The 115343-nt window shown below is 54.7% G+C and carries 95 protein-coding genes, 2 tRNA genes and 1 other RNA gene; 44 read left to right on the top strand and 54 right to left on the bottom strand.

What is annotated here, in order from left to right:
* The first annotated feature begins 140 nt into the window (after positions 1 to 140).
* Positions 141 to 911 (top strand): SDR family NAD(P)-dependent oxidoreductase, encoded by a 771-nt coding sequence (locus TMES_RS08385; RefSeq protein ID WP_085581443.1) that lies wholly within the window; start codon positions 141 to 143, stop codon positions 909 to 911.
* A gap of 92 nt (positions 912 to 1003) precedes the next feature.
* Here the strand turns inward: TMES_RS08385 and TMES_RS08380 are convergent, their stop codons facing one another.
* The 3 genes from TMES_RS08380 to TMES_RS08370 form a co-directional block, all read right to left on the bottom strand.
* Entirely contained in the window at positions 1004 to 1861 is an 858-nt protein-coding gene (locus TMES_RS08380) for a phosphodiesterase (RefSeq protein ID WP_085581441.1), read from the bottom strand.
* A gap of 119 nt (positions 1862 to 1980) precedes the next feature.
* On the bottom strand, positions 1981 to 3117 hold the full coding sequence (locus TMES_RS08375) for a patatin-like phospholipase family protein (RefSeq protein WP_085581439.1): 1137 nt from the start codon (positions 3115 to 3117) through the stop codon (positions 1981 to 1983).
* A 123-nt stretch (positions 3118 to 3240) separates the two neighbouring features.
* On the bottom strand, positions 3241 to 4251 hold the full coding sequence (locus TMES_RS08370) for a LysR family transcriptional regulator (RefSeq protein WP_085581437.1): 1011 nt from the start codon (positions 4249 to 4251) through the stop codon (positions 3241 to 3243).
* A gap of 171 nt (positions 4252 to 4422) precedes the next feature.
* Here TMES_RS08370 and TMES_RS08365 point away from each other — a divergent pair, with 171 nt between their 5' ends.
* The 5 genes from TMES_RS08365 (at position 4423) to TMES_RS08345 (ending at position 13134) form a co-directional block, all read left to right on the top strand.
* A complete protein-coding gene (locus tag TMES_RS08365; protein WP_085581435.1) occupies positions 4423 to 7431 on the top strand; it encodes an FAD-binding and (Fe-S)-binding domain-containing protein in 3009 nt (1002 codons plus the stop codon).
* 261 nt (positions 7432 to 7692) lie between these two features.
* Entirely contained in the window at positions 7693 to 8760 is a 1068-nt protein-coding gene (locus TMES_RS08360; protein ID WP_085581433.1) for an HlyD family secretion protein, read from the top strand.
* Positions 8757 to 11579, top strand: a complete 2823-nt coding sequence (gene rbbA / locus TMES_RS08355) for a ribosome-associated ATPase/putative transporter RbbA (RefSeq protein ID WP_085581431.1) — start codon at positions 8757 to 8759, stop codon at positions 11577 to 11579. Before TMES_RS08360 ends, rbbA begins: the two co-directional genes overlap by 4 nt.
* A gap of 2 nt (positions 11580 to 11581) precedes the next feature.
* A complete protein-coding gene (locus TMES_RS08350; protein ID WP_085581428.1) occupies positions 11582 to 12730 on the top strand; it encodes an ABC transporter permease in 1149 nt (382 codons plus the stop codon).
* A 92-nt stretch (positions 12731 to 12822) separates the two neighbouring features.
* The gene (locus TMES_RS08345; protein ID WP_085581426.1) at positions 12823 to 13134 is read left to right on the top strand and encodes a Dabb family protein; all 312 of its coding nucleotides are present in this window, start codon (positions 12823 to 12825) and stop codon (positions 13132 to 13134) included.
* A gap of 176 nt (positions 13135 to 13310) precedes the next feature.
* Here the strand turns inward: TMES_RS08345 and TMES_RS08340 are convergent, their stop codons facing one another.
* The 3 genes from TMES_RS08340 to TMES_RS08330 all read right to left on the bottom strand — a co-directional run bounded on the left by TMES_RS08340 (position 13311) and on the right by TMES_RS08330 (position 13933).
* The gene (locus TMES_RS08340) at positions 13311 to 13586 is read right to left on the bottom strand and encodes a SemiSWEET transporter (RefSeq protein ID WP_245835260.1); all 276 of its coding nucleotides are present in this window, start codon (positions 13584 to 13586) and stop codon (positions 13311 to 13313) included.
* A 178-nt stretch (positions 13587 to 13764) separates the two neighbouring features.
* A tRNA-Val gene (locus TMES_RS08335) sits at positions 13765 to 13841 on the bottom strand.
* Positions 13842 to 13856: 15 nt separating this feature from the next.
* Positions 13857 to 13933, bottom strand: a tRNA-Val gene (locus tag TMES_RS08330).
* Positions 13934 to 14139: 206 nt separating this feature from the next.
* On the opposite strand from TMES_RS08330, the gene TMES_RS08325 reads away from it, so the two are divergent.
* Both TMES_RS08325 and TMES_RS08320 read left to right on the top strand, forming a co-directional pair.
* Complete coding sequence (locus TMES_RS08325) at positions 14140 to 15009, top strand: N-formylglutamate amidohydrolase (protein ID WP_085581422.1); 870 nt, start codon at positions 14140 to 14142, stop codon at positions 15007 to 15009.
* The gene (locus TMES_RS08320) at positions 15006 to 15599 is read left to right on the top strand and encodes a GNAT family N-acetyltransferase (RefSeq protein WP_085581420.1); all 594 of its coding nucleotides are present in this window, start codon (positions 15006 to 15008) and stop codon (positions 15597 to 15599) included. The genes TMES_RS08325 and TMES_RS08320 overlap by 4 nt, the downstream gene beginning before the upstream one ends.
* Positions 15600 to 16482: 883 nt before the next feature.
* Here the strand turns inward: TMES_RS08320 and TMES_RS08315 are convergent.
* The 3 genes from TMES_RS08315 to dgcN form a co-directional block, all read right to left on the bottom strand.
* Positions 16483 to 17643 carry a GGDEF domain-containing protein gene (locus TMES_RS08315; protein ID WP_143589589.1) on the bottom strand — a complete coding sequence of 387 codons (1161 nt, stop codon included), beginning with the start codon at positions 17641 to 17643 and terminating at the stop codon, positions 16483 to 16485.
* A 361-nt stretch (positions 17644 to 18004) separates the two neighbouring features.
* A complete protein-coding gene (dgcA, locus tag TMES_RS08310) occupies positions 18005 to 18991 on the bottom strand; it encodes an N-acetyl-D-Glu racemase DgcA (RefSeq protein WP_143589588.1) in 987 nt (328 codons plus the stop codon).
* 1 nt (position 18992) lies between these two features.
* Positions 18993 to 19997, bottom strand: coding sequence for an N-acetyltransferase DgcN (gene dgcN, locus TMES_RS08305; protein WP_085581414.1), 1005 nt, complete (start codon positions 19995 to 19997; stop codon positions 18993 to 18995).
* A 275-nt stretch (positions 19998 to 20272) separates the two neighbouring features.
* Here dgcN and TMES_RS08300 point away from each other — a divergent pair, with 275 nt between their 5' ends.
* From TMES_RS08300 to TMES_RS08275, 6 genes are all read left to right on the top strand, one after another.
* Positions 20273 to 21622: a glutamine synthetase family protein gene (locus TMES_RS08300; RefSeq protein ID WP_085581412.1), complete on the top strand. Its 1350-nt coding sequence runs from the start codon at positions 20273 to 20275 to the stop codon at positions 21620 to 21622.
* Positions 21623 to 21855: 233 nt separating this feature from the next.
* On the top strand, positions 21856 to 22959 hold the full coding sequence (locus tag TMES_RS08295; RefSeq protein ID WP_085581410.1) for a polyamine ABC transporter substrate-binding protein: 1104 nt from the start codon (positions 21856 to 21858) through the stop codon (positions 22957 to 22959).
* A gap of 169 nt (positions 22960 to 23128) precedes the next feature.
* Positions 23129 to 24235, top strand: a complete 1107-nt coding sequence (locus TMES_RS08290; RefSeq protein ID WP_085581408.1) for a polyamine ABC transporter substrate-binding protein — start codon at positions 23129 to 23131, stop codon at positions 24233 to 24235.
* A gap of 309 nt (positions 24236 to 24544) precedes the next feature.
* Positions 24545 to 25708, top strand: coding sequence for an ABC transporter ATP-binding protein (locus TMES_RS08285; protein WP_085581406.1), 1164 nt, complete (start codon positions 24545 to 24547; stop codon positions 25706 to 25708).
* On the top strand, positions 25705 to 26634 hold the full coding sequence (locus tag TMES_RS08280; protein ID WP_085581404.1) for an ABC transporter permease subunit: 930 nt from the start codon (positions 25705 to 25707) through the stop codon (positions 26632 to 26634). Before TMES_RS08285 ends, TMES_RS08280 begins: the two co-directional genes overlap by 4 nt.
* Positions 26631 to 27473, top strand: a complete 843-nt coding sequence (locus tag TMES_RS08275) for an ABC transporter permease subunit (protein ID WP_085581402.1) — start codon at positions 26631 to 26633, stop codon at positions 27471 to 27473. Before TMES_RS08280 ends, TMES_RS08275 begins: the two co-directional genes overlap by 4 nt.
* Before the next feature lie 190 nt (positions 27474 to 27663).
* Here TMES_RS08275 and TMES_RS08270 read toward each other — a convergent pair whose 3' ends face one another.
* Entirely contained in the window at positions 27664 to 28374 is a 711-nt protein-coding gene (locus TMES_RS08270) for a TetR/AcrR family transcriptional regulator (protein WP_085581400.1), read from the bottom strand.
* Positions 28375 to 28686: 312 nt separating this feature from the next.
* On the bottom strand, positions 28687 to 29145 hold the full coding sequence (locus TMES_RS08265; RefSeq protein WP_085582045.1) for an Lrp/AsnC family transcriptional regulator: 459 nt from the start codon (positions 29143 to 29145) through the stop codon (positions 28687 to 28689).
* Between the two features lie 169 nt (positions 29146 to 29314).
* On the opposite strand from TMES_RS08265, the gene ald reads away from it, so the two are divergent.
* Entirely contained in the window at positions 29315 to 30430 is a 1116-nt protein-coding gene (gene ald / locus TMES_RS08260) for an alanine dehydrogenase (RefSeq protein ID WP_085581398.1), read from the top strand.
* A 68-nt stretch (positions 30431 to 30498) separates the two neighbouring features.
* On the opposite strand, the gene TMES_RS08255 is transcribed toward ald, so the two are convergent.
* Positions 30499 to 30966: a MarR family winged helix-turn-helix transcriptional regulator gene (locus tag TMES_RS08255; protein WP_085581396.1), complete on the bottom strand. Its 468-nt coding sequence runs from the start codon at positions 30964 to 30966 to the stop codon at positions 30499 to 30501.
* A gap of 141 nt (positions 30967 to 31107) precedes the next feature.
* On the opposite strand from TMES_RS08255, the gene TMES_RS08250 reads away from it, so the two are divergent.
* On the top strand, positions 31108 to 32295 hold the full coding sequence (locus TMES_RS08250; RefSeq protein ID WP_085581394.1) for a thiolase family protein: 1188 nt from the start codon (positions 31108 to 31110) through the stop codon (positions 32293 to 32295).
* A gap of 90 nt (positions 32296 to 32385) precedes the next feature.
* Here the strand turns inward: TMES_RS08250 and TMES_RS08245 are convergent, their stop codons facing one another.
* Together TMES_RS08245 and ilvD are read right to left on the bottom strand one after the other, a co-directional pair.
* Entirely contained in the window at positions 32386 to 33027 is a 642-nt protein-coding gene (locus tag TMES_RS08245; RefSeq protein WP_085582043.1) for a LysE family translocator, read from the bottom strand.
* A gap of 187 nt (positions 33028 to 33214) precedes the next feature.
* A complete protein-coding gene (ilvD, locus tag TMES_RS08240) occupies positions 33215 to 35071 on the bottom strand; it encodes a dihydroxy-acid dehydratase (RefSeq protein WP_085581392.1) in 1857 nt (618 codons plus the stop codon).
* A 651-nt stretch (positions 35072 to 35722) separates the two neighbouring features.
* On the opposite strand from ilvD, the gene TMES_RS08235 reads away from it, so the two are divergent.
* On the top strand, positions 35723 to 37792 hold the full coding sequence (locus tag TMES_RS08235) for an O-linked N-acetylglucosamine transferase family protein (RefSeq protein ID WP_085581390.1): 2070 nt from the start codon (positions 35723 to 35725) through the stop codon (positions 37790 to 37792).
* A 58-nt stretch (positions 37793 to 37850) separates the two neighbouring features.
* On the opposite strand, the gene TMES_RS08230 is transcribed toward TMES_RS08235, so the two are convergent.
* Complete coding sequence (locus TMES_RS08230; RefSeq protein ID WP_085581388.1) at positions 37851 to 38489, bottom strand: D-glycero-alpha-D-manno-heptose-1,7-bisphosphate 7-phosphatase; 639 nt, start codon at positions 38487 to 38489, stop codon at positions 37851 to 37853.
* 238 nt (positions 38490 to 38727) lie between these two features.
* Here TMES_RS08230 and TMES_RS08225 point away from each other — a divergent pair, with 238 nt between their 5' ends.
* On the top strand, positions 38728 to 39603 hold the full coding sequence (locus TMES_RS08225) for an AEC family transporter (protein WP_085581386.1): 876 nt from the start codon (positions 38728 to 38730) through the stop codon (positions 39601 to 39603).
* Positions 39604 to 39609: 6 nt separating this feature from the next.
* Here the strand turns inward: TMES_RS08225 and TMES_RS08220 are convergent, their stop codons facing one another.
* Genes TMES_RS08220 through glmM form a run of 4 tightly spaced genes read right to left on the bottom strand, consistent with a single transcriptional unit; the run spans position 39610 to position 42757 of the window.
* Positions 39610 to 39969 (bottom strand): hypothetical protein, encoded by a 360-nt coding sequence (locus tag TMES_RS08220; RefSeq protein WP_085581384.1) that lies wholly within the window; start codon positions 39967 to 39969, stop codon positions 39610 to 39612.
* Positions 39966 to 40526, bottom strand: coding sequence for a DinB family protein (locus TMES_RS08215; protein ID WP_085581382.1), 561 nt, complete (start codon positions 40524 to 40526; stop codon positions 39966 to 39968). Before TMES_RS08215 ends, TMES_RS08220 begins: the two co-directional genes overlap by 4 nt.
* A 24-nt stretch (positions 40527 to 40550) precedes the next feature.
* A complete protein-coding gene (gene thiD / locus TMES_RS08210; RefSeq protein ID WP_085581380.1) occupies positions 40551 to 41351 on the bottom strand; it encodes a bifunctional hydroxymethylpyrimidine kinase/phosphomethylpyrimidine kinase in 801 nt (266 codons plus the stop codon).
* A 56-nt stretch (positions 41352 to 41407) separates the two neighbouring features.
* Positions 41408 to 42757 (bottom strand): phosphoglucosamine mutase, encoded by a 1350-nt coding sequence (glmM, locus tag TMES_RS08205; protein ID WP_085581378.1) that lies wholly within the window; start codon positions 42755 to 42757, stop codon positions 41408 to 41410.
* 254 nt (positions 42758 to 43011) lie between these two features.
* Between glmM and TMES_RS08200 the strand changes: the two genes are divergently transcribed.
* Together TMES_RS08200 and TMES_RS08195 are read left to right on the top strand one after the other, a co-directional pair.
* The gene (locus TMES_RS08200) at positions 43012 to 45162 is read left to right on the top strand and encodes a sensor histidine kinase (RefSeq protein ID WP_158091212.1); all 2151 of its coding nucleotides are present in this window, start codon (positions 43012 to 43014) and stop codon (positions 45160 to 45162) included.
* Positions 45162 to 47285, top strand: coding sequence for a sensor histidine kinase (locus TMES_RS08195; protein ID WP_085581374.1), 2124 nt, complete (start codon positions 45162 to 45164; stop codon positions 47283 to 47285). The genes TMES_RS08200 and TMES_RS08195 overlap by 1 nt, the downstream gene beginning before the upstream one ends.
* Positions 47286 to 47490: 205 nt before the next feature.
* Here TMES_RS08195 and TMES_RS08190 read toward each other — a convergent pair whose 3' ends face one another.
* The 15 genes from TMES_RS08190 to TMES_RS08115 all read right to left on the bottom strand — a co-directional run bounded on the left by TMES_RS08190 (position 47491) and on the right by TMES_RS08115 (position 62821).
* Positions 47491 to 48255 (bottom strand): response regulator transcription factor, encoded by a 765-nt coding sequence (locus tag TMES_RS08190; RefSeq protein WP_085581372.1) that lies wholly within the window; start codon positions 48253 to 48255, stop codon positions 47491 to 47493.
* 297 nt (positions 48256 to 48552) lie between these two features.
* Entirely contained in the window at positions 48553 to 49668 is a 1116-nt protein-coding gene (gene folP / locus TMES_RS08185) for a dihydropteroate synthase (protein WP_085581371.1), read from the bottom strand.
* Positions 49669 to 49687: 19 nt separating this feature from the next.
* A complete protein-coding gene (ftsH, locus tag TMES_RS08180; protein ID WP_085581369.1) occupies positions 49688 to 51658 on the bottom strand; it encodes an ATP-dependent zinc metalloprotease FtsH in 1971 nt (656 codons plus the stop codon).
* 111 nt (positions 51659 to 51769) lie between these two features.
* The gene (tilS, locus tag TMES_RS08175) at positions 51770 to 53323 is read right to left on the bottom strand and encodes a tRNA lysidine(34) synthetase TilS (protein WP_158091211.1); all 1554 of its coding nucleotides are present in this window, start codon (positions 53321 to 53323) and stop codon (positions 51770 to 51772) included.
* Positions 53324 to 53330: 7 nt separating this feature from the next.
* Entirely contained in the window at positions 53331 to 54521 is a 1191-nt protein-coding gene (gene ybgF, locus TMES_RS08170; protein WP_085582041.1) for a tol-pal system protein YbgF, read from the bottom strand.
* A 144-nt stretch (positions 54522 to 54665) separates the two neighbouring features.
* Positions 54666 to 55172, bottom strand: a complete 507-nt coding sequence (gene pal, locus TMES_RS08165) for a peptidoglycan-associated lipoprotein Pal (RefSeq protein ID WP_085581365.1) — start codon at positions 55170 to 55172, stop codon at positions 54666 to 54668.
* Positions 55173 to 55300: 128 nt separating this feature from the next.
* The gene (gene tolB, locus TMES_RS08160) at positions 55301 to 56671 is read right to left on the bottom strand and encodes a Tol-Pal system beta propeller repeat protein TolB (protein ID WP_085581363.1); all 1371 of its coding nucleotides are present in this window, start codon (positions 56669 to 56671) and stop codon (positions 55301 to 55303) included.
* A 347-nt stretch (positions 56672 to 57018) separates the two neighbouring features.
* Positions 57019 to 58050, bottom strand: coding sequence for an energy transducer TonB (locus TMES_RS22605; protein WP_143589587.1), 1032 nt, complete (start codon positions 58048 to 58050; stop codon positions 57019 to 57021).
* A 6-nt stretch (positions 58051 to 58056) separates the two neighbouring features.
* A complete protein-coding gene (gene tolR, locus TMES_RS08145; RefSeq protein ID WP_245835258.1) occupies positions 58057 to 58440 on the bottom strand; it encodes a protein TolR in 384 nt (127 codons plus the stop codon).
* An 81-nt stretch (positions 58441 to 58521) separates the two neighbouring features.
* Positions 58522 to 59253, bottom strand: coding sequence for a protein TolQ (tolQ, locus tag TMES_RS08140; RefSeq protein WP_085581357.1), 732 nt, complete (start codon positions 59251 to 59253; stop codon positions 58522 to 58524).
* Between the two features lie 7 nt (positions 59254 to 59260).
* Complete coding sequence (locus TMES_RS08135) at positions 59261 to 59710, bottom strand: YbgC/FadM family acyl-CoA thioesterase (RefSeq protein ID WP_085581355.1); 450 nt, start codon at positions 59708 to 59710, stop codon at positions 59261 to 59263.
* Positions 59707 to 60786 carry a Holliday junction branch migration DNA helicase RuvB gene (gene ruvB / locus TMES_RS08130; protein ID WP_085581353.1) on the bottom strand — a complete coding sequence of 360 codons (1080 nt, stop codon included), beginning with the start codon at positions 60784 to 60786 and terminating at the stop codon, positions 59707 to 59709. Before ruvB ends, TMES_RS08135 begins: the two co-directional genes overlap by 4 nt.
* Positions 60783 to 61475 carry a Holliday junction branch migration protein RuvA gene (ruvA, locus tag TMES_RS08125; protein ID WP_085581351.1) on the bottom strand — a complete coding sequence of 231 codons (693 nt, stop codon included), beginning with the start codon at positions 61473 to 61475 and terminating at the stop codon, positions 60783 to 60785. Before ruvA ends, ruvB begins: the two co-directional genes overlap by 4 nt.
* The gene (ruvC, locus tag TMES_RS08120; RefSeq protein ID WP_085581349.1) at positions 61472 to 61993 is read right to left on the bottom strand and encodes a crossover junction endodeoxyribonuclease RuvC; all 522 of its coding nucleotides are present in this window, start codon (positions 61991 to 61993) and stop codon (positions 61472 to 61474) included. Before ruvC ends, ruvA begins: the two co-directional genes overlap by 4 nt.
* 81 nt (positions 61994 to 62074) lie before the next feature.
* On the bottom strand, positions 62075 to 62821 hold the full coding sequence (locus TMES_RS08115; protein WP_085581347.1) for a YebC/PmpR family DNA-binding transcriptional regulator: 747 nt from the start codon (positions 62819 to 62821) through the stop codon (positions 62075 to 62077).
* Between the two features lie 552 nt (positions 62822 to 63373).
* On the opposite strand from TMES_RS08115, the gene TMES_RS08110 reads away from it, so the two are divergent.
* The 3 genes from TMES_RS08110 to TMES_RS08100 all read left to right on the top strand — a co-directional run bounded on the left by TMES_RS08110 (position 63374) and on the right by TMES_RS08100 (position 71141).
* Positions 63374 to 65596: a methyl-accepting chemotaxis protein gene (locus tag TMES_RS08110; RefSeq protein WP_085581345.1), complete on the top strand. Its 2223-nt coding sequence runs from the start codon at positions 63374 to 63376 to the stop codon at positions 65594 to 65596.
* Positions 65597 to 66239: 643 nt separating this feature from the next.
* Entirely contained in the window at positions 66240 to 68459 is a 2220-nt protein-coding gene (locus TMES_RS08105; RefSeq protein WP_085581343.1) for a methyl-accepting chemotaxis protein, read from the top strand.
* Positions 68460 to 68924: 465 nt separating this feature from the next.
* Positions 68925 to 71141 (top strand): methyl-accepting chemotaxis protein, encoded by a 2217-nt coding sequence (locus tag TMES_RS08100; protein ID WP_085581341.1) that lies wholly within the window; start codon positions 68925 to 68927, stop codon positions 71139 to 71141.
* A gap of 85 nt (positions 71142 to 71226) precedes the next feature.
* Here the strand turns inward: TMES_RS08100 and TMES_RS08095 are convergent, their stop codons facing one another.
* The 8 genes from TMES_RS08095 to TMES_RS08060 all read right to left on the bottom strand — a co-directional run bounded on the left by TMES_RS08095 (position 71227) and on the right by TMES_RS08060 (position 77627).
* Positions 71227 to 71742, bottom strand: coding sequence for a copper chaperone PCu(A)C (locus TMES_RS08095; RefSeq protein ID WP_158091210.1), 516 nt, complete (start codon positions 71740 to 71742; stop codon positions 71227 to 71229).
* Positions 71743 to 71767: 25 nt separating this feature from the next.
* Positions 71768 to 72538, bottom strand: a complete 771-nt coding sequence (locus TMES_RS08090) for a cytochrome c oxidase assembly protein (RefSeq protein WP_085581337.1) — start codon at positions 72536 to 72538, stop codon at positions 71768 to 71770.
* A gap of 339 nt (positions 72539 to 72877) precedes the next feature.
* Positions 72878 to 74230 (bottom strand): Nramp family divalent metal transporter, encoded by a 1353-nt coding sequence (locus tag TMES_RS08085; RefSeq protein ID WP_085581335.1) that lies wholly within the window; start codon positions 74228 to 74230, stop codon positions 72878 to 72880.
* 349 nt (positions 74231 to 74579) lie between these two features.
* Positions 74580 to 75485, bottom strand: coding sequence for an AraC family transcriptional regulator (locus tag TMES_RS08080; RefSeq protein ID WP_245835257.1), 906 nt, complete (start codon positions 75483 to 75485; stop codon positions 74580 to 74582).
* 349 nt (positions 75486 to 75834) lie between these two features.
* Positions 75835 to 76650 (bottom strand): TIGR00282 family metallophosphoesterase, encoded by an 816-nt coding sequence (locus tag TMES_RS08075; RefSeq protein ID WP_085581331.1) that lies wholly within the window; start codon positions 76648 to 76650, stop codon positions 75835 to 75837.
* 126 nt (positions 76651 to 76776) lie between these two features.
* Positions 76777 to 76937, bottom strand: a non-coding RNA gene (gene ssrS, locus TMES_RS08070) — 6S RNA.
* A 59-nt stretch (positions 76938 to 76996) separates the two neighbouring features.
* Complete coding sequence (locus TMES_RS08065; RefSeq protein ID WP_085581329.1) at positions 76997 to 77335, bottom strand: cell division protein ZapA; 339 nt, start codon at positions 77333 to 77335, stop codon at positions 76997 to 76999.
* Positions 77336 to 77339: 4 nt separating this feature from the next.
* Positions 77340 to 77627 carry a DUF4164 family protein gene (locus TMES_RS08060; protein WP_085581327.1) on the bottom strand — a complete coding sequence of 96 codons (288 nt, stop codon included), beginning with the start codon at positions 77625 to 77627 and terminating at the stop codon, positions 77340 to 77342.
* 253 nt (positions 77628 to 77880) lie between these two features.
* Here TMES_RS08060 and tkt point away from each other — a divergent pair, with 253 nt between their 5' ends.
* The 13 genes from tkt (at position 77881) to TMES_RS07995 (ending at position 92665) form a co-directional block, all read left to right on the top strand.
* Positions 77881 to 79890: a transketolase gene (tkt, locus tag TMES_RS08055; protein ID WP_425444049.1), complete on the top strand. Its 2010-nt coding sequence runs from the start codon at positions 77881 to 77883 to the stop codon at positions 79888 to 79890.
* A gap of 102 nt (positions 79891 to 79992) precedes the next feature.
* Positions 79993 to 81000, top strand: a complete 1008-nt coding sequence (gene gap / locus TMES_RS08050; protein ID WP_085582039.1) for a type I glyceraldehyde-3-phosphate dehydrogenase — start codon at positions 79993 to 79995, stop codon at positions 80998 to 81000.
* A gap of 123 nt (positions 81001 to 81123) precedes the next feature.
* Positions 81124 to 81597: a hypothetical protein gene (locus TMES_RS08045; protein WP_085581323.1), complete on the top strand. Its 474-nt coding sequence runs from the start codon at positions 81124 to 81126 to the stop codon at positions 81595 to 81597.
* A 60-nt stretch (positions 81598 to 81657) separates the two neighbouring features.
* A complete protein-coding gene (gene thiE / locus TMES_RS08040; RefSeq protein WP_143589584.1) occupies positions 81658 to 82323 on the top strand; it encodes a thiamine phosphate synthase in 666 nt (221 codons plus the stop codon).
* A 96-nt stretch (positions 82324 to 82419) separates the two neighbouring features.
* Complete coding sequence (locus TMES_RS08035) at positions 82420 to 83358, top strand: LysR family transcriptional regulator (RefSeq protein WP_085581322.1); 939 nt, start codon at positions 82420 to 82422, stop codon at positions 83356 to 83358.
* Positions 83359 to 83447: 89 nt separating this feature from the next.
* A complete protein-coding gene (locus tag TMES_RS08030) occupies positions 83448 to 84707 on the top strand; it encodes a YbfB/YjiJ family MFS transporter (RefSeq protein WP_085581320.1) in 1260 nt (419 codons plus the stop codon).
* A gap of 274 nt (positions 84708 to 84981) precedes the next feature.
* Entirely contained in the window at positions 84982 to 85548 is a 567-nt protein-coding gene (efp, locus tag TMES_RS08025; protein ID WP_085581318.1) for an elongation factor P, read from the top strand.
* A gap of 54 nt (positions 85549 to 85602) precedes the next feature.
* Positions 85603 to 86412, top strand: a complete 810-nt coding sequence (locus TMES_RS08020; protein ID WP_245835256.1) for an inositol monophosphatase family protein — start codon at positions 85603 to 85605, stop codon at positions 86410 to 86412.
* A gap of 240 nt (positions 86413 to 86652) precedes the next feature.
* Positions 86653 to 88182, top strand: a complete 1530-nt coding sequence (locus tag TMES_RS08015) for an OmpA family protein (protein WP_085581316.1) — start codon at positions 86653 to 86655, stop codon at positions 88180 to 88182.
* Positions 88183 to 88194: 12 nt separating this feature from the next.
* Positions 88195 to 89382: a flagellar motor protein MotA gene (locus TMES_RS08010; RefSeq protein WP_085581315.1), complete on the top strand. Its 1188-nt coding sequence runs from the start codon at positions 88195 to 88197 to the stop codon at positions 89380 to 89382.
* A 4-nt stretch (positions 89383 to 89386) separates the two neighbouring features.
* Positions 89387 to 90550: a peptidoglycan -binding protein gene (locus tag TMES_RS08005; protein ID WP_085581313.1), complete on the top strand. Its 1164-nt coding sequence runs from the start codon at positions 89387 to 89389 to the stop codon at positions 90548 to 90550.
* A 215-nt stretch (positions 90551 to 90765) separates the two neighbouring features.
* Positions 90766 to 91320, top strand: coding sequence for a hypothetical protein (locus TMES_RS08000; protein WP_085581311.1), 555 nt, complete (start codon positions 90766 to 90768; stop codon positions 91318 to 91320).
* A 154-nt stretch (positions 91321 to 91474) separates the two neighbouring features.
* Positions 91475 to 92665 (top strand): benzoate/H(+) symporter BenE family transporter, encoded by a 1191-nt coding sequence (locus TMES_RS07995; protein ID WP_085581309.1) that lies wholly within the window; start codon positions 91475 to 91477, stop codon positions 92663 to 92665.
* A 21-nt stretch (positions 92666 to 92686) separates the two neighbouring features.
* Here TMES_RS07995 and TMES_RS07990 read toward each other — a convergent pair whose 3' ends face one another.
* The gene (locus tag TMES_RS07990; protein WP_085581307.1) at positions 92687 to 93139 is read right to left on the bottom strand and encodes a VOC family protein; all 453 of its coding nucleotides are present in this window, start codon (positions 93137 to 93139) and stop codon (positions 92687 to 92689) included.
* Positions 93140 to 93494: 355 nt separating this feature from the next.
* Here TMES_RS07990 and TMES_RS07985 point away from each other — a divergent pair, with 355 nt between their 5' ends.
* The gene (locus TMES_RS07985; RefSeq protein ID WP_085581305.1) at positions 93495 to 96977 is read left to right on the top strand and encodes an indolepyruvate ferredoxin oxidoreductase family protein; all 3483 of its coding nucleotides are present in this window, start codon (positions 93495 to 93497) and stop codon (positions 96975 to 96977) included.
* Between the two features lie 178 nt (positions 96978 to 97155).
* Here the strand turns inward: TMES_RS07985 and TMES_RS07980 are convergent, their stop codons facing one another.
* The 7 genes from TMES_RS07980 to TMES_RS07950 all read right to left on the bottom strand — a co-directional run bounded on the left by TMES_RS07980 (position 97156) and on the right by TMES_RS07950 (position 101271).
* Positions 97156 to 97449, bottom strand: a complete 294-nt coding sequence (locus TMES_RS07980) for a HigA family addiction module antitoxin (RefSeq protein WP_085581303.1) — start codon at positions 97447 to 97449, stop codon at positions 97156 to 97158.
* Complete coding sequence (locus TMES_RS07975) at positions 97449 to 97727, bottom strand: type II toxin-antitoxin system RelE/ParE family toxin (RefSeq protein ID WP_085581301.1); 279 nt, start codon at positions 97725 to 97727, stop codon at positions 97449 to 97451. Before TMES_RS07975 ends, TMES_RS07980 begins: the two co-directional genes overlap by 1 nt.
* Positions 97728 to 97841: 114 nt before the next feature.
* Positions 97842 to 98285, bottom strand: a complete 444-nt coding sequence (locus tag TMES_RS07970) for an MmcB family DNA repair protein (RefSeq protein ID WP_085582033.1) — start codon at positions 98283 to 98285, stop codon at positions 97842 to 97844.
* Between the two features lie 199 nt (positions 98286 to 98484).
* Positions 98485 to 98775 carry a type II toxin-antitoxin system PemK/MazF family toxin gene (locus TMES_RS23475; RefSeq protein ID WP_425444048.1) on the bottom strand — a complete coding sequence of 97 codons (291 nt, stop codon included), beginning with the start codon at positions 98773 to 98775 and terminating at the stop codon, positions 98485 to 98487.
* 139 nt (positions 98776 to 98914) lie between these two features.
* Positions 98915 to 99160, bottom strand: a complete 246-nt coding sequence (locus tag TMES_RS07960; RefSeq protein ID WP_085581299.1) for a DUF2312 domain-containing protein — start codon at positions 99158 to 99160, stop codon at positions 98915 to 98917.
* Positions 99161 to 99299: 139 nt separating this feature from the next.
* Positions 99300 to 100460, bottom strand: coding sequence for a carboxylate-amine ligase (locus TMES_RS07955; protein ID WP_245835326.1), 1161 nt, complete (start codon positions 100458 to 100460; stop codon positions 99300 to 99302).
* 10 nt (positions 100461 to 100470) lie between these two features.
* Entirely contained in the window at positions 100471 to 101271 is an 801-nt protein-coding gene (locus tag TMES_RS07950) for an N-formylglutamate amidohydrolase (protein WP_085581295.1), read from the bottom strand.
* Between the two features lie 218 nt (positions 101272 to 101489).
* Here TMES_RS07950 and TMES_RS07945 point away from each other — a divergent pair, with 218 nt between their 5' ends.
* Complete coding sequence (locus TMES_RS07945) at positions 101490 to 102254, top strand: FadR/GntR family transcriptional regulator (protein ID WP_085581293.1); 765 nt, start codon at positions 101490 to 101492, stop codon at positions 102252 to 102254.
* Positions 102255 to 102328: 74 nt separating this feature from the next.
* Positions 102329 to 103642: a glycerate kinase type-2 family protein gene (locus tag TMES_RS07940; protein ID WP_085581291.1), complete on the top strand. Its 1314-nt coding sequence runs from the start codon at positions 102329 to 102331 to the stop codon at positions 103640 to 103642.
* A gap of 13 nt (positions 103643 to 103655) precedes the next feature.
* On the opposite strand, the gene otnI is transcribed toward TMES_RS07940, so the two are convergent.
* Both otnI and TMES_RS07930 read right to left on the bottom strand, forming a co-directional pair.
* Complete coding sequence (gene otnI / locus TMES_RS07935; protein ID WP_085581289.1) at positions 103656 to 104447, bottom strand: 2-oxo-tetronate isomerase; 792 nt, start codon at positions 104445 to 104447, stop codon at positions 103656 to 103658.
* Between the two features lie 134 nt (positions 104448 to 104581).
* Entirely contained in the window at positions 104582 to 105889 is a 1308-nt protein-coding gene (locus TMES_RS07930) for an NAD(P)/FAD-dependent oxidoreductase (protein WP_085581287.1), read from the bottom strand.
* 222 nt (positions 105890 to 106111) lie between these two features.
* Here TMES_RS07930 and TMES_RS07925 point away from each other — a divergent pair, with 222 nt between their 5' ends.
* Entirely contained in the window at positions 106112 to 106540 is a 429-nt protein-coding gene (locus tag TMES_RS07925; RefSeq protein WP_085581285.1) for an HIT domain-containing protein, read from the top strand.
* 82 nt (positions 106541 to 106622) lie between these two features.
* Positions 106623 to 107975, top strand: a complete 1353-nt coding sequence (hemN, locus tag TMES_RS07920) for an oxygen-independent coproporphyrinogen III oxidase (protein WP_085582031.1) — start codon at positions 106623 to 106625, stop codon at positions 107973 to 107975.
* Between the two features lie 64 nt (positions 107976 to 108039).
* On the opposite strand, the gene TMES_RS07915 is transcribed toward hemN, so the two are convergent.
* Positions 108040 to 108867, bottom strand: a complete 828-nt coding sequence (locus TMES_RS07915) for an aldo/keto reductase (RefSeq protein ID WP_085581283.1) — start codon at positions 108865 to 108867, stop codon at positions 108040 to 108042.
* A 153-nt stretch (positions 108868 to 109020) separates the two neighbouring features.
* Positions 109021 to 110055: a mitochondrial fission ELM1 family protein gene (locus TMES_RS07910; RefSeq protein WP_245835255.1), complete on the bottom strand. Its 1035-nt coding sequence runs from the start codon at positions 110053 to 110055 to the stop codon at positions 109021 to 109023.
* Positions 110056 to 110294: 239 nt separating this feature from the next.
* Here TMES_RS07910 and TMES_RS07905 point away from each other — a divergent pair, with 239 nt between their 5' ends.
* The 3 genes from TMES_RS07905 to TMES_RS07895 form a co-directional block, all read left to right on the top strand.
* On the top strand, positions 110295 to 112535 hold the full coding sequence (locus TMES_RS07905) for a sensor histidine kinase (RefSeq protein ID WP_085581281.1): 2241 nt from the start codon (positions 110295 to 110297) through the stop codon (positions 112533 to 112535).
* A complete protein-coding gene (locus TMES_RS07900; RefSeq protein WP_425444045.1) occupies positions 112532 to 113890 on the top strand; it encodes a sigma-54-dependent transcriptional regulator in 1359 nt (452 codons plus the stop codon). Before TMES_RS07905 ends, TMES_RS07900 begins: the two co-directional genes overlap by 4 nt.
* Before the next feature lie 538 nt (positions 113891 to 114428).
* Positions 114429 to 115343 (top strand): DctP family TRAP transporter solute-binding subunit (locus tag TMES_RS07895; protein ID WP_085581279.1); only part of this gene is annotated, 915 nt, incomplete at its 3' end.

The raw sequence follows: 115343 nt of genomic DNA, 5'->3' as shown, positions 1-115343 counted from the left end.
TTACCCCGAACTGCGCCATTGGCAAAGCCCGTTGCGCCAAATTTGGATAATCAGGCAAAAAATTCGCATGACCGGGCATGCGCCATACCTGGCTTTGGCGTAGCGTGCAATCAACACACACACGAACGGAGATTTTAAAAATGACTGCACAAACTGCATCAAAAATTGCCCTTGTCACGGGCGGCAGCCGGGGCCTTGGCCGCAACACCGTTACCAACCTTGCCCGCAAGGGAATTGACGTTGTTCTGACCTATCATTCAAATCGTAGCGAAGCCGACGCCGCCATTGCCGAAATTACAGCCCTTGGGGCCAAGGCCGTCGCATTGCAACTTGATACCGGCGCGTCTGACAGCTTTGATGGTTTTGTTGCGAACCTGAAAACCGCGCTAAAAGAAACTTGGGGCCGCGACAGTTTTGATTTTCTGGTCAACAATGCCGGAATTGGCATTAACGCCAAAATCACCGAAACCACCGAAGAACAGTTTGACCGCCTGATGAATATCCACCTTAAAGGCGTGTTTTTCCTGACCCAGAAATTACTGCCAATCCTGGCCGATGGCGGGCGCATCGTTAACCTGTCAAGCGGCCTTGCCCGCTTTGCTGGCCCCGGCTACGCCGCCTATGCCATGATGAAAGGCGGGATCGAGGTTTTCACCCGCTATCTGGCAAAGGAACTGGGCGCACGCGGCATTACCGCCAACACCGTTGCGCCCGGTGCCATTGAAACCGATTTTGGCGGCGGGGCTGTGCGCGACAATGCCGGTTACAACAAGATGGTTTCAAGCGTAACCGCCCTTGGCCGCGCCGGTATCCCCGATGATATCGGCCCCATGATTGCCGCGCTGCTATCTGATGACAATCGTTGGGTCAATGCCCAGCGGATCGAGGTTTCGGGCGGCATGAACCTGTAAAACAAGGCATTCCCCGGCCCCGCCCCGGGACCACCGCCAGATAAACACGGTGGGAAGCCAACGACGGCTTCCTGCCCCCTCGCCGCCATCTGTCAGCTTATCAGCGCGCCCGTTGCATCAAAAAACGGGTACGGCCCGGCAAAATCGCCAATATAGCTGGTATGGGTCAAAAGCCCCTGTTCGGGCAGATCTGGCGACCAGAAATGAAGCTGGATTGCCGCGGGCTCCATATTAAATGCCGCCGGGCCATGTTCGCGAAAATCAGCCACCACCTGATGGGCAATGGACGGTGCCACATTGACCGGCACGCCGTGCCACACACAATGCAGCGGCCGGTGCAAATGCCCGCACAGCACGCCGACAATACCACGATACTGGCGAAACAAGTGCGCCAGCCCGTTATTGTCACCCGCATTGGTGCGGTTATCGGCTTCCCCTCGCAATTTAAGCGCGTCCATATGGGCGATAAAGCTTGTGATGGGCGGGTGATGCATAAAAATCAAATGCGGTAGTAGCGGGTTTTGCGCCAGTTGATTTTCCAGCCACGCCAGTCGTCGCTGGCATAAAACACCATGCCCGTACCCTTCATCAAGCGTATCAAGCCCGATCATTCGCAGCGGGAAATCATCAAGAATATAATGTAAAAAATCGCCCTTTTTCGCCGGAATGGCATGGGGAAAGGCATCATGCAGGGCGGCCCGCCGGTCATGGTTGCCCGGCACCATGTAATAGGGCAACGTCAATGCTGCCAAAATATCCGCAACCTCGGCATATTCCGCGGCAATGCCCAAATCACCGATATCGCCGGTAAACAAAACCACGTCCGGGGCCGGATCAAGCGCCATCACATGGTCTATCGCCCGTTCAAGGGCGCGTGCGGTATCGACGCGGCCATAGGCAAGGTTTCGCCCCGCCCTGATATGCAGGTCGGTAATTTGAGCTATCAACATGAAATGCGCCTTTTCACAGCACCCTTAAAAACCGGGTGCCTCACATTACGGTGCTGTTAATGCAGTACAACATCGAAATAACGAAAGTTTTGTGACGGGCTATGGCAGGGCGTCGCGGTTTAAATTTCAGGCAACATCGCATCAATGTCCAGACTGGGCTGGACGCCAAGGTCTTGTTGATGCCGGGTTAAAAAGGTCTCGCAGGCCTTGCGCCCTTCATCGCGCAGCATTTCAAGAAACGACCATTCGCCGTTCATTTTCGATGATGAATCAAGTTCCAGCATCACATCGCCGGTTATCCGGTGCATGCGCATTTCGGCCCAGCGCGCGCCTTCCTCATCCTTGGCACTCACCACCCGGCGCAACAGGGCAATCATGCGCAATTCCTTTAACAATACCGAATTAAACGAAATTTCGTTTAAGCGACTGGCAATATCGCGGGCCGATTTTGGTATGCCCTGACGTTCAACCGGGTTGATTTGCACTAAAATGGTATCCTTGGCCGCGCATTCACGCACCAGCGGGGCAATGGCCGGGTTACCCGCATATCCGCCATCCCAATAGGGTTCGCCCTCAATTTCCACGGCATGATACAGCACGGGCAAACAGGCCGATGCCAGCAACACATCCACATCTATGTCATCATTGCGAAACACACGCCCACAGCCGGTTTGCACGTTGGTTGCGGTCACAAACAGGTCAATATCGCCATTGTTCAAACGGTCAAAATCGATCATGTCACTTAGAATATCCGATAACGGGTTCCCGCCGGTCGGGTTAAGCTGATAGGGCGAAAACATGCGTGCAGTCATATCCATCGCCTGAAAAAATGGCGAATTTTCCAGCGACCAGTTACCCAGCAAAATATCAAGCGGGCCACGTTGAAGCGGGCTAAACCGCGCGGCGTCAGAAATTTTACGCCAGAATTTTTCCAGTGCCGCCCGCCCGCGTTCGCGGCCGCCCTGCGCCACGCCATCGGCCATAATCGCAGCATTCATGGCCCCGGCCGAGGTGCCCGAAATCGCCTCGACGACAATCCAGTCCTCTTGCAAAAGCCGGTCCAGCACTCCCCAGGTAAAAGCCCCGTGCGATCCGCCCCCTTGCAGGGCCAAATCAATCGCAAGCGGATTTGTCGCATTAAACGGCGGGTGCTGGTCTTTTTTGGGGGTCTTGACCGATTTGCGCGGACGCCTTGGCAAACGCGGCGGGTTTGAGGATGCCGGAAAGGTTGAGGAACCAGAAGAACCAGAAGCCATCTTATTCTCCAATCAGGAATGATATGCCGTTGCGCCGCATCATCGGGCCATGCTGCAACTGCGAAGATAGCATTTTCCTTTAACTGTAGTCATTCCAGACAATGCGCAAGGGGCGTTGTAAAATCAGTTTGTTTCCACGCTGTGCCAGCGCAGCAATGCGGCCAATGGCGTCTTGGGCGCTTTGTCCAACACAATATCAAGAAAGATCCGCGCAATCGGCGACAGGCTGCGGCTTTTGCGGGTAATAATGCCAATATGGCGTTCGCGCACCGGCCCGGTCAGCGGCACAAAAACCAGATCAGGGTTATGTTCCACCCGCGCGGCCAGTTCTGGCAAAATTGTAATGCCCACCCCTGCCGCCACCATCGCGCATAATGTTACGGTGTTTGATGTTTCAACAACCGGGCGCAGCGCGCGGGCGGGTCGTGACGATTGTGGCGATGGCGCTGATTGGCCCGAACCTGGCGCATTTTCACGTCCGCCCCCCAAATCGATCAGGGCCTGTTGCGCCAATATCGCCCCGGTGCCCGATTCCGGCCCCAGGCCCACAAAGGCGAAATCCTGCAAGGCCCCCCATTGCACCACGCGATTTTTTGCCAACGGGTGATCATGGCGGCATACCACGCCCAGATTATCGCTAAATAACGGATCAAACCGGATATCTGGCAACGCCCGCCAGTCCCCGGCAATGCCAAAATCCACCTCGCCAGCGCCAACGGCCTCGTGAACTTCGCCTGCATTCATTTCGTCCAGGCGCAAACTGGCATCGGGATGCGCACTGTTAAACGCAACAATGATTTGCGGTAAAATGCGGGTTAAAACCGATGGTGCCGCCGCAACAACAACCTTGCCCCCCAGCCCCTTGGATTGGGCATCAAGGTCGTCCAGTGCGATGTCAAAATCGGCCATCAGGCGACGGGCGACGGGCAAAAACCGTTCGCCCCCGGAACTTAGCGCCACATGCCGGGTGGTTCGGTCAAATAATGGCATGCCGATAATATCTTCAAACTGGCGGATGGTGGCCGTCAACGTGGGCGGGGTAATGCCCAGCACATTGGCCGCCCGGGTAAACGAGCCCTGTTCGGCCACGGCAATAAACCCGCGCAAATGACGCAAACTAACCGATGACAGCATTTGACTACCCAGACCTATTAATTGCTAAAACCGAATAATAATTCGCAATTTTCGATTTGTACAATCAATCATAATCCGGTTGAATAGCCGTTATTCATAAAAAACGCCGCCCCTTGCTCCGGCCCACCTGTCCCGGCCAGCCCGTTAACGTTCCCGCACACAGAGATTTCGATGATCCCGAAACTGACCCCTGATCGCAGCCTTGATGATCTGACACTGGCATTTTTAAAAACGCTGGAACTGGAAGGCAAATTTAGCGGCGAAATCCACGCCGATTTCCCCACCCGCCTGATCCATGCGACCGATAACAGTGTTTATCAGGTGATGCCGCGCGCTGTGTTACAACCGCGCCAGCGCGACGACATTAACGTGATCATGGCACAGGCAGGCCGACCGGAATTTCGCCGGGTTAAACTAACCCCGCGCGGCGGCGGTACGGGTACCAACGGGCAATCGCTAAACAACACCATCATTGTTGATACATCGAAATACCTAAACAATATCATCGAATTTGATGCCCAAACCGGGCTGGTGCGGGTTGAACCCGGCGTGGTGCTGGAACAGTTAAATACCTGGCTAAAACCGCACGGCTTTTTCTTCCCCCCCAATGTGTCAACCGCCAACCGTGCCACGGTGGGCGGTATGGTCGGATCGGACAGTTCGGGCAAAGGATCGCGCATTTACGGCAAAACCAGCCATTACATCGAAAAAATGACCACGGTTCTGATCGATGGCAGTGACTTTGTCACATCGGCACTGGGTGCCGACCAAACCGCAATTGAAGCAGCACAAAAAACCCGCGTTGGCAGCGTTTATCGTAAAATCATCGACGAAATTTTACCCCGCCGCGACCAGATCAAATCCACATTCCCGGAAATGAACCGCGGTCTGACCGGCTATAACCTCAAAGAAGCTGTGGGCGATGATGGTGCCAGTAACCTCAGCTTCCTGATCGCCGGGGCCGAAGGCAGCCTGGGCCTGACCAAGGAAATTACCTTTCGCGTTATTCGCCTGCCCAAATACAAAGCCCTGACCGTTGTGCGCTATGCCAGCTTTGACGATGCCCTGCGCCATGTCGGCCGCCTGGTTGCCTTTGACCCGATTGCGATTGAAAGCATCGATGACAAGGTGATGAAACTGGCCGAGCAAGACGAAAGCTGGCATGTGCTGGCACAATTGCTGGGCACAGACGGTGCCACCATTCCCACACGGGGCTTTAACGTGGTTGAATTTGCCACCGATGATGCCGACGAACTGGCCGAAAAACAACGCCAGCTGGCGCAATATCTGGCCGACAACCCGACCGAGGCCAACGCCCCCATCGGCTCGGTCGTGGCCTCTGACCCGGCGCAAATGGCGGCCATCTGGTCTATCCGGTCCAAGGCGGTTGGTTTGCTGGGCAATCTTGAAGGCAAACGCCGCGCCACCCCCTTTGTCGAAGACACCGCCGTTCCGCCCGAAAACCTGGCGGATTTTATTGCCGAATTTCGCGCGCTGCTGGACGGCGAAGGGCTGGATTACGGCATGTTTGGCCATGTCGATGTTGGCTGCCTGCATGTGCGGCCGTTGCTTGATATGTGTGACGAGGAAGACGAAATTCGCCTGCGCCGCGTCTCGGACGGTGTCGTGGAGCTAACCAAAAAATATAACGGGTTAATCTGGGGCGAACATGGCAAAGGTTTTCGCGGCGAATTTTCACCGGTTTATTTCGGGCCGGAACTTTATGATGTGCTGCGCCGCATCAAAAAGGAATTTGACCCCGAAGGGCAGCTAAACCCCGGCAAAATCGCATCGCCGTTTGGCATGGATTTACCCATAACCCCGATTGACGAAGCCCCGATGCGCGGCCAACTAGACCGCCAGATCGAAGCCGGATTGAAAAACGACTATTTGAACGCCACGCGCTGTAACGGCAATGGCGCATGTTTTAATTTTGACGAATTCGACGCCATGTGCCCGTCTTACAAGGTCACGCGCGACCGGGTGCATTCGCCCAAGGGCCGGGCGGGCATGGTGCGCGAATGGATCCGCCAGATCAGTGTCGGCACCGATGCCGAGGCCCCCGAACTGGCCTTTGCCAATGCACGCGATTTTTCCCACGACGTCTATGACGCCATGAATGGCTGCCTTTCGTGCAAGGCGTGCGCGGGGCAATGCCCGGTCAAAGTCGATATTCCCGAAATGAAATCGCGGTTCTTGGCCGCCTATCATGCCCGCTATCCGCGCCCGTTAAAGGATTACATCATTGCCCGGCTCGAACGCCTCGCCCCGCTAACGGCATCTGCACCTGCCCTGTTTAATGTTCTGCAATCGCTGCCACCGGTGAAATGGGCCTTCGCCCGCTTTGCCGGGTTGGAAGATTTGCCCAAAACCAGCACGCGCAAACTGGGCCCGGCCCTGCATGCGCGCGGCATTGCGCCCTTTAACAAAAACCAGCTGGTAAACCTCAGCGACGCCGAACGGGTTAAATCTGTCTTGCTGATACAGGATTGTTTCACCACCCATTATGATGTTGAAACATTTTTGGGCCATGTCGATTTGCTGCGCAAACTGGGTTATCGGGTTTTTGTGCCGCCTTATCGACCCAATGGCAAGGCCCAGCACGTCAAAGGGTTTCTAAAGCAGTTCGACAAACAGGCCCGCGACAATGATGCGGTTTATGGCGATCTGGCCCAGTTTGGCATTCCACTGGTGGGTGTTGAACCCAGTGTGACGCTGACCTACCGCCAGGAATATGCCCAGCGGTTGCAAAACCGGCCCGATTACCGGGTAAACCTGTTTCATGAATGGCTGGAAAGCGAAATTCGCAATGGCCGGTTAACCCCGCCCAAAATTGCCGCCACCATCGAGCCCGGCAACGTGCCAACCCTGTTTCCCCATTGCACTGAAAAAACATCAATCCCTGATGTCAGTGTCAAATGGCAAAAAATATTTGATGCCTTTGGCGTTAAACTGGCAACCGAACGCACCGGATGTTGCGGCATGGCCGGGGTTTATGGCCATGAAACCGCCAACCACGATAATTCGCGCCGCCTTTATGAAATGAGCTGGCAGAAAAAAGCCGAAAAAACCGGTGTGAATAACATGCTGGTCACCGGTTTTTCCTGCCGCTGCCAGGTTAAACGCCAGCAAGGCACGCGCCCGCAAAGCCCGGCGGAATATCTGGCCAAGGTCCTGTAAAACCAAACAAGAACAACGTTTCCGCCACCCCATTCAAGGTCCGCACATTGTTGCGGGCCTTTTTGGGTTATACGCCCCGACAAGATACTGGAATATCGGGTTTGTTCCGGATCAAAGACGCCCATCACCCGTTAAGTTAGAATAATTGGCAAATATCACCCGCTTCTCGCTGGTAAATCAATAATACCAGTGTATTCTAATATTGTGCGGTGCGGAATGTCCTGCCAGCACATCGACAATGTGATTCTGGAGCCTGCTTTTATGAAAACCCTGCGCCCTGTTCTGATTGTGCTGGCCATTCTGATTATCGTTGCCGGTGGCGGATATTACGCCTGGTTGCAAAATCAGGATGAACTGCCCGACTATATTGCATCGGGCAATGGCCGGATCGAGGCCGAAGAAATTCATGTTGCCACCAAATATGCCGGGCGGGTTTCCGAGGTGCTGGTCGATGAAGGCGACCGGGTCAATGCCGGAGACATCCTTGCCAAAATGGATACATCCGAGCTCGACGCCCAACTGGCACAAGCCATGGCCCAGGAAGCCCGGGCAAAGGAAGGTGTTCCCGAGGCGCGGGCCGAAATTGTTCAGCGTAAAAGCGAATTGCGCCTGGCAAAGCAGCAACTGGACCGCGCGCAAAAGCTGGTAAAAAATAACAATATCGCCCGCGAACAGGTTGACCAGCGCGAAGCCGACCGCGACATTGCCGTCGCCCGGCTAGAAGCCGCCAATGCCCGCCAGACCAGCGCCGAACGGTCGGTTGAGGCCGCCGGTGCCGAAGTGGCCCGTATTCAGGTGCAAATCGATGATTCTGTCCTAACCGCGCCACGCGGGGGCCGGGTGCAATATCGCCTTGCCGAACCGGGCGAAGTTTTGGCCGCCGGGGGCAAGGTTGTTACCCTGCTCGATTTAACCGATGTTTACATGACGGTGTTTTTGCCAACATCGCAGGCAGGCCTTGCCTATGTCGGCAATCAGGCCCGCATTGTGCTGGATGCCGCGTCGGATTTTGTTATTCCGGCCACGGTGTCGTTTGTTGCCGACAATGCCCAGTTTACCCCGCGCGAGGTTGAAACCCGCACCGAGCGCGAAAAACTGATGTTCCGGGTTAAAATTCGCATCAGTTCGGACCTTTTGGAAGAACATATCGAAAAGGTCAAAACCGGCCTGCCCGGCGAAGCCTATATTATTCTGGCCTCAAACAGCGGCTGGCCCGACCGGTTAAAAGTAAACTTGCCCGCCGGGGCGGGCACCGTTGATACCAGCGACCACCCGGCCAGCGACACGCCCGCCAATAGCGACCGAACAAGTGGAACCGCTGGCAAATGATTTCTCCTGATGGCGAAAAACCGGCGCAGGGAAACAACGCACCACAGACGCAAGACCACAGCCAGACTGCGGTGCGGGTTGTCAATGTGTCGCATCAATATGGCAAAACCTGTGCCCTGTCTGATATCAATCTTGAAATTGGCCCCGGGCGCATTGTTGGTTTTATCGGGCCGGACGGTGTTGGCAAATCCACCCTTTTAGGGCTGATTGCCGGGGCACGGCAGGTGCAAAAGGGCGATGTCACAACGCTGGGCGGAAATATGCGCAATGCCCGCCAACGGGCCACAACATCGCCGCGCATCGCCTATATGCCGCAAGGGTTGGGCAAAAACCTCTATATGGATTTGACGGTGCGCGAAAATCTGGAATTTTTTGGCCGCCTGTTTGGCCAGAAAAAATCCGAGCGCGCCCAGCGCATTGAAAAACTGGTTAAAAGCACCGGGCTGGACCCGTTCGTGAACCGACCCGCAGGCAATCTTTCGGGCGGGATGAAACAAAAACTGGGCCTGTGTTGTGCGCTTATTCACGACCCGGATATTTTAATCCTTGATGAACCGACAACCGGGGTTGATCCCCTCTCACGCCAGCAATTCTGGGATCTGATTGATAGCATTCGCCAATCGCGCGACGGCATGACGGTGCTGGTTGCCACCGCCTATATGGATGAAGCCAGCCGGTTTGATCATTTGATCGCCATGAATGACGGCAAAATTCTGGCACGGGGCACAGCACAGGAATTGCTGGAAAAAACCGGGACCGACAGCCTCGAAGCCGCCTTTATTGCGCTTCTGCCCGAAGAACGGCGCAAAAATCACAAGGAACTGGTTATTCCACCACGCCCCGAACGCGACGGCAAACCCGCCATCGAAGCAAAAGACCTGACCAAAAAATTCGGCGATTTCACCGCTGTTGATCATGTCAGTTTTCGCATTGATCGAGGCGAGATTTTTGGATTTTTGGGCTCCAACGGCTGTGGCAAAACCACAACCATGAAAATGCTGACCGGCCTGCTTCCGGCATCGGAAGGCAAGGCATGGCTGTTTGGCGAACCGTCAAACGGCACCGACCTTAAAATGCGCGAACGGGTTGGCTATATGTCGCAGGCCTTCTCGCTTTATTCCGAACTCACCGTGCGCCAGAACCTGGATTTGCACGCAAGGCTGTTTCATTTACCGCCCGATAAATTGTCATCGCGCATAAAGGACCTTTCCACCCGGTTTGGCCTTACCCCTTATATGGATGATCTGGCGGAAAAGCTGCCTTTGGGCGTGCGCCAGCGCCTGTCTTTGGCGGTGGCGATTATTCATTCGCCCGAAATCCTTATTCTCGATGAACCGACATCGGGCGTTGATCCGATTGCGCGCGACGATTTTTGGCAATTATTGATCGATCTGTCGCGCAATCAGGGGGTGACGATTTTTATCTCCACCCATTTCATGAACGAAGCCGCGCGGTGCGACCGGATATCGCTGATGCATGCCGGTCAGGTTCTTGATAGCGACACCCCCGCAGCACTGGTTAAAAAACGCGGCACCGACACGCTGGAACAGGCCTTTATCGCCTATTTAAAAGAAGCCACCGGCGATACTGGCAAAAACAGCCCCCCCACGATTGGCGATATCAGCCCCGATGAAGACGATGAAAATGACACCTTCATCGCCGCCTCGAACTGGGCCGAGAAGGCGGTTCCCGGCTTTAGCCCCCGGCGCATGTGGGCCTATAGCCTGCGCGAGGCGATGGGGCTGCTGCGCGATCCGATCCGTTTGGTCTTTGCCTTGTTAGGTACGATGATTTTAATGCCGGTTTTTGGCTTTGGCATTACATTTGACGTTGAAAACCTGACCTATGCAGCCCTTGACCGTGACCAGACACCGGAAAGCCGCACCTATCTGGAAGGGTTGGCTGGCTCGCGATATTTCACCGAAAAACCGGCGCTTGAAAATTACAGCGAAATGGAACGCCGGATAAAAAGTGGTGATCTGGCGCTGGTGGTAGAAATACCGCCAAATTTCGGGCGCAAGCTGCAACAAAATCGCACCCCGCAAATTGCGGCCACCATCGATGCCACCATGCCCTTTCGCGCCGAAACCATTCATGGCTATGTTCAGGGCATCAACCAGAAATATGTCAGTGACAACATCATGCGCGAAACCGGCAACAGTGCGACAAGCCTGCCTGCCGGCATTGAGGCGCGCTATCGCTATAATCAGGATTTCAAAAGCATCTATGCCATTGTGCCCTCGGTTATTGCCCTGTTGCTGATGTTTATTCCCGCCGTTTTAATGGCGGTTGGCGTGGTGCGCGAAAAGGAACTGGGCTCGATCACCAATCTGTATGTCACCCCGGTGAGCCGGTTTGAATTTTTACTGGGCAAACAGATCCCCTATGTCGGCCTGGGCATGATCAATTTCGCCCTGATGACATTTATGGCCGTCGTTATCTTTGGTGTGCCGGTAAAAGGCAGCTTTTTGGGCCTGGTATTGGGGGCTTTCCTGTTTGTAGTTTCGACAACCGGGTTGGGATTGCTGATTTCATCCTTTACCAAAACCCAGATCGCGGCCTTGTTTGGCACCGCCATTGCCACCATGATCCCGTCGGTGATGTTTTCAGGCATGATGCAGCCGATCTCGTCGCTGGAGGCGGGGCCGCAAATATTATCCATGATCATTCCGACATCCCATTTCATGACCATCAGTGTCGGCGTGTTTACCAAGGCCCTTGGCTTTATGGCGCTTTATCCGCAATTCATCATTCTGGCATTGTTCTTTCCGGCCCTCACCGGCCTTTCAATGCTGCTTCTTCCCCGGCAGGAGCGCTAACCATGAAACTGCGTTATCGCCTTGAAAATATTTATCGCCTGGGGATCAAGGAACTGTTCAGTCTGCGCCAGGATGTGGTGTTACTGGCCCTGATCGTCTGGGCGTTTTCATTCGCCATTTATACCGCCGCAACCGGCTTGTCACATGATTTACATAACGCATCGATTGCCGTGGTTGATCAGGACAGATCACAGCTTTCAACCCGCTTGCGCGATGCGTTTGAACCACCCTATTTCAAAAAACCGGTGCTGATCAATTACAGCCAGATCGACCCGATGATGGATAGCGGCCAATATACCTTTGTTATGGTTATTCCAACCGATTTTGAAGCCGACGTTATTGCCGGGCGCAACCCCGATGTTCAATTAAATATTGATGCCACCGCCATGATGCAGGCCGGCATTGGCGAAAGCTATATCAACAATATTTTCAGCCAGGAAATTCGCACCTGGGTCGGGGGGAAAACCCAGGCCGCAGGCGAAACGGCGCAATCCCCCGTTGATCTGGTATTGCGGTATGCCTTTAACCCCAATGCCGAAAGTTCGTGGTTCACCAGTGTGATGGAAATCATCAATAATGTGACCATGCTGTCGATTATTCTGGCCGGGGCCGCCCTGATCCGCGAACGCGAACATGGCACCATCGAACATTTGCTGGTCATGCCACTGGCCCCGTTTGAAATCATGATGGCCAAGGTCTGGTCTAACGGGCTGATCATTCTGGCGGCGGCGGCTTTGTCATTGGTGCTGGTGGTGGAGCTGATGTTAAAGGTCCCCATTGCCGGGTCTGAAACCCTGTTTCTGGCAGGTACGGTTTTGTATCTGTTTTTTGCCACCGCCCTGGGCATCTTTCTGGCCACCCTTGCGCAATCCATGCCGCAATTTGGCTTGTTATTCATATTGGTGGTGTTGCCAATGCGCCTGCTTTCGGGCGGCTATACCCCGACCGAAAGCCAGCCCCCGCTTATGCAATGGATCATGGCATTTGTACCATCGACCCATTATGTCAAATTTGCCCAATCGATCTTATATCGCGGGGCCGGGCTGGAAATTGTGTGGCCGGAATTTGCCATGGTGGCGGGCATTGGCGGGCTGTTTTTTGCCTTTGCCGCCTTCCGGTTTCGCAAATCAATCGCCGTTATGCGCACATAATCGCGGCAACCGGCTGGCGATACCGGGTTTTTGGCCCACATAACAAAAACAAACACCAATCGCCAATCGGCCAACCCAAGGGACCGTACCTTATGATCCGTCATATTGTTCTGATTAAATTCAAATCCGATACCAGCGAACAAACCATTCAAACCCTGTTTGACCGCCTTGCCGCACTGGGCGAACAGCTGCCGGGCATGCGCGACTTTGACGCCAGTCCGTCGCTCAGCCCCGAAGGTCTGGAACAGGGTTTCAAACACGGTATTTGCATTGATTTTGTCGATGAAGCCGCACGCGACACCTATCTGGAACTCCCTGCCCACAAGGCCCTGGGCGGCGAACTGGTCGGCTTGGCCGACGGCGGCATTAACGGGCTGGTCGTGGTTGATTTGAAACTGGGCTGATCTGCCCGCGCTCAGTCATACCCCAAAAATCAGGCGGTCGAACCCTTCACAGGTTTGATCGCCTTTTTTATATTCCCCGCCCCCATGACAGCCAAAGGACCGACAACACACCATAGGCGCAGACATCCCTCTGCGGCCCACGCGGCTCCCTGCCCCTGCCCTGCAACAGCTTAAAATCAGCCGTGGCGTAGCTTGAAACCAAGGATGGTGGCGGCCAGCAGGAAGGTCAGGCCATTGGCAATGATCACCGGCCAGTCGCCGTTCAGCACGCCATAAACGAACCACAGCGCAATACCGGCACACAGCACCAGAAACATGCCCAGCGAGATATCCGCCGTCGAGCGCGTGCGCCAGGTGCGGATCACTTGTGGCAAAAAGGCCAGCGTCGTCAGACTGCCCGCCAAAAGGCCCAGAACTGTTTCAAATGGCAACCCCATCGCATGCTCCTTCATCGCAAAAGCAATCCGTCACTTGAATGCATTCAACACACAATCTGGGCGCTTTCAAGTCTGAAAAAGTTCAATCGCTGAAATTCCGAAAAAACACATGAAAACAATGTTCTGGAAAACAGTGCGAATCGGTATTTGCAGTCCGGATGCACAAAACCCCGCCAATGGGGCGGGGTTGGGATGGTGGGCCTAACAAGACTCGAACTTGTGACCTCTCGCATGTCAAGCGAACGCTCTAACCAACTGAGCTATAGGCCCTTATATGTGCGAAGATGGTGGGCCTAACAAGACTCGAACTTGTGACCTCTCGCATGTCAAGCGAACGCTCTAACCAACTGAGCTATAGGCCCATCTTGCCATCTTCTGTTTGCCGCAATATGGTTACTTGCCAGAATGCTCCGGCGTTGTTTCCTGCGGCGCAGCGGTATTTAGCCCAAGGCTTGCAAAGGTGCAACCCCCCATTTGGCTTTTTGCCAAAAAATCTTCATGATAAGAGAATGCTTCGCCCGATTTGCACCATGTTGGTGCCCCTGACAGCCTGCGCGACGAAAGCCACATGAACCTGATGCCATCTGAACAAAGCACCAGCACCCCGGCGACTGTTTTTTTGCCGCAACGCCAGACCCTTCCTGTGGTCTTTGCATCGCCCCATTCTGGCCGGGTCTATCCCGATGATCTGGTATCGCAGGCCCGAATCGACGCATTCGCCCTGCGCGCCTCCGAGGATGCCTTTGTCGACCGGCTGTTTGCCGCCGCCCCGCAAAGCGGCGCACCGCTTTTATGTGCCAATTTCCCGCGCGCCTATGTCGATGTTAACCGTGGCGCGCTGGAACTTGACCCGCGCATGTTTGATGGTGCCCTGCCCGACAATGCCGATATTCATTCCATGCGCGCCCTGTCCGGGCTGGGCTCGATCCCGCGTGTGGTCAGTGGCGGTGTTGAAATTTACAAAACCCGCCTGCCCATCGCCGATGCCCTGGACCGCATTGATACCTATTACACCCCCTATCACGCGGCCCTGCAAAAACTGATCGACACCACCCGCGATATGTTTGGCTATTGCATCCTGATCGATTGCCATTCGATGCCGGGTGACTCGATGGATTCGTCACAATCCCCGGTCGATCTGGTGTTGGGCGATTGTTATGGCCGGTCCTGCCACCCCGCCTTAACCCGCTTTGTCGGCGAATGTTTTCGCGACATGGGCTATGCCCCGGCCTATAATGACCCTTATGCTGGCGGTTATTGCACCCGCCACTATGGCCAGCCTGACCAGCACGTCCACACCTTGCAAATCGAAATAAACCGCGCCCTGTATATGGAAGAAGAAACCCTGACACCGCATCGCGGCTTCACTATTTTGCGCGATCAGATGAGCAGCCTCATCGAAAAATTTCACCAGTTCGACGGGAGCCCCCTGGAATGACTGCCGCCACCACCGACCATAAACTGGGCGAATTGCTGATCCGCGATGCCCGGCCCGATGACTTTGCCCGCATTACCGAAATTTACGGCCACCATGTACTGCATGGCCTTGCCTCGTTCGAGGAACGCGCGCCCGAAATTGCCGAACTAACCGCACGCTGGCAACATGTGCGTGAACGCGGCCTGCCCTATCTGGTTGCCGAGATCGACAGCAATGTCGAAGGGTTCGCCTATGCCGGGGCCTATCGCCCCCGTCCGGCCTATCGCTTCACGGTCGAGGACACCATTTACATCGCCCCGGAAATCGTTGGCAAGGGCGCGGGCCGTGCGTTGTTATCCGAGCTGATAACGCGCTGCACCGCGCTGGAATATCGCCAGATGGTCGCCGTTATTGGCGATTCCGCAAATGTTGCGTCCATCGGGCTGCACGCGCGGCTTGGTTTTCGCGTCGCGGGGACTTTGCAATCAGCTGGCTATAAATTGGGCCGCTGGGTCGACAGCGTTATCATGCAGCGCGGCCTTGGCGATGGCGACGGCACCATTCCCGATGCCGATCCGCGTAAAGAAGCCCTGCAAAAGACCGCGTCTTAAAACCCGTAAAGCGTTCTTTTGTCGGCACTTGCACCGCATTGCACAAAACAAAAACAGAATTTTTTCTAGCGTGCCAAAAGGCAATGATGCTGCCCGCCGCAAGCCGAAAATCCTCAAAAACCCCAGATTCCAGACAAAAAAAAGGCCGCCTATGACAGCGGCCCAAGTCTAGGGAGGAAACGTCCAAGAAACGAGCGAACTAGTCGCTCGCCGGAATGCGCTACGTCCTACCGCAGCGCACAAATGGAGAATAGCCAGATCATCGCTGCCTTGCAACATGTTTCTGTCTATTTTTTTTGCCCTTAAAATATATGCTACTTTTTTGATCAAAAATTCACAAGACTGACACTTTTTCGATCCGCGACTGCCCCAAAATTCGGCATCGGAGCCCAAAGGCCGATCAAAACTACGACAGAATCACTGCCGAATCGGGGCTATAAACCCTATCAGAATTTTCATTTTTGCCGTTTTTAATGTCAAAAAGTGAAGATTGAGCCGATGTGAGTCGTAAATTTTCCCTGCGGCCACGACATAAATCACATTGCAAAGTGATTCCCGGCGCGAAACTACCCGCAGATACCCGTCATGCCTGCCGCATAGAATGATACGGGATCGCACAGGGTTATGTTGGATCACACGGCGCAGGGCAGTTGGTCCCTTCGCACGCGGTCAACAATGCATGATTTTACCGCAACAAGCAGGAAACCGGGAATTTTGCCACGCGTTATGATGGTGCAAGACACAAGGGCGCAATAACGCGCGTATTAGCGAGACGGGAACTTCGGTCAATGGCTCCGCCACAGACGATAACCGCGCGAAAATTTTAAACCAATGAGGATGGATGTATTGCGATAGGGGCGACAGCCCTAGGCTATCACACGCGTCAGGTAATAATTGTGCTGACCGAAAGGGACGTCTCACAGGCGGGATGTAAAATAACTGTGGCACTGGACGCCCCGCCGCCAGGCCGCGAGGACCGCGAAGCCCCCTGGGAAAACCCCATGCCGTCTGTTTCCTGATCTTTCTTGATCTCATACATGCGCTGGTCCGCCAGATCGACCAGCGAATGCGGTTCTTCTATTTTGTCTTCGATCCGCTCGGCAATGCCAACACTGCAGCGTTGCCGGCTGCCGTCGGGCAATTCCGCCAACCCTTTGTCAACCACGCGCCGCATCACCTCGCGCGCCTGGCCGGTTGTAAGGCCGGGCAGCAGAACCAGAAACTCCTCGCCGCCCCAACGCACAACCACATCGCCCCGGCGCAGGCCTGCAATCAGGCTTTCGCCGCTTTTGGCAAGGATACGGTCGCCACGATCGTGGCCAAACTCGTCATTAACCTGCTTGAAATTATCCAGATCCACAAACGCCACCGAAAACGGGCGGCAATTGCGCCGGGCGGCTTCAAACCCCAAAAACAGCATTTCACTGCCAAAACCCCGGCTATAGGCCCCGGTTAACGGGTCCTGCGCGATCTGGCGAATATTGACAATTGTGCGATGCAACTGCAACAGCGCCGACAGACCGGCGGTCAGGGTCATAACGAAAAAAAGCACCCGGGTCGGCATCACACCCGCACTGACCACACCAGCCCCGTCGGGAAGCAACCCCGAAACATCAAGGGCCGCGGGTATTGCCAAAAAGGCACAGACCTCGATCAGCGACAGCGGCATTGCGGCGAGCAGCATGCCCATGGCCAGCAATAACAGCGCGTGGGTCATGATGGAGGCATCAGACGCCGCAGGATCGGCCAGCGATAGTGCAAACAGCGCCCCGCCAGATAACATCAGCAGCGAAAAAGGCAGCAAGGGCAGCTTGCGCCGCAACCGCGCACCGATACGCCCGTCAAGCACCACCCATAACGCCACCAGCACAACAGCCAGCCGCGATACATTTAGCAAGCTGGCAGACAGCAACGTTTCATAGCTACCATCCCAGAACGGGGCACAGACCATAAACAGAAGAACAAACCCTGCTGCCAGCCGCCCGGTATGACGTAAAATTTCCGAGCGGCGCAGACGCAAGGCATCATTGTGAAAAAAAGGCACAACAAGATCGCGACAATCACATCGCAATCGCCCGCGAAGGGTAAATGATAAGGGAGATTGCGAGGCTGGCACCAAGGGGCTCCGTCACCTATTTCGACCAGGAGCACCCAGCGCCCCGGAAATTCGAGGCTATCCTCACCTTATAATTGCAAAATGACAACTATCCATAAGAGCAGCAAATGCGCAATAAAAGTGAATTGGCGCCAAATTTTCTGAATTATTATGAATATAGACTGGGTATTGTACGCAATATTTGATGGTAAATACTGAAATGATAAAGGGGCAACCTTGCGATTGCCCCTTTATTCATCAGACTATTCATCATACTTGCTGACAATGAACTGACATTATAACTGCCAGATCATCCCCACAGCTTTGCCTCGGGCAATGCCATCACACCTTTTGTGAACTCTATGCCATTTTCACGGTCTTTTGCCATCCACAGCGGGCCGTCAAGATCGACAATGCGTGCCTTTGCCGCCACCACCATGGCCGGTGCCATCGCAAGCGATGTACCCACCATGCAGCCCACCATCAATTGCATTCCAGCCGCAAGGGCCGCATCGGCAAGTTCAAGCGCGCCGGTCAGACCACCGGTTTTATCGATCTTGATATTGATCATGTCATAAAGCCGGGCCAAACGCGGAATATCGGCCACGGTATGAACCGATTCATCAGCACACAGCAAAACCGGGCAATCAATGCCTGCCAACCCGTCATCACTGCCCGCTGGCAAGGGTTGTTCGATCATTTCAACACCCAAAGCATCCAGCTCGGCCCCGATATCGCGCAAAAGCTCGATCGACCATGCCTCGTTGGCATCGACAATCAACCGTGCGTGCGGTGCGCCTTCACGCACGGCGCGCACCGATTCCAGCACGTTTTCGCCGTTCAGCTTAAGCTTCAAAAGCGGCGCTGACGCCGCCTTTTTGGCTGCTTCACGCATGGCATCCGGTGTATCAAGGCTTAGCGTTTCAGCCGTCACCAGCCCTTCGGGGGCCGGGGCTTCAAGACCCGGCAAATCCCAGACCCGACGGCCAAAACGTTTGGCCTCCAGGTCCCAATAGGCACAGTCAACCGCGTTGCGCGCAGCACCGGCCTTCATCGCATTTTGCAATTCGGCCCGTGTCATTCCGCGGTCAAGCGCATCGGCCTGGGCGTTGATATCGGCCATCACCTGATCAATCGACTCGCCATAGCGGGCATAAGGAACACATTCCCCGCGCCCGCTAAATTCACCATCGCTGAGCGTAACAACCACAACTTCCGCCTGGGTTTTTGCCCCGCGTGAAATTTTAAAGGCTGTTCGCAACGGCCAGACTTCGGATGTGACGCTTAATTTCGGCACATCAGATCTCCTGCAACTTGTCGACAATCGGGGCAACGCCGTTGCGCACCGGGTCCACACAGGGCAGGCCAAATTCGGCCGACACATCCGCCATCAGCTTTTTCGCCGCTGCGTCATCAAGGGCCTTGGTATTAATGGCAAAACCCACCACCACACAATCGGGGTTGGTCAGGCGCGCGTGCATCAGGTTAACGTCCAGCGTGGTTTTCAAATCCGGCAGGGAATAGCCGGGCAAGCCGCGCATATGGGTCCGAGTCGGCTCGTGGCAGACCACAAGGGCATCGGCCTGCGAGCCATGCAAAAGCCCCATCGACACACCGGCGAACGATGCATGGAACAGGCTGCCCTGCCCCTCGACAACGTCCCAATGATCCGCATCATTGGCCGGGGCAATGGTTTCAACCGCGCCGGAAATGAAATCGGAAATCACGGCATCCACCGAAATGCCTTCGCCGGCAATGAAAATACCGGTTTGGCCGGTGGCGCGGAAGGTCGATTTTATGCCGCGCTTTTTCATTTCGGCTTCAATCGCCAGGGCGGTGTACATTTTACCAACCGAACAATCGGTACCAACGGCCAAAACGCGCTTGCCGCTGCGTTTTTCGCCATTGCCAATCGGCAGTTTGCCGTTGAAATGGCGCACATCAAACAGCTTAACGCCCTTGGCGGCTGCGGCTTCAACCAGTTCGGGGATCGTGGTCAGCTTGGTGTGCAAACCATTGGCAATGTCCATACCGGCATCAATTGCGGCCAGCAGGGTTTCCATCCATGCCGGTCCGATAATGCCGCCACGATTGGCAACACCCAGAACCAGGGTTTTCACACCGGCTTCGCGGGCCTCGGCAATCGTCATATCTGGCAGGCCAAGATCGGCATGGCAATTTTCCAGACGCAATTGGCCCTTGCACCATTCCGGGCGCCATTGTTTGATGCCAATGGCGGTCTTCGCAGCCAGCTCATCCGGGGCATCGCCAAGAAACATTAGATAGGGATGTTCGATTTTCATTCTTTACCTCCTTGACCAGCGTCCAAGCGCTGAACTTATAATCTGGAAGCGACTATAGCCTGAATAGGACGTTTCCTGCCAGATTTACTCTTGGGTCATATTCGGCTATATCGTTAGATGTTCGCATTGAATTCGGAAAAAATGACCAAAAACCGAAATTTATTCGACCATTTGCCAACTTAAACACAGTTTGTTGTAAAGGATGCCGGTAAAAACCGGTAAAAAAGCAATAAACTGCAATTATGAAGGACGGGCGTGAAAGCGCCCGACTTATGATGAGTACGGATCTCAAAACGTGGCTGTCCGAACGAAAAATTGAAGAAGTCGAATGCATTGTGCCTGACATGTCAGGGGTGGCACGCGGCAAGGTTTTGCCCACCCAGAAATTTTTGCGCGGGGTCGAGAACAAAAGTCTCGCCATTCCCGAGGCAATTTTCTGCCTGACGGTCACCGGGGGATACCCCGAAGAAACCGATGCCTTTTTAGACCCGGCCGAAAAAGACGTGGTGATGGTGCCTGACGCCGAAACCATCCGCGTTGTTCCGTGGTATGAAGAGCCGACCGCCCAGATCATCTGCGATTGTTACCATTTCTCGGGCGAGGAAGTTTCGATTTCTCCGCGCAATGTTCTTAAACGGGTTCTCAAACAGTTTGAAAACCTGGGCATGCGCCCGATCATTGCCCCGGAACTTGAATTTTATCTGGTTGCCAAAAACACCGATCCCGACAACCCGCTAGAACCGCCGGTCGGGCGGTCGGGCCGCCCGGAACGGGCATCAAACGCCTTTGGCATTGATGCGATTAACGAATTCGACCCGTTGATCGAAGATCTTTACGATTATTGCGAGGCCATGAATATTGACGCCGATACCATGAGCCACGAATCGGGCCCGGCCCAGCTGGAAATGAACTTTAACCACGGCGAGCCGCTTGAACTTGCCGATCAGTCATTTTTGTTTAAACGAACACTGCGCGAAACCGCCTTAAAACACGGTGTCTATGGTACCTTTATGGCCAAGCCGATGGGCAATACACCAGGCAGTGCGATGCATATTCATCAAAGCCTGCTTGATATCGACACCGGTAAAAACCTGTTTTCCGATGATGACGGCAAAAACTCCAAACTGTTCTTAAACTATATTGGCGGCCTGCAGCGCTATTTGCCTGCTGCCATGCCATTGCTGGCCCCGAATATGAACAGCTATCGCCGGTTGCAACCGTGGTCCGATGCCCCGATCAACATGCATTGGGCACTTGATAACCGCACGGTTGGCCTGCGCCAGCCCAACGGCCCGCCCAGCGCACGGCGGATCGAAAACCGCATTCCCGGTGCCGATGCCAACCCCTATCTGGCGATTGCGGCATCGCTTGCTTGTGGTCTGTTGGGCATTCAGGAAGAAATCGATCCGACAACACCGATCGAAGGATCGGGCTATGACCGGGCGCATTCCCTGCCCCGCCATATCCACGAAGCCCTGGCGAAATTCAGCCGGTCACGGCCGCTCAAAGAACTGTTGGGCGACGAGTTTTCAGCCGCTGTTCTGGCCGTAAAAGAAGCCGAATGGAATGCCTATCAGACCGTGATCAGCGCATGGGAACGCGAGCATCTTCTGCTTAACGTTTGATCCTGACGGTTTTAACCACGCTTGAATTCAAGCAACAATTGCGCCGGAACACCCGTTTCGGCGCAATTATTTTATGCCCTGGCCAAAATTAACGGCAGAAAGTTCAAAATACGCCCAAACATAAATTCAGGTGTTTGATAAAGTCCGAAATCGTTTCAGGATTACGTATGGCGTGGGAGGACTTAGGGAGGCCCCCATGATAAATGACGTTGCCACCAGGGAGGCACCGCAAAATGAAGCCAAACAAAAAATCTATCAGCCTGATTGCCATTGCGACCGGCCTTATGGGTCTTGCCCATAACGCATCTGCACAAGAAGTTTTAAATATTTACAACTGGTCGGACTATATTGCCGAAGACACCGTCGCCAATTTTGAAAAGGAATTTGGCGTCAAGGTTAACTACGATGTCTATGACAGCACCCAGATGGTCGAAGCAAAATTGCTGGCGGGGAACTCCGGCTATGATCTGGTGGTGCCAACACTGGCCGACGCCCAACGCCTGATCAAGGCGGGGCTGTTTTTAAAACTCGACAAGGCACAACTGCCCAATTACAGCAATCTTGACCCGGCAATTTTAAAACAAACCGCCAAATACGACCCCGATAACGCCTATGCCGTGCCCTATTTGTGGGGCACAAACGGCATTGGCTATAACGTGGCCAAAATCAAGGAAGTGCTGGGCGACGACGCGCCGGTCGATAGCTGGTCGCTGGTTTTTGACCCCAAATATGCCGAGGCCCTTGGCAAATGCGGGCTGACCATGCTTGACGATCCCAGTGAAATTGTCCCGCTTGTCAGTGCTTATCTGGGCACGGCGGACGCCCCGCAAAGCAACGAAACCGTTGAAGCGGCGATGACGCAGCTGGAAAAAGTTCGGCCCTACATCACCTATTTTCACAGCTCGCAATACATCAACGATCTGGCAAATGGCAATATTTGCGCCGCCATTGGCTGGTCAGGCGATGTTTATATGGCGGCATCGCGCGCCGCCGAGGCCAATAACGGTAACGAGATCAAATATGTCATCCCCAAGGAAGGCACGTTGATCTGGTTTGACACCATGATGATCCCGGCCGATGCCCCGCATCCGGACCTGGCGTTAAAATTCATCAATTACATTTTGCGTGGCGATGTCAGTGCTGCCATCACCAATTATGTCGAATATGCTGGCCCCAACCTGGCCGCGATGGACATGATCGAGGATCGCATCAAAAACAATCCCGGTGTTTACCCGTCTGACGAAGTCAAGGAACGGCTGCGTTCCAAGGTCGAACCGGGGCAAAAGGTTCTGCGTACCCGTACCCGGCTGTGGACCAAACTGAAAACCGGCCAATAGGCACGCCGATAATGACGTTCGGGGGTTTGTTAAAAACATAAAATTGTTGGCTTGCCGATATCTTGTGTTTGACAAATCCCCGAACGGTTTAAAGGATAGATCAGCGCGTGCGGGGGCACCATTCCCCGTTTGCCGGTCTCAACGCTGTCATTAAGGGAGGCACAGCGATATGTCGTCATTGAAAAAATGCACCACCAGCCTGATTGCGCTGGTCGCGGCCGTTTCGGCCCATGCGACCATGGCATCGGCCGAGGATGTGTTAAATGTCTATAACTGGTCGGATTATATTGCCGAAGACACGGTTGCCAATTTCGAAAAGGAATATGGCGTAAAGGTCAATTACGACGTTTATGACAGCAACCAGGTTGTTGAGGCCAAATTGCTGGCAGGCCATTCAGGCTATGACATCGTGGTGCCAACCCTGGCCGATGCCCAGCGCCTGATCCAGGCCAATATTTTCCAGAAACTCGATAAATCGAAATTGCCGAACTACAAAAATCTCGACCCGGCGATTTTGAAACAAACCGCCAAATACGACCCGGACAATGCCTATGCCGTGCCCTATATGTGGGGCACCAATGGTTATGGCTATAACGTTGACAAGGTTAAGGAAATTCTGGGCGACGACGCGCCGACCGATAGCTGGGCGCTGATTTTTGATCCGAAATATGCCGAACCGCTGTCAAAATGTGGCCTGACCCTGCTTGATGACCCGGGCGAAATGGTCGATCCGGTTAATTTCTATCTCGGTAATGGCGACAAACCGCAAAGCAAGGAAACCATTCAGGCCGCGATGACGCAGCTTGAAAAAGTCCGTCCGTTTGTGACCTACTTTAACAGCTCGCAATATATCAACGACCTTGCCAACGGTAATGTCTGCGTCTCGGTCGGTTTTTCGGGCGATGTGTTTATGGCGCGCGATCGTGCCGACGAAGCCGAAAACGATGTTCACATCAATTATGTGATCCCGAAAGAAGGCACGTTGATCTGGTTTGACACCATGCTGATCCCGGCCGACGCCCCGCATCCCGATCTGGCGCACAAATTCATCAATTATGTGCTTGATGCCCAGGTCAGCGCCTCGATCACCAACTATGTCACCTATGCCGGTCCGAACCTGGCAGCGATGGAATATGTGGATGACGAGATTAAAAACAATCCCGGCATTTACCCGTCAGACGAGGTCAAGGCCAAGCTGCGCGCCAAGGTCGAACCTGGGCCCAAATTGCTGCGTGAACGTACCCGTTTGTGGACCAAATTGAAAACCGGTCAATAAAGTCGCGTATCAAAAAACCGATATATACAAGGCGCGGCATCCCCGCGCCTTGTTTTGTTTATGACTCGCATTGTCCCGCGCAAAGCAAAGCTTCGCATTTGCAAATGTATGGTTCGCAAACCCCGCTTACCCGAAGCAAAAATTGCTCAATTACTGAACAGTAGCGCCCATTTTTCCCGCATTTCCGGCAAAATTTGCCCCCAACCGTTCGAAATATCGCACAGCACTCTTTACAGATTGCGGAATTGCTTCATCCTGTTAAGCAGAAAAAAGACAAATAGTATCTCAACATCAGACGGGAGAATCCTGGTGTCGCAGGGGGCCAATCAGCAAGAGGCGCAGGCAGGCGTACAGTCAAGCCAGCCGTGGAACGATCCGGATGCGGTACCGTTTATCCGGTTTGAAAAAGTAACCAAAAAATTCGGCGAATTTTACGCCGTCGACGATGTATCGCTCGACATTTATCGCCACGAACTTTTTGCCCTTCTGGGCGGTTCGGGCTGTGGCAAAACAACTTTGCTGCGCATGCTGGCCGGGTTTGAAGAACCCTCCGCAGGCAAAATTTTCATCGATGGCGTCGATATGGCCGGGGTGCCGCCCTATGAACGGCCCACCAACATGATGTTTCAATCCTATGCGCTGTTCCCGCATATGAGCGTTGAAACCAATGTTGCCTTTGGCCTGCATCAGGATGGTTATTCAAAGTCTGAAATCAAAGACCGCGTTGCCGATATGCTCGCCCTTGTGCAAATGAGCAAGTTTGCCAAACGCAAACCGCATCAGCTTTCGGGCGGGCAACGCCAGCGCGTCGCCCTTGCGCGCTCGCTGGTCAAACAGCCCAAGGTGCTGCTGCTTGACGAACCGCTGGGCGCGCTTGACAAAAAGCTGCGTGAACAGACCCAGTTTGAACTGGTCAATATTCAGGAAAAGCTTGGCACCACCTTTGTTATGGTCACCCATGATCAGGAAGAAGCCATGACCATGGCCTCGCGCATTGCGGTGATGAATGACGGGGTAATCAAACAAATCGGCACCCCGTTCGAGCTTTACGAATATCCCAATTCCCGCTTTACCGCCAATTTCCTGGGCCAGGTTAATCTGGTTGAAGGAACGCTGATCGATGATGATGAAAAATACGCCATCATTCGCTCGGACGATATTGGGGGTGATATTTATATCGACCACGCCGTTCAGGGCCATGAAGGCACCACGCTTTGGGTTGCCCTGCGCCCGGAACGCCTGCGTCTTTGCACCGAAAAACCCGACGATAGCGGCCATAACTGCTTTGCCGGCAAGGTCGAGGAAATCGGCTATCTGGGCGGCCTTTCGACCTATCACGTGCGCCTTGAAAGCGGCATGCGCATCAAGGTCAGCGAACCCAACACCCATCGCCACAACGAACCGCGTTATACATGGGAAGACAAGGTTTGGGTCACCTGGGAGACGGGGTCCGCCTCGGTGCTGAACCAATGAGCGAGATAAAACCAACCCTTAAACAACGTTTTGACCGCTGGATGATCCGGCATGGGCGGGTTCTTGTTATTGGCTTGCCCTATTTGTGGCTGTTCCTGTTTTTTCTTGTCCCGTTCCTGATTGTTTTAAAAATCAGTTTCGCCACCGCCGAATATGCCCAGCCGCCTTATAGCGCGCTGTTTCAGTGGGTGGATGAAGGGGTTAATGTTGCCATCAACTTTGGCAATTACCTGTTTTTGCTCTCCGACAGCCTCTATATCACCGCGTATCTGAATTCGATCCGCATTGCCGCCATTTCAACCGTGATCACGCTGTTGATCGGTTATCCCATGGCCTATGGCATTGCCCGGGCCAAGGGATCAACGCGCAACCTGTTGCTAATGCTGGTGATCCTGCCGTTCTGGACCAGTTTTTTAATCCGCGTTTACGCCTGGATCGGTATTCTTGACCGCGAAGGGCTGATTAATGCCGCCCTGATGGGGATGCATATCATTTCCGAACCGCTGATCATGCGCCAGACCGAATTCGCGGTTTATATCGGCATTGTCTATACTTATCTGCCCTTCATGATCCTGCCGCTTTATTCAACACTGGAAAAAATGGATGGCAGCCTGCTTGAAGCCGCCCTCGACCTTGGCTGCAAGCCATGGAAAGCCTTTTTAAAAATCACGCTGCCGCTTTCAATGCCAGGCGTTTTGGCGGGCTCCTTGCTGGTCTTTATACCTGCGGTCGGTGAATTCGTAATCCCGGAACTTTTAGGCGGACCCAATACCCTTATGATCGGTCGCACCCTGTGGAACGAATTTTTCTCCAACCGCGACTGGCCAATCGCCTCCTCTGTCGCCATCGCCATGCTGATTTTTCTGGTCGTGCCAATTATGTATTTTCAGCATATTCAGGGTAAAACCGAGGAGGCCGGGAAATGAGCGGCAAACGATCAATCTTTCTGACCTCGGCATTGTGTTTCGGCTTTGCCTTTCTCTATGTGCCCATCCTGCTCGTGATCATTTATTCGTTTAACGAAGGCAAACTGGTTACGGTCTGGGCCGGGTTTTCAACCAAATGGTATGTCGAGCTGTTTCAGGATGACGGCATGATCGATGCCGCCTGGAACAGCCTGCGCATTGGCGTTATGTCGGCAACCCTGGCCCTTGCCATTGGCACCCCTGCCGGGCTGGTGATGTCGCGTTTCGGGCGTTTTAAAACCCGCACCATGTTTTCCGGCATGATTGCCGCCCCGCTGGTGATGCCCGATGTGATTACCGGCCTGTCGTTACTGTTGTTATTTGTCACCATGGAACAGCTTATCGGCTGGCCTGAAGGCCGCGGCATGACCACCATTGTCATTGCCCACACGACGTTCTGTGCTGCCTATGTTGCGGTTGTCGTTCAGTCCCGCCTTGCCGGTATGGACAGCTCGATCGAGGAGGCGGCAATGGATCTGGGAGCAAAACCGACCAAGATTTTCTTCCTGATCACGCTGCCGATGATTTTACCGGCCCTGATGGCGGGCTGGCTTTTGTCCTTCACCCTGTCACTTGACGATCTGGTGATTTCCAGTTTCGTGGCCGGGCCAGGCTCCACCACCCTGCCCATGAAGGTGTTTTCATCGGTCAGGTTGGGGGTATCACCGGAAATCAACGCACTGGCCACCCTGATCATTGTTGCCATTTCCATCCTGATCATCATCGCCAGCATCCTTGTCATGCGTTCAGAACGGCAACGCAGCCGTCAAGCCCAAGATAGTGTCGACGTGTCGATCTAACGATACCAAGACCCAAAACACGCCTCCGCTCAGCACCTTGCAAACAGCCCCGGCTTTATATAACCGGGGCTGTTTTGTATCCGGTCCATACTCCGCATTTATGGTGCGTACCGTGCCCACATGACCGAACGCAAAAGGGGTGATGCCCGATCAGACATCACCCCTTTTGTGCTAACAGCCAAATTTCCGATCACAGAACGGCAGGGGCATCCTGTAATTCGACACGGGTATTTTTCATCACTGGAATTTCGGCGCGCCAAAATTCGACAACGGCATTTTCGGCCGCGTCGGAAAAATTAATGATCATGTCTTCAAGGGCATTCTGGCGCATCAGCACCACCACCCGCTCGGGAACCTGTGACATTTGCCAAAGCCCCAATATCAGGGCAAACGAATTTGCCATCAGATTTCGGGCTTGCTGTTGGGTAATGGCATAAATTTCGGAAAGCGCATCGGCGGTACGTTTGACCATCGCGGCCACATACCGTTTATGTATCAACACGCTTTCATCATCGGCACCTTGCTCTAACACGCCATGAGACAGCGATGCCAGATACAAAAACCGTGATCGTTGCACAAGATAATCGACAAACTGGCGTGCAACACGCAAGGCATCACGATCAGCAGGGACCAGAAGGGCTTCCTGCTCGATCGCTTCCAGATTATTCTCGCTCCATCCCTTGAAAAAGCGACGGAGGACTTCAAGAAACAAGGCCTCTTTGCTGGAAAAATAAAGGTATAATGTGCCTTTGGCCAAGTTGGCCTTTTTTGCAACTTCCGCCGCAGACGGCAGTTGCCCCTCACCTTCCAGAAAAAGCGCCTCGGCGGCGTCTATTATATCGTTCCTGCGACGCAGCTTTTGTTCATGGCTGCGCGCGCGAACGAGGCATTCGTTTTCCATCAATTGTTCTTCCCCGGTCTTCTCCCCGGCGGATTATTGCCCGCAAAGAAGCACAGAGTCAAACAACGGTTCCCGCTAGCACCTCATTTCCTGTACAGCAAACATCAGAAATGCAATGCAGCCATGCGGTCAGCAATACCATGTGACTGTCGCATTTTTAAGAACAGGTCCAGACAATCGCATGATTTCAGTTGATTTTTTGAACACAGGAAATGACCAATAGTCATTTTACGGATCATATTTCTGCGCGAAACAACATATGTGCTTTTCGCAACGCACAAGGGCGAAATGGTAGAAAACAGACCCTTGTTTTTACACGGGCAATTCTGTGGTACGTTTCACTTCGCGCAAAGTAATCACGGTTTGCACCCGCTCCACACCGGGAAGCTGGGTTAAAACTTCGCTGTGGATGCGTTCATAGTCCGATGTGTTGCTGTAAACCACATGGACCAGATAATCACTTTGCCCGGCCAGAAGATAACATTCGACCACTTCGGGAACCGACTGGATTTCGCGTTCAAAATCTTCCAGCGCCTGGCGCGTTTGCCGGGCGATGGATATATTGACAAAGGCATTGCCCGGCTTGCCGATGCGCTTGGGATTTAACAACATCGCATAGCGATCAATAAACCCGGCTTCTTCAAGCAAGCGCACACGGCGCAAACAGGCCGAAGCCGACAGGTTCACTTTTTCGGCCAGATCGGCATTGCTGATACGTCCGTCCTGTTGCAGCAAACGAAGTATCATCCGGTCGCGGTCATCAATGTCCATTCGAATGTTTCCCTGACAAAATGGCATTTTCTTAAAATAATCTGCCAACAATACCATTTTTAGCGGCCCAGATTGAAGGGAAATTGCCAAAATTTTAGGGTAACGTTCAAAGATAACCAAAAGCCGGGCAAAAAGCCCACCCGCCACATCAAATCCGGGAGGTCACACCATGTTAATCGGTGTCCCAAGAGAGATCAAAAACCATGAATATCGCGTCGGCATGACCCCGTCATCCGTACGCGAAGCTGTTATCCATGGTCACAAGGTGATCATTGAAACCAGTGCCGGTGCCGGTATTGGCTGCAGCGATGCCGATTATCAGGCTGCGGGGGCCACTATTGTTGACACTGCCGCCGAAATTTTCGCCAATGCCGAAATGGTGGTCAAGGTCAAGGAACCGCAAAAGGTTGAATATGAACAACTGCGCCCCGGCCAGTTGCTGTTTACCTATTTGCATCTCGCCCCGGACCCGGAGCAAACCAAAGGCCTGATCAAATCAGGTGTGACTGCCATTGCCTATGAAACCGTCACCGACCGCAATGGCGGCCTGCCATTACTGGCCCCGATGTCGGAAGTGGCCGGGCGCATGGCCCCCCAGGTGGGTGCTGCGGCCCTGCAAAAGGCCAATGGCGGGCGCGGCATGTTGCTGGGCGGCGTTCCCGGTGTTTCCCCGGCCAAGGTTGTTGTGATTGGCGGTGGCGTGGTTGGCACCAATGCCGCCCGTATTGCGGTGGGCATGGGGGCGGATGTCACCATTCTTGATAAAAACATCAAACGGCTGACCTATCTGGACGATGTTTTCGGCCCGCGCATCAAAACCCAGTATGCCACCATCGATGATACCGAAAGCCTGGTTTACGATGCCGACATGGTTGTCGGCGCGGTTCTGATCCCCGGTGCTGCCGCACCAAAACTGATCCGCCGTGAACAGTTGTCAAAAATGAAGCCCGGTTCGGTGATTGTGGACGTTGCCATTGATCAGGGCGGGTGTTTTGAAACATCCAAAGCCACCACCCATGCCGACCCGATTTATATTGTCGATGATGTTGTGCATTACTGCGTTGCCAACATGCCCGGTGCCGTCGCGCGCACATCCACCTTCGCCCTGAACAACGCCACCCTGCCCTTTATGCTCGCCCTTGCCGACAAGGGCTGGAAAAATGCCTGTCAGGATGATGTTCATCTGGCAGCGGGCCTGAACGTGCATGACGGTAAAATCACCTATGAGGCCGTTGCCCGCGAACTAGGCTACGATTATTTGCCGCTGCAAAAAGCGCTGGCATAAGCCGATAACACCTCAAAATCTCTTTTGTGCAAACCCCGCTATCACAGCGGGGTTTGCTTGTTCGGGCGTTATTCAGCTTCAGCGCGCTCAAACGTCAGCAAGGTTTTGCGCAGCATATCAAACTCTGCCGACCCCAGATTGTCACGCAACCGCGACTGCACCTTTTGCCAGTCGCCGGCGGCGGCATCAAATGCGATGCGACCGGCATCGGAAACCGATAAAAAGCGCCGCCTTTTATCGGCCGGGTCCATCCGCAATATCACCAGCCCCGCCTTTTCTAATGGTCGCAACCCCCGCGACATGGCCGACTGGTCCATAAACATGGCATCGGCCACCGCCTGCACCGACGGGTTTGTCATTCGTTGAATATGCGCCAACAGGGTAAATTGGCCGATGGTCAACCCGTGCCGCGCAAGGGCGGCATCATACTCGCGGCTGACCACGCGCGTTGCCCGGCGCAGGGCATGCGCCATACAGATGCCGGTCAGGGCCAGGGCGGCCGCATCCGGGCGGGGCGATTTTTCATGTTTGGTCACACAGCATTTTCCGGTTGGCGGTTAAGGGCGGCATGATGATTGCCAATTCCATGCATATGACTATATATTAAATGCATATGCATTTAATAGCCCGGATCGACACGCAGCAACATCGCCAACCTGCCATGAATGGACCCTGACATGACCCTTCCCGATATTGTTTTATGCGCCCCGCGCCGCACCGCCATTGGCAAATTTAACGGCACCCTTGCCCCCGTTTCCGCAACCGACCTTGGCGCGCGGGTTATTGCCGCGGTTATGGCCGATGCCAAACTGTCCGCCAGCCAAATAGACGGCGCGGTGATGGGCAATGTGGTGCAGGCAGGCAACAAAATGAACCCGGCGCGCCAGGCTGTGGTTAATGCCGGGCTGGGCGACGCGGTTCCGGCAGTAACGGTAAACCGTGTTTGTGGTTCAGGGGCCGAGGCCATTGCCGCTGCTGCCCGTGAAACATGGCTGGGCCATAGCGCCATCATGATCGCGGGGGGCATGGAAAACATGGACCGCGCCCCATATTTGCTGCCCAACGCCCGTTTTGGCTATCGCATGGGGCCAGGTGAAATACAGGACAGCATGTTGCTAGACGGCCTGCATGATGCCTTTTCGGGCGAACATTCAGGCTGGCACACCGAAGATTTGATCACGCAAAAGAACATCTCGCGCGACGATCAGGACCGCTGGGCCGCCCGCTCGCACCAGAACTTTGCAGCCCGCCAGCAAAACGGGGCGTTTGAGTGCGAAATTACGGCCATCGAGATTGCCGGTAAAAAAGGAACAATCACGTTTGATCGCGATGAATCGGTTCGCCCGGAAACCAGCATGGATGTGCTGGCAAAACTACGCCCGGTCTTTCGCCCCGATGGCACCATTACCGCCGGCAACGCACCGGGGTTAAACAGCGGCGCTGCGGCCATGATTGTCGCCAACCGCGATGCGGCCGCAAAAGCGGGCCTGCGCCCGATGGCACGGCTGGTATCTTACGGCGTCGCGGCTCTGGCCCCGGCGATGTTTGGCATTGCCCCCGTCCCCGCCGTGCAACAGGCACTGTATCGCGCGGGATGGCAGCGTGGCGACATTGAGCGCATCGAAATTAACGAAGCCTATGCCGCCATACCGCTGGCCGTGCTGCGCGAACTGGGTCTGCCCGAAGACATCGTCAATGTTGATGGCGGGGCCATTGCGCATGGTCACCCGATTGGGGCCACCGGGGCCGTTTTAACCACCCGTTTGATCCATTCCATGCAACGCGATGGCCTTAAACGCGGCATTGTCACCCTGTGCATTGGCGGTGGTCAGGGCATTGCGCTCGCACTTGAGATCATCAGCTGATTTAAAAGGGGTGCCCATCTTCACACAGGCGCCCCTTGAAATTTCTATATTTAAAATATGATTTCTAAATTAGGAAGAAACGCGGCGCAATCAGGTTTTGCGCCAATGCCAAAGCCCCGGCAGCGAACTGGTGATCGCCTGAACAGCGAAACCGATAAAAATCAAACCGGTGGCGCGCACGATCCAGATTTGATGACGCAAATAAAACCGGCGCAAAAACCCCAGCCCCACCAGCCAGATCAAAATCAGATCGGCCAATATAAACCCGACCAGCGATGCCGCCAACAACCCGCCCATGCTGCCCCAATCGAGCATATCGGCATTTTTTGCCAGAAGGGCTGTAAACATCGCCACCGCCACCGGGTATCCTTTGGGGTTGGTGATGCCAAAAACAAGACCCCGGCGCCACGGACGGCGAATGATCATATCAACCCCGCCTTCAGTCTTGCGCCGCGCGGTCAACGCCAGAAACCCCAGCCAGAACAGATAAACACCACACACCATCGCCAAGGCATGAAACACCACCGGGTCCATCACGCGCGAGCCAATAATCGCCACCAGCGCCAACCCGGCCCACATAACATCGCCCGCCAGATGCCCAAACAAAAACCCGGCACTGGCCGCCCTGCCCTGTGCCGCACCCAGCCCCAGCATCGCCAAAAAGGCAGGCCCGGGCGTTAAAACATAAATCGCGGCGGCAACCATCGCCCCGATCAGCATCGAAAGTTCCATTTCGCCCCCCTGTTTTTGCCGGTTTTCATTGCCGGGTAAAATCATGTCACGGAACAAAACATTTGGGAAAATCAAAAATACCCTTCCGGATTTTCCGCATCGCTTTTTCACGCTTTTCCACAAAAAAACCACCCGGCACGCCAAAACACACCGGATGGTTTTTAAATTCAGATAGCGACCGCCAGGGTCAGAATTCGACCTGCGTTACGTCACGCACAGCGCCCTTATCGGCACTGGTGGCAAGGGCGGCATAAGCCCGCAAGGCGGTCGTAACCTTGCGTTTGCGCGGTTTGGCGGGTTTCCACGCCAAGGCCGTGCCCTTGGCTTCCATGGCTTCGCGGCGCGCGGCCATTTCGGCATCATCAATTGCGATATGGATGGTGCGGTTGGGGATATCAATTTCAATGGTATCACCCGGTTCAACCAGCGCAATATCGCCGCCAGCCGCCGCTTCGGGTGATACATGGCCAATTGAAAGGCCGGATGTCCCGCCCGAGAAACGACCATCGGTGATCAAGGCGCAGGCCTTGCCCAGCCCCATCGATTTCAGATAGCTGGTCGGATACAGCATTTCCTGCATGCCCGGCCCGCCTTTGGGCCCTTCATAACGAATGACCACAACATCGCCTTCCTTGACTTCACCGCCTAAAACCTTGGCAACGGCTTCGTCCTGGCTTTCGCAAATCACGGCCGGGCCGGTAAATTTCAGGATGCTGGCATCAACACCGGCTGTTTTAACAATGCAGCCATTGATCGCCATATTGCCAAACAGAACAGCCAAACCGCCATCCTTGCTATAGGCATGTTCCATATCGCGAATACAGCCACCTTTTTCGTCCATATCCAGATCGTCCCAGTAGCGTTCCTGGCTAAAGGCTACCTGGCTGGGCACACCACCGGGCATGGCGCGATAAAACTTCTGAACCTTTTCGTTGCTGGTGCGCCGGATATCCCATTTTTCAAGGGCATCAGCCATGGTTTTGGCATGGACTGTTGGCACATCGGTATGAAGCAACCCGCCGCGCTCCAGTTCGCCCAGAATACGCATGATGCCACCAGCCCGATGTACATCTTCCATATGATACAGCGGATGGGACGGTGCGACCTTGGACAGGTGCGGCACCTTGCGCGACAAACGGTCCATGTCGGTCATGGTGAAGTCAACTTCGGCTTCGCGCGCAATGGCCAGCAAATGCAAAACGGTGTTGGTCGAGCCACCCATGGCAATATCAAGCGCCATGGCGTTTTCAAACGCTTTGAAAGATGCAATACCGCGCGGCGTTGCGGTGATGTCGTCTTCTTCGTAATAACGACGCGCCAACCGAACCGATGTGCGCGCCGCTTCCAGGAACAGTTCCTTGCGCGCGCCGTGGGTTGCCAGAACCGAGCCGTTACCCGGCAATGCCAAGCCCAAAGCTTCGGCCAGGCAGTTCATCGAATTGGCGGTAAACATGCCCGAGCACGACCCGCAGGTCGGGCAGGCCGAACGTTCAACAACAGCCAGTTGTTCGTCCGAAACATTCGGATCGGCGGCTTCAACCATCGCATCGACCAGATCAAGATGGCGTTCCTTGCCATCGATCGTGACCTTGCCAGCCTCCATCGGGCCCCCCGACACAAACACACACGGTACGTTCAGGCGCATCGCCGCCATCAACATGCCAGGGGTGATTTTGTCGCAGTTGGAAATGCACACCATTGCATCGGCGCAATGGGCATTGACCATATATTCAACCGAATCAGCAATGATTTCGCGTGACGGCAAACTATAAAGCATGCCGTCATGCCCCATCGCGATACCGTCATCAACAGCAATGGTGTTAAATTCCTTGGCAACACCGCCCGATGCCTCGATTTCGCGCGCCACCATCTGACCCAGATCTTTCAGATGCACATGGCCCGGCACGAACTGGGTGAAACTGTTGACCACCGCAATAATCGGTTTGTCAAAATCTTCATCTGTCATGCCTGTGGCGCGCCAAAGGCCGCGCGCACCGGCCATATTGCGACCATGGGTGGTTGTACGGGACCGATATTCCGGCATGGGTCGAACCTCTCTTTATACGTAATATTTTTGAACTCGCGTTCTAGCACAGACTTGGCGTCAATTTACAGTTTTTTGCCCGAAAGTTTCGACAAACCTGCCATGCGAGTATTTTTATACCCGACAGCTTATCGGCAAAAATCCGGTTGGGCCAGCGATGATGGTGCCAAAAGGCAAAATGTACTGCCCCAATGGATTATGTCCATAATTTTACCTATCCCAAAGACCCATAAGATCAATCGAACGAGTAGGAGACGCTGCTGTCGTGACAGAATATTCTAATATTCGATTATCGCCGCCAGGCGATTCTCCCACTCCCATTCTCACCCCGGCCCTTTGTGGCTGGGGTTTTTTTTGAGCACGGGGCGCTTGTGGGCCAGAACAGGCCAAAGCGGCTATGAGCACGGGCTGTTTACCTGCAGGTAGTTTGCCATGCGAGGCCGCGCAATGCCAACACGCACATTACGGCCTATTGCCCCGCATGGACGCACGTTACCCCAGTGGCCGATATCACCTAACAAACCCCGCGCACCATCATTGCAGCCATACCGTCGTCAATTTCTTTATGTTAAAGCCCCGTATGCGAATAAGATGACAAACTGGCACCGGGTACGCCATTATTAGGCAAAGCCCCCAAAAACAAGGCATTGCATGACAGCCGAGCTTTCAACATTGCTGCGGCGCGGACTGGCAGCCCACGAAGGCAACCGTCTGCAAGAAGCCGAACAGATTTATCGCCGCGTTCTTGACGTTGCCCCGAACAATAACGAGGCAGAACATCTTCTTGCCACCTTGCTCACCCGTCAGGGGCACCACCGCGAAGCGCTGGAACTGTTTGAACGCTGCATTGCGCGCATGGGCGCGAACCCGGCGGCACGGTGCAATTATGCCATCGCACTGGAAGCCAATGGCGATATTGAACACGCGATTGATGAATTCCGCCTGGCGCTAAGCTATCACGGTGATTTTCCGACAGCACTTTTTCATCTGGCACGGCTGGAAAAGGCGCGCGGCAATTACGGCCAGACGATTGACCTGCTGGGCCGGATGCTTAACCTGCATAATGGCAACTTTGATGCGTTTTTGTTGTTCGGCGAGGCCCTGAACGCGCTGGGCCAGTATGAAGCCGCCCTGATGGCGTTTGAAAATGCCGCCGAGGCCGCCAAGCTTGATGCCGATAAAATCAACACGGTTGGCGCTGTTCTGTTGCGGTTGGGCCATATTGAGGCCGCACAAAACCTGTTTTCACGCGCCCTAAGCATCCATGGCGATCATGTCCCGTCGATGGTTAATATGGCGGCCTCCCTGATTGCGGCAGGCAAATATCAACAAGCCAACGCCGTTCTTGAAACCGCCCGCGACCACGCCCCCGACCTGGCCGATATTGAGGGCCTGTTTGCCGATATTTTAATCCGTGGCGGCGATACCGCCCACGGGGTGGCCCGCCTGGCTGCCTTGGTGGAAAAAAACCCGGCCCGTGCCGATTTTCATGCCCGATTGCTGGCAGCCTTGCTGTATTTGCCGCAATTTGACGGGCCGGAATATTTGAAACAGGCCCGGCAATGGGCGCGCTCGCATTTGCCGCCAATGCCATCCCCGCCACGGTTTGCCAACACCCGCAGCACCGATCGCAGGTTGCGCATTGGCTGGATATCGCCCGATTTTCGCGATCATCCGCTTTATGCCCGCCTGATGGGGCTGGCGCGAAATCATGACCGCAATGGCATTGAGTTGTTTTTATATTCCGCCGTCACCCGCCATGATGACACCACCCGGCAATGGCAAATTGTTGCCGATAGCTGGCGTGATGTCGCAGGCCAGGATGCCGAACGCATTGCCGAACGTATTCGCAAGGACAAGATCGACATTCTGGTCGATTTGTCCGGTTTTACCCGCAACCACCCGATTGAGGTCTTCGCCTATCGCCCGGCACCGCTACAGGTGACGCTTTATCATGCGTCAACCGGTATCAGCCAAATCGACCATATGTTTGGCCATGTCGATATGACCGCCGCCGGGGCGGCCGAAAACCGCATTTGCAGCGAAACACTGCACCGCCTGCCCCATGCTGCCTTTGCCTATACCCCGCCCGAGAACAGCAAGGCGACAGGCCCGTTACCGGCGCTTTTGAATGGATATTTAACCTTCGGCTTTGTCGGCACATTACCGCGCATTGGCGACACGGTGCTAAACAGCTGGGCGCGCATCATGAACAAGGCCGCCCATAGCCGCCTGATCATTCAGGCCGACGGGTTGCATGACAACTTTGTCCGGCAAAATTTCCTTGACCGGGCCCGGCAGGCAGGCCTGCATATTGACCGCGTAACATGCCAGGGCGTCGACCCCGATAAAATCCGCAATACCGCCATTTATGACCAGATCGACATCGGGCTGGACCCGTTCCCCGCCAATAACATTATGGCAGGCTGCGACATGCTGTGGCACGGGGTGCCTTTTGTGACATTGGCCGGTACCATGCCATCGGCCCGGTGCGGGTTGGGCGTGCTAAGCGATGTCGGGCTGGATGCATTGGCGGCAGAAACCCGCAATGGTTACGTTGAAAAAGCGGTGTTGCTGGGCCGCGATATTGATGCCCTGTCCATGATCCGCCGGACATTGCGCGACCGGGTGTTAAAAGCAAGCATGATGAATCACCGGTTGATTGCGGCTGATTTTGAAGAAGCCTATCGCGATATCTGGCGGCTATGGTGCGCGCAATAACCGCGCACGGCACTTGCCACCTGCACCTCGCTGACGACGCAACGGGCAGCAAGGCCGCCTATTTGGCAATGACCCCGCTGGCAAATAACTGATCAACGGCGGCGGCCAAATCATCGGCAATAAAACCGGCTTCGGCGGCTTCGGGAAGCCGTGTTTCTGTCGCGCCGTGCCCGGTGCGCACCAGAACGGTTTTTAACCCCGCAGCATTGCCCGCGCGAATATCGGCAATTTTGTCACCAACCAGCACACTTTCGGACCGATCAATGGCAAATTCCTCGCAGGCGGCGAATATCATGCCGGGGCCGGGTTTGCGGCAAGTGCTTTCTTTTTGATAATTGCCCACACCATCGATATGAAATGGTGAATAATAAATACCCTGCACGCTGGCGCCCTCGTCCGCCAAAAGCTGCGCCATCTTCACATGCAAATCGTGCAACTGGTCTTCCGATAAAAATCCCCGTGCGACACCCGACTGGTTGGTGACCACCACCACCGGCACCCCTGCCCCATTAATGCGGGCAATGGCCTGCGCCACACCGGGAATTAATGCCATGTCTTCGGGTTTTGCCAGATAATGCACTTCTTCGTTAATCACTCCGTCGCGATCAAGAAAAATCGCGGGCAACGGATGGCGCTGATCGCGCCATTTGGGCGACGGGTCAATCAGGTGCCTGCGTACAAATGAATAATCAGTCATGTGGAAAAATGTCCGCCCGACACCATGTTAACGAAAAATCATTGGGCCAGAAGCTGGTGCTGGCTGCTTTTAAAATGGGATAGATATCCCCCCGCAGCAAGGGGCATCTATCGACGTCCGGGCTTTTTACTGATTATAAAACCGACACGTTATAACTGGTATTACCATTATTAACTTGTCGGACCCTGCCAGAACATGGCAATTACCTTTACTGGCGTTTTTGTCAGGGGGATGATGCATGTTTGCCAATATTTTTGCCATTCTGGCACCGGTTTTTATCACAACCGGGCTGGGATATTTCTGGGCGCGCGCCGGCAAGCATTTTGATACTTCCCTTGTGACATCGCTTGTCACCTATTTTGGTACCCCGTGCCTGACCTTTGCCGCCCTTGCTACGGTCAAGCTGGGTGCCGATGCCTTGCTGTCGATGGGCACGGCGGCAGTTCTGTCCACGCTGGCCTTTGTCGCCATTGGCTGGCCGATCCTGAAACTGTTCAAGCTCTCGCCCCGCACCTATTTGCAATCGCTTAGCTGGCCCAATATTGGCAATGTCGGTTTGCCGTTATGTTTGCTGGCCTTTGGCAATGACGGGCTGGCGCTGTCCGTGGCGTTTTTTGCCGCAATGATTGTTTTGCAGCTTACCGTGGGTGTCGCCTTTGTTGCGGGAACATTTTCAATCCGTTCGCTGGTGAAAATGCCGATTGTACCGGCAACCCTGATTGCGATTGTGTTTTTAGCCACCAAAACCCCGGTCCCGGCCTGGCTTTACAATACCACCGATTTAATCGGCCAACTGACGATCCCGTTAATGCTGTTTACATTAGGCGTGTCGCTGGCGCGGTTAAAACCGGTCAGTCTGCTGCGCAGTGTCGGTTTGTCGGTGCTGCGGCTGGCAATGGGGTTTGGCGTCGGGCTTGGATTATCGGAAGTTCTGGGCCTTGACGGTATTGCCCGCGGCGTTGTGATTTTGCAATGTTCGATGCCCGTGGCGGTTTTTTGTTATCTGTTCGCCCAGCTATATGACAACGAGCCCGAAGAAGTTGCCGGGGTTGTTATCGCATCGACCTTTCTGGCCGCCATCAGCCTGCCTGCCCTGTTATGGTATGTGCTGTAAGACTATTCAGGGCGTGATTTTCAGCCGGTAATGGCCGGTATGATCGTTGCTGGAATAAAAACCCACCGCGCATTCATAGCTGCCGCGTTCGAGTTGCGGGTCGTTGTTTGCCGCCGCCTGTTTCATAATTACATCCCGGCACTTTTCAGCATTTTCAAAGTTTTCGCCCGCGAACTTAAACACGGTTCTATCGGATTTGTCAGGGTAATAAACCGCGGTTACCTTTTCCCACGGTGCAGCGTCATCCGGCCAGAACTGGTTGGCAAACCATTCCTGCGGTGCCCCCAACGATGCCCATGCCAAAACGGCAATAATTCCCACCGCCAATAACCGGCGCGCCATGCGCCCGCGCATAAATCGCATCATTTACCGTCCCAGCCCATATTGTGAAAATCGCTGCCGCGATAGACGGCATCGCAATCGAGGTAGTATTCGTCAAGTTGTGGAGGTTTTTGCCCTGTGCCTGACAGCATGGCATGCACCTGCCCGCGATGATGGGTTTGATGCACAAACAAATGCGACAATACCGCCCCGGCGGTTTCATGTGCATATTCGCCCCGGCCCCGGTCCAACGTCACCGTTTGCGCCGCCCCGTTGCCAGTCAGCATTTCGCAAAAATTCAGCAATTTACCATCGCTGTTACGTTGGGCGGCTGCCAGCTTGCCAATCTCGGAAAACGGGTTGGCCGTGGCAAAACAGGCCCGTCCCCGGCCCCCCGATGTCAGGGCATCAACATAATACCAGTCGACAATCAGAATATGGTTCAAGGTTTGCAATATTGTCGGGAAAAACGACGTGCGCTGTTTTGTTAAGTCGCCCGACGACAGTTTTTCACAACAGGCCAGTAACCGGAAATTCGACCAGGCATTATTTCGTGCCTGATCAAAAAACGACGTTCCCGGCTGTGATGTTTGGGACAACATAACGCATCGCTTTCTGTTTGCGGGTTATTCCCCGGTTACCGGATGGGCATGGTTTAACGGGCCATTGCCCTTGCCAAAATTCGGTGCTGTGCGAATGGCTTCGCGCACATAGGCGCGCGCACGCGCAACCGCATCGCCCAGATCCAGCCCCTGGGCAATGCCCGTGGCAATGGCACTGGCGAGGGTGCAGCCGGTCCCGTGGTTGTTGTCCGATGGAATACGGTCATCCTCAAAGCCGGAAATTCCGTGTTCGCGGTCCCACAAAATATCAATAATTTTGCTGCCTTCGGAATGTCCGCCTTTGACCAGCACGGCATTGGCCCCCATCGCGCCGATTTTTTCAGCCGCGAAAATCATGTCGTCTTCGTTTTCAATACGATGACCCGACAGAACTTCGGCTTCGGGGATATTGGGGGTTAAAATGGTGGCACGCGGCACCAGTAATTTTATCAAGGTTTCTACCGCGTCTTCTTCAAGCAAGCGCGACCCGCTTTGTGAAATCATCACCGGGTCGATCACCACCGGTATTCCGGCGGCCTTGCCTGCCAGCAACCCGGCAACAGCCTTGATCACGGGGACCGAATGGAGCATGCCGGTTTTCAGGCAATCGGCCCCGATATCGTCGAGCATCAATTCTGCCTGCAACACGATAAAGGCCGGATCAACCCCGACCACGCCAAAAACACCTTGGGTATTTTGCGCGGTCAGCGCGGTAATCGCCGTTGCCGCATAGCCCCCTAAAACCGTAACGGTTTTAATATCGGCCTGAATACCCGCCCCGCCGGAACTATCCGACCCGGCAAGAATTAACACACGCCCCTTCATCGGAAACTTCTCCTGTTCTTCAAACCCGGTTTTGCCACCTGCCACCTTTTAAACAATCAGGCGGTTACCGCGTTAATTTGCGCGATGATATCGTCGACCACCCGTTCAACGTGGCTGGCGTCATCACCCTCGGCCATAACGCGGATCAGCGGCTCGGTGCCCGATTTGCGAATAAGGACGCGGCCATCACCGTTAAACGATTTTTCAGCCGCAGAAATCGCCTCGATCACGCTGCTATGGCCCAGCGGGTCGGTTCCGGCGGCATAACGGACATTTTTCAAGATTTGCGGCAGCGGATCAAACACATGGGTCATTTGCGATACCGGCCCGTCATGCCCGGCCAGCACGGCCAAAACCTGCAACGATGCCAGCAAACCATCGCCGGTCGAGGCAAAATCAGACAGCACGATATGACCCGATTGTTCACCACCAACATTGCAGCCAAGGGCGCGCATTTGCTCGACCACATACCGGTCGCCCACCTTGGTGCGGATCAGGCGCAAGCCCTGCTTTTCCAGATAGCGTTCCAGCCCTAAATTGGACATCACCGTTGCCACCAGCGCATTGCCACGCAACTGGCCGGTTTTGTGCCAATGGGTGGTTACCAGCCCCATAAGCTGATCACCATCAATCAAACGGCCATTTTCATCGCACATCTGCACGCGGTCGGCATCGCCATCAAGGGCAATACCGACATCGGCTTTTTCCGCCACCACCAGATCGCACATCGGTTTGGTATGGGTCGACCCACAATTATCATTGATGTTAAAGCCGTTCGGCTTGGTGCCAATTTCAATCACATCGGCACCAAGTTCGCGCAAAACCTTGGGCGCGACGCTGTAGGCGGCACCATTGGCGCAATCAAGCACAATTTTAACGCCTTCCAGCGTCACATGCCCCGCCAGCGATGATTTGACCGCTTCAATATAGCGCCCTGGTGCGTCGTCAATGCGTTTGGCCCGGCCCAGCGAATTTGCCGACACCAGAAGCGGCGACAGATCGCTATCCATCAGGGTTTCGATTTCGCTTTCAACCGCATCAGACAATTTAAACCCGTCCGGCCCGAACAGTTTGATACCGTTATCTTCGTAAGGGTTATGGGATGCCGAAATCATCACGCCAATGTCGGCACGCATTGATTTGGTCAGCATGGCCACGGCCGGGGTTGGCATGGGCCCCACCAAAATCACATCCATCCCCATCGATGTAAAACCGGCCACCAAAGCAGGTTCGAGCATATAACCGGACAATCGGGTATCCTTGCCAATCACAACACGATGGCGGTGGTTGCCACGGGTAAAATATTGCCCGGTCGCCATGCCCACTTTAAGCGCCACTTCGGCGGTCATTGGCGCACTGTTGGCAGTTCCACGGATTCCGTCAGTCCCGAAATATTTGCGGCTCATGCTTTGGGTTCTCTCGCTATGCTGAATCCGGCGTGCCGGAAACCGGGTTATGGTCCCATATGATCACCGGTTATAACAAAGTCAGTCGGTATTGCCACCAGCTTGTCATCACTATCCGATACCAAGCACCGGCCCACACGTCAAACCGGGTTCCGTATCGCCTATATGGGGCCGTTCCCCCTAAACAAAACATTGGCGTGGCTTTTAATTTATCGCTAACACACAACAGGCGGGAATTTTTTGGGTTCAGGGGATTGGCAACGTCAGAACAGGCATCAGCGGGTGCTGGCCGAAATGCATTTGCCAGAATGCATTGGCCGGTTGGCCTGCCCGAACAAGACCGGACAGGCTTTACAGGCTTTGCGGCGTTCTGGCACGGCATGCGCGGCCTGATGTTTGCTGTTATCGCGTGCATCGTTTTTGTGACCATCACCGGGCCGCTGCACGCGGCGGGCGCACAGCTGATTGTGTCGCCCTCGGGCCAAAGCAACTATGACCTGTCACTTGACCATTATCTGGGCCGCCTGACCGACCCTGACGGGGTGTTGTCATTTAGCGATGTTGTCCGGCGCCCGGACCAGGATTTTCAACCTGTTGTCGATACACCAAGCCCTGGCTACACCCATGATATTATCTGGTACCGGGCGAATTTTCAGGTCGATGCAGCGTCGTCCGGCATCAAGACCAGCTCACACGACATGCGGCTGTTTCTCGAAATCAGCCCGCCCTATCTTGACCGGATCAATGTCGCGATATTTAGCGTGCGCGACCAGAATTTCATCTGGCGCACCTTGCTGGGTGACAATATTCCGGCAAATGACAGCACCGTCAAAAGTCGCCATATTACAACCCGCCTGCCCGACCTTGTGCCGGGAAAATACAGCATGGTTTTTCGGGTGGAAACAACCAGCACCCAAACCCTGTCGGCCAATATCCGCAATGATTCCACATTGATGACCAAAGGCGGGCGCACCCTTGTTTTGTCCGGCGTTGCCGTGGGGGCCTTGCTGGTGATCGGGGTGGTTTATCTGGGTGGCGGCATGTTGATCCGCGACATTTCGCTGTTATGGTACGGGGCCTATGTTTTATCGATTGCGATACTGGGCATTGGCCTGTCCGGGCTGGGGTTGTTGTTGTTACAACCGTTATGGACCCCGGCAAACGACCTGGTGACCGGGGTTGGCACCGCGTTTTCTATCGCATGTAGCACCATGATGTGGGTCACCGTCATTAATTTGCGCCAGCTTAACGCCCGGCTGCATCGTGCCTATTGCATTTATTCAACAATTGCCGCGCTGATGGCGGTCACATCGACCACACCGTATTATTCGGAATTCGGGCAATATTTTCTGTCGTTTCATCTGCTGGTGCTGTTTAGCATGTTTGGCTGCCTGATTTACCGGTTGTGGCGCAGCCCGCAGGGTGTCTATTTTTTCTATCTTTTCACCCTTGGCATTCCCAGTTTTGCGGCGGCCATCTATGTTGCATCGCTGGTGGGGCTGGCACCCTCCACGCCGCTTATTCAGGCTATTTATCCCTTATCGACGATTTTTCATCTGTTGATGATGGGCATTGCCATGGCCTATCGCACCAGCCACCTTGAACATGCCCGGATCGCCGCCCAAAGCCGCCGCCATCGCACCCGCCAGCTTGCCGATGAACAGCGCGAATTCATCACCATGCTGGGCCACGAATTTCGCACACCGCTGGCCATTATCCAGCGCTCGGCCGAACTGATTTCGCTGCATATCGGCGACGCAGGCGACGGCATTGCCGACAGAATGGTGCGCATTCGCAGCCATGCGGGCCAGCTATCGGGGCTGGTCGATGTTTTTCTCACCAAAGACACCCTCGATCGCGGGGCGTTCAAGCTTAATCTTGTCCCGATCAATCTGCAGGTGTTTCTGTCGGAAATTGTCTCGTCGGTTGATCAGGACAGCACCCGACTGGATGTTACCCTGCACGGCGACGCTGACACCGCAATCCACGCCGACCCGACATTGCTCCACCTTGCGATTATCAATGTGGTTGAAAATGCCCGCAAATATGCGCCGGGCTCGCCCGTTTCCATTGATTGCAGCCATCGCGGTGACGGTTTTGCCTATATCCATGTGGTTGACCACGGGCCAGGCATGAACGAAGAAGACCTGGCACAGGTGTCGCTGGCTTTTTATCGCGGCAAAACATCCGACGGCACACGGGGGGTGGGGCTGGGCCTGCATATCGCCAACCGCATCATCGAGGCGCATGGCGGCACCATGACCATGTCGATTGGCGAAAAAGGCGGCACCACCGTTATTTTCAAGCTGCCGCTTGACCGCGAAACAACAATTTACAATATCCGCCATCGCAATACCTATCGCCTGGCGTCAAACCGTGTTCCCCGCAAAAAAGGGGCCGAGTGATGACCGATAGAATTGCACCCGTGCGCAATATCTCCGCCCCGTGTGCCCATCGCAGCCCACTGTGCGCGGGAAAAAATATATCCCGAACAGGTAAAATACTGGCAAGAGCAGCCCTGTTTTGGCTGTGCCTTATCGTACTGGCGATGTTTGATGGCTTTACCGGGCGGGCTTTGGCCGAACTGGCCCCACCGGTTGATATTTCGGTGTCGATGACGCGTGATATCCTGTTCAAGGGCCACATCGCCAGCTTTCAGGACCCCGAACAAACCAAAACCCTAAGCGACATTCGCGCCCTGCCCGAAGAGGCCTTTACCCGCGAAAAAGGCATTCCGGCATTTGGCTATACCAACAACGCCATCTGGTATCGCATTGATCTGGTTGTCGGCCATGCGACCGACGACACCCGCCACATTGATATTGGCCCGATATATTTAAACGTGATCAATTTGTATGTGGTGCAAAAAGACAATCCACACCCGATATGGACGACACTGATGGGAGACCACGTTCCTTCCAGCCAGCGCCCGGTGATTGCGCCAGAACATCTTGCGCCCTTCCCGGCACTCGAACCGGGGCATTACAGCCTTTATATCCGCACGCAATCCAACAGCACCCAGTTCATCGAAGTATCCCTTCTGTCCAACGACGCGCAGATCAGCCGCTGGTCGCTGGGGCTGGCGGGCAAAGGGCTGTTTGTCGGGATCGTTCTGAGCATGGCGTTGATGTATATGATCGTCGGGTTGTTCATCCGCGATTATGCCGTCGCCCTTTACGGGTGCTGCCTGGCGGCATTCGGCACGCTGTCCTCGGCGCTGGGCGGGTTGTTTTTAACCGTTTTCGCCCCGGAATGGCCCTATGCCAACGATTTGCTGGTGGGGATGGGCACCGCAGTCAATATTGCAGCAGCCAGCCTGTTATGGGTGAACATCCTGAATATCGGGGCCGAATGCCGACTGTGCAAAAAAATATTCTGCACCTATTCCGGCGTTGTCTTGCTGGGGTCGGTAACCGCAACCACGCCGCTATATACAACCTTTGCCAGCTATTGCCAGTTTTCACACAGTGCTGTGATGACCATTTATATCTGCTTTCTGGTGCGCCGGATCATTCGCAATCCGCGTTTTATCACGCACTGGATCTATTTTATTGTGATGTTGGTGCCGACTGTTTCACTGATTATTTTCTATCTGGCCCTGAACCATTATTTACCGGTCAATGCCATTACCGCGGCAGCTTATCCGTTTGCACTGGCTTCTCATCTTGTTTTAATGAGTGTTCTGATGGCTATGCGCATTTCCGGCATTGATCGTGACCGCATAAAAGCGGCCAGCATGGCCGAAAGCACGGAAAAAATTGTTCAGGAACAGCGCAAACTGGTGTCGATGCTGTCGCACGAATTTCGGACCCCGCTGGCCGTTATTCAACGCGCGGCCGAAATGGTAACCTTGCGCTTGCAAAAAGAGGCCGCAACAGCGGGCAATGCCGACGTTCCGCGTGCTGTGACCGAACGCCTGAAACGCATTCAGGACCAATCGGGAAAGCTGGCACGGCTTGTCGATGTTTTTCTGGGCAAGGACAACCTGAATGCCCCCCAGTTTGCGCTGGCCCGCAAACTGGTTCCGGCGAAAAACTTTCTGCAGGAATTTGCAACACTGGCCCGGCGCGACAATGCTCATATCAACTTTAGCTATCTGGGCGATGCCAACGCTGTCTTATATGCCGACGAAACTTTGCTGGGTCTGGCCATGACCAATGTCATTGAAAATGCCCGTCGCCATCAACCCGGCGAAACCATTTCCCTGACAGCCCGGGAAGAAAACGGCATGATTTTGAAAATTGACATTTCGCATCCGCAACTTGATCAGGCAGATCCGGCCGATATTGACAAAGTCCGCGAAAGGCTGTTTCGCCCGCTTCATACCGTGCCGCCCGAAACCGGCCCCAACCGGTTTTACGCCAAAAAGACCAATGCCGAAGATTTTACCCCGCGCAACAATGACGGCCTGGGATTACACATTACCCAGCGCATTATCACCGCGCACGGCGGCAAAACCGACATTGTCTCGCGCCAGGAAACCGGTATGGACATCCGCATTACCTTGCCGCTTGAACCCAAATTGTAACCTTGGCCGCAAACAACACACCAGACAGCAGCAAGCTTGCCAACGGGTCGTCACCGGTGAACCAGGCCTGCGCACAAGCACCCGCATGCGCGCTATGCCAACAAACAACCCGAATTGATTTTGGAAAATTCAGCGTGGCGGGGAGATACGGCGAAACATCGCACGGCGCGTTTTATGACACAACAATAGTGGCAATATTGGCCGATCAGGCGTTGGTGCGAATGCGCGTTGCCGTTTCGTCATCGGTTTCATCGCCAACAATCACCGCCGGGGATGTAAACGCATATCCGCGCCCATAGGCAGTTCGCACCGGTAATTCGGCATCGGTTTCCTTGAAAATCTTCTGTCTTACACGGCGAATTGCAGTATCAAGGTTCCGGCAATTTTCGGCGGTGTCGGCTTTGCCTAGGGCCATGACAATATCGGGCCGGGTCAACCAGCCGCCATTTGCCTCGATCAAAATGCTGATGATGGTGCGTTCGCCTGCGGTCAACTGCGCCCCTTTGCCCTCAGGCGATGTCAGGCTCCAGTTCAGACGATCCAGCTTCCAGCACTCATCCGTGCTTTCTTTGGCATCCTCCGGGGTGGCTTCGCCAATCGCCGGTGCGGCAACCCGGCGCAACAAGGGCCGCAACGCCGCCTCGATCACGGAAAGCGGGCTGTCCTTGGTCAGGTAAACATCGGCTCCGGCCTGATACCCGGCCAGATGCTGGTCCATGCCTGAAAGCGATGTCAGCATCATGATGCCGCAATCAAGTTTGTTGCGGGTAAAACGGGCCAGATCAAACCCGTCGGCATCGGGCAACATCACGTCAAAGATTACGGCTGTCGGGGTACGTTGTTCAAGGGCATGATAAAAGGCCTGGCCAGTTTCACATCCGACCACATCAAATCCGCAAATTTCAAGATATTCGCAAAGATCGCGATTTAGATCTTCGTTGTCTTCGACAACAAAAATGCAGGCAGCCATTTATTTCTGCTCCGACGTACCCAACGATACATTTTGCTCGAATGTTCGTTTTTAAACGGGTTTTTCTTTTTGTTCCTACCGGCAGGCAAGTCGCTTTGAACGGGAACCACCCGCGCAAAAACACATATATTGGTCCGGTACTACAGATATGAAGATAACAAACTTCAATAGCAAGCCAGAAGCAACAAGTGTCAGAAATTGACAGAATCCTCACATCCCGAAACAAAACAGGCGAAAACGATGACAACATCGTTTTCGCCTGTAAACGCAAAGGGTGAAAAGGGTACCCGAAAATGGTTACACAGTACCCATTGCCGATGCGATACTTACCGCCTGGGCCGTTTGCGCCACATCATGCACGCGCACGATCTGCATGCCCTGACGCCAGCCATTCAAAGCCGCCGCAAGTGAACCGCCCAAACGGTTTTGCGGCGCGGCTGTCGGGTCTATTTTGCCGATAAAGGATTTACGGGACGCGCCCAGCAATACCGGGCAGCCCAAACCATGAAAAATCGACAAGCGCGAGAGCAATTCAAGATTGTGCGACAATGATTTGCCAAATCCGATACCCGGATCAACACAAATACGATCCCGGCTGATGCCTGCCTGTTCGCAGCTTTCGACCCGATCCAGCAAATAATCATACACGTCAAGAACCACACACTCATAGGACGGGTGGTCCTGCATGGTCCCGGGTTCGCCCTGCATATGCATTAAAATGACCGGCTTGTCAGACTGCGCCACCAGTTCAAGCGATGCCTCGTCGCCCGCAAGGGCCGTCACATCATTAATGATATGCGCCCCGGCCTCGATTGCGGCGGCCATAACGCCGGCATGGCGGGTATCAACCGACACACAATGCCCGTCGTCCGCCAACGCCTGAATAACCGGCACAACCCGGTCGATCTCCTCGGCGATCGAAACAGGCGCCGCCCCGGGACGGGTCGATTCACCACCGATATCAAGGATCGACGCGCCCTGCCCGGCCAGCGCCCGGCCATGGGCAATTGCCTGATCGGTACTGTTATGCTCGCCCCCGTCCGAAAAACTGTCGGGGGTGACATTGACAATGCCCATGATGTGGGAACTGTCCATATCCTGATTGGCAAACGCCCGGCGGTTGCCGGTCAGACGGTCCAGCACGGCATTGATTTCATCAACCCGGCCTGAATTTTGCACCCAGCCCTCCAGGGCCAGCAGCGGCAAAATCATGCTTTCGGCCCCGCCATTTTCACGGCGGCGGATAATTTCCAACGCTGAAAAACCACGACGTCCGCCTGCCAGCGGCAGGGTTTGCGGGTCGTCGGCACGGTCAATAAAGCCGGTCGGCACGTAATATAACGGTCCATCAAAATCAGCAAAGCCCCGCACATCGGCGGGGCTTCGCAGGACCGATCCTTCGATCTTGTCCATAGGTCAGTATGCTTCCATTCTAGCTGCCCGGCTGCGGTTCGGGTGACAGGTCACTACCGCTTTCGCCGGAATTTTCACTCGGTTTTCCGCTGGCGTCTTCACCAGATGTTTCCTTGCGCGCGCCCGATGTCGGAACAGCCGAACGACGGCCATTACCAGTATCGGTGCCCGTGCCACTATGATGCCCCGGACGATTGATTTCCTCGCCGCGCAACAAGGCTTCGATTTCCTTGCCGCTCAGGGTTTCATATTCCAGAAGCCCTTTGGCCAGAACATGCAGATCATCGATATGTTCGGTCAAAACGCGACGGGCAAAGATCAGGGCCTCGTCAGAGAACCGGCGAACTTCCTCGTCGATCAGCTGGGCGGTTTTTTCTGAAACATTTTTATGCTGGGCAACCGAGTGGCCCAGGAATACTTCTTCCTGGTTATCCACATATTTCACATTACCAAGCTTTTCAGAAAAGCCCCATTCCGTCACCATCTTGCGCGCATATTGCGTCACCATGTTGATGTCGGAAGATGCCCCGGTGGTAACCTTGTCCTTGCCGAAAATCAGTTCTTCGGCAACACGGCCCCCCATGGCAACAGCAAGATCGGAAATCAGCTGTTCATAGGATTTTGAAAGCTGATCACGTTCCGGCAGGCGCATAACCATACCCAGCGCACGACCGCGCGGAATGATGGTTGCCTTGTGGATCGGATCAGAAGCCGGTGTATGCAAGGCCACCAGCGCATGACCACCTTCGTGATAGGCGGTCAGTTTCTTTTCATCATCGGTCATGATCATGGAACGGCGTTCCGCCCCCATCATGACTTTGTCTTTGGCGTTTTCAAAATCCGACATGGTAACAACGCGTTTGCCAAGGCGGGCTGCCGCAAGGGCGGCTTCGTTGACAAGGTTGGCCAGATCGGCACCCGAGAAACCCGGGGTTCCGCGCGCCACGGTACGCAATTCAACGTCCGGACCCAACGGAATTTTGCGGGCGTGCACACCAAGAATATGGGCACGACCTTCAAGATCGGGGTTTGGCACAACAACCTGGCGATCAAACCGGCCCGGACGCAGCAAAGCAGGGTCCAGAACGTCAGGACGGTTGGTTGCCGCCACCAGAATAACGCCTTCGTTGGCTTCAAAACCATCCATCTCGACCAGAAGCTGGTTCAGCGTCTGTTCGCGTTCATCATTACCACCGCCAAGACCGGCACCACGATGACGACCGACGGCATCAATTTCGTCGATAAAGATGATGCAAGGTGCGTTCTTTTTGCCCTGTTCGAACATGTCACGCACACGCGATGCGCCGACACCCACAAACATTTCAACAAAGTCCGAACCCGAAATGGTGAAGAACGGGACATTGGCTTCGCCCGCAATGGCACGTGCCAAAAGGGTTTTACCCGTCCCCGGAGGGCCTACCAAAAGCATACCTTTGGGGATTTTACCGCCAAGACGCTGGAACTTTTGCGGATCGCGCAAAAAGTCGACCACTTCTTCAAGTTCGTTCTTGGCTTCTTCAATACCGGCAACGTCTTCAAAGGTTACCCGACCGGATTTTTCGGTCAGCAGTTTTGCCTTTGACTTGCCAAAACCCATGGCTTTGCCGCCGCCGCCCTGCATCTGCCGCATGAAAAAGATCCACACGCCAATAATCAGAATCATCGGGAACCAGCTGATCAGCGCGCTCATCAGCGGCGACAGCGATTCTTCAGGCTTGGCAACAATACGAACGCCCTTCTCGTTGAGTTTCTCAACAAGGTTGGGATAAGTCGGAGTGTACACATTGACGGAGCGACCGTCGCGCGTTTGCGCCGTAAGAGTTTTGCCCTGAATGGTCACTTCAGAAATCTGCCCGGAATCAACATCCGACAGAAAGTCCGAAAAAGCCAGCTGTGACTGGCCCGACCGTCCGGATGGCGACTGGAACAGGTTAAACAAAGCCACCAAAAGTATGGCTATGATGACCCACAGTGCGAGATTTTTTCCCATATTCTTTCCAAGCTACTGGTCGCGAACAATATCCGCCACTACGCGGCAGGCACCCCGCGACATGACCTGACCCATCAGATAATAACAGGACGGCCCGGCGCAAGTACGAAGTCACGGATTTGCGACGAATTTAAAACCACCTTCCCACAACGGGGCCGATGGCGCAAACCGCCACGTCACTTTGATCGCCCGAAACAGGTCCAAATAACCTGTCGGGCAACCGGCGGCGGATAATACGTCGGAAAGTGCATAAATCTCAAGGCCAGCGACAGATAAAGGCTGATCTTGCCATAACAGAAGCGGCAATACCGCCAGTGCCGGGCGCGGCCGTGATGCCCAAAACGGCACAGTTTGTGCCATCGCCTTGCGAAAGACGCGCTTGTGAAACGGGTCACACACGCCCAACGGCACAATGGCAAAACCAGTCATATCCCCGCTTGCACCGGGTTTTTGCGGCCATTCAAGGCAAAGTTCGAACCGGTTGTCCCACCGTGTGACCTGTCGGGGTAAAACCGGTTGCGGGGCAATATCCATCCGCCCGGCTTCACGATAAATCAGGATATGATTTTCACGCCGATGCAGCACACACCCGGCAAGACTGTGCCGGGTCGCGCTGTTTTGGCGAAATAATTGTAAAACATGCCTGACCGAGTCTCGCGCCGGGGCATAATTTCCGCCGCCGATCATTCGTAAAACATGGCCAATGCCATAGGCGGCACGATCAAAGGCGGGGCTGCCAATGTCGGGGTCATCTGCATGTCGACCCGCTTTGATGTCGCCACTACCCACAAACGGCCATGTAACCGTCGCCACACCATCGGTCGCAATAAAAACATGCCGGGCCAAAAAGCCGCCAATGGCCTGCTCCATATTCTGGCGTTGATGTGCCATGGCCGAAAAATCAGCAGGAAGAAGTCCTCCGCCCGATTGCAGTTTGCGCCGCATCCGGACCCGCTCAAAGGCAGGATTATGATTTGACGGGTCTTCGATCCAGTCTTGCCCGCCATGTGCGATATGTGAACCTGAATTTGCATCTGGTGCCGCGTCGGCAACAAAGGGCGTGTTCCCGCCCCCCACAATTGCTTGCAGCGTTGCCCGCAGATCATTGCTGGTAACGGGCAACAACGGGCGTAAAACGCGACAGTGGCGCAAATATCGTTGGGCTGACATGCCCGCCTGCCCGAGCGGACCGCTGTTATGGTCGCGGCGCATGGCCACGGTTTCGGCCTGATCATTAAAATGATGGGCCACAAGAACATGTAAAATGCCAAGTTCCCCGGCCAGATCATCGATCAGGCAATAACGCGCCGCACGGGCTTCTTGCTGGATCGCGGCACCGGGCTTGGGGCCGGTCCAGCGCCGGGTGATATGTTCAATACCGTATGTCGCCAGTTGCTGGCTCACCCATTGGGCTTCGGTCGCCGCATCGGCGCGCAAACCGTGGTCAACGGTAACGGCGATCAGCTTGCCATTGCGATCTGCACACCAGCGCGCGGCCAGAATGGCCAGTGCCATGCTGTCCGCCCCGCCCGATACCGCAACCATCAGCCGCGGGTTTTCACCAAACGGTGCAAAGGGGGCCATCAGGGCAGAAAAAGAAGCGGCGTCCACCGGAACCCCGCCAGACGCCGCATGATCTGGCTGGCTATGGGTCATAATCGCCATAACCGCCTTATTTGCAGTTCCGGTTTTTCTTTTCCTGACGCGCGCGATCAAGAATAACCGTCGACGAGCCTTCGAAATTGGCCAGCAAATGGTCATAGGTCAGGCAGGCATCATCGGTTTTGCCAAGATTGGCCAGCGACATGCCCAGCTTTAACAAATTATCGGCGGCCTTCGGGCTATCAGGGTAATTCTGGAAACCTTCGGTAAAGGCCAGCGATGCCTGGTCATAATTGCCCCGCACATAAAAGGTTTCGCCCAGCCAGTATTGGGCATTGCCCGCCAGCGGATCCTTGGGGTGGGCTTTGACAAAGGCGCTCAGCGCGGCCTGGGCCTCGGGGAATTTTTGCTGGCGCAATAAACCAAAGGCGTAACGGTACTGATCTTGCGGGGTGCCACCGGGTAACACGCCATCTGTTGCCCCCGTCGCCGCAGCGGCCCCGGCGGCTGCCGCCCCCGCGCTGGCCGCACCCTTGGCACCGGCCTGCGGACCTGAAGGAATTTCAGGGGCGTTGCCCTGGCCTTTGATCACGCCAAACAAACGGGTCCCGTTTTTGTCCAACGGCTGGCCTGCGTCGCCGCCCAAACCACCCCCGCCATTCGAGCCCGACGCCGATGCCCCGTCAGATGCGGCATTTGCACCGGTATTGGCCGAGGACAGACCACCGGCCACCGCCCCTGCACCTGCACCTGCGGCAGCGCCGCCGTCAGACTGCCCGGTCTGGGTGGTTTTGCCTTCAAGCTGGCTAAGACGGAAATCAACATCGGAAATAAGCCGATCAAGGCGGTCCGACATCTGGCGAACCTTGTAACCCTGTTCCTCGATCTGGCCGGTTAACTGGGTGATTTGGCCTTGCAAATTATCGATCTGGACCTGCTGGCGGGCGGCGGCGGGTGTATTATCCGCGCCAGAACCCGAGGCAACAGCCCCGCTCGCGGCAGGCGGACCTTCGCGATAGACATAGCGTTGCAGCACATCAAGGTCCTTGCGCAACTGATCTACCTGGCGCGAAACCGATGCATCCTGCGCCATAACCGGAGACGCGAACCCGACGGTCAAAAATCCCAAAATCACCAAAGAGCCCATGCGGGCGAACAGCGACGGGCGACGTGCAATGGATGAAACGGGCAAGGCAGCGGCAACCGCGTTTCGCGATAGCAAGGAAACGCCACGGGTCGTAACGGGTTCTGGTCGGATCATTTCCAGGTCCTTTTTGGTCGGCTTCAATAACATGCAACAGATTTCAAACAAAAATCGTTGCGCTGTCAAACGGCAAAAATAAGGCGCCTGCCCCGAAACCGGGACAGGCGCCTGAAATCAAACCGGATTTAAACCCGGTCGCGATTAACGGACGACCGTTACAGCGCGACGGTTTTTCGACCAGCTGGCATCGTCATGACCCAGAGCAACCGGGCGTTCTTTACCATAGGAAATGGTTTCGATGCGGGACGGTTCAACGCCCAGAGCAATCAAATAATCCTTGGAAGAGTTCGCACGGCGTTCGCCGAGTGCAAGGTTGTATTCGCGCGTGCCGCGTTCATCGGCATGGCCTTCAACCAGAACAGTGTACTGCGGGTATTTCTTCAGCCAGGCAGCCTGGAGTTCCAGGGTGCGACGGGCTTCAGCCGACAGGTCATACTGATCGTAATCAAAGAAGACGCGATCGCCAACATTAACCGCGAACCATTCCGGGCTGCTTTCTGAGAGAGCATTGGAAGTGGTGGTGGTCGTTGCGGGCTGGTTCATTGTAGAGACACCCTCGCCCTGCGAAGTCGCCGAGCTGTCCGGTGCAGTTTCACAAGCGGCCAAAAGAGCGGCGGCAGCAAAAACACTCAGAATCCGAAGTTTCATTTAAGTTTTCCCCTTAACACCGGACGCATTCGCCCGAGTTGGTTTTTACCATGTCTCGCGACACCATCACATGCTCGTTTAAAAACGAATCGCATACGGTGTTTCGCGATGACTATACAGTTGAGAAATCAGGGAATCAAGGGCGACCATGCCGGATCCGACCCATCTGCCGGTGTAACGATTTCACGTTCGTTATACCCGGTCAAATCAATCGAAAACAGACGGTATTTATCCTTGGTTCCGTCCTTGGACGGGATTTGGCGATGGAACATCAAAACCCGACCATTCGGTGCCCATGTGGGGCTTTCAACGAGATACCCCTCGGCCAGTAACCGTTCACCACTGCCATCTGGCCGCATGACACCAATATAGAACCGACCTCCTTGCGTCTTCGTGAAGGCAATCAGGTCACCGCGTGGAGACCAGACCGGTGTGGAATAAAGGCCACCGCCGAAACTGATCCGTTGCACGCCGCTTCCATCTGCATTCATCACGTAAAGTTGTTGTCCGCCACTACGGTCCGAGTTGAAAACAATACGCGATCCATCAGGCGAATAAGATGGCGATGTATCAACCGCGGGGTGCCGCGTCAACTGGCGCTTTTCGCGGGTGCGCAAATCGAGCGAATAAATTTCACTATTGCCGTCCAGGGCCTGGCTCATGACCACCGAATTGCCATCTGGTGAAAATCTCGGGGCGAACGTCATCCCCGGAAAATCTCCCAGAAGTTCAAGCTCTCCGGTGTCGATATCAAGAACATAAACCCGTGGCTTGTCGTTAAAGTACGACATATAGACCACTTCCTGCGCGGTCGGCGAAAACCGTGGGCTGAGAACAAGAAACTTGCCATCTGTCAGGAAACGATGGTTTGCACCGTCCTGATCCATGATCGCCAGCCGCTTGTTCCGGTGAGTCGCCGGTCCCGATTCGGACACATAAACGATGCGGGTATCGAAATACCCGGTTTCACCGGTAATGCGTTTATAGATCTCGTCAGCAATCTTGTGGGCGATCCGCCGCCAGTTGCCCGGTTGTGTGCGATAGGCAACACCGGCCATCTGGTTTTCGGCCAGAACATCCCACAAGCGAAATTCCACTCGCAATAACCCGTTTGCCTCGGTCAGGACCCGGCCATTGACCAGGGCCTGGGCGCCAATTGTGCGCCACTCGGCAAAGTTGGGATTGACCGCCAGCGAACTGACGCTCTGGATAAAGGCCTTTTCATCAATCGTTTTGAAAAGACCCGAGCGCGCCAGATCATTGTTGATCACTTTGGTAATATTTTGCCCGACATCCGTCTCCGAAACGCCATCGCCTGCGAAACGTGTCACAGCGATTGGCATCGGTTTGACTTCACCGCGCGTAATGTCGACACGCAGTTCTGCCTGCGCCGGGGCAGCCGCAGCAATGGTCAAGCCAACAGCAACGGCAAGGGCACACAGGCATGAAAGCCCGCGCACATGCCAGTGTCGTTTGATAGCTTTGGTCTTGGTTGTCATCCTGCCTCGCTTTTCTCCACGCGTTTTCAAAAGGATAGCTCGTTAACCCGTCAATTCACGCGCGTCAAAACCGAGCGTGAATTTGCGCTACAATTGTTTTTTATCCAGCGGCACTTTCGGAGGTCAGCATTGCGCTTTTAGCACATCGTTTTGTGCAGATTTCGCTATGCAGCATTGGCGAAAGTAACCCTGTTCTGTTATCCGATTCTTGCCTGTCTTCAACGGCTTGTCAGTATCGTTAGGGCGTTTTCCAAACATTGGCAACGTTACAAAACAACAATCGACAATCAATCCGGCAAAATTGGGGTAAATCCGCACCAATCTTGCAATTATTTTTCATACCCGACCTATAAACCCAACATTTCCCGCATGTTAAAGGTCATAACGACTGTGTTCCACAGGTCATATTTATTTTCCGGCAGCTTAAGCGGGCTGCAAGCTGGGTTCAAAACCGCCCGCAATGCACTTTCAGCAACTGTCCGCTTTGATGCATCACTGCCAATTTCATTGCGATTGGCAATCTGGGCACCGCGCACGGTCCGGTCCGGATTGACCTGAACATTCAGATAAACCACAAAATCTGCGTCCTTGGATCCAACCGGCGGGTTCCAGCAGCCCGCAATCTGGCGCTTCAGGGCGTCAAGCTCGCTCATGCTCAAACGATCATCCAGGCGCGTTGCTGTCTGCTCGCTGGTGGCTTCCTTGGCCGGTTTTTCCTTTGGCTGCTCGGGCACAGGCTCCTGCGTGCTTTCGGTCTTGCGCACATCTTTCAAAATATCGGCAAGGGTCCGCTTGGGCGCGGGCTCGGCCTTTTTCTCGGGTTTTGGTTCCGGCTTGGGTTCCGGTTTTGGTTTGGGCGCGGGTTTTGGCTCCGGTTTTGGCTCGGGCTTCGGATCAGGTTTCTTTTCCGGTTTGGGTTCCGGCTTTTCGACCTTTTTTTCCACTGGTTTTGGCTTGGCCTTTAACTCACCGTCATCACTTTCGGGCACCGGTGCCGCCTCCGGGGTTTTTTTAACCTCGGGTTGCGGTTTTGGTTCCGGTTTTGGTTCGGGCTTGGGCGCGGGTTTTGGTTCCGGCTTCGGTTCGGGTTTGGGAACCGGTTTTGGCTCGGGCTCGGGCTTGGGTTCAGGTTGCGCCTGCGGTTTGGGCTGGGGCGTCGGCTTTTCCTTGGGCTGCGGCTTTGTCGCGGGCTTGTCGGCCGGTTTGGGCAGCGGCGGCGCCTTTTTCATGGCGGCAGCAAATTCATCCACCGTCACCACATCAACCGATACCGACTGCATTTCCAGCGGCTCGGGTTTAAACAGGTCGGGCAAGCCAAAATAGGCGATCAAAATGATCGCCAAATGCACCGCCAGTGAAATCAGCACATTACGCAGCATGACCGTTTATTTGCCTTTATCTGGCAGATCGGCGATCAGGGCGACTTTGTTAAAGCCAGCCTCGTTTATGCGCCCCATCAAATCCATGACCTGGCCGTAATCGACGGCTTTGTCGCCCTTTACGAAAATGCGGGTTTCCTGTTTGTTTTCAGTAATCGCCTGCAATTTCGCCACCAGATCATCACGATCGACTTCTGTATCCATAATATAAACAGCGCCATCCTTGGTCAGCGACACCACCAGGGGTTCGTCCTGACCTGTCATCTGGGTTGCGCTGGCCTTGGGTAAATCAACATCGACCCCGGCCGTGATCAGGGGTGCTGTCACCATAAAAATAACCAGCAGCACCAGCATCACATCAACCATCGGGGTGACGTTGATATCGCTCATGGCCTTGCGGTTACCACGACCCCGGCGTCCACGCCGCCGGCCGCCACCGGAATTTCCCGAAGCTAGTTGTCCGCCCATTTATCAGTCCCGCTTTTCGTCAAGCTGGCGAGAAAGGATCGAACTGAATTCGTCAACAAACGCCTCAAGGCGGTTGCCATAGCGGTTCAGATCGCTTGAAATTTTGTTATAGGCCACCACAGCCGGAATGGCCGCAACCAGCCCGATTGCCGTTGCAAACAATGCCTCGGCAATGCCTGGTGCCACCACCGCAAGCGAGGTGTTTTTTGACGCCGCAATCGACTGGAACGACGCCATAATGCCCCAGACCGTGCCAAACAGGCCGACAAACGGTGCGGTTGAGCCAACAGAGGCCAGAAACGTCATATAACGTTCAACCCGGTCCATTTCGCGCCCCAGGGTGACTTCCATCGCCCGTTCAAGGCGCTGTTGCAGGCGGGCACGCATGGTTTCGCCGCTCACACCGCGCGCGTTAGAGCGACGCCATTCCCGCATGGCAGAGACAAAAATAGCCGCCATCGGGTCTTTGGGGCGGTCTGCTATGCGATCATAAAGATCTTCAAGCGACCCGCCCGACCAGAAGGCTTCTTCAAACTGGTTGGCCTGAGAGCGCAATTTGCGCAGGCGGAACATTTTTTCAAAAACAATCGCCCATACCCAGACAGAGGCCATCAACAGACCAATCATGATCACTTTGACGACAAGACCTGCCTGAAGGAACAACCCCCACATCGACATGTCCTGCCCCATAACCGACTGGCCGATCGACACGGCATCGACTACCTGATTTTCCATCGTTTCTTTAGCCCTCGTTCATATCGAGATAGTCACTGAACACATTTCTTAATTCATCCGGCAGGCGTTGCGCCCGAAAGGTTTCCAACGACATGCAGGCCAGGAAGATTTCAATCACAACCAGTTCCTCGCCATCGCGCATAATCTTTTGTTCAAACCCCAGTGACGCACCGCCAATTCGGATCAATCGACTTTCCACTTTCAACCGATCCTCAAGCCGCGCAGCCCGACGGAAATCGACGGTACAATGTCGAACCGCTATGGCAACTTTGTGGCGTTCTGCAATGTTTCTATTGGAAAAACCCAATAAATTCAGCATCGCGGTCCGCGCACGTTCGGCAAAAGCAAGATATTGCGCGTGATATACAATTCCACCGGCATCGGTGTCCTCGTAAAACACGCACAGCGGGTAAATATGGCCTTTGGCCTCAAGATATCCCATCAGGCTATCGGTCATTGCTCGCCCTCGTCATTGGCGTTTTTAAGGGCTTCGCTTTCAAAAAGGTCCGACATCGGCACCCCGGCCTGATTGCGCGGCGGGGTTAACCCCAGATGCATAAACCCCTTCACACCCAGCATGCGCCCGCGCGGGGTGCGCTGAACAAGGCCTTGCTGCAACAAATAGGGTTCAATCACATCCTCGATGGTATCGCGTTCTTCCGACAAGGCGGCGGCCAGGGTATCCACCCCGACCGGGCCACCGCCGTAATTGCTGGCGATACAGGTTAAATACCGCCGGTCCTGGCTATCGAGCCCCAGTTTGTCCACCTCCAGCCTTGTCAGGGCGGCATCGGTGATAAAGGCATTTACCGGCGATTTACCGGCCACCACGGCAAAATCGCGGACCCGTCGCAACAAACGCCCGGCAATACGCGGTGTTCCGCGCGACCGGCGGGCAATTTCCATGGCCCCGTCGCGCGTCATGTCAAAATGAAGCAACCGCGCGCCGCGCGCGACAATTTCAACCAGTTCTTCGGGCTCGTAAAACCGCAAGCGCAGCGGAATGCCAAAACGGTCGCGCAGCGGTGTGGTCAACAACCCCGACCGGGTTGTCGCCCCGACCAGCGTAAACGGTGGCAAGTCAATCCGGACGGAGCGCGCCGCTGGCCCCTCGCCAATGATCAGATCAAGCTGGAAATCTTCCATCGCCGGATACAGAATTTCTTCGACAGCCGGGTTCAGACGGTGAATTTCGTCGATAAACAGCACATCGCGCGGCTGCAAATTTGTTAGCAATGCCGCAAGATCGCCCGCCTTGGCGATCACCGGGCCGGATGTGGCACGAAAGCCGACACCAAGTTCACTGGCAACGATTTGCGAAAGGGTTGTTTTGCCAAGGCCCGGCGGGCCGAAAAAAAGCACATGATCCATGGCTTCTTCACGCCCGCGTGCGGCCTGAATAAACACATCAAGGTTTTCGCGCACTTCCCTTTGCCCGGTAAAATCATCCAGGCGTCGGGGGCGCAATGATCCATCCTGACGGTCTTCTTCGTGGCGTTCGCCACTGAGTAACCGGTCGTCTTCCTCGCTCACGCGCTAAGCTCCTTTAAGCCCAAACGGATCAGGGTATCAAGGTTACGGTTTTCACCCGCCTGCTGAACGGCCTTGCCAACCGCCCCAAAGGCCTCGGAGCGACCATAGCCCAGATTAACCAGCGCTGAAACAGCATCCGCCATAATCGCCCCGTCATCGACAACCGGGGCGTCGGGCACGGCCGGGGAGACTTTTGCGGCACGTTTGCGGGTTGGTTTTGCCGCTGTTTCTGCGTCGTCAACCTTTGCAATCGGTGCCACCGGGGCGGCAACCGGCCCCAGGTTAAGCTTGGCGGCTTTGTCTTTAAGCTCGCCCACAATGCGGGTTGCCACCTTGGCCCCCACCCCGGGTGCCCGGCACAATGCCGTGGTATCTTGCGATGCCAGCGCGCGCAAAAGATCGGTCGGTGACAATACCGACAACAGGGCCAGCGCCACCTTGGCCCCCACGCCCTGAACGGTAGTTAACAGCGAAAACCACTGTTTTTCGGCATTATCGGCAAAGCCATACAGGTGAATATGGTCTTCGCGAACATGGGTTTCGATGATCAGCCCGGCTTCCCCGCCGGCTTGCGGCAGCATGGTTAATGTCCGGCGCGACGCAAACACCAGATAGCCAACACCGTTAACATCCATAATAACGCTGTCTTCGCCGATAAAATCGACAATGCCACGCAATTTGGCAATCATCGGGCAGATCCCCCGTTCTGGTTCTGATAGCGGGCCATCATCGCCCGGTTTCCGGCGTGCTGGGCATGACAAATGGCCACCGCCAAGGCATCCGCCGCATCGGCCCCGGCAATTTTACAGCCCGGCAGTAATGTTGAAACCATCATCTCAACCTGCTGTTTGGCGGCATGGCCAGCACCAACCACCGTCTTTTTAACCGCATTTGGTGTATATTCGGTAACGGGAATGCCCATCCGGGCCGGGGCCAGCAAGGCCACACCGCGCGCCTGCCCCAGTTTCAGGGTCGAAACCGGGTTTTTATTAACAAAGGTTTCTTCAACAGCGGCCTCGTCGGGCTCCCACTGATTGATGATGTCTGTCAGGCCAGCATAAAGTTGCACCAGCCGTTCGGCCAGCGACAGCGCCTGGGTCGAGGTCACAACACCATTGGCAACATGGCGCATGTGATTGTCGTTCAGGTCGATCACGCCCCATCCGGTACGCTGAAGACCCGGATCAATGCCAAGAACCCTGACCACGTGACAATCACCTGTTGTTATTATGGACGCCAAAATAAAATACGCCCGTCATTCAAAGCAAAATGACGGGCGCAGGCAAGATCAGTTATCGAGGGCCGCGACGATTTCGTCTGTCCAGTCAACATTGGTCCAGACATTTTGAACATCGTCGTTGTCTTCAAGCACATCGACAAGTTTCATAATGCTAAGCGCCTGATCGACCGTGATTTCAGCACTGATCACCGGACGAAACACCAGCTTGGCACTTTCCGGGTCGCCGAAGGTTTCGCTCAGGGCTTCGCGCACCGTGTTCAAATCTTCGATTTCGGTTTCGATGACATGGTTTTCGTCATCCGATTCCGCATTGGCAGCCCCGGCTTCAAGGGCGGCTTCAAAAATCGCGTCGGCTTCACCCTTGTCGACCGGATAAACGATTTCGCCCATCCGGTTAAACATAAAGCCAACCGACCCGGTTTCACCCAGATTGCCGCCATGTTTGGCAAAGGCCGCGCGCACTTCGGATGCGGTGCGATTGCGGTTATCTGTCAGCGCTTCGACAATCACGGCAACCCCTGCGGTGCCATACCCTTCGTAGCGGACTTCTTCAAAATTTTCGCCTTCCCCCGCACCGAGCGCCTTTTTAATGGCGCGGTCGATATTGTCCTTGGGCATGTTCTGCCCGCGGGCCGCAACAATGGCGGCGCGCAAACGCGGGTTGCTGCTAATGTCGTCGCTGACTTTTGCCGACACCGTGATTTCACGGGCAAGTTTGGTAAAGATCTTGGCGCGCTTTTTGTCCTGCGCGCCCTTGCGGTGCATGATATTCTTAAACTGGGAATGACCGGCCATAACCTGAAACCTGTATTCTTGAATTACGTTATCGATCTGGTGCCGCCCGGGCCCCTGTCAGATCAGCACCAATACATACTGTATTATATGCCGGTCCAACATTATGAAAACTTGTCTTGCATTTACAATTGCCAGAAGACCAACGGCAATCTGGCTGCAAACGCAACGCAGGCTCCTATAACGTGTTTGCGACCCAAGGTCCAGCCATCGCACACATTCCCCCTGCAAACAGGCCCCGTCGCCGCACCTCTCCTTGTGTCAGAGCAAAAGACCCGGACGGGCGCAGTCCGGCACCGGTTTGTATAGTCTTGGCGCAAGATAACGCGCAATTAATTGCATTTTGCGCTCACAAACCGGCTTGCCTATTGCGAAGCATGACAGAATGAAACAATATTGCGACAGAACGAATAATAATAACATAAAGCAAACAAGGTTTGGGCCTGCAACGGGCAATCAAACCAAAAAGGGTGGATACGCGGATACCTTCAAGAAGGTCCGTGCCTCTAAAACCGGTGGGGATAAACTACCGGCGCAACAAAAAGGTAGGACAGAATGGGAAAGAAAACAGGGATCCCGCAACGGCCAAAAACTGGGAAAAAACAGCGATCGGGCCTTGGCGTTAAAGGCAAACTTCTGATTTCGTTTGCGCTGGTCGGCCTGATGGCCGTGGCTGCAGTGATTGTCGGGGTGTTTGCATTTGGCCGGTTTGGTGTCACGCTTGCCGATATTACCGAAGACAAATTACCGCCGATGTTCACAGCACAGCAACTGGCAACCGAAAGTGCGGAAGTCGTTGCCATTGCGCCGCGCATCATTGCAGCGAACAGCCAGGACGAAGAACAGGCGGTCAAGGATGAACTTGATCAACGCCTGATCGGTCTCGCCTCAAAAATAGACCAGTTGCGTCAATCCGGGCTTGAACCCGAAATTTTGCAAGAAATTGACAATAACCGCCAGCAGCTTGAACAGGCCCTGACATCCCTGCATGAAGCAACCCAGACCCGCTTTGCCATTTCCACCGAAAAAGCCGACAAGGCCAAAGCATTTCTGGAACTGAGCAAACGCTATGGCGATACCCTTAAACCGCTTTTGTCCTATACCCAGAACGACATTGCCCAGGCTGATGCCAACGTTAAAAAATTTCGCACGGACCCGGCAAGCACCGACGAAATATCCAAAGAAGACGCCTTAAAGCAGTTTTACAAATTGCATGACGCGGTTCAAACCCGTGCGCCGATCCTTAATATCGAGCGGCAGGGTGCAACCGCCACCAACATGATCATTGCCGCCACCACCGAAACACAGGCCGTGCGGCTTTCGATTACCTCTGTTCGTATTCGCGGCAATTATTCGGACGCCCGCGATCTGGTGAACGGGCTGAATAACGAAAAACTGAAAAGCTACTACAACGACCTGATCGACAAAATGGAAGCCCTGTCGGTGGGGGATGACAGCATCCCGACCTTGCGGACCAAAGAACTCAAGGCAATTGATACGGCACAGAAATTCGTCACCGAAAGCGCGCAGGCGGCAAACACGTTGCGTGACGGGGTTGCCCAGCTGGTTGATGCCTTGCAAAACAAGGTCGATGCTTCCGCCGCGGGTGCCGAAAAACTGCAAAAACAAAGCTCGACCATCCTTTATGCCGTTGGCATCGCCGCGATTTTGTTGTCACTGGCAATTTACATCATTTATGTGCGGGGCAGCCTGCTGCGTCGCCTTGAAGGATTGCAAAAAACCATGGTCACGCTGGCCGGGGGCAACCTTGATGTTGCTGTTCCGGTTAAAGGAAACGACGAAATTACCGCCATGGGCCGTGCGGTTGAAGTGTTCAAAGACAATGCCGTCAAAGTACGCGAGATGCAGGCCGAAGAAGAACGCCTGAACCGCGAACGCAACGAAAGCCTGCGCGACGAATTGCTGGGCCTTGCCGATACATTGCAGGGTGAAGTTGAAAGTGCCGTGGGCGAAATTGCCGCCCTGGCCGAGCAACTTCAGGGGGTTTCCGGGCAAATGAGCCATAGCGCTGAACTGGTTTCCACCCAAAGCGAGGATGTTGCATCCTCGGCACAGGAAGCCACGGGCAATGTGGAAACCGTGGCCGCCGCCACCGAGCAGCTTTCGGCATCCAACGCCGAAATTAACCGGCAAATGGCGGAATCAACCCGCATTTCCAACGATGCGGCACAAAAGGCGCGTGAAACCAACGAACTGGTGGTCAGCCTGTCGCAATCGGCCAATCGCATTGGCGAGGTCATCGCCCTGATTACCGATATCGCCGAGCAAACCAACCTTCTGGCCTTAAACGCCACCATCGAAGCCGCGCGTGCGGGGGATGCAGGCAAGGGATTTGCCGTGGTTGCCGCCGAGGTTAAAAACCTGGCCAACCAGACCGAAAAAGCCACCGAGGAAATTTCAGGGCAAATTTCCGGCATTCAGAAATCGACCGGCGAGTCAGTTTCGGCCATTGAAATGATTGGTCGTATCATTGAAAACATCAATGAAATTGCCACCACCATTTCGGCGGCCATCGAGGAACAAGGGGCCGCGACCAACGAAATCACCCGCAATGTGCGCGGTGCGGCAGACCGGACCCGGGCGGTTTCCAGTTCGATCACAGATGTCGCCAATGAAACCGCAAAAACCGGTGAATTGTCGGGGCAGGTTTTGCAAACGGCACAAACGGCCTCGGAAAAGGTCGAAAACCTGCGCAGCCGGATCAACAACATTCTCGAAGATTTGCGTAAACAGGCGCATGATCGCGCGGCGTCATAACGCTGCGGGCCACATGGTTTTGCGGCCCGCTTGCCCGTTATAAATTGTCCTGATCCTTTAAACCCCGCCCGGCAACGGACGGGGTTTTTCCATGGCTGCATCAAAAACCCGCAAGCACAGCCTGGCACAGGGGGCCGCGCGCCCGCATGTGGGCTTCCATACCCCCAAAAGCAGGGAATCGGCCCGAATTTGCCATCCCTTTCCCCAAAAGCAGGCAAACCCTATCCTTTTGTATTTTTTTATCTGCCGATACGACAAAGCATTGTAGACTATTGGCGGGTCAAAGCTGCTGATCGCTCAGGGTATTGATGTCACTCCTTAAAATCCTTCCAAAGTAACATCCCTGCCCGCTTCATCCGGATAAATTCACGCAATATCCCGGTTTTCGCAGCCCGCCCGCCAGACATATTTTACAATTTGCATTGATAACATCATCAATTTGTCATTAAAATATTGACGTAATATCAAACTGACCTTCCGTAAAACACTCTGCCCGTTTACCTGAACGCGCCCCTACCGCCAGATATTACCGCACCAAACATAAAAGCAAAAACCAGCCAGGGGGGTCATGACCGTGATCTGTCACCAGAATACGACCGGCAAAACCGGGCCCATCGCCCGTCTCTAACGAGGATAGAGAACAATGAAGTCACAATCGGGGATTTCACGCCCGCAACCGACAAAGAAGAATGTCCGCACCGCCAACGGCGTGAAGACAAAATTGCTGGCATCCTTTGCTGTTGTCAGTTTTCTGGCTGTTTTTGCCGCCATTATCGGCGCTTATTCGTTTCATAAATTCGGCTCTGAACTGGCCGATATTACCCATGCCAAACTGCCGGCAATGTTTACCGCACAAAATCTGGCAACGGAAAGCACCGAAATTGTTGCCATTGCGCCGCGCATCGTGGCCTCGACCACCAGCGAAGAAGAACAGGCCGTCAAGGCCGAACTTGACGACCATTTACAAGGTGTTGCCGAAAAAGTCGCCCACCTGCGCGACACGGGGCTAATGCCCGATACCCTCGACAAAATTGCGCAAAACAGTGCCGACCTGCAAGATACCCTCAACAAACTGTTTGAAACCACCCGCGATCGCATGCAGGCCGCAGCCGACAAGGCGGCCGCCCTGAAAGAATTTCAGTCGGTTTCGTCCCGCTATGCCAGCACGCTCAAACCGCTTCTTTCCTATACCCAGAACGACCTTGGGCAACTGGCTGCCGCCAGCGATGATCTGGCAGGAAAAACCGAATATGCCATCGAACCGTCCAAGGAAGAACTGGTGGCAATGCTGGCGAAATTTCGCAAGACCATTGCGGTACGTAACCCGATCCAGGAAATTGGCCGGCTGGGCAACGAAGCGGTCAGTTCGGTTGTTGCCACCACATCGGAAACCAGCGAAACCAAATTGTCGATTGTGTCGGTGCAGGTCAAAGGCACCTATGCCGACGTTCTCGACCTGGTTAATCAGATGGACAATAAAAAACTGCAGAAGTTTTATGTCGATCTGATCGAAAAAATGCAAACCCTGTCTAGCGGCGATGCCAGCCTGCCCGCCATTCGCCTGCGCGAACTGGCCGCAGCCAGTGCTTCGGAAAAACTGGTGGCGCAAAGTGCGCAATATGCCAATGCCATGCGCAACAATGTTCATGAACTGGTCGATGCGTTGCAAGGCGAGGTCGATACGGCGGCGGCCAGCACGGAAACCCTGCAACAACAGGGCACATTGATTTTGTATATTGTTGCGGCCAGCGCCATCCTTATTTCGCTGGCAATATATATCATCTATGTGCGGGGCAACCTGCTGCGACGCTTGGCTAACCTGCAAAAGGCCATGGTCACACTGGCGGGCGGCGACCTGAATGTTACGGTTCCCACCCGGGGCAATGACGAAATCACCGCCATGGGCCACGCGGTTGAGGTGTTCAAGGTGAACGCTGTCAAAGTGCGTGACATGCAGGCCGAAGAAGTTCGCCTTAATCACGAACGCAACGAAAGCCTGCGCGACGAATTGCTGGGCCTTGCCGATACATTGCAAGGTGAAGTTGAAAGTGCCGTGGGCGAAATTGCCGCCCTTGCCAGCCAGCTTCAGGGGGTTTCCGGCGAAATGAGCCAAAGTGCCGAAACCGTCGCAGGCCAGACCGAGGATGTTGCATCTTCGGCCCGTGAAGCCACCGGAAATGTCGAAACCGTTGCGGCTGCGACCGAGGAACTTTCGGCGTCGAATGCGGAAATCAATCGGCAGATGTCGCAATCGACCCGCATTTCAAGCGAGGCGTCGCAAAAAGCCAAACAGACCAATGAACTGGTTAACAGCCTGTCGCAATCGGCAACCCGTATCGGCGAGGTTATCGCCCTGATTACCGACATTGCCGAACAAACCAACTTGCTTGCGCTCAACGCCACCATCGAGGCGGCCCGTGCCGGGGAAGCTGGCAAGGGTTTTGCCGTGGTTGCCGCCGAGGTTAAAAACCTTGCCAATCAGACCGAAAAAGCCACCGACGACATTGCCGGTCAGATTTTGGGCATTCAACGATCCACCGGTGAATCTGTTTCTGCCATCAGTGAAATTGGCAAAATCATTGAACATATCAATGAAATTGCCACCACCATTTCGGCCGCAGTCGAAGAGCAAAGTGCCGCCACCAACGAAATCAGCCGGAATGTGCGTGGTGCGGCCGAACGCAACCGGATGGTGTCAACATCAATCGCTGATGTGGTTAACGAAACATCGAAAACCGGCATTTTGTCTGGTCAGGTGTTGCAAACCGCACAATCGGCGTCGGAAAAAGTCGAAAACATGCGGGTGCGTATTGGCCAGATCCTTGACGACCTGCGCCAGCAGGCCCGTGACCGTGTGATCTGACCGGTCGATCCACACAACCGACCTGCCCCGATCAACAACCTGAAACACTTGTAACGGCCCGTCGCCCTGACGGGCCGTTGTTTTTTAATGGGCGCGACTCTGGGGGGCAAAATGTACGTAATAACCCTGATACGCCCGAATGTATCACGACCATTGGTCATAGACCCGATACTGAAAGAATAATAAAAACCGGTATCAGAATAAGTTATCTATGCATCTGTACAAATTACAAACCAATTACTTGAACTTTCCCGGTATGTTATAAATAAAATGCATATTACGGGGGACAGGCCAGATGGGGACATTCGTCAAACTGGTCTGCGACATACCTGAGACATTTCGAAATTTCCTGTCGCGATACGGCGGCAGAACCGAACTGGTGGCGTGCAAAGCCTGTGGTCGGGGGTTTACCCCTGTGTGCCAGGCCTGTTACGCGCCAATTGCAGAACACAGGGTTTAGACTAGATGCGACAGAATACAGGGGGCCGGAACCAGCGAAAATCCGTGCAAAAAGGCGGCATGGGCGTTCGTGGGAAATTACTTGTTTCCTTTGCTCTGGTCGGGCTGATGGCCGTTATTGCGGCTGCCGTTGGTGCCATTTCATTTGAACGTTTTGGCACCGAACTCGACAACATCACCGAGGCAAAACTTCCGCCGATGTTTGCGGCACAGCAGCTGGCAACCGAAAGTGCTGAAATTGTTGCCATTGCCCCGCGCATTGTGGCGGCTTCAACACCGCAGGAAGAAGAAAACGTAAAAGCCGAGCTTGATAACCGGGTTGTTTCCCTGAAAAGCCGGGTTGAACAATTGCGCGAATCCGGCATGCAGCCCGAGACACTTGATGTGATCGAAAGCAACAGCAGCCAGTTACAGGATACTTTGGCGCAGTTGCACGACCTGACCCAGAAACGGTTTCAGATTGCCGATGAAAAAGCAAAAAAGCTGACCGATTTCCAACAAATGTCGGACCGGTTTGTCAGCACCCTGAAACCGTTAATGACGGTCACGTCAAACGATTTGAACCAGATTTCGGAAATGGTCAAGGAACTGCGCAAAAGCCCGGTTTTACAAACCCGCCAGCCGCGCGAAGACCTGATTTCATCACTGTTTAAATATCATGACAGTGTCAGCAAGCGTGGCCCGCTGGTCGATCTGACCAACCTGGGCAACCAGATTGCCAATATCGTTATCGGGTCGGCATCGGAACGCGATATGACCCGTCTGTCGATCATTGGTGTTCGGGTGCGCGGCAGCTATGCCGATGCGTCCAGCCTGGTCAAAGACCTGGGCAATCCCAAACTGGTCAAGTTCTATCAGGACCTGATCGAAAAAATGAGCAAGCTTTCTGCTGGTGACGGCAGCCTGCCCGATTTGCAAACCCGTGAATTGCAATCGGCCATTGATGCCCAGCAACTGGTCGCCAAGGCCGCCGAATATGCCCAGGCTATGGGGTCGGGTGTGGATCAGGTTGTTGAAAACCTGCAAGGCGGCGTTGATGATGCGGCAAACACCGCACGCGGTCTGCAAAAGCAAGGATCACTGGTTCTGTATGCAGTCGCGGCTGCCGCTATCTTGCTGTCGCTTGCAATTTATGTGGTCTATGTCCGTGGCAACTTGCTGCGTCGCCTTGGCGGCCTGCAACAAACCATGATCACGCTTGCGGATGGCAATCTTGACGTTCCCGTACCGGCCAAGGGCAATGACGAAATTTCCGCCATGGGCCGCGCGGTTGAGGTATTTAAGGAAAATGCCATTAAGGTCCGCGACATGCAGGCCGAGGAAGGCCGCCTGAACCGCGAACGCAACGAGGCGCTGCGCGATGAATTGCTGGGCCTTGCCGATACATTGCAAGGTGAAGTTGAAAGTGCCGTGGGCGAAATTGCGGCCCTGGCCGAGCAGCTTCAGGGTGTTTCCGGGCAAATGACGCAAAGTGCCGAACTGGTTTCGGGGCAAAGCGAAGAAGTTGCCACATCGGCCCGCGAAGCGACCAGTAATGTTGAAACCGTTGCCGCCGCCACCGAACAGCTGGCCGCATCCAACGCCGAAATTAACCGGCAGATGGCGGAATCAACCCGCATTTCCAACGATGCCGCGCAAAAGGCGCGTGAAACCAACGAACTGGTGGTCAGCCTGTCGCAATCGGCCAATCGCATTGGCGAGGTGATCGCCCTGATTACCGACATCGCCGAGCAAACCAACCTTCTGGCCTTAAACGCCACCATCGAGGCGGCCCGTGCCGGTGATGCGGGCAAAGGGTTTGCCGTGGTGGCCGCCGAGGTTAAAAACCTTGCCAACCAGACCGAAAAAGCCACCGACGAAATTGCCGGGCAAATTTCCGGCATTCAGAAATCGACCGGTGAATCGGTGACTGCCATCGAAATGATCGGCCATATCATTGAAAACATCAATGAAATCGCCACCACCATTTCGGCAGCGGTTGAGGAACAAGGGGCCGCGACCAACGAAATCACCCGCAATGTGCGCAATGCGGCGGATCGTACCCGGATGGTTTCCACCTCGATTACCGATGTTGCCGAAGAAACCGGCAAAACCGGCGAATTGTCGGGCGAAGTTCTGCAAACATCGCAGAACGCGGCGAAAAAGGTTGAAAACCTTAATCACCGTATTGGCACCATTCTGGAAGATTTGCGCCGCAAGGCCCATGACCGTGCCGCTTCCTGATTGCACCTGACACTTTAAATGAAAACGGCCCGTCGCGGATGTGACGGGCCGTTTTTTATGGTGCTTCAATCATTGGCAACATGCTTTAATGCCCGCCTTCATCCTCGACCACAATCTGGATTGTCTTATGGCCCGCTTTGCCAAAGTCCAGATCCAGATCAAACGAGCCGCCTGCGCGTAAGGGTTCTTTTAACCCGCTCAGCCAGATATGTTCGCGCCAGGCGGCAAGGCCCATTGGCTTGTTGGGCGTCAGGGTAATGCTGTTGACCCAGCTTTCAACCCCGTCCTTTTCCACCCGAAAACGAACCTGATCGGCAATCGGGCTGGTTGCCCCCACCAGCGTTACCGGGTCTTTACCGCCATTTAACAAGGGGCCATATATGGCAGCCCCCTTGGCATCCTGATCGGCGGGCGGAGCCCAGAAATGCCCGATCATAATTTTACCCAGCACATAGCTGTGCGCCTGTGCGGCGCCCGGCGTCATCGTGACCACAGCCGCACCAAACCCACCTGAAATCACAACGCCCAGCAGCGCCACAGCAACAGATTTACGCAGTCTGGTGCGCTGTTTTGGGCGAAAAAACGTATTTTTGCGGTTCATGGCAGTCCCCTGTTTGCAACCGGGCCTATTGGCGGCGGACATCGTTTTCCAGATCGATATTTGCCGAACGCGACAACTCGGCTTCTTTCTGATCTGATCCGGCTTTTAATTCGCGCGCCGCGGAGACTTCCTGATCGGTCAAATCTGACTGGCGATAGAAAGTGTAAGACAGGGTAATGTCCTTAACTTCGGCGGTGTTTGGGTCTTTGTGGATCTGGTCATCAATATACAAAACCAGCGGCATACGGGCACTTTCGCCTGGGGCCAGTTTTTCGTTGGTAAAACAGAAACACTCGATCTTAAAAAAATACTGGGCGGATTTATAAGGCGTTACGTTAAAAACCGCGCGCGCCACAATGGTCTCGTCGGAATTGTTTTTGGCGTAGTAATACACCTTTACCGGTTCGCCCAGCCTGGCCTTGACCATGCGTTCTTCGGGGTAAAATTCCCACGGCAAACCCTTGGCAACATTGGCATCAAAATAAACTTCAACCATGTCGTCGCTGGTTGCCTCGGCAACGGTCGGGCTGGCGCCATTCGGGCTGCCCGTCCCACCGGTTGCGGCACTAACAGGCGTTCCCTGCCCTTGTTGAGTCGTCGTATCTGCCGCGTTTGCCGTTTTGTTGGGCACCGATATCTGGCGAACCGCCCCGCCAACACCGGTTGCCGCGCAAAACATGCGATACAGGGTCGGCGAATAAACCACCAGTGTCACCATAACGGCAAACGCACATCCCATCACAATCAGGGTGCGACGTTTTCCGGTTCTGGTCTGCTTTTCGGAGCGATCATTCATGGCAATGTCTTTTGCTGTGATGACGAAAAAGGCGGCGGGTGCTGTGCCCAGGGATTACCGCCAACAACACCGGCGATACATGAGGCCACGGCAAGGTCGATAATGCAAAATGCGAAACAACCTGAAGGCACTATACCCATCCCGGCCCGCGACGTAATTGCGAATTATTAAGAATCCAAAGAAAATCGCTGCAGAGGCGAAAATTGGTACCGCGGCCCTGCCCCGGTTTCAACCCCGGACATGCGTCAGGGCCGGGAATGTCCCTCACATTGATGTGACGTTATCCCGACCCTGACGGTTTTTTGAACAGGTATTCCGCCGAGAACGGCGCGCTTTGCGCTATATCGCGCCCACCGAAATGTCGTAAAGCAGTTTGACATTCAGCGCGATAATGATCAGCGCGATAATGACAGACACCCCCGTCAACCAGCGCGGCGCGCACAGTTCCTTCATTTTTTGCTTTGACGCGGTAAACATCACCAGCGGCACCACCGCAAAGGGCAGCTGAAAGCTCAGCACCACCTGCGACAAAATAAGCAGTTTTGCCGTTTCCGCCTGCCCGTAAATTACCGTTACGGCAATGGCGGGAATAATCGCGACAACCCGCGTTAACAATCGTCGCAACCACGATGGCAGGGTCATTTTAATGAACCCTTCCATCACGATTTGCCCGGCCATCGTGGCCGTTACGGTCGAACTTAACCCGCAACACAACAAGGCAATGCCAAACAGGATCGGCGCCATAGAGGTGCCCAGCAACGGCGATAACAGTTCGTGGGCCTTGCCAATGTCATCCACGTCGGTTTGCCCGGAAACGTGAAAGGTCGCGGCGGCCAAAATCAGGATAGATGCGTTAATGACCAGGGCAAATGTCAATGCCACCGTAGAATCAAGCGTGGCAAACCGCAGGGCTTCGCGCTTGCCCTTGATCGAATGTTCATAGGCCCGTGTCTGGACAATGCCAGAATGCAGATACAGGTTATGGGGCATCACCGTGGCACCAATAATCCCCAACGCCAGATACAACATATGCTGATTGGTCAAAATATTAACAGTCGGGGCAAAGCCGGTAATCACGCCATACCAGTCCGGGTCGGCCATGGCGATCTGGATGGCAAAACACACCGAAATCACGCCTAAAAGGGCAATGATAAAGCCTTCGACCCAGCGAAAACCCCGGCTTTGCAGCCACAAGATCACCAAAACATCGGCAGCGGTAATGAGAACGCCCAGTTCGAGCGGAATACCAAACAGCAAATTCAGCGCAATGGCCGTGCCGATTACCTCGGCAAGGTCGGTAGCACAAATGGCCAGTTCGGCCAGCACCCAAAGCGGCCACGACATCCAGATCGGAAAGGCATCGCGGCACGCCTGTGCCAGATCGCGCCCGGTGGCAATGGCCAGCCTGGCACACAGCGATTGCAAAATCACCGCCATGATATTGGATAACAGCGCCACACACAAAAGAGCATAGCCAAACTGCGACCCGCCCGCCAGCGACGTGGCCCAGTTACCCGGGTCCATATAGCCAACCGCCACCAGATATCCCGGCCCGGCAAAGGTTAAAAACTTGCGAAAAAACCCGGCATCAGGGGATACCGCAATCGACCGGAATACTTCAACCAGCGAAGGTTGTTCGGCCTCATGCCGCCAGTCGCCCTGTTTTCGTTTTACGTCGCCAATATCGGGCATATACCATTCTCCGCCAGCGGGAAGCCCTTCCCGCCTGAATTTTTAACCATTCCAAATCCCGTGGATCACAACAGTCATCTGATATCGACGCAAGATCGACACCACCACGCCCACGGGATCATCGGGAAATTTGTCCCTGATTGTTGTGCGGACTTTAAAAGTTAGTCAAGGCTAAATTTTGAAGAAATGACATTCCAGGCCCGATACCTGTTCGTATGGGCGGGTTTTACAAACCTTGTTGGCAAATTCCCCCTTAAACGATGCCATGTTCGCGCGCGTGATCGCCCGACGCGGTGACAATTGCCGACACCACCGCATATTTTCGGGCATGTTTCGGGGGTATCGCACCCTAGGCAACCTCGACCATCCCTGCAGATGACGAGAGTCGCAACTGTTCGACATCGCGCCGTGGCGGGGCGCCGAACATGCGCCGATATTCGCGCGAAAACTGCGACGGGCTGTCATATCCCACATGGTAACCGGCACTGGCCGCATCCATGGCACTGACCATAATCAGCGAGCGTGCCTCTTGCAGGCGCAACTGTTTTTGATATTGCAGCGGGCTCATGGATGTAATGGCCTTGAAATGCTGATGCAGGGCCGAGGGGCTCATATGGGCTTCACGCGCCAGCACTTCCACGCTAAACGGTTCGCGAAAATGATGTTTGATCCATTCGATGGCGCGCGACACCTGGTTTAGCTTGCTGTCGGCCAGTGCCAGTTGCTGCAAACGTACACTTTGCGGGCCGTTTAAGAGCCGGTACAAAATTTCACGTTCAATCAACGGGGCCAGAATGGGAATATCACGCGGGGTTGCCAGCAATTCCAGCAAGCGCGTGGCGGCATTGATCAGCTCCGCGCCAGCATCACTAACCTGCAGGGCCGATCCCGGCTGGCGGCCAGTGGGCACGATATTGTTATCGCGCGCTTCCATCATAATTTCGCCCATCACCTTGGTATTAAGATCAAGGCGCAAACACAAATAGGGTTCATCGGGGCTGGCAACGGTGACTTCCCCCAAAACCGGCACATCAAGCGACACGGTTAAATATTGTCCGGGCCGATAGACATAAACGCTATCGCCCATCAGGGCTGTTTTTTCGCCGCTGGCCAAAATACAAACCGATGGCTGATACACGACATTCACCGGCTCCATCGGCGCATCTGCGCGCAACAGGGCGACACCGGGAATGGCTGTGTCATAGCGCCCCGCACTGCTGCAATATTGTTCAATCAAATATGCAAATTTGTCCAAGCCCGCCGTCATCATTTTTGCTTTTCCCCATCTGATCGCCCAAACCGCACCAAATGGCTGGCGTGGTAAAAAAACACATAATCATCGATTGCCTAAAACAACAGGCCGTTTTCCAGCATTTGCAGGATTATGCAATTTTTATAGAGGACTGGGCTATCGGCTCCGGCGCGTTTTGCGCTAGGCTTCTTTCATACCGATAACGCCTTGCGGGCATCAACTCCCCCCCCGACCCCGTGATGTCTGCAAGGCGGAAACCGGCACAAAAACGGGCCGATGCACATCTGCATCGGCCCGTTATCTGTTTTGCATGATCTGGTTTCAAACAGCTGAAATATAGCGTCCCGCCAGATCAGGCGGTTGGCCAGCTGCCCCGCAAACGCCCGCCCATACGAACCGGCTCGATACGTTTTGCCAAACCGGTTTTATCGTCGGTTTCAACATAAACACCACAAACGGTTGCCGGGCCGTCGGCCGGTTCCAGCCTGCCCGACGGCATTTTGGTCAAAAACTTTGCCACCGAGCTTTCATGTTTCATGCCGATCACGGAATTAAAATCGCCGCACATGCCCACATCGGTCTGATAAGCGGTTCCGCCGGGTAAAATTTGCGCATCGGCAGTTGGCACATGGGTATGTGTCCCCAAAACCAGCGACGCGCGGCCATCGCAATGATGCCCGAATGCCATTTTTTCCGACGTGGTTTCGGCATGAAAATCAAACAATACGGCATCGACATTTTTGCCCAGCCGGTATTTGCCCAACAGTTTGTTCGCCCCTTGAAACGGGCAGGACAGCGGGTCCATAAACAACCGGCCCATCATGTTAATGACGGCAACCTTTTTGCCCGATCGTGCGGTAAACACACAATCGCCCTGGCCGGGCGTGCCATCGGGAAAATTCCACGGGCGCAACAGGGTTTTGTCTTCGTCGATATAAGTGATGATTTCGCGCTGATCCCAGACATGGTTGCCCGTCGTTAGCACATCGGCTCCGGCATCGTAAAATTCGCGGCAAATTTTCGCGGTAACACCAAAACCATGCGCGGAATTTTCAACATTTACAATCGCCGCATCAACCTTCAAGCGGTCGCGCAACATTGGTAATGCTTCCAGCGCAGCCGTGCGCCCGGATTGCCCCAGAACGTCGCCCAGATGTAAAAGCCGCATTTCTATTTCCGTCTATCTCACCGCATGACCAAACGCGGCAACCCCACCCACCGGGCAGGTCATCCCCCGATCACAAATTTCGATTAAACTGCCTTAAAAGGAAAATTCCCGCTTCCCCAAAGGAAAGCGGGAGCCACCACTGCCGTTGACCATGTGGTAATTCCTCGTGACCTGCGTGTGCAGGTGGGCGCCATATAACGAGACCACGGTCCCGCCAGGGACAGCTCCCTAGAGAAATGAGCATCGGCCCCGGGAATTAGCGAATCTGACGAACAGGGCAGCCCCCTTTTTGGACCCGCCCTTGATCGCCCCGAAGGACGCATCGCAAGCAGTATCCGATGCGAACTTAGTCAGCCGAAAGCTTTTGTGCAATAGCCTCGATGCGAGAGGCGAGATTTTCCATGCTTTGTGCCATACGATCAGCGTCCCCTGGTGCCACGGCACCATCGGGCAAAGCCGCACTTGCCGGGGCCGACAATTTTTCTTTTGCATCCCCCAACTCGTCGGCAATCAAAAGGCTGGTCATCACCAAAAGGCGCTGTTCGCCGATCTGGCCAACCATACCGGAAATTTCACTTACGCGTTCGTCAACATATTCGGCCAGTTGGGAAAGGCGGGTTTCCTGCCCATCCTCGCAGGCAACATCATAGCTGCGACCATTAATACGGACTGAGACCTGTGCCATGATTTTAAGCCTGCTTTCGTTCAGTTTCGTCGTTCAGGACCACCCGCAATTGCCCCACAGCACCGTCAAGGCGCTGCGAAACCGTTTCAGTTACCTGCGCCAGCACATCGTAATCGTGCTTCAAGGCATCAAGCTGGGCACGCATTTCTGCGGACCTTGCCTGGGCGGCGGCACTCTCGCTTTCGCCCGATTGCAAGGCGGCCTCCGAGCGCGCCAGCCGCGACTCCACCGCCTGTTCAAGGGTGGCAAGGGCATTTTCAAGACGTTCACCGGCATTTTGCAGACGTGACATATCGTCCTTCCTGATCCTTCAAACTCACGCGACAAGATAGGTCGTGACAAAGCAAGGCGTCAACTGTTCCGCAATCCTGCCCGTTCAAAACCGTTCTGATCGCAAGTATAGCACGTAAGGATTAACCGCAATCTAAGCAATCCGGTCGGTTTTTCGACAGAACAGGTTGACGTTTCGCCATAGCGGGGGCATGTTCCGCCCGTCTTATTTGATTTATTTCGCCTTAGGTTCAGTACCTATTATTCAACGCCCGATAGCGAACCCCCAGGAAGCGCATTCAATGACGAAACCAGCAGAACATAGCCGCATGGCAAATGCCATTCGCTTTCTTTCCGCCGACGCCGTGGAAAAAGCCAATTCCGGCCATCCGGGCATGCCAATGGGCATGGCCGATGTCGCGACTGTTCTCTTTACCAAGTTTCTGAAATTCGATCCGAAACACCCGCACTGGCCCGACCGCGACCGGTTTATCCTGTCTGCAGGTCACGGATCCATGCTGCTTTATTCGCTGCTTTATCTTACCGGGTACGAAGATTTCGACCTCGACCAGATCAAAAATTTCCGTCAGCTCGGCGCGCGCACTGCCGGCCACCCGGAATTTGGTCATGGTGCAGGTATTGAAACCACCACTGGCCCGCTGGGTCAGGGTATTGCGACCTCGGTCGGTTTTGCCTTGGGCGAACGCATCATGAATGCGGCGTTTAATAACGACCTGGTTGACCATTACACCTATGTGGTTGCGGGCGACGGCTGCCTGATGGAAGGCATTTCGCAGGAAGCCATTTCGCTGGCAGGCCATTTGCAACTGTCCAAACTGATCGTGCTGTTTGACGATAACGGCATTTCGATCGATGGCCCAACCTCGCTTTCGACCTCGGAAGACCACAAAAAACGTTTCGAAGCCGCTGGCTGGGATGTTCAGCAGATTGACGGCCACGACGCAAACGCCATCGAAGCCGCCATTGCCAAAGCCAAAACCACCGGCACCCCGTCGCTGATCGCATGCAAAACCGTTATCGGTTTTGGTGCGCCGACCAAGGGCGGCACATCAGCCACCCACGGGTCGCCGCTGGGTGCCACAGAACTGGCCGCTGCGCGCGAAAAGCTGGACTGGCCTTATGAGCCGTTTGATGTTCCGGCCGATGTGCTGGACGCCTGGCGCGCCGCCGGTGCCCGTGGTGCCGACGCATTTGCCGCCTGGGGCGCACGTTTTGACGCCCATGATGGTGATGTTCGTGCCGATTTCGAACGCCGGGTTGAAGGCAAGCTGCCGGAAAACTGGATCGAAGCGTTTAATGTCTATAAAAAGCAGATCACCGACGACCTGCCGAAAATTGCCACCCGCAAATCATCGCAGAATGTGCTGGAAGTTCTGACCAAAGCCATTCCCGACATGATTGGTGGTTCGGCCGACCTTACCGGGTCCAACAACACCAAAACCGCCGTTCAGGAACCGATTTCGGTTCAAAGCGGCTATGAAGGCCGTTACATTTATTACGGCATTCGTGAACACGGTATGGCAGCGGCCATGAACGGCCTGGCGTTACATGGCGGCATCATGCCCTATGGCGGCACCTTCCTGGTGTTTACCGATTATTGCCGCCCGGCCATTCGTTTATCCGCCCTGATGGGCCAGCGCGTTGTTTATGTCATGACCCACGATTCGATCGGTCTTGGCGAAGACGGCCCGACCCATCAGCCGGTCGAACATGTGGCTTCGCTGCGCGCCATGCCCAACGTGCTGATGATCCGCCCTGCCGATGCGGTTGAAACCGCCGAAGCATGGGCCATGGCCATCACCCATGATAGCGGCCCGACCGTTTTGGCCCTTAGCCGCCAGAACCTGCCGACCCTGCGCACCGAATACCGCGAAGACAACCTGGTTGCGCGCGGCGGTTACATCATCTCCGAAGCCGACGGCGACACCCAGGTCACCCTGATTGCCACCGGATCGGAAGTTGAGATTGCCGTTAATGCCCAGGCAAAACTGAAGGCTGAAGGCATTTCTGCCGCCGTGGTTTCCCTGCCTTGCTGGGAACTGTTTGACGCACAGTCGCCAGAATATCGCAAAAGCGTTCTGGGCACCGCCCCGCGTATTGCCATCGAAGCCCTGTCGGTTTTCGGTTGGGAAAAATATGTGGGCGACAATGGCAAGATCATTGGCCTGCATGGCTTTGGCGCATCGGCACCGGCACCCGAACTGTATGAACATTTCGGCATTACTGCCGATGCCATGGTCAAAGCGGCCAAGGAACTGGTTTAATTTTTGGGCCGGGCCGGTAATATGCCGATCCGGCCTTTTTGATTGTCCCCATCAGCGGGGTTTGACCGTCCGGTCACAATCAGTATGTTTTTGGAGGAATTAATGGCTATTCGTGTTGCGATTAATGGTTTTGGCCGTATCGGCCGTCTGGTTCTGCGTGCGATTGTTGAAAGCGGCCGCACCGACCTTGAAGTCGTTGCCATCAACGATCTTGGCGACGTCAAAACCAATGCCCACCTGCTGAAATATGATTCTGTTCATGGTATTCTTGCCAATGACGTCAAAGCCGAAGGCAATGATCTGGTCATTGATGGCAAGGCGATCAAGGTTTGCTCGGAACGCGATCCGGCCAACCTGCCATGGGGCGAGCTTAACGTTGATATCGCATTTGAATGCACCGGGATCTTCCTTGACGAAGCCGGTGCTGGCAAACACCTGACCGCAGGTGCCAAACGCGTTCTGATTTCGGCCCCGGCAAAGGGCGACATCAAAACTGTTGTTTACGGCGTTAACAGCGACAGCCTGACCGCCGACGACATCATTGTTTCAAACGCATCTTGCACCACCAACTGCCTGGCACCGGTGGCCGATGTTTTGAACAAAACCGTTGGCATCACCAAAGGCTTCATGACCACTGTTCACGCCTTCACCGGCGACCAGAACACGGTTGACAGCCTGCACAAGGATTTGCGTCGTGCCCGTGCGGCATCGCTTTCCATGATCCCGACCTCGACCGGGGCGGCCAAGGCTGTTGGTCTGGTTCTGCCGGAACTTAAAGGCAAGCTGGACGGAACATCGGTTCGCGTGCCGAGCCCGAATGTTTCCATGATCGATCTGACCTTTGTTGCCGGTCGTGACACCACGGCTGAAGAAATCAACGCTGCCATCGCCGAAGCCGCCAATGGCCGCCTGAAGGGTGTGCTGGGCGTAAATGATGCGCCGCTGGTATCGATTGATTTCAATCACAACCCCAACAGCTCGACCTTCGATTCGACCCAGACTCAGGTCGTTGGTGGCAACTTCGTGCGTATCCTGTCGTGGTACGATAACGAATGGGGCTTCTCGAACCGTATGTCCGATACCGCCATTGAAATGGCGAAATATCTGTAATCCGTCGGTCGTCCGAGCGGATTAACCAGATTACAGGGGCGATCTTCGGATCGCCCCTTTTTTATGGCGGCATTTTGCCGCCTCACCGCAATAATGGTGCCTTCTGCCTGATACGAGATCACCATGACACCAAACCTGCTACACATCCGCATTCACAGCTTTACCGGCGCAACCCTGGCCTGTCGCATTATGGGCACCACACCTTTTGTGCTGCATGGCCCGGAAAATTGTGGCGAAACCCACGGGGCCAAATGGTTTGCCGCCTTGCTGGCAAAATTACGCAACGACTGGCCCGCCTGCCAAATCAGCGGTGCGATTGATTGCCGCACCCACACCGGGCAAGCTTTATCGGCGCTGGAATCGGGCATTGAACATGTCATCATCGGCGACATTAACCCCGCTGCCCGGGCAAGCTTGCAAGATATCGCCGGGCAAAAAGGGTGCCATATCTGGGTGCAAACTGTGTTTGCCCCATCTGATCCTTGCGCAAACGATGCGCTGGTTTTGTGTGCGATGCCGTTTCACGATATAGACGATCATTTTTTGCCCGGTCCCGAGCTGGAAAAACGCCTGCGCACCACATTGGCACAGCTTTGATTGCCAACTGCGTCCGGGCAGGATAAACAGGCGATGTAACTGCAAACAGGAATATCAGCCGTGATTAGCGACGAACAAACCGGTCTTTATCTGCTGACACCGCCCAGCATCGATCTGGCAACCTTCCCGGACCTGCTGGCCCGTGTGCTTGATACCGGTGCCGTTGCCTGCGTTCAATTACGGCTCAAAGACCTCAATGACGAAGGCATTATTGCCGCTGTCAAAAAGATTTTGCCGGTTTGCAGCAAACGCGAAATTCCGCTAATTTTAAATGATCGCCCCGATCTGGCCCATAAAACCGGCTGTGACGGCGTGCATATCGGTGCCGAAGATGGCAGTTATGCCGAGGCGCGCGCGATCATGGGCGAAGAACATGTTGTTGGCGTTTCGTGTTACGACAGCCGCCATCGGGCGATGGATGTGGGCGACAAAGGGGCCGATTACGTTGCCTTTGGCGCATTTTTCCCCACCACCACCAAAGAGCCCGCCACCTGGGTCGAGCCGGAAATTATCGAGATCTGGGCGACATTTACCACCGTTCCCTGCGTTGCCATTGGCGGCATCAATGCCGATAATCTGGCACCGCTGGTAAAGGCCGGGGCTGATTTTGTTGCCGTTAGCGGTGCTGTCTGGAACCATCCGAACGGCCCGGAAGCCGGTGCCATTGCCATTGCGCGCGCCATTGCCAAAGCCAGCGAAGAATTAAGCATAGAACAGGCAGAATAGCAGGCATATTGCCCTGCCCGTAATTGCGGCTTATCTTTTGTCTGGTCGTCCTGTGCAAACTTGCGTTAACGCCCCCGAAAAACAGGCATTTCTGACATGGATATTTCGGATTTACAGGTCTTTGCCACCGTTGCCAAACTGGGCAGCATGCGCAAAGCCAGCGAAGAACTTAATACCGTTCAGTCCAACATTACGGCACGGATACGCGCGCTAGAGGAAAATCTGGGAACCTCCCTGTTTGAACGCCATCATCGCGGCGTCACACTTAGCGCTGCCGGGCAACGGCTGCTGCCTTATTATGACAGGCTGGCACATTTAATGTGCGAAGCCAGACAAGCCACCATTGATGATGGCGTGCCGACCGGCCCGCTTAAAATCGGCTCGCAGGAAACAACCGCCGCATTGCGCATTTCGCCGGTGCTGGCCAAATTCCTGCACAAATATCCTGATGTAAACCTGAGTTTACGTACAGAAACCACGGCTGCACTGATTGAGTCGGTACTTGAACACAGACTGGACGGGGCATTTGTCTGCGGCCCGGTTGACCATCCGAATTTAAAAACGTCTTCCTGCTTTGCCGAAGAACTGGTTGTTTTTGGCCCGCCCGACATGACCTCGATTGCCAAGACATGCGATCATGCCAACTTGCGCATTGTTGTGATGAATGCCGGTTGCCAGTATCGCTTTATGCTGGAAGACTTTTTGGCACGCCTTGGGCGTAAAAACGTTCCGGTACTGGAATTTGGCACGCTGGAAACCGTTATAAACTGCGTTTCAGCCGGGCTGGGCATTACCATGTTGCCCCGTGCCCTGTTGCCCCATATCAACCGGATCGGCCCTGTTTCCCTTCATGCCCTGCCCGCCAGTAGCGCCCATGTTGAAACGGTTTTTATTTCGCGTAAGGACGCCTTGCAAACCAGTGCGCGCACGGCCCTTTTCCAAACCATTCAGGATCACTGGGAAGATTTCCACGCCAGCAACGATCAACCGGCCCCGCGCCAGGCCGTTCATTCTTCTTTGCGTGTCATATCTTGAATAGTGATCACTGATATCATTATAATTCGTTTTTACTGAATTCATATCCGGTCTAGCATCAAAACAGTTCCCACCATCAGGACAGCTTGATGCCCAGTGTTTCCCGTCTTTCATCCGATGCCCGGCTTTATATCTGGGCCGGTTTTTGTACTTCGTTTATCGGGGTTGGCCTGTCGCGGTTTGCCTATTCCGCCCTTATTCCCGCAATGATCCACCAACACTGGTTTTCGGCGGGCACCGTTGCCTATCTGGGGGCCGCCAATCTTGCCGGTTATCTTCTGGGCGCGTCGGGTGCACGCTTTGCTGCCGCACGTTTGGGAAATCGCAGCACGTTGCGCCTGGCCATGTTTGTTGCCGCCATCAGCTTTTTTGCCTGCTGGCAACCGGCATCGTTCTGGTGGTTTTTCCCCTGGCGGATTTTATCTGGCATTAGCGGCGGTTTTTTAATTGTTCTTGCCGCCCCCACTATTTTGCCATCGGTCCCGGTTGCAAAACGCGGTTTCGCGATGGGATTGATTTTTAGCGGTGTCGGCATCGGCATTATCATCTCTGGAACAATTGTCCCGCTATTGATCCGCCATGACCTAAGCTGGGCGTGGGCAGGGCTTGGCATTATTTGCGTAACGCTGATGGCCTCGGCATGGTTTTTTCTGCCTGCGGATCAAACCGCCCCCAAAACTGCACACTCCTCGCCCGGCTCCCCCGCACCTACCCCGACAAAGGCGATGGCAAAACCCAAATGGCCGCATTTTACGGTTTGGCTGGTGGGGCTTGTTTATGCGCTGGTCGCCATCTCGCTGGTGCCTCATATGGTGTTTTTGGTCGACTATACGGCGCGTATTCTTGATTTGGGCGACGGATTTGGCAGCTTGTGCTGGACCATATTTGGTGTCGGCGCGCTGTGTGGACCGGTCACACTTGGTAAATTCGGCGACCGGTTCGGGTTTCGCGTTACCCTGACGGGAATGTTGCTTGTCGACATGGTCATGACCGTTATCCCGGCCATAGGCGACAACCCTGCCCTGCTGTTAATATCGGCCTTTGTCGTTGGCGCAACGGTACCAGGGGTGGTTTCGCTAATTTTGGGCTGGATCCACGAACTGATCGATGATCCCGAGACGCGACATCAGGCCTGGAGCTTCGCCACGACCTTGTTTGCCATTGGTCAGGCCGCCTTTGCCTATATTTTTGCCTGGATGTTTTCACAAGGCCCGGCACAGGCGCATCATATATATGCGATGGCCGGAATGGCGGCCCTTAGCGCCCTGATCCTGACATTCAGTTTCCCCGCGATCACACGTAAAATTACCGCAAGATCCGGGCAACGCATTGCAAAACCTGCGCAATAACAGGCATGAAAGGTCATTCTGTATCGGCGCGCAGGCCCTTTGCCCCGATGCAGGATGCCCGATAAAGCTGCGCGAAATCTTTCAACAATCCTGCCGTTTCCAAACGCACATCGCGTTACGTCAGTGTCGTAAAACCGGGCAGCCATGCAAACACGCAGGGGGCCGCATGCATTTGCACGCCACGAAGAGGCTTGCGAGGCTACCGACAAACTGGTACTTAGACGCCACTTTTTTCCACATTGTGAATCTGTGATCTGAAAGAACGGTTGGTGCCATGAAAATCAACGGCAACGAAATCCGTCCGGGCAACATTATTGAACATAATGGCGGCTTGTGGCGCGCAGTGAAGACCAATGCAGTAAAGCCTGGCAAAGGCGGTGCATTTAACCAGGTTGAACTGAAAAACCTGCGGGACAATACGAAGCTTAATGAACGCTTCCGTGCGTCTGAAACTGTCGAACGTGTTCGCCTCGACCAGAAGGACTATACCTTCCTGTTTGCTGAAGGCGACATGCTGACCCTGATGGACAGCGAAACCTTCGACCAGATCACAGTCAATTCCGAACTGATTGGCGAACCTGCGGTATTCCTTCAGGATGGGATGGTTGTTACCGTCGAATCCTTTGAAGAAGAACCGATCAGTGCGACGATCCCCGAGCATGTCACCTTCCAGATCGTGGAAGCCGATGCCGTGGTCAAGGGTCAGACCCAGTCTTCTTCCTATAAACCGGCCGTTCTTGAAAACGGTGTCCGCATTCTGGTGCCGCCGCACATTGAATCGGGCACACGCATTGTCGTGAACACCGCCGAAAGCACCTATCTTGAGCGCGCAAAAGACTAACCTCTAACGTTGCTCGTTTTTTTTCAGACACATTCAAACACCGGGAGATGAGCCGTGCGTGGCGCCGCCCGTCGTTCAGCAAATATCAATGTCATGTTCAAGGCCGTTGAAAAAGCGGCCTATGGACTCAAGCGCGACTTCGGTGAAGTCGAAAATCTTCAGGTATCGATGAAAGGCCCCGGCGATTTTGTGTCGGCGGCAGATCATCGTGCCGAAAAACGCCTGCGCGAAGAACTGGAACGGGCCCGCCCCGGCTACGGTTTTTTGCTCGAAGAAGGGGGCGAAATCATCGGCCGCGATCCGGAACACCGCTGGATCATTGACCCGCTTGATGGCACCACCAACTTCTTGCACGGCATTCCGCATTTTGCCATTTCCGTTGCCTTGCAACGCGGTGACGAAATCATTGCCGGTATTATCTATGACGTGGCCAAGGACGAGTTCTTCTGGGCTGAAAAAGGCGTTGGCGCGTATCTCGATAACCGCCGCCTGCGTGTTTCAGGCCGCCGCCGCATGACCGATTGTGTGCTGGCATGCGGGGTTCCCCATGTTGGCCGTGGCGATCATGCGGTATTTGAAAAACAGCTTCACGCTGTGATGGACCGTTGCTCGGGTGTGCGCCGTTTCGGCGCGGCCTCGCTGGATCTGGCCTATGTTGCCGCAGGCCGTTATGACGGTTACTGGGAAACACATTTAAGCCAGTGGGATATCGCTGCTGGCATCCTTATGGTTACCGAAGCCGGTGGCTATATCCGCGACATTGATGGCGGCACCAACATGCTTGGTACCGGCAGCGTGGTTGCGGCAAATGATTCGATCCAGCCGGTTCTGGCGAAAACATTGAAAAAGGCGGTTTCCGAATAATTCGGGACTGTTTTTGACAAAACGCACAAAGGCATTCACAAATTGTTGTGGATGCCTTTTTTGCGTTCAGGTCAAACCGGTTGTCGGCACCAATAGGGTAAGTTATGGTGCCAAAGAACCGCCCGGGAGGGAAGACCTTGGGCGGAACAGGGGTGGCACACGCAGTGCCGTAAGATCGTCACAAAAAGCGCATCTGATGCGAACGGTCAGAAAACAGGATAACAAGGGGCCTGCGAATTGATGAAGGGGAATACAAAGATTTCGGCGATTGCCTTTGCGGCGGCGCTCGGAACATTGATGGTGGCCAGTAATGGCGCCAGCGCCCGGCAGTTTTCCCCGGTTTTACCGGGCAGCAATGTCCAGGTTGACTGGGGCGTTCTTGACCAGCTTGGCAACGGGCAAACCGGGGCGCAAAACCTTTCACCATCCACACAGGATGCAAATCCGCGCATTAAAATCGCCAGCCAGCTTTTGATCTATCCACAAAGCCCGCCTAAATCGCGCTTTATGGCACCGCAGTTGCTGTTGACACCGCCCGTCGATCACAGCCGATTCGGCACGCAAAGCACATTCAGCAGCAACAACGACACCGCCGATCTTGAAACGGTGGTTATCGATGGTGCCGGGATTGTGCCCGGCACCGAACCACAAAACCGGGAACCTGGCGTTATTTTGCACCCGCCCGGTGACAGGGTACAGTTGCGCGCCCCGGTATCATTTCCGTCCCGCCCGGCTGTTGAACAAATCACCCCGGCGCGCGCGACAGGCAATCTGGGCGGCACCCTTCATTCCGATATCGACGATGACGGCGCCCATCAGGTTATTCACCTGATACAACCCGCTCCGGCATCCGCGCCTGCCCCTGCCCTGGCAGCCCGTCAGCTTGACGAAAGCCCGCGTGCAAAACCTGTCGAACCTGCCAGCACGACCGACAGTTCAGCGACATCACAGGCGCCCGCCCCCCAAACAGCCCCGATGACAACACCTGTCGCAAGCCCGGTCGCGGCCCCGGTCAAAGTGGTACAGGTCGCTTATAACGACACCAAACCCGCAAACCCGGTGGCACCAAAAATTACCGCACCGCACCTTGATACACCGCGTGAAGCGCCGAAAAACAAAATGGCGGTGCCGCCGGTTAAATCGGTGCCGCTGCCCGATAAAAACATCCCCAAACCGGCGACAAAACCGCAAGACAACCCGTCCTTGTCGCCCGAGCCACTGCAAAAAGACAATGCCGTTCCGACATTGCCTGGCCCCACCCCCGACACCACAACACCACCGCAAAAAATGCCGGATCAGAAATCACAGGTGATCCCCAAGCCACCGGCCCCCAAACCGGCGGCACAAAAGGCCCAGCCGCAACCTGCCCCACAGCCACAATCCCGATTGCAGCCGCGTGAAACCGCGTCGGCGCCGGCATCACTGGCAATGGGGGATGCCAAAAATGCTTCGGTTGCGAGCGGTGATTACAGCTTGCCCTTTGCCGAAAACAGCTTTGAACTCGACAATAATGTCAAAAAACGCCTTGATACCATTGTCGGGACGCTGACGAAAAACGACGATTTGCGTGTTCAACTTCAGGCCTATGCCGCGGGCGAATCCCAAAATGCCAGCAAAGCCCGCCGTCTTTCGCTGTCGCGTGCCCTGCAAGTCCGTTCCTATCTGATCGACGGCGGTGTTCGATCCACCCGGATTGATGTCCGCGCACTTGGTGCCAATGTCCCCTCCGGCCCGGCTGATCGCGTCGATGTTAAAACTGTTCAACGCTAGGATTTATCTGTCATGAGCAACAATGCGTCCAACGGCGCGGCCAGCATTCCGGTCATTACCAAACCTGGCGCCTATCTGACACGGATGGGGATCTTTACAGCCGTGATCGTCGCCATCGCAGCCCTGTTATATCCGACCCTGTCCGGGGCCTTTCTGGCCAGTGCCGTGCTGAACGGGCTGATCATTGGCGTGTTTATTATCGGCGTTGTTTATACCTTCCGCATGGCATTCAGCCTGAACCCGGAAGTGGCCTGGATTGAAGACTTCCGCCGTAACCGCCCCGGACTGAGCGCGCAAGAAACCCCGAAACTGCTGGCACCAATGGCGCGCATGATGCATGAACAGCGCCGCGACCGGCCACAGCTTTCAACTCTTGCCACCAGCACCATCCTCGACTCGGTTCGTTCGCGGCTTGATGAAAGCCGCGAACTGTCGCGCTATGTTGTCAGCCTGCTGGTGTTTTTGGGCCTGCTGGGAACGTTCTGGGGTTTGCTGCAAACCGTTAACTCGGTTGCCGACGTGATTGGCAACGTTAATGTTGGCGGCGGCGGTGGCAATATGGAACTTTGGTTTGGCCAGCTTAAAGAAGGCCTTGCAAAGCCGCTTAACGGCATGGGCACGGCGTTTTCGTCATCGCTGTTTGGTCTGGCGGGTTCGCTGGCCCTGGGTCTTCTCGACATGCAGGCCGGTCAGGCACAGAACCGTTTCTTTAACGAACTTGAAGAATGGCTGTCGAGCTTCACCCGTGTTTCCTCGGGCGGCCCGCTTTCCGATAGTGAACAGTCGGTTCCGGCTTATCTGTCAGCCCTGATCGAACAGATGGCCGACAATATGGAAGGGTTGCAAAACTCGATCCAGCGATCCGAGTCTTCACAAATCAAATCGCACAACACCCTGATCGATCTGGCCGACAAACTTTCGACCCTGACCGACCAGATGAAGGCCGAACAGCAATTGATGGTCAAGCTGGCGGAAAGCCAGATGCACCTCAAACCGGTCCTGGATCAGTTATCCGATTCGATGAAGGGCGGCAGCTTTGGTATTGATGACAATACCCGTGCCCATATTCGCTCGCTCGACAATCAGGTTGGTCGCGTCGCCGACGAATTGACAATGGGTCGCCAGCAGCAAACCCAGGAAATTCGCAGCGAAATAAAACTTCTGGCACGGACCATCGCCGCGATCGCCGAGGAGGGTTAACCCCATGGCCGGCTTATCTCGCCGTCGCAGTCGCGATGTAAATACATGGCCAGGTTTTGTCGACGCCCTGGCAACGCTTTTGATGGTGATCATCTTTTTGCTGATGATCTTTGTTGTCGCGCAGGTTTATCTGGGCGCGGCCCTGTCTGGCCGTGATAAAGCCCTGAGCGATTTAACGTCCCAGGTCAACGAACTGACAAACCTGTTGTCGCTTGAACGCAACAACAATCAGGAAATGCAGCTTGAACTGACCCAGTTAACAACCGAGCTTTCAACCACCAGCGATGATCGTGATGCGTTGAAAAGCCGGGTTTCAGGCTTGGCTGACAAACTGTCATCGGCCCAAATGTCGGCCGCCGAACAGGAAAAGAAACTGTTGGCGGCACTTGCTGCGCTCGAAGACAAAAAAGCCGATCTGGCCAAGCTGGAAGAAAAAGCCGACGAAACCCGGCAGGACCAGAAATCACGGATTGATGAACTGGCGAAACTTCTGGCGCAACGCGCAAGCGACCTTGATGATCAGAAAGACATCAGCGAGTCTGCCCGCGCACAGGTTGCAGCTTTGAACCAGCAATTGCTCGCCGTGCGCCAGCAGCTTTCAAAATTGCAGGATGCCTTGGAAATTTCCGAAGCAGACAGCAAGGACAAAGACGCACAGATTGTTAATCTCGGGCAACGTTTGAATGCGGCACTGGCCTCGAAGGTTGCCGAGCTGCAGCGTTACCGGTCCGAGTTTTTTGGTCGTCTGCGTCAGGTTCTGGGCGACCGGCAAAATATCCACGTCGTGGGTGACCGCTTTGTCTTCCAGTCCGAGGTTCTGTTCGGCTCCGGCTCGGCTGATATCGGCGATGAAGGCAAGGTCCAACTGGCAAAACTGGCCGATACCCTGAAACAGATCTCAACCGAAATTCCCGACGATATTGACTGGGTCATGCGGGTGGACGGCCATACCGACAAGGTTCCGATCCGCAATAACGATTTTAAATCAAACTGGGAGCTGTCCGCGGCCCGGGCGATTTCGGTGGTTAAATTTATGATCGATCAGGGTGTACCACCGCGCCGTCTGGTGGCGGCAGGCTTTGGCGAATATCAACCGATTGATAACCGCGACGACGAAATAGCCTATCGCCGGAACCGGCGGATCGAATTTAAAATTACCGAACGATAAATCCGGCTTCACGGTTAAAATTTAAAAGCGCCCGGCATTCATTTGTCGGGCGCTTTTTGCCATCCAGCCCGTTTTGGTCCCTCATCGCAGCGAAACCGCTGTCATATTATGCCGCGGCGGAACTTCATCCTGTCTCATGTGTTTTGGCACTATTCACCCTTGCCGCATGTTTCGTGCCCGAAGCGTTGATATAAAAACCACGACAGGAGGCGTCTATGACCCATTCGCATGAAAAAAGTCACCGGCAGATTATGGGTGTTTTCGACACGGCGGACACCATGCACAAGGCGGTAACCGAACTCCAGACAGCCGGATTCAATCGATCGGAAATGACCTTGATCGCCAATGAACTGACCATCGATCAAAAGCTGGGCCATATTTACCGCAAAACGGAAGACCTTGAAAATGACCCGGCCCCCCCGCGCATAACCTATACATCCCCCGATCCAATGGGCGATGCGCACGGTGCCATTATTGGTGCCCCGATGTATGTTGCCGCTTTTACTACTGCGGGGGTTATGGTGGCCGCAGGCGGCCCAATGGTCGCAACCATCGCCGCCATCATCGGCGCGGGTGGTGCCGGGGCGGCTATTGGCGGGGTTTTTGCCAAACTGTTTGGTAAACAGCATTCCGACAAAGTTCAGAAAAAGCTGGAAGACGGTGGATTATTGCTTGCGATACGAAGCAACGACGACGCCCGCGAACAACAGGCGCGCAGCATTCTTGCCAAATATTGCCAAGGCGACATTTTTGCCTATAACCCGGGTTAGTACCGCCCTGCCCGAATAGCCATACCTGGCCCAAACAGGTATCACCTGATATCGTCACACCAGCACCCCGCAAACAACAGTTTTTGTAGATATAAAACAAAACATTGGCTAGCTTTACGCTTCTTTTTGATCCCTGCCCTGCTGGAGCCTGCCGATGCTGCGCGATATTTCTGCCCAGAACTTTTTTATGGGTTTTCTGGCCGCATTTGTCGGTGCTGCCAGTTCGTTTGCTGTGGTTCTTCAGGGGTTGAACGCCGTTGGGGCCACGCCGTTTCAGGCGGCATCGGGCCTGATGGCGCTTTCGATCTCGATGGGTTTATGCGCCATTGTCCTGTCACTTAAAACCCGCATGCCGATCAGCATTGCCTGGTCGACGCCAGGTGCGGCGCTGCTGGCAACATCAGGGGTTATCGAAGGCGGCTTTCCGGTTGCCGTTGGTGCCTTTATCATTTGCGCCATCCTGATAATTATTTGCGGTATCTGGAAACCTTTGGGCAAGGCTGTTGCCGCCATCCCCGCCCCGCTGGCCAATGCCATGCTGGCCGGGGTGTTGCTGGGTTTATGTTTGGCTCCGATCAAGGCGGTCGCGTTTAACCCCTTGCTGGGTCTGCCCATTGTGCTGGCATGGCTGATTGTGGGCCGGTTTAACCGGTTATTTGCCGTGCCTGCGGCTTTGGCCGCCTTTGTGCTGGTGCTGGTCTTCGGGGTCAGTTTTCCAAACGGGGCCATCGATGGTTTGAATTTATCGCTGGTGCCACCGGTCGAATTTGTGGTGCCAAAATTCACCCTTGCCGGGTTGGTGGGCATTGCCCTGCCCCTGTTCATCGTGACCATGGCATCGCAAAATATTCCCGGCACGGCTGTTTTGCGGGTCAACAATTACACCACGCCCGCCGGTCCGTTATTTGCCACCACCGGTTTTTTTTCGCTGTTATCGGCCCCGTTTGGCGGCCACGCGGTAAACCTTGCCGCCATTACCGCCGCCATGTGTGCAGGCGAAGATGCCCATCCCGACCCCAAAAAACGCTACTGGGCCGCCATTTTCGCCGGAATATTTTATATTATCTTTGGTTTGCTGGCTGGTATCATCACCGCGCTGGTCAGCCTTGCCCCGGCTATCCTGATTGAAGCCGTCGCCGGACTGGCCCTGATTGGCGCGTTTTCAGGCTCCGCCGTTGCTGCCTTTCGCGATGAAAACAACCGCGAAGCCGCCGCCGTGACGTTTCTGGTCACAGCAGCAGGGCTTACATTTTATGGCATTTCCGGTGCGTTCTGGGGGCTGATAGCCGGTGGCTTGATTTATGCCTTAACCCACCTGCGACAGCGTAAAACACCCGCCGTCTGATCTGTCTAACGCTTCGGAACCTTACGCTCCCCCCAGCTCCTCCGGTTGAGGTGGTATTACCATGTGGCCATCGTCGGTAATGGTCCAGAACGGGTTATGGGCGATTTCCCACGGGTGACCATCAAGGTCGAGGAAATATCCCGAATACCCGCCCCAGTCGGTTTTCACCGGCTGTTTTTGAATATGCGCCCCGGCCTGTGCCGCACGGGCAAACACAGCATCCACTTCAGCAGTGCTACGCGCGTTGTAGGCCATCGCCATACCGCAATAGCGTGCGCCGTTGTCGTCAAATTTTCCGTCTTTGGCCATTTCTGTGCGATTATACAATCCAAAAATCAGGCCGTTCATCTGATAGAAAGTCACCTCGCCTTCCACCGCCATCACCGGTTTCCAGCCCATGCCGCTTTCATAAAAACCGCGCGCCCGTGCCATGTCGGCCACGGCCAAGGTTATCAGGCTTAGTCGTTGATCCATCGTTTTTCTCCGTCAGGCAGCACCCGTCCCCCACACTTTAACAGGCAAGTGCCGCCCTTTCGAGGAAGGACTCGATATTCTGCCCCGTTTCGCATTGCACACGATGCGCAATAAAATTGCGCGCAAATCGGTACCGGAATAAGCAAATAACAAGTTGACGCAACGTCAACCCCTGCAATCAGGCGTTTTGTTCGTTGCAATGCGACAGCAATTGAAAAAAGGTCAGCATTCATTACCATTATTATCTGAACATCGGGCGTTTCGCATCGCATCCGTGCGACCCACATCAAATAATAACAACGCGAAAGACCCGCGAGGCTTCCCGCAAGAGAGAAAGACCAGAGAGGTCATCAGTATGGCAACGTTGGCAGCAGTAACCCTGGACGACAAATATACCCTGGAAGAAGGCCGCATTTACCTGACCGGTATTCAAGCACTGGTGCGCCTGCCTTTAATGCAAAGGCAATTGGACGCACGCGCCGGTTTAAACACCGCAGGCTGTATTTCAGGCTATCGCGGATCGCCGCTGGGCGGATTTGACCAGCAATTATGGCGGGCAAAGAAATTCCTGACCAAACAGCAGATCAACTTTCAACCCGGCGTTAACGAAGATCTGGCTGCAACCGTGGTCTGGGGTAGCCAGCAGGTTAATATGTACCCCGATGCCAAATATGATGGCGTTTTTGGTTTGTGGTATGGCAAAGGCCCGGGGGTTGACCGGTCTGGCGATGTTTTTAAACATGCCAACTATGCCGGTACGTCTAAAAATGGCGGTGTGCTTGTGCTGGCAGGGGATGATCATTCGTGCAAATCATCGACCCTGCCCCATCAGACCGAATATGCCTTTATCGATGCGCAAATTCCGGTTTTAAACCCGTCGGGCGTGCAGGATATTATCGATTTTGGCCTGCATGGCTGGGCCATGAGCCGCTATTCCGGCTGCTGGGTTGCCATGAAAACCATTGCCGAAACCGTTGAAAGTTCGGCTGCAGTAGATGTCGCCCCCGACCGCGTTACCCCTGTTACCCCCGATTTTGCCTTGCCAGATGGCGGTGTTCACATTCGTTGGCCCGATACGCCAAAGGACCAGGAACAGCGCCTGATGAAATACAAGCTTTATGCCGCACTGGCCTATGCGCGCGCCAACAAGCTAAACCGCATTGTGATCGACAGCCCAACCCCGCGCCTGGGTATTATCACCACCGGCAAGGCCTATCTTGATGTCATGCAGGCGTTTGACGATTTGGGCATTTCTGAAACCGACGCCGCCAATATCGGCATACGCGTGTTAAAAGTTGGCATGAGCTGGCCGCTTAACCGCGATGACGTGCGCGAATTTGCCCAAGGATTGGAAGAAATCATCGTTGTCGAAGAAAAACGCGCGGTGATGGAAAATCAGGTTAAAGAACAGCTTTATAACTGGCGCGAAGATGTGCGCCCGACCGTGATTGGCAAGTTTGACGAACAGGGTAACTGGAACCTGCCATCGATGGACGAGCTAACCCCGGCCCGCATCGCGCAAGTATTGGCCGCGCGCATCAACCGCTTTTTTGACAGCCCCGAAATTCATGAACGCATTGAATGGCTGGCGCAAAAAGAACGCGAAATTGCCGAACCCCGGCCCGAGGTTGCACGTATTCCGTGGTTTTGCCCCGGCTGCCCGCATAACAGTTCCACCAAAGTCCCCGAAGGCAGCCGTGCCATGGCCGGTATTGGCTGCCATTACATGGTTAACTGGATGGACCGTTCGACCGAAACCTTTACCCATATGGGCGGTGAAGGGGCGACATGGATTGGTCAGGCACCGTTCACCACCACAAAACACGTTTTTCAAAATCTGGGCGATGGCACCTATTATCACTCAGGCTCGCTTGCCATTCGTGCCGCCGTCGCATCGGGTGTGAATATTACCTATAAAATCCTGTTTAACGACGCGGTTGCCATGACCGGTGGCCAGCCGGTAGACGGGCCGATCAGTGTGCCGCAAATTACCCGGCAAATGGCGGATGAAGGGGTAACCCGCATCGTCGTTTTGTCCGACGAGCCTGATAAATACCCGATTGATGCCCATTTTGCACCGGGTGTTGATATTCGCCACCGCGATACGCTTGACGAAACGCAAAAGGAACTACGCGAGGTTCCTGGCACCTCGATCCTGATATTTGATCAAACCTGTGCGGCCGAAAAACGCCGTCGCCGCAAACGCAAGCTGATGGTTGATCCGCCCAAGCGGGTTTTTATCAATGATCTGGTCTGTGAAGGTTGCGGCGATTGCGGCGAGAAATCCAACTGTTTGGCCGTTGTTCCGGTTGAAACCGAATTTGGCCGCAAGCGTGCGATTGACCAATCGGCGTGCAACAAGGATTTCTCCTGCCTGAACGGCTTTTGCCCCAGTTTTGTCACCATCGAAGGCGGCACGCTGCGCAAACCGGAAGCCGCAGCAAAGGGTGACCAACATGGTGATGCCGTGTTTGCATCCCTGCCCAAACCGGTACTTCCATCCCTGGCGGAGCCTTGGTCGGTATTGGTCACCGGGGTTGGCGGCACCGGTGTTGTCACCATCGGCGCCCTTTTGGGCATGGCCGCCCATATTGAAGGCAAAGGCATTGTCGGGCTCGACATGGCCGGTCTGGCACAAAAAGGCGGGGCTGTTGTCAGCCATATCCGCTTTGCCGATAATCAGGAAAAACTGCATGCCGCCCGCATCCCGGCGGGTGAAGCCAATGTGGTGCTGGGCTGTGATTTGCTGGTGGCTGCCAGCTTTGAAGGCCTTGCCAAAATGCGGCGTAACTTTACCCAAGCTGTGATCAACACGCATGAAACCATCACCGGCGCCTTTACCCGCAACCCCGATTTTGAGCTTAAAAGCAACGAGCATAAAAAGGCCATCGCCGATGCCTGTGGGGCTGATGCCGTCAGCTTTGTTGAAGGCAGCGACGTTGCCACCCGGTTGATGGGCGATTCCATCGCCACCAACCTGTTTATGCTCGGCGTTGCCTGGCAGCGCGGCCTAATCCCGATTACCGAAGAAGCCCTGATGCAGGCCATTGACCTTAACGGTGTCGCGATTGAAATGAACAAGCAGTCGTTTTACTGGGGCCGTTTGTTTGCCCATGACGCGCAAAAAGTTGTTGATGTGATTGGGCCGAACGAAAAGCAGGCCCATCCCATTGCCACCACCCTTGAAGATATGATCGCCAAACGCAAAATTTTCCTGACCGGCTATCAGAACACGGCTTATGCCAACCGTTATGAAGCACTGGTTCGCAAGGTTGCACAGGCTGAAACCAAACTGGGCGACGGGCACGACCACATCGCCAAGGCGGTTGCGAAATACTATTTCAAACTTCTGGCCTATAAGGACGAATACGAAGTCGCCCGTCTTTATACCGACCCGACCTTTACCGCCAAATTACGCAAAAACTTTACCGGCAACTACAAGGTAAAATTCCATTTGGCCCCGCCTGCCCTTGCCAATCGCGATGCCACCACCGGGCATTTGAAAAAGCAGGTTTTCGGGCCGTGGATGATGTCGGCCTTTGGTGTGTTGGCGAAATTCAAATTCCTGCGCGGCACGGCACTGGACCCGTTTGGCAAAACCCATGAACGTAAAACCGAACGTGCCTTAATCACGCATTATGAACAATTGGTGGACGAGGTAATTGCAGGCCTAAACGCCGACAATGACCGCATCGCCGGTGCCCTTCTGGCCCTGCCCGAACAAATTCGCGGTTACGGCCATGTCAAGGATGCCAATATTGCCAAGGTCAAAGAACGCGAGGCCGAATTACGCCAGCAGTTCCATAACCCGCCCGAACATTTACAAGCGGCGGAATAAAACAGGCACCTGAAACAATTTGACCAAGCAAAAACGCCGCGGCATCTCATTGCTGCGGCGTTTTATAATTTGGCATCACCAGCCGACCGATAATTCGCTTCCGACATCCCCAATACGCAGTTTTGGTAACGCCCTAACTTACACAGAAGAAAATCTACATGCGAAATTGCATCTTTCGTTAGTCAAACAGCACAGGCTCCAGCCCGGAAAGATTTAACTTCGGGCGCGTGTGTGCAAGATCATAATGATCCTGCATAGCCAACCAGCTTTCGGCAGACCGGCCAAATACAGCTTCCAGTCGTACTGCCATCTCGGCGGACACATCAGACTTCCCACCGATAAGACGACCAAAAGTCGATGAATGTACCTTAAGCTTGCGCGAAGCTTCATTTGCCGACAAACCAAGCGGTTCCAAATACACTTCCCGAATGAATTCACCGGGGTGTGGGGGATTAAATTGGTGGATGGTCATCAGTGATAATCCTCGTAATTTACAATAAACACATCACCATTTTGATACTGAAAAGTAATGCGCCAATTACCACTTACGGTAATTGACCAGGTATCTTTCCGTTGCCCCTTGAGTTGATGTAACCGCCACCCCGGAGCGCGCATATCATCTATTGTGCTCGCAGTATGCAGGGCTGCCAGTTGCATTCTCAGCTTGAGCGCGTGCTTCGCTTGCACCCCGGCGGTACTGCCCGTTGTGAAAAATTGTTCCAAACCTTTATGGGCAAAACTTTTGATCATCGCGACAGCTTAATTGCGCCATGCGCATTGCGCAATATTTTGTTGAGGGCATCAACAAAAACTCACTCAAGGTGTCTGTTCTAAAAATACATTCCGTTACATAAGATCGGCATTTTATGAAATCAGCACATCCATTTTGCTATCCCCGCGCAGGCGACCGGCCGCCAGACGGCCAAAATCAATTAACAACTTTTTGCGACGCGCCGCATTTAGCCTGCTTTCTTCGGCGGGGCGAATAATGGCCGCTTCAAACCGGTCGGCAATAATAAGCCCCTGATCATCCGGTATCAGTTCACGGGGAAATTCCATCGGCACGGCAAAGAAAAACCGGTCGCAATAGTCACCATAACTTTGCCATTTGGCGTCCACCCGAAAATCCTCGACCGATGATTTGACCTCAACCGCCCATAATTCGCCCTTTGTGCCCATTGCCAACACATCGAGCCTGCGGCCATTGCCCAGCCGCAATTCTGTGACGCATGCCATATTATGGTGATGCAGCAACCGGCACACACCTTCGGTAACCTCGGCAGTTATTTCAGGGCGGGATTTTTTCATTTTTGTCATAGAGAACAAATCGCTCGAACAGCGCGGGCAGACAGCCTTCAAACAAAGATCGGAGGGAACCCAAAGATTCCCTCCGACATATAGTTCCCTTGCGGGAGGCGGACACTAAAAAGCGCCGCAAGTAATAACAAGACCATAACTTAATTGACCGAATTGTCAATAAATTTGGGTAAACATCCGAGAACCACAGCTAACATCTGATTGAATTCATCATCGGGCATCCGAACCATACCGTTCTTGTCTGGGAGACCAACCGACTTACTGCAACGGTCGTGATTTTGTCACAAATTGCCCACGCTGCTTTTCCGTCAATTGTGGTTCGTAAGGGGAATGTCGAACGCGCGTCTTTTTGCGTTTGCGTCGAACAAGGAACAACGGTAACAGCCCCATGAAGGGTATTGCGGAAGGACAAAATGATAACCGGTCTGCGCTTCCAAAATTCTGGTAATTGAGCATCCTTGGGAAAGTCGCACCAGTACATGTTGCGAACTTTAGGTGCCGCTTTTACCTTCGGCGCAATTTTTGGTGGTCTCTCGTGTTCGCCAGATGACATGACACAGTATTTTCCTAATCATTTGAAAAAGAAAATACTGTATCTGTCACTCAATCAAGACAAAAAGTTAGCTCATACCAAGCGCGCGCTTGTAAACTTCAAGGATCTGTTCTTGTTCAGAACGTTCATGTTCCTCGATTTTACGCAGGCGGATAATCTGGCGCAGGATTTTCACGTCATAGCCAAGGGCTTTGGCTTCGCCGTAAACTTCTTTAATATCGGCCATCAGGTTGGCCTTTTCTTCTTCAAGGCGCTCGATACGCTCGACATAGGATACGAGCTGGTCGGCTGCGATTCCTCCGACTTCGGTCATTCTCTGATCTCCGATGATATGCAGGGCGCTGCGCATGGTGCGAAGCGCAGAATTTCAGTTGCGAAGCGCAAATTTCAATGCGGCGCGACGATACCCAAAGCACCAATTGATGACAAGCCTTCAGGTATCCACATTCGGGTTAAATCGGTGTTGTCCTGACAGGACTGGTTTCCGTGATCAGATAATCGGCCACTTCGACCAAGGCATCACGCGGGCTAACCCCCCGGTCAATTGCCGCATTATAGACATTGCGCTGACGATCCGCACTGGTGCCACGCTGCAAAATTTTACGCGCATGTTCTACTTCGGCGACACAGCCAAAATGTTCGGCATCAGGGCGGATAAGTTCCAGAATTTCTTCGAGCAAATCGGCGTAGGGGACAATTTCACCGCGCCCAAAATCGATCAACCCGCCATTATCCGCCGCCGTACTGCCATAGCGACAGGCCCGCCAGCGATTTTCGCGGATCAGCATATTGGCATAAATTCGCCAGCGCTGGTTATTGTGGCGCAACCGATAAAGCATGCGAAAAATGCACCGGGTCAGGGATGCCACACATACCGCATCTTCCAGATTGGTACACACATCGGCAATGCGCATTTCCAGGGTCGGCCAACGATCACTGGGCCGCAGATCCCACCAGAGTTTGGTGCCATCCTCGATCACACCGGCATTAATCAACATGTCCACATGGCGGCGATATTCCGCCCACGAGCCAAAAACCTCGGGCAAACCGGTGCGCGGTAAATTATCAAACACCGACAGGCGAAAGGTTTGAAGCCCGGTATCGCGCCCGCGCCAGAACGGCGAGGACGTGGTAAGGGCCAGAAGATGAGGCAAAAAATAGGCCGCCTGCGCCATTAATTCGATGCGAAGATCGTTATCCTCGATCCCGACATGCACATGCATACCGCAAATCAGCAACCGTTCCACCACCGTGCGCAAATCGCGCGCGATGGTGCTATAGCGTTCGCCCTCGGTATGTTTCTGGCTGTCCCAATGGGCAAAGGGATGGGTCGATGCCGCCAGCAACGCCATATCGTGGCGCGCGGCAACATCGCACAAGACACTGCGCATCCGGGTCAGTTCGTCGTGGGCTTCGGCGGCACTGTCGCACACCCTGGTGCCAATTTCGACCTGGCAGCGCATAAACTCGCTCGACACCTGGTCGCCAAGTTCGGCTTTGCAGTCCTTTAAAAAACCGGCTGCCGGGTCGGTCGCAACATCACGCGTGTCGCGGTTAACCAGCCAGAATTCTTCTTCAATCCCAATGGTAAATCCCGGTTCCTTGCGCAATATTGCGGGCAAATCAGTCTCTCCGGATTTTATAAAGGTTCGGATCGGCCAGAATGCTTTCAAAGCCGTCGCCCAGAATTTTGGCCCACTTTTCACAGCCCGCATCAGTATCGATCAGGTCCTGACGAATTTCAATCGACACGCACGGCAAATTGGCGGCCTCGGCGTGATGGTCAATGGTGTAATCGGCCATGTGGCGCCCGGAATAAGGTTCGTTATCGCCAATCGTCAGGTCCGGGTTTTGCGCCCGCAGGTTTTCAAGCAACGGCACTGGAATACGGGCATCTTCATCCCATAACACACCAATTTCCCACGGGCGTTCAAAGCCCTGAAAAACCGGGGTGAAGCTGTGAATGGCCAAAATGGCGGGGGCGATTTTATGGGCATGAAAACGGGCAATGCGTTCTTCGATCGCCCAGTGATAGGGCAGGAAAATTTCGGTAATCCGCTTCATATGCTCGGTAGGCGACACATTCTGGTTGCCCGGCACCACGGTTTTGTCAGCAACTTCGGGCATCCCGGTCGGGTCCCAAAGCTGGCGGTTACAATCAATCACCAAACGCGAAAATCCGCCCAGCACCGCCGGGCAGTCAAACCGCTCCACCAGAATTTCGGTAACCTTGCGCGCCCCGATATCCCAGCCAATATGGCGTTTGCGTTCGCTCTCGGGCAGGCCAAGAGTGCCAAGAGATTTGGGAATGGCGCGTGAAGCGTGGTCACACACAAACAGCGCATGTCCCTTGCCATGGTCATTTAAAACATCAAACGGGGCGGGATCATCACTGCAAAGCAGTTGCGCGGGATGGTGGCTCACGCGAAGTCTCCTGATATTTGGGCAAAGATGAAAGGCCTGGCCGGTGGAAAAGACCAAACAGTCTGGAATCACTTTCAAATGCCTAGCAATTTGCAGGGTTTCTGGCAAGCCAGTGAATATCTGCCACGCAAATCATTCATTTTCGCCACAACTTCACGTAAACTGGTATGACCATTAAGCCAGATCCTAACTGCCAGTTCACGGAGAACCCGTTCCCTATGCAGCCAACGCCGCACACGCCCCGCGACGATACCAGCACAGCCACCACCGAGGATGGCCGCCCCAAACGGGTTGCCGACCGGGTTGCAGATGCCCTGCTGGCGCAATTTGCCGCCGGAGCCTATTTACCCGGGGAGCGCCTGCCCGGCGAACGCCAACTGGCCGAAGACATGAATGTCAGCCGGGTGTCGGTGCGTGCGGCCCTGCAAAAGCTTAAAACGCGCGGATATTTACGCGCTGTGCAAGGTGGAGGGACCGAGGTTTTATCCTCGACCGGCATCGAAATGGATGTCGCGATGACCGATCTGGTGCGCGGGTCGATCACCAACCTGTCGGATTTAATGGAACTGCGCCGCACGCTGGAAACATGGGCCGCGCGGCGCGCCGCCGAAAATGCCACCGACGAACAACTGGCCGAATTGCGCAACACCTTTGCCCGCGCCCATGACCCACGGCGCGCGGTAAAATACCGCGCAGCAGATGACCACCGCCTGCATATGATGATTGCCAAGGCCAGCGGCAGCATCATTTATTATCACCTGATGAAAATGCTGCACGACGTGTTGCAAACCGCCCTTGATGAAATCCGCTTTCACATTTTTGCCGGTCCGCAATTTGACAACATGGTGCAAGCCCATCATCAGGCCATTATCGACGCCATCGCCGCGCGCGACCCGGACCGCGCCGAAAAGGCTATGTATGACCATTTGGGTGCCGTAATCGCCCATGTGACCGAACGCAACAAAGACCGGCCGCAAAGCTGACCCACCCCAGCCGATATGTTCAAACAGCCGAAGTCTCAGCAATTAACATTCCTGACCAGACCGGAGACATATTCATGTCCTTGCAGCCTGCCAGATTGCCCGAACCGCCCCGCGATATTTTGCACAAACTGATGGATGCCGCCCTGCGTGCGGCTGACCCGGCCGTGCAAATTCCGCACAACATGCCGGAATTGCCGCGCGGCAAAACCATCGTGATTGGTGCGGGCAAGGCATCGGCCCATATGGCACGTTGTTTCGAGCAATGCTGGATCGCGGCCAATGGCAGGGATGATATTAAAAACCGGCTGGGCGGGCTGGTCGTCACCCGCTATGGCCACGCAGCCCCCTGCAACCATATTGAAATTGTCGAGGCATCGCACCCCGTGCCCGACGCCGCCGGGCAACAAGCCGCCGGGCGCATTTTTGATATTGCCAGCAAAGCCGGGCCCGATGATTTGATTGTTTGTATGATATCAGGCGGCGGATCGGCCCTTTTGGCCCTGCCTGCACCGGGCATTACCCTTGAAGACAAACAGGCGATCAGCAAGGCCCTGCTTAAAAGCGGGGCGACAATTTCGGAAATGAATTGCGTGCGCAAACATCTTTCCGCAATCAAGGGCGGACGGCTGGCACTGGCCGGGGCAAAGGCGCGCATGGTAACCTATCTGGTGTCTGACGTGCCCGGCGATGACCCGGCGATTATTGCATCCGGCCCGACTGTGGCCGACCCCACCCACCAGAAAGACGCGCGTGCTATTCTCAAACGCTATGGCATTGCGCTCCCTGCATCGGCCGAAAAAATCCTGAACGACCCGGATTTTGAAACCCTTAAACCCAACCATGACTGCTTTGCCGGCAATAAAACCATCATGCTGTCACGCCCGCAGGGCTCGTTGCTGGCAGCCGCCAAAGTCGCGACAGAACTGGGGCTGGTCCCGGTTATTCTGGGCGATGCGATTGAAGGGGAATCGCGCGAGATTGCCAAAATGCACGCTGGCATCGCCCGCCAAGTTGCCCAACATGGGCAACCGGCACCCAAACCCTGTGTGTTGCTTTCGGGCGGGGAAACAACGGTAACGGTACGTGGCGACGGTGGCCGTGGCGGGCGCAATGCCGAATTTATGTTGTCGCTGTTATTGCAATTGCGCGACGAGGCGGGCTTTGCCGCCCTTGCCATTGACACCGACGGCATTGATGGCAGCGAAGATAACGCCGGGGCCATCATGGATGGTGAAAGCTGGACCAAGGCCCAAACCCGGCAAATTGATCTGGCCGATTATCTTGATCGCAACGATGCCTATAGCGCGTTTGAAAAACTGAATGATCTGATTGTTACCGGCCCAACCCTGACCAATGTAAACGATTTTCGCGCCATTCTGATTTTCTAACGCTCATGCATCCTTACGGCGAAACACTGCCTTGCCACAGCGAAAGCCAGCCAAGGCCTTCCTCGGTCGTGCCTTGCGGTTTGTATTCGCAGCCAATCCAGCCCTCATATCCCAACCGGTCGAGCAGATAGAACAGGAACGAACAATTCAGCTCGCCCCGGTCGGGTTCATGGCGGCCCGGCACCCCGGCAATTTGTACATGACGAATTTTGGGCAGGTGTTTGCCCAGGCGCGATGCAATGTCGCCGCCCACAAGCTGCGCATGGTAAATATCAAACTGTAACGCCAGATTGGGATGTTCAAGCTGGTCAATAATCACGGCCGCCTGCTCGACCGAATTGAGCAAATATCCCGGCATATCAATGCCGTTGATCGGCTCGATCAATATGGTGACGCCTGCCTTGGCGGCTTCATCGGCGGCATATAACAAATTATCGCAATAAAGCCGCGCCAGTTCGCCGGGGTCTTCGCCCTTTTCCATGTTGCCCGCCATGCAATGAAGCATGTCGCAATCAAGCGCGGTTGCGTAATCAAGGGCCTTGAAAACGGAATCGCGAAATTCATCTTCCCGTCCGGGGCGGCAGGCCAGCCCGCGATCTCCGGCATCCCAGTCGCCAGGCGGTAAATTAAACAAAACCTGGGTCAGGTCGTTATCCGTTAATTGCCGTTTGATCGCCGCCATGGCCATGTCATAGGCACCAATATATTCCACCCCACTAAACCCGGCAGCAGCCGCGGCGGCAAAGCGTTTTTCAAACGGCTGATCGGCAAACAAAAACGACAGATTGGCACAAAAACGGGGCATCTCGTGGTCCCCTTTCCCAATGTTTGTTTAAACACCCGTATGGTTTCCCAAGCCGCCCCGGTCGTCAATGACGATTTTATCCGTCTTCACCGCCACAAACGCGCAAATGCTCCTTTTGGATATCCTCGCAAGCGTTACAGCGGACGATGCACATCGGTCTTTTCGGGGTCAGGTTCCACCGGGCCGGTAATTAACCGCGCGCCTTTTTTGCGGAAAATATAGCTCCATGCCCATTGCACCAAAACCAGTGCCGGGGCACGAATGCCAATCAGAAAGTAAATATGCGCCAGCCCCCATACCCACCACGCCAAAACGCCCTTTAACTTAAACCCGTTAAAGTCGATCACGGCACGGTGACGGCCAATTGTGGCCAGATTGCCCGCATGTTTATAGGTAAACGGCGGCGTATTATTCCCCTTGATACGATCAAGAATACGCTTGCCAACATATTTACCCATTTGTTTGGCCGCCGGGGCAATACCGGGCACCGTCAGGCCGTCGCGCCACGCAACATGGGCGGCATCGCCAATCACAAAGGCATCAGGATAGCCGGGAATGGCAAGGTCTGGTGTCACTTCCACCCGTCCACCCCGATCAGTTTTGGCCCCGGTCCAGTCTGCCATGTGGTCAACCTTGACCCCGGCGGCCCAAATGACATTGGCACTTTGTATAAAGTCGTCGCCAATCCGAACGCCTTGTGGGGTAATGTCGCTAACCGGCTGGTTTAAAATCACCTCAACCCCCAGTTTTTCCAGCGACTGGCGGGTATATTCAGATAAATCTTCGGGGAATGCGCCCAACAGGCGCGGGGCCCCCTCGGCCAGGATGATGCGGGCGTCGCGCGGGTCGATCCGGCGAAAATCGTGGGATAAGGCCTGTTTTGCCAGTTCGGCAATTGCCCCGGCCATTTCAACGCCGGTTGGCCCACCGCCCACCACCACAAAATTCATAAATTGCTGGCGGGTTTCTTCGTTTTCGGCATTTTCGGCCCGTTCAAACGCCAACAGCAACCTTTTGCGAATTTCGGTGGCCTCGCCAATATTTTTAAGGCCCGGTGCCACCTTTTCCCAATCATCATGCCCGAAATAGGATGTCGCCGCCCCGGTCGATAGCACCAGATAATCAAATTCCACCCGGTGATCGCGCGCGATAATGCTTTTGCCTGCCAGATCAATGCCGGTCACTTCGCCCAGAAAAACCGACACATTGGGCGTGTGGCTAAAAATGCTGCGAATGGGCCAGGCGATTTCGGCGGGCGATAAATCGGCCGTGGCAACCTGATATAACAAGGGCTGAAACAAATGGTGGTTGCTGCGGTCTATCAGCACAACCTCGACATCCTTGCCGACCAGTTGGCGCGCAACGGCAAGCCCGCCAAAGCCCGCCCCGACAATAATCACGCGGGGTTTGTCGCCAGTTTTTGCGATTATCTTTTCAGGCATATTATCTGAACTCCATCACGGACCCGACCCCATGACGTTTCGAAATGCACCATAGCACCCCGACATGGCCCCTTACAAACGCCTGAAAGCAATGACAGTTCCGCCGGTGATGCAAGATGTGATGCATGCAACATTTTGCCCACACCCCGCGTCACGCACGACAAGGCGATCCTTTGCTGATATAAACGTCGCCTTATCAGATACCGCAAACAGGGCCCTGTCATGACCGATCCATTTCGCCTGCACCCGCAACTTGCCGCCGATACCGATCTGGTAACCGAGGGCCCGCTTTCGCGTATTTTAATGATGAATGACGCCCGCTATCCGTGGCTTATTTTGGTGCCGCGTCGCAATGATCTGGTCGATTATGATGATTTGACCGCCGATGAACGCGAGATGCTGGGGCGCGAATGTGCCGAAACATCCAAAATCCTGAAACGCCTGTTTGAATCGAACAAAACCAACGTTGCGATGCTGGGCAATATGGTGCCACAGCTGCATTGTCACGTTGTTGCGCGCTTTCCCGGTGATCCGGCCTGGCCCGGCCCGGTCTGGGGTATCGGACAATCGCTTCCGTTTCGCGAAGACGATGCCAAAGACCGGATCGAGGCCCTGCGCGCCGAGCTGATCACAGCCTTTCGCACCGTCTGATCCTTATCTTGACGCATATCAAGGCGGTAGATTTGGAATAATGCAAAAAACGCGTCATCACATTGATGAGGCCAGATTTGCCATGACATCCACCGCCCTGCATCAGAAATACGATTTACGCCTGCCGCGCTATACCAGCTATCCCACCGCCCCGCATTTCAGCCCGGCGGTAAATGGTGTGGTTTATCGGCGCTGGTTATCGGAACTCGATCAAACCCAGCCATTATCGCTTTATTTCCATGTGCCCTATTGCGAAGAAATGTGCTGGTTTTGTGGCTGCAACACCAAAATCACCAAGCATTACGGCCCGGTAGGCAGCTATGTTGATGTGCTGCGCGCCGAGATTAAAAATGTGCTTTCCGCCCTGCCCGGCAAATATCCGGTGGCCCATATTCATTTTGGCGGTGGCAGCCCCACCATTTTAAGTGCCGATCATTTGCGCACCATTATGGGTGACATCCAAAACGGTTTTAACATTTTGCCCGATGCCGAAATTGCCATTGAAATGGACCCGCGCACCGCCAAGCCCGATTTTATGGATGCTATGCGCGATTGCGGCTTTACCCGGTCCAGCATCGGGGTGCAGGATTTTAACGACACTGTGCAAAAGGCGGTTAACCGCGTGCAATCGTTTGAACTGGTTGCCGGTGTGGTGGCCGGTTTGCGCGAGCGCGGCATGACCGGCATCAATGTTGATTTGATGTATGGCCTGCCGTTTCAAACCATCGATGGCGTGATGAATACAGTGGATAAAACCGTAACGCTGAACCCTGACCGGTTATCGGTATTTGGCTATGCCCATGTGCCATGGATGAAAAAACACCAGAACCTGATCCCGACCGAAGCCCTGCCGGGCACATCGGAACGCTGGGCGCAATATGATGCCATTCAAAAGCAGCTTGCCAAACATGGCTATGTTGCCATCGGACTGGACCATTTTGCCCGTGCCGACGATGAAATGGCGCAGGCCATGCTGGCGGGTGATTTGCACCGTAATTTCCAGGGTTACACCACCGATCGTGCCGAAGCCCTGATTGGCATGGGGCCGTCGGCGATTTCGTCGCTACCGCAAGGATATGCGCAGAACGACCCGGCTTTGGCCCGCTGGAAACGCTCTGTTGAAGATGGCCTGATGGCGATTGAAAAAGGCATCGCCATTACAGACGAAGACCGCATCCGCCGTGATGTCATCAACGAGTTGATGTGCCATCTTTCGGTTGATCTTGATGAAGTTTGTGCGCTTCACAATGTGCCGGTTTCGCGCTTTGCCGACGAACTGGGTGAAATTGGCAAAATGGCGGTCGATGAAATTGCCACGGTTAACGGCAACACCGTCACCGTAACGCCCGCCGGTCGGCCGCTGGTGCGCGCCGTTTGTGCGGTGTTTGATACTTTTTTAGATCACAGCCAAAACCGCCATTCCCAGGCGGTATGATCAAAAAACAAGGACTGGCGGTACTTAAACCGCCAGTCCCCGCAGCCTGATTGCCTGGGGCAAATCAGTTATCCCATACCGGGGCAAGACCATCGGGGCTGACAATCCGGCCATTTGGCCGTGCCAGTGCCGATATCGCCTGCATATCGGCTGTCGAAATTTCAAAATCAAAGATATCGAAATTTTCCACCACCCGTTTTTCGCCCACGGTTTTGGAAAGCGCAATCAGGCCATCTTGCTGGATCACCCAGCGCAAAACGATTTGCGCAACGGATTTTCCATATTTGGCCCCAAATTCCTTCAAAACATCGTCGTCAAACACCTTGCCATCGGCCATGGCGTAATAGGATGTAATCGACATTCCTGTCTCTTTTGCGGCAGCAATTACTTTTGACTGATCAATATAGGGATGAACCTCGATCTGGTTGGTCACAATCGGGGCATCGCTAAGTGCTACGGCATCGGCCATCAGTTGGGTGCTATAATTACTGACCCCGATATGGCGCACCTTGCCTGCCTTGCGCACTTCGTTAAGGGCACCAATCTGCTCGGCCAGCGGCACGTCCATTTTCGGCCAATGCAACAACAACAAATCAACATAGTCGGTTTTAAGCTTTTTCAGGCTTTCCTCGACCGAGGCGATAAAATCGTCATGGCGGAATTTGTCGACCCACACTTTGGTGGTCAGGAAAATATCGTGGCGCGATACGGATGACCCGGCAATGGCGCTGCCCACTTCGGCTTCGTTGCCATAAATCTGTGCGGTGTCGATGTGGCGAAAGCCAACGTCAAGTGCCTTGGGCACAATGCGCAACACATCTTCGCCCGGCATGCGGAACGTGCCAAACCCCAAAGCGGGGATATCGGCACCATTGGCTTTTACGTTATGCATCCATAGTCTCCTTGTTGATTTTTTCGCGGTCTTTCGCCCGCTTCTTTTCAACCCGAAACCTATGTGTATTCTGAAATCATGCAAGGACAAGCGCTGCGAATTAAATTCCAAACTGTCGGTCATGCACCGCGTTGCAGGGCCCCAAAATGCCGATCAGCCCCGTTCGCCAATCAGCTCCAGGCAGCGCTGTGCCACCAGCCGTGCGGGCTGCAATGACGGATGCCGAAAAACTTCCAGCTTCGCGGGCCCTTGCGCATCGCCAGACGGTGCCCCCTGCCCCAAAGGCCGGGCATAGCCACGATCAAACAGGTTTTGATGCAGGCGACGATGGCGCGGGGCGGCAATGCCATCGGGGGCATAAATATAAACCCCGCCATAGGCTGCACAGGCCTCGCAACACATTGAAACGGAATCGCCCGTCACAATTAAAATATCGGCCAGTGCCAAAAACCCGAAATACGGGTTGTCGTCGGTGCTGTTCCAGCCATGCAGGTGAAACGGCACGCCTGATTTTTCAAGCAATCCGGCCATCAGGCTTTCATTATCGCGCCCGGTGCGGCGGCTGGTGGTAACCAGCAACGACCCGCCACTGTTGCGCGCCGCGTTAATCGCCGTTTTCGTCACATCCCGGGCCATGGCGGCGGTGAAGGTGGTTTTTTTGGTACTGCCCCCGACAATCAAAGCGATTAGCGGATGAGGCATCCCGTGGAATTTTCCCTGCCATGCCTTGCCTTCCAGCACCAGCCGGGTTTCACTGATACGGTGCGGCGCACCGGGAATTTCCAAAACGTTTTCAGAAGGTTTTACGCCGTCATGGGCGGGAACAGCGATAAGGTCAAAATCCTTCTCGCCGCCATCGGGCCGCATGATCTGGCAAATCCGGGTTTTGCCCCCGCTTTGCCGTTTGATCCAGCGCGCCACCGGGGCGGTTCGGCGGCCCGCCGCAATCACCAGTTCCGGCCACGGCGCATGCAGTTTCTCGCGCGATCGCGGGGTTATCCCCAGCAAGGATGCCCGGCGGATAAAATTAGGCAATCGCGCGGCACTGCTATAGGAAATATCGATGCGTTCAAACGGATATGCCATGGCCTCGGCCACGCCAACTGCCTGATTGACATTGCCCGGCCGATCATCGGCCAGAACCCAGATCCGGTTTTGCCCGGTTTCGGTCATTGCGCTATCTGTCATTATTTCCCACATCATCGCGTGGCAGCCAGAACGTGGCCCATCCCCCCTGTTATAAAACAGGCAAAAACAATTACCAGCCCCCGCAACATCATTGCAATGAAGCGTCATTCGCATGACCGTGCGCAAACAGGGATGAAACTATCGCAAGACTGGCGTAAACAGGGCATATTACAGACCAGCCGCCAAACCGTTCTGCTGTGCCAATAACAGTGCCGATAAACCCGGGAAATGTCCGCCGCATGTTAAAAACGTCGCAATCCGTTCGCCGCAGTGCGCGCCTTGTGCTGGTGGGCATGTTGCTTTTGTTGCCCGTCACCGTTTTTATCAGCATGCAGGGCTGGCGCGAAACCCGCATTGTGACGCTGGAAGAAGAAGGCCGCAACAAGCTGGAACTTTATCGTTCCAACCTGCAAGGGGCGATCAAGGAACACGAATACCTGCCGATCACGCTGGCATCGGACAAGCGCATTCTTGCCCTGGCGGGCATGCACCACCCCACTGCCGAAGATACCAACGAAGTAAACCGCTATCTGGAAAAACTGGCGGCTGACAGTGGTGCGTCAGATATTTATTTTATGGATAATACCGGCGAAACCATTGCGGCAAGTAACTGGAACAGCAATGCATCCTTTGTTGGCCGCAATTTTGGGTTTCGCCCCTATTTCAAACAGGCGATGGGCGGCAATACCGGGCATTATTTTGCCTTTGGCATCACCTCAAACGTGCCAGGATATTACATTTCCCACCCGGTTTTAACCAATGGCCGCGACATTGCCGGGGTCATGGTGGTGAAAACCCATCTTGAAACGCTGGTTAACCGCTGGGCGCGGGGTGGCGAAAGTGTTTTGGTCGAAGATGAAAACGGCATCGTCATTATTTCATCGCACCCGGAATGGCGCTTTCGCGATTTGCGCGGCCTGCCCGATGGTCAACGCCGCAATATTTTAAAATCGCGCAAATATGGCGAATACCCGCTCACCGCCATGCCGGTAACCAAGGGCGACTGGCCGCGCGACGGGGTTATGTCAACGCTGGAACTGGCATCAATTCCCACCGAAACCCCGGTCGAGCACGACACCCCCGTCAGCGACGACCGCCCCAATGATGTAAACAGCACAAACATTGCCGCCCCGCCACTGAAACCGGCCAAACTCCACACAGCCCCTTTGGGAAATTCAGTGGCCGGGTTTCCGCCGCCCGGGCCGGATGGCAGCCAGACGGCATCGGCCAGAGCCCCCGCCACCACCCGATACCTGACCATCGGCAGCACCCTGCCCCGTCAGGGCTGGCGCATATTTTTGCTCACCGACAAAACCGTGCTGGACCAGTCCATTCTGGCGGCCGCCTTTATTGCCGGTGCCATCCACATTATTATTATGGGCACAATTTTTATGCTGTTACAGCGTCGGCGTGCCATGCTCGAACAGCTTGAAATTCGCGACTGGTCACAGCGTGAACTTGAACATCAGGTAAAACTGCGCACCGCTGATTTAATGAACACCAATGTGCGGCTGGCCGAAGAAATTACCGAACGCCAGCGCACCGAAGATGCCCTGCGCACCGCCCAGGCCGACCTGGTGCAGGCGGGCAAACTCGCCGCCCTTGGCCAAATGTCGGCCGGTATTGCCCATGAAATAAACCAGCCGCTAACCGCCATTCGCAGCTATGCCGATAACGCCCGCCAGTTTTTTGCCCGTGGCCAGACCGAACCGGTGGAACGCAATTTAACCCGCATTTCCGAACTGACCGAACGCATGGGGCGCATTACCAACCATTTAAAAACATTCGCACGCCGCCCCGAATATCACAGCGGCCCGGTTGATGTGGCCCATGCCATTCAAAAGGCCGTCGATCTGGTGCGCGAAACAGGCCGGGTTGCCAATGCCGTGATCGATTTCCCGCGCCCCGATCACAGCATTTTTGTCACCGCCGAGGAAACCCAGCTTGAACAGGTTTTTGTCAATTTGCTGACCAACGCCGCCGATGCCAGCCGCGACCAGGATGATGCACGAATTACGCTCAACATCACGCGTGGCGCGGATCGGATATTTGTCAGCGTATCAGATAACGGATCGGGCATTTCCGATCAAACCATGCCGCAACTGTTTGACCCGTTTTTTACCACCAAACAGTTTGGCGATGGTCTGGGGCTGGGCCTGTCAATTTGTTACGGTATCTTGCGCAGTTTTGGCGGCACCATCCGGGCGGAAAACCTGCCCGCCCCCGATGGCGGGGCGTGTTTCATTGTCGAATTGCGCCCTTCTGACAAAACCGGCACCGGCAATGACCGGCGCAATGACCAATACAATGGCGCGGCAGGCTCGACGGCGGGCAAAGCCGGTGCTAAAACACCCGTCCATGAATTTGCACTGCTAACCGAAAAAAACACCTCCACCCCATCAACCATCACGGCAACGGGCGTGCATGGGGTGGGAACAGGCGTGTTTCGATCTGTGCTGCGACCAAAGGATAACCGGTGACCCACCCCTGCGAACATGTGATGTTTGTTGACGATGATGCCGATGTGCGGGAAGCCGCACAGCAAACACTGGAACTGGCAGATATTCCGGTCGAATGTTTTGAGCGCCCCGAACTGGCCCGTGACCGCATCGCCAAAGGCTGGCCCGGCATTCTGGTGACCGACATTCGCATGCCCAAAATGAGCGGCATGGAATTGCTTGAGCACACCATTGCCATTGACCCCGACCTGCCGGTTATTCTGGTCACCGGGCATGGCGATGTGGCAACCGCGGTGAAGGCCATGCGCAGTGGTGCCTTTGATTTTATCGAAAAGCCGTTCGCGCCGGATTATTTTATCGACATTGTCCGTCGCGCCTGCGCGAATCGCCGCCTGATCAGCGAAAACCGCGCCTTAAAGGCCGAACTGGCCCGCCACATTCCCGCCAGCAACGGGTTGATTGGCCGTACCCCGGCAATGGAAAAACTGCGCGGGCTGATTGGCAATATCGCCACCACCAATGCCCATGTCCTGATCAACGGCGAAACCGGGGCAGGCAAGGAAGTTGTCGCGCGCACCCTGCACGATATGTCGGGGCGCAGCGGGCCATTTGTTGCCATTAATTGCGGGGCGGTGCCCGAAAACCTGATTGAATCCGAACTTTTCGGCCACGAAGCCGGGGCCTTTACCGGGGCGGATCGCAAACGGATTGGCAAATTTGAATTTGCCCACAAAGGCACGGTCTTTCTGGATGAAATCGAAAGCATGCCATTATCGTTGCAGGTAAAATTGTTGCGGGTTTTGCAGGAACGCGCCCTCGAACGGCTGGGGTCAAACACCGTGCAACCGATTGACTTGCGCGTGGTGGCCGCCACCAAGGTTGACCTGCGCGATGCCGCAACGCGCGGCGCGTTTCGCGAGGATCTTTATTACCGCCTCAATGTGGTTCAACTGCATATCCCGCCGCTGCGGGATCGCAAGGATGATATCCCGCTATTGTTTGCACATTTCCTCAAACAGGCCGAAGACCGCTTTGGCCGCAGCTTTGACCCGTTAAACCCGCAGGAACTGGCGCGTTTTTCCAGTTATGACTGGCCAGGCAATGTGCGCGAACTGCGCAATGCCGCCGAACGCCGGGTTCTGGGCCTTGATACCCTGGCAAATGACGCCACCGGCGAAACCGACCCCACCCTGCCCTTGCCCCGCCAGGTCGAAGCATTTGAAAAAAACCTGATCTGCGATGCCTTGCGCAAACATGGCGGCAACGTCACCGCCACGGTTTCCACCCTTGGGGTGCCACGTAAAACCTTTTACGACAAGCTGGCAAAATACGATATTTCTCCCGCCAGTTTCCGCAACCGGGCCGACACAGAATAGCCCGGTTGCTTCTGGCATAACGACGTATCGGCCCACGCCGCCAATTTGGTGTGTGGCCACGGTGACAGCGGGCAAATGCGGGGGTGCACTGCCACGTCACCGCGTTTTAAACGGCCTCGCGGCCCCATAAAAGCAACCCCAACCTGACCGGGCTTCTCCCAACCCGCACCCGCCCCGCATCCACAGGCCGAACAAAACCTCCGCGCGCATAATTTAGACCTTTTTTCGTTGGTATTTCGGCGAATTTTCCCACATGCTGTGTGTGGGGTTTCCGAAAAGCGCGAAAACACTGTGCGAAAAACCGCACATATTAGATTTGCTTTGTGCGGAAATCATAACAAAAATAACAGCTTACGCTGCAATGCACCATAAGCCAAAAGCAAGCCAAATACCTGATATGCTTTATGGTTATAGCGCGAACAGCAAACTGGCCCGAATGTTGCTTACAATGGGCAGCGCCTGTTACGGCGGGATAGAATGACGCCGATTCAATGGCGCACTATTGGGAAAACGCATTAAGCTTTTAGGGAGAATATATATGCGTCCGGTTACCAAAAAGATTCTGATTGCAAGCGTTGCCATGATGGCTGGTCTTGGCATGGCCTACCATGCCTCGGCTCAGGAAATCATCAAATTCGCCCACGTTGTTGCCCCGAACACCCCGAAGGGTAAAGCAGCTGACTATTTCAAAAAGCGTGCAGAAGAAATTCTGGGCGACAAGGTCAAAGTCGAAATCTATCCGAACTCCCAGCTTTTTGACGACGACAAGGTTTTGCCGGCCATTCTGCGCGGCGATGTTCAGTTTGGCGCACCGTCACTTGCCAAATTTGGCAAATGGACCAAAAAACTTGGCATTTACGACCTGCCATTCCTGTTTAAAGACATGAATGCCGTTTCCTGCTTCCAGGACAGCGACGATGGCAAGGGCCTGTTTAACTCGATGTCAAGCAAGGGCCTGACCGGCGTTGGCTATTGGCACAATGGTCTCAAGCAGCTTTCCGCCAACAAGCCGCTGCGCGAACCGACCGATGCCAAAGGCCTGAAATTCCGTATCCAAAGCTCGGACGTTCTTGCCGCACAGTTTGAAGCTGTTGGTGCCGTCCCGCAGAAAATGGCTTTCTCGGAAACCTATTCGGCCCTGCAGACCGGCGTTGTTGATGGTCAGGAAAACACCTGGTCAAACATCTATTCGCAGAAATTCTACGAAGTTCAGGATTACATCACTGAATCCAACCATGGCTTGCTCGACTATATGGTCGTTACCTCGACCAAATGGTGGGAAGGTCTGGACCCGGAAATTCGTGATGGCTTGACCCAGGCAATGACCGAAGCCACCAAATACGGCAACGATCTGTCGGCTGATCTGACTGCACAGCAACGCAAGGAAGTCCTTGATTCGGGTGAAACCGAACTGGTCGAATTGTCCGATGCACAGTTCACCGACTGGCAGACG

The organism is Thalassospira mesophila (assembly GCF_002115755.1).
Lineage (GTDB): Bacteria > Pseudomonadota > Alphaproteobacteria > Rhodospirillales > Thalassospiraceae > Thalassospira > Thalassospira mesophila.
Note: the sequence above shows the minus strand (reverse complement) of the source record. Positions and strands in the feature narration are given on the sequence as shown.

Excerpts from the sequence above, each read along its gene's own strand:
- TMES_RS08385 (WP_085581443.1), top strand. The coding sequence starts at position 141 with ATGACTGCACAAACTGCATCAAAAATTGCCCTTGTCACGGGCGGCAGC.
- TMES_RS08380 (WP_085581441.1), bottom strand. The coding sequence starts at position 1,861 with ATGTTGATAGCTCAAATTACCGACCTGCATATCAGGGCGGGGCGAAAC.
- TMES_RS08375 (WP_085581439.1), bottom strand. The coding sequence starts at position 3,117 with ATGGCTTCTGGTTCTTCTGGTTCCTCAACCTTTCCGGCATCCTCAAAC.
- TMES_RS08370 (WP_085581437.1), bottom strand. The coding sequence starts at position 4,251 with ATGCTGTCATCGGTTAGTTTGCGTCATTTGCGCGGGTTTATTGCCGTG.
- TMES_RS08365 (WP_085581435.1), top strand. The coding sequence starts at position 4,423 with ATGATCCCGAAACTGACCCCTGATCGCAGCCTTGATGATCTGACACTG.
- TMES_RS08360 (WP_085581433.1), top strand. The coding sequence starts at position 7,693 with ATGAAAACCCTGCGCCCTGTTCTGATTGTGCTGGCCATTCTGATTATC.
- rbbA (WP_085581431.1), top strand. The coding sequence starts at position 8,757 with ATGATTTCTCCTGATGGCGAAAAACCGGCGCAGGGAAACAACGCACCA.
- TMES_RS08350 (WP_085581428.1), top strand. The coding sequence starts at position 11,582 with ATGAAACTGCGTTATCGCCTTGAAAATATTTATCGCCTGGGGATCAAG.
- TMES_RS08345 (WP_085581426.1), top strand. The coding sequence starts at position 12,823 with ATGATCCGTCATATTGTTCTGATTAAATTCAAATCCGATACCAGCGAA.
- TMES_RS08340 (WP_245835260.1), bottom strand. The coding sequence starts at position 13,586 with ATGAAGGAGCATGCGATGGGGTTGCCATTTGAAACAGTTCTGGGCCTT.
- TMES_RS08325 (WP_085581422.1), top strand. The coding sequence starts at position 14,140 with ATGAACCTGATGCCATCTGAACAAAGCACCAGCACCCCGGCGACTGTT.
- TMES_RS08320 (WP_085581420.1), top strand. The coding sequence starts at position 15,006 with ATGACTGCCGCCACCACCGACCATAAACTGGGCGAATTGCTGATCCGC.
- dgcN (WP_085581414.1), bottom strand. The coding sequence starts at position 19,997 with ATGAAAATCGAACATCCCTATCTAATGTTTCTTGGCGATGCCCCGGAT.
- TMES_RS08300 (WP_085581412.1), top strand. The coding sequence starts at position 20,273 with ATGAGTACGGATCTCAAAACGTGGCTGTCCGAACGAAAAATTGAAGAA.
- TMES_RS08295 (WP_085581410.1), top strand. The coding sequence starts at position 21,856 with ATGAAGCCAAACAAAAAATCTATCAGCCTGATTGCCATTGCGACCGGC.
- TMES_RS08290 (WP_085581408.1), top strand. The coding sequence starts at position 23,129 with ATGTCGTCATTGAAAAAATGCACCACCAGCCTGATTGCGCTGGTCGCG.
- TMES_RS08280 (WP_085581404.1), top strand. The coding sequence starts at position 25,705 with ATGAGCGAGATAAAACCAACCCTTAAACAACGTTTTGACCGCTGGATG.
- TMES_RS08275 (WP_085581402.1), top strand. The coding sequence starts at position 26,631 with ATGAGCGGCAAACGATCAATCTTTCTGACCTCGGCATTGTGTTTCGGC.
- TMES_RS08270 (WP_085581400.1), bottom strand. The coding sequence starts at position 28,374 with ATGGAAAACGAATGCCTCGTTCGCGCGCGCAGCCATGAACAAAAGCTG.
- TMES_RS08265 (WP_085582045.1), bottom strand. The coding sequence starts at position 29,145 with ATGGACATTGATGACCGCGACCGGATGATACTTCGTTTGCTGCAACAG.
- ald (WP_085581398.1), top strand. The coding sequence starts at position 29,315 with ATGTTAATCGGTGTCCCAAGAGAGATCAAAAACCATGAATATCGCGTC.
- TMES_RS08250 (WP_085581394.1), top strand. The coding sequence starts at position 31,108 with ATGACCCTTCCCGATATTGTTTTATGCGCCCCGCGCCGCACCGCCATT.
- TMES_RS08245 (WP_085582043.1), bottom strand. The coding sequence starts at position 33,027 with ATGGAACTTTCGATGCTGATCGGGGCGATGGTTGCCGCCGCGATTTAT.
- ilvD (WP_085581392.1), bottom strand. The coding sequence starts at position 35,071 with ATGCCGGAATATCGGTCCCGTACAACCACCCATGGTCGCAATATGGCC.
- TMES_RS08235 (WP_085581390.1), top strand. The coding sequence starts at position 35,723 with ATGACAGCCGAGCTTTCAACATTGCTGCGGCGCGGACTGGCAGCCCAC.
- TMES_RS08230 (WP_085581388.1), bottom strand. The coding sequence starts at position 38,489 with ATGACTGATTATTCATTTGTACGCAGGCACCTGATTGACCCGTCGCCC.
- TMES_RS08225 (WP_085581386.1), top strand. The coding sequence starts at position 38,728 with ATGTTTGCCAATATTTTTGCCATTCTGGCACCGGTTTTTATCACAACC.
- TMES_RS08220 (WP_085581384.1), bottom strand. The coding sequence starts at position 39,969 with ATGATGCGATTTATGCGCGGGCGCATGGCGCGCCGGTTATTGGCGGTG.
- TMES_RS08215 (WP_085581382.1), bottom strand. The coding sequence starts at position 40,526 with ATGTTGTCCCAAACATCACAGCCGGGAACGTCGTTTTTTGATCAGGCA.
- thiD (WP_085581380.1), bottom strand. The coding sequence starts at position 41,351 with ATGAAGGGGCGTGTGTTAATTCTTGCCGGGTCGGATAGTTCCGGCGGG.
- glmM (WP_085581378.1), bottom strand. The coding sequence starts at position 42,757 with ATGAGCCGCAAATATTTCGGGACTGACGGAATCCGTGGAACTGCCAAC.
- TMES_RS08195 (WP_085581374.1), top strand. The coding sequence starts at position 45,162 with ATGACCGATAGAATTGCACCCGTGCGCAATATCTCCGCCCCGTGTGCC.
- TMES_RS08190 (WP_085581372.1), bottom strand. The coding sequence starts at position 48,255 with ATGGCTGCCTGCATTTTTGTTGTCGAAGACAACGAAGATCTAAATCGC.
- folP (WP_085581371.1), bottom strand. The coding sequence starts at position 49,668 with ATGGACAAGATCGAAGGATCGGTCCTGCGAAGCCCCGCCGATGTGCGG.
- ftsH (WP_085581369.1), bottom strand. The coding sequence starts at position 51,658 with ATGGGAAAAAATCTCGCACTGTGGGTCATCATAGCCATACTTTTGGTG.
- tilS (WP_158091211.1), bottom strand. The coding sequence starts at position 53,323 with ATGGCGATTATGACCCATAGCCAGCCAGATCATGCGGCGTCTGGCGGG.
- ybgF (WP_085582041.1), bottom strand. The coding sequence starts at position 54,521 with ATGATCCGACCAGAACCCGTTACGACCCGTGGCGTTTCCTTGCTATCG.
- pal (WP_085581365.1), bottom strand. The coding sequence starts at position 55,172 with ATGAAACTTCGGATTCTGAGTGTTTTTGCTGCCGCCGCTCTTTTGGCC.
- tolB (WP_085581363.1), bottom strand. The coding sequence starts at position 56,671 with ATGACAACCAAGACCAAAGCTATCAAACGACACTGGCATGTGCGCGGG.
- TMES_RS22605 (WP_143589587.1), bottom strand. The coding sequence starts at position 58,050 with ATGCTGCGTAATGTGCTGATTTCACTGGCGGTGCATTTGGCGATCATT.
- tolR (WP_245835258.1), bottom strand. The coding sequence starts at position 58,440 with ATGAGCGATATCAACGTCACCCCGATGGTTGATGTGATGCTGGTGCTG.
- tolQ (WP_085581357.1), bottom strand. The coding sequence starts at position 59,253 with ATGGAAAATCAGGTAGTCGATGCCGTGTCGATCGGCCAGTCGGTTATG.
- TMES_RS08135 (WP_085581355.1), bottom strand. The coding sequence starts at position 59,710 with ATGACCGATAGCCTGATGGGATATCTTGAGGCCAAAGGCCATATTTAC.
- ruvA (WP_085581351.1), bottom strand. The coding sequence starts at position 61,475 with ATGATTGCCAAATTGCGTGGCATTGTCGATTTTATCGGCGAAGACAGC.
- TMES_RS08115 (WP_085581347.1), bottom strand. The coding sequence starts at position 62,821 with ATGGCCGGTCATTCCCAGTTTAAGAATATCATGCACCGCAAGGGCGCG.
- TMES_RS08110 (WP_085581345.1), top strand. The coding sequence starts at position 63,374 with ATGGGAAAGAAAACAGGGATCCCGCAACGGCCAAAAACTGGGAAAAAA.
- TMES_RS08105 (WP_085581343.1), top strand. The coding sequence starts at position 66,240 with ATGAAGTCACAATCGGGGATTTCACGCCCGCAACCGACAAAGAAGAAT.
- TMES_RS08100 (WP_085581341.1), top strand. The coding sequence starts at position 68,925 with ATGCGACAGAATACAGGGGGCCGGAACCAGCGAAAATCCGTGCAAAAA.
- TMES_RS08095 (WP_158091210.1), bottom strand. The coding sequence starts at position 71,742 with ATGAACCGCAAAAATACGTTTTTTCGCCCAAAACAGCGCACCAGACTG.
- TMES_RS08090 (WP_085581337.1), bottom strand. The coding sequence starts at position 72,538 with ATGAATGATCGCTCCGAAAAGCAGACCAGAACCGGAAAACGTCGCACC.
- TMES_RS08085 (WP_085581335.1), bottom strand. The coding sequence starts at position 74,230 with ATGCCCGATATTGGCGACGTAAAACGAAAACAGGGCGACTGGCGGCAT.
- TMES_RS08075 (WP_085581331.1), bottom strand. The coding sequence starts at position 76,650 with ATGCGGCTTTTACATCTGGGCGACGTTCTGGGGCAATCCGGGCGCACG.
- TMES_RS08065 (WP_085581329.1), bottom strand. The coding sequence starts at position 77,335 with ATGGCACAGGTCTCAGTCCGTATTAATGGTCGCAGCTATGATGTTGCC.
- TMES_RS08060 (WP_085581327.1), bottom strand. The coding sequence starts at position 77,627 with ATGTCACGTCTGCAAAATGCCGGTGAACGTCTTGAAAATGCCCTTGCC.
- gap (WP_085582039.1), top strand. The coding sequence starts at position 79,993 with ATGGCTATTCGTGTTGCGATTAATGGTTTTGGCCGTATCGGCCGTCTG.
- TMES_RS08045 (WP_085581323.1), top strand. The coding sequence starts at position 81,124 with ATGACACCAAACCTGCTACACATCCGCATTCACAGCTTTACCGGCGCA.
- TMES_RS08035 (WP_085581322.1), top strand. The coding sequence starts at position 82,420 with ATGGATATTTCGGATTTACAGGTCTTTGCCACCGTTGCCAAACTGGGC.
- TMES_RS08030 (WP_085581320.1), top strand. The coding sequence starts at position 83,448 with ATGCCCAGTGTTTCCCGTCTTTCATCCGATGCCCGGCTTTATATCTGG.
- efp (WP_085581318.1), top strand. The coding sequence starts at position 84,982 with ATGAAAATCAACGGCAACGAAATCCGTCCGGGCAACATTATTGAACAT.
- TMES_RS08015 (WP_085581316.1), top strand. The coding sequence starts at position 86,653 with ATGAAGGGGAATACAAAGATTTCGGCGATTGCCTTTGCGGCGGCGCTC.
- TMES_RS08010 (WP_085581315.1), top strand. The coding sequence starts at position 88,195 with ATGAGCAACAATGCGTCCAACGGCGCGGCCAGCATTCCGGTCATTACC.
- TMES_RS08005 (WP_085581313.1), top strand. The coding sequence starts at position 89,387 with ATGGCCGGCTTATCTCGCCGTCGCAGTCGCGATGTAAATACATGGCCA.
- TMES_RS08000 (WP_085581311.1), top strand. The coding sequence starts at position 90,766 with ATGACCCATTCGCATGAAAAAAGTCACCGGCAGATTATGGGTGTTTTC.
- TMES_RS07995 (WP_085581309.1), top strand. The coding sequence starts at position 91,475 with ATGCTGCGCGATATTTCTGCCCAGAACTTTTTTATGGGTTTTCTGGCC.
- TMES_RS07990 (WP_085581307.1), bottom strand. The coding sequence starts at position 93,139 with ATGGATCAACGACTAAGCCTGATAACCTTGGCCGTGGCCGACATGGCA.
- TMES_RS07985 (WP_085581305.1), top strand. The coding sequence starts at position 93,495 with ATGGCAACGTTGGCAGCAGTAACCCTGGACGACAAATATACCCTGGAA.
- TMES_RS07980 (WP_085581303.1), bottom strand. The coding sequence starts at position 97,449 with ATGACCATCCACCAATTTAATCCCCCACACCCCGGTGAATTCATTCGG.
- TMES_RS07975 (WP_085581301.1), bottom strand. The coding sequence starts at position 97,727 with ATGATCAAAAGTTTTGCCCATAAAGGTTTGGAACAATTTTTCACAACG.
- TMES_RS07970 (WP_085582033.1), bottom strand. The coding sequence starts at position 98,285 with ATGAAAAAATCCCGCCCTGAAATAACTGCCGAGGTTACCGAAGGTGTG.
- TMES_RS23475 (WP_425444048.1), bottom strand. The coding sequence starts at position 98,775 with ATGTACTGGTGCGACTTTCCCAAGGATGCTCAATTACCAGAATTTTGG.
- TMES_RS07960 (WP_085581299.1), bottom strand. The coding sequence starts at position 99,160 with ATGACCGAAGTCGGAGGAATCGCAGCCGACCAGCTCGTATCCTATGTC.
- TMES_RS07945 (WP_085581293.1), top strand. The coding sequence starts at position 101,490 with ATGCAGCCAACGCCGCACACGCCCCGCGACGATACCAGCACAGCCACC.
- TMES_RS07940 (WP_085581291.1), top strand. The coding sequence starts at position 102,329 with ATGTCCTTGCAGCCTGCCAGATTGCCCGAACCGCCCCGCGATATTTTG.
- otnI (WP_085581289.1), bottom strand. The coding sequence starts at position 104,447 with ATGCCCCGTTTTTGTGCCAATCTGTCGTTTTTGTTTGCCGATCAGCCG.
- TMES_RS07930 (WP_085581287.1), bottom strand. The coding sequence starts at position 105,889 with ATGCCTGAAAAGATAATCGCAAAAACTGGCGACAAACCCCGCGTGATT.
- TMES_RS07925 (WP_085581285.1), top strand. The coding sequence starts at position 106,112 with ATGACCGATCCATTTCGCCTGCACCCGCAACTTGCCGCCGATACCGAT.
- hemN (WP_085582031.1), top strand. The coding sequence starts at position 106,623 with ATGACATCCACCGCCCTGCATCAGAAATACGATTTACGCCTGCCGCGC.
- TMES_RS07915 (WP_085581283.1), bottom strand. The coding sequence starts at position 108,867 with ATGCATAACGTAAAAGCCAATGGTGCCGATATCCCCGCTTTGGGGTTT.
- TMES_RS07910 (WP_245835255.1), bottom strand. The coding sequence starts at position 110,055 with ATGACAGATAGCGCAATGACCGAAACCGGGCAAAACCGGATCTGGGTT.
- TMES_RS07905 (WP_085581281.1), top strand. The coding sequence starts at position 110,295 with ATGTTAAAAACGTCGCAATCCGTTCGCCGCAGTGCGCGCCTTGTGCTG.